This window comes from Streptomyces sp. NPDC005402 (assembly GCF_040606575.1).
In the GTDB taxonomy this organism is placed as follows: domain Bacteria; phylum Actinomycetota; class Actinomycetes; order Streptomycetales; family Streptomycetaceae; genus Streptomyces.
On the sequence record NZ_JBEXFB010000004.1, the window covers coordinates 283456 to 398079 of the forward strand.

Sequence of the window (114624 nt, forward strand, 5' to 3'; positions counted from 1 at the left end):
CCCTTGAGGCGCCTGCCGCGGCAGCCGGGGTCCGGTGCTGGGCGCCGGGCGCTCAGGTGGGGCGGAGATCTGCCGCCTCGGGTGACTGTCGGATCAGGGGCCGGGGCGTGGCGCGCCGGAGCTGAGCCCGTCCCGGTCCCGGGTACGTCGTTGACGGGCCGCCGAGAGGGCGCACAGCGCGAGCATCGTGGCGATCGCCGCCACGTGTTCCCTGCCGGCGAGGTTCTCCTTCACCAGCACCTCGACCACCATCGCCGCGATCACGGCACCCGCGGTGACCCGTGCGCCGTAGCGCCAGCCGAGGAAGACGGCGAGGCCCACCACGGCCGCCGACGGGCCGGTGTCGACGACGTGGGCGTCCGAGGCGGGCAGGCCGAGCGGGCTGTCGGGGCCCAGCCAGATGCCCACGCGCGCGTACAGCGTGCCGGCGAGCGTGGCCGCGTACGCCAGGGTGAGCATCCGCCACCGGCCCAGACAGATCTCGGCGAGCCCGAACACGAACAGGATCTGTGCCAGCGCGCCCCACACCGGTAGGTCCAGGGCCGGCACGAACAGGGAGAGGGGAGTGCGGAGCAGGGCCAGCCACAGGGGATCCGCGGCGCGTACGGCACCGACGTCCTGGACGAAGCCGTAGCCCCACGACTGGTTGTGCACGAAATGCAGGGCCGCCGTCAGACACACGGCCGCCACGGCCGCCAGGGGGACCGCCCGCCACCTCCGCCGCAGCAGCTGTCCGCGCACGGTGACGTACAGCTCACCCCACTCCGCGCGGGCCCAGCGGGCGAGCGTCTTCATCCCACGGCCCTCATCCCACGGCCCTCATCCCACGGTCCTCATCTGTGTGTACTCAGGTGCTCCTTGCGCCGCAGCCACCTCGGCAGCCCCGGCACCTCCAGGAACCCCTCCGCGCGGGCGGAGGCGATGCCGATGCGCGGCAGGTCCGCGCTCTTCTCGAAGAGCAGGAACCGCGGCTCCCAGATGGGCCGGTACTTGGCGTTGGCCCGGTACAGGGACTCGATCTGCCACCAGCGGGAGAAGAAGCTGAGCAGCGACCGCCACAGCCGCAGCACCGGCCCGGCGCCAAGACGTGCACCACGTTCGAAGACCGAACGGAACATCGCGAAGTTGAGCGAGACCTGGGTGATCTGGATCTCCTGGGCCCGGTTCAGCAGCTCGATGACCATGAACTCCATGAGGCCGTTGTCCGCGTCGCGGTCCCGGCGCATGAGGTCGAGGGAGAGCCCGTGCGGCCCCCACGGCACGAAGGAGAGCACCGCCTTCAGCTCCCCGTCGGCGTCGCTGCACTCCAGGGCCACGCACCGGCCGTCCTCCGGATCCCCGAGCCGCCCCAGCGCCATGCTGAACCCGCGCTCGGTGGCCCCGTCCCGCCAGTCGTCGGCCCGCCGTACGAGCGCCTCCATCTCCGCGGCCGGGATGTCCTCGTGACGCCGGATCCGCACGGTGTAACCGGCCCGCTTGACCCGGTTGTAGGCCTGCCGGACGGTCCGCATCGCACGGCCCTCCAGCGTGAACTCGGCGACCTCGACGATCGCCTCGTCGCCCAGCTCTAGCGCGTTCAGGCCGTGCCGCGCGTACACGGTCCCCGCGTCCTCGCCCGCGCCCATCACCGCCGGCAGCCACCCGTGCGCCCGCGCCTCGGCGAGCCACGGCTCGATCGCCCCCGGCCAGGCCTCCGGGTCGCCGATCGGATCACCGGACGCGAGGGAGACCCCGCTGACGACCCGGTAGGTGACGGCCGCCTTCCGGGTCGGCGACCAGATGACGCTCTTCTCCCTGCGCAGCGCGAAGTACCCGAGGGAGTCCCGCTCGCCTTGCCGCGCCAGCAGTTCCCGCAGGCGCCGCTCGTCGTCCTCGGTGAGCGGGTCGAGGGCGCGCCGGGAGCGGAAGGCGGCGTAGAGGACGGCGAGGACGAGGACCGTGCTGAGCACGTTGATGACGACGTTCACCCAGTTCGGCGTCAGGATGCCGTCGAAGCGGGAGTCGTCGGCGGCGACCGAGACCAGCCGCAGCGTGCCGTACCACCACCGCTCCGCGAAGGACGAGGACCTCGACGCCTTGTTGGTGACGGTCACCAGCAACGCGGCCAGCAGCGAGCACACGAGCAGTCCGCCCACGGCCACGGCGGCGGCGAGCCGCGGGTTGGACCGGTCGCCCTTGGCGTAGAACTCCCGTCGGCCGACGAGCAGGGCCACCACGAAGGCGGCGGTGAGGAACAGGGAGATCCAGTTCTGCGCGTACCGCCGGATCTCCGGAAACGCCATCGCGAGGACGAACAGCGCGAGGAACGCCCCCGACAGCACCAGGTTCAGGATCCACGCCGCGCGCTTGCGCCGCCGCATGGTGATGGCGAGGAAGGCCGTGAACACCCCGGAGGCGAAGCCCGCCGTCAGCAGATACGGCGTGAAGTAGTCCTCCTGGTTGTGCCGCCGCACGTCCTGCCCCAGCGTGACCCACACCGCACTGAGGAAGTTGACGAACGCGACGACCCGCAGGTACCAGACGGCGAATCCGGCGGCCCGCCGCGAGCCACCGGTGGACCGGACATCCCGAACAGGTGCAACTCGGACATCTCCCATGAAGGGCGATCATGCCCCTTGCGCCGGTGATTCCGCCGCAAGGGCACTCGTCTGTCCTCGACTACTCCTCGTCGGAGACCTTCTCCGGCTCCTCCTCGGAGACCGCGGGCTTCTCGGGCTCCTCCGGCTTCTCGGGCAGCTCGGCGGCCAGCGCCGCCGCGGCCTGCACCAGGGGCAGCGCCAGCAGCCCGCCCGCACCCTCGCCGACCGTCACGCCGTGGTCGAGCAGCGGTTCCAGAGCCATCCGGTCCAGCGCCTTCGACTGCCCCGGCTCACCGCCGTTCTGCCCCGCCAGCCACCAGTCCGGCGCCCGGAACGCGATCCGCTGCCCCACCAGCGCACAGGCGGCCACGACCACCCCGTCCAGGACGACGGGCAGCTTGCGCACCGCGCTCTGCAGCAGGAACCCGGTGATCGCCGCGAGGTCGGCCCCGCCCACCGTGGCCAGCAGCTGCAACTGGTCCCCGAGCACCGGCCGAGCCCGCCGCAGCGCGTCCCGGATCGCCGCGCACTTGCGCATCCACGCCAGGTCGTCGATCCCCGTCCCGCCCCGCCCGGTCACGACGGACGCGTCGGTCCCGCACAGCGCGGCGACCAGCACCCCGGCCGCCGTGGTCCCGCCCACGCTCACATCGCCGAGGACCACGAGATCGGTCCCGGAGTCGGCCTCCTCGTCGGCCACCGCGACCCCGGCCCGGAAGGCGGCCTCCGCCTCCTCAGGGGTCAGCGCGTCCTCCACGTCGATACGACCGCTCCCGCGCCGCACCCGATGCCGTACGACATCCTCCGGCAGCTCGGCCGGATCGCAGTCCAGCGCCATGTCGACGACCCGCACCGGCACGCCGAGGCGCCGCGCGAGGATCGACACCGGGCGGCCGCCCTCCAGGACCTCCCGCACCAACTCCGAGGCGCTGCCCGCGGCCCGCCCCGAGACACCCAGTTCGGCGATCCCGTGATCACCGGCGAACAGCACGACCCGCGGCCGTTCGACCGGTCGTACCGGTACCGCCGACTGCGCCGCCGCCAGCCACTCGCCCAGGTCGTCGAGGCGGCCCAGCGCCCCGGGCGGCACGATCTGACGCTCCCGGCGCGCCTCGGCGTCGCGACGCACCCCGCCGTCGGGGCGCTCGATCAGATCGGTGAAGTCGTCGAGATTAAGCGAGCTCATTCGCCGAACAGTACCGGCCCTGATCGAACACGGGGGCGCCACGTGGCCATGACGTCATTGCACCCGGGATGGGGATCCCATACGTTCCGTTTTGCAGTGAATTGCCGTGCGCCCTCGGGAGGCCCCATGCCCGCACCAACCGCCCCTTCCGTACGGCGTCTTCGCTCCACCGCCCGCGCGATGCTGCGCTTCCCCGAACCCGAGAGCTGGCTGGACGTGGACACGGGGGACGCGGACTTCCCGGAGGCGGCGAGAACGTTCTTCCCCTACACGGCCTTCGACGGCCTGGACCCCAGCCCCCGCGTCCTGCACGCCCAGGCGATCGAGCGCCTGGAGGAGGGCTACCAGGGGCGTCTGACGGACCCGCGGATCACCGCCCGTCTGCGCGCCCGCTACGACGTGGTCAGCCTGTTGAACCGTCACGCGGACCCCGAAGAACTCCGGGCCGCCCTCGCCGTCCTGCGCCCCGGCGGCCACCTCCTGGTGGAATCCCCGGACGACCCCCGCGCCGAACTGGAGTCCAGGGGCTGCACCATCATCGCGACGGCCCGCAGATCCGCACACGTCCCGGCCCGTCTGGCGGGCCGCCTGCCCGGCACCCTGCCCCCGTGGGTGACCGGACCGCTGACCTCGACCGCGAGAGCGCTGGACCACACCCTGGCCCTCCTCCTCGCCGGCACCTGCTTCGCGAAGGCCTACCGGGTGATCGCCCGCAAGGAACCGTCAGCCCCGTAGCACCATCGCCTGCCCCGCCACCACCAGCACCACCTGCTCGCACTCCGCCGCGAACGCCGCGTTCAGCCGCCCCAGCTCGTCCCGGTAGCGGCGCCCCGAGGCGGTGGCCGGCACGATCCCCGACCCCACCTCGTTGGACACGACCACCACGGTCCGCCGAGCGCCTCGCACCGCCTCCGTCAACTCCCGCACCCGCGCGCGCAGTTCGCGCTCACCGCCGTCGGCCCACTCCGCGTCGTCCCACGCCCCCACGGCGTCCATCGCGTCCGTCAGCCACAGCGACAGACAGTCGATCAGCAGCGGCGCCCCGTCGTCCTTCAGCAGCGGCACCAGGTCGCAGGTCTCCGCCGTACGCCACGACCCCGGCCGCCGATCCCGATGTGCGGCGACCCGGGAGGCCCACTCGGTGTCCCCGTTGCGCGACCCGCCGGTCGCCACGTACAGCACGTCGGGGAACGCCTCCAGCCGTCGCTCGGCCTCCACCGACTTCCCGGACCGGGCCCCGCCCAGCACCAGCGTCCGCCGCGGCACATCCGGCACGTCCTCGTAGACCCCCACGACCAGAGTCGTCCCGTCGGGCACGGCCCGCGCCCCCGAGGCGGCCAGCCTCCGCCGCAACTCGTCGCCGGGTGGCACGTCGTGATCGACATGGACGGCGACGACATCGGTGGTGGGCCCCACGGCCCCCACGGCCCGCAACCGGGCGAGCGCGTCCGGCCGCCGTACGACATCGGCGAGCACCAGGTCGTACGACTCCACAGGCCCCCGCTCCAGCCCGGCGGGCGCACCCCCGGGCGGCAGGTACAGCGCCCGCTGCCCCTCGGGCCCGGTGACGGCGTACCCGGTCCCCGGCGCGTCCATCGCCACGGCCCGCACCCGATGCCCCGTCAACAACGCCAACTCCCGCCCGTCCGGCACCCGCCCCGGCTGCGGAAGCCCGGCGGGCACCTCGACGGGGGGCCCGTCATGAGGGTGCGAGAGCAGAACCTGCCGTACGCCGGCGAGTGAGTGCCCGGCCCGGGCGGCGGCGAAGGCGGCACCGGGAGTCAGATCCAGCAGCAGGGTCTCGTCGACGAGTACGGCGGTGGCGGCCCGCGGGTTCGCACCGAGCGCGGTGGCGCAGGCGGCGCAGGGGCAGAAGGGCCGGGGAAGACCGGCAGGGGCGCCGGTGCCGAGCAAAGTCAGTTCCACGCCACCGATTCTCGCCGGTCCGTGTTGACCATGCGCACGCGGAGATGCCGTTAGGGGCGCGGGGCTGTGTCGATTTCGCGGCTCCGCCGCGTGGGCGCCGAGCCCCCACCGGCCCGCAGTCGACGACGTACCGCTTAGGGTGCTCTTCGTGACGGATCAACCACGGGAGGCTCACATGGCGACATGGACCTGGCGATTCGAGAAGGCCGACGGTGCGGAGACCGAGCCCGCGGTCGAGCCGGAGGAGTTCACGACCCAGGGAGACGCCGAGTCCTGGCTCGGTGAGTACTGGAAGCCCCTGCTCGCGGGTGGCGCGGAACAGGTTCGCCTGTTCGAGGACGCCACCGAGATCTACGGCCCGATGAGCCTGAAGGCGGCCGAGGAGGCGTAGCAGAGGGTGGGCGAGGGCTTCTCAGGGAACCCTCGCCCACCTCCGTCACTGCTCACCCAGCGTCACATCCACCGTCTTCGCACTGGCGTTCCGGGTGAAGGTCACGGAGGTCTTCTGACCCGGCCGGTCCGCCGCCAGCGCCTCGGAGAGCGTGGTGATGGTCGTGATGTCGGTGTCGCCCAGCTTCGTGATGACGTCCCCCGCCTCGATACCGGCCTTGTCCGCGGCACCGCCGCTCTTCACGTCCACGACCGCGACGCCGGCGGCCTGGAAGCCGGCGTCGACGACCGTCCGGCCGGTGATGCCGAGCGCGGCCCGGCCCGAGTCGGTGACCTTGCCGTTCTCGATGATCTGGTCGGCGACCGTCTTCACCATCGACGCGGGGATCGCGAACCCGATCCCGGGCGCCGCGCTGTCCCCGAAGTTGGGGTCGACGGCGGCGAGCGTCGGGATGCCGATGACCTGGCCGTCGAGGTCGACGAGGGCGCCGCCGCTGTTGCCCGGGTTGATGGCCGCGGACGTCTGCACCATGTTGACGATGGTCGCGCCCGTCCCGCCCCCGCTGTCGCCCTCGCTGACGGTCCGTCCGGTCGCCGAGACGATGCCCTGGGTCACGCTCGACGACAGCCCGAGCGGCGATCCCATGGCGAGCACGATCTGCCCCACCGCGACCTTCGCCGAGTCACCGAAGGTCGCCGCCTTCAGCCCGTCCGGCAGCTTGTCCAGCTTGATGACGGCGAGATCCTGGTCCGGGTAGGAGTACACGAGTGTCGCGGTCAGCTCGTTCTCGCTGTTCGCCGTCGTCACCTTGAAGGTCTTCTCGTCCCCGACGACATGCGCGTTGGTGACGATGTGCCCCTTGTCGTCGTACACCACCCCGGACCCCAGATCACCGCTGGCCTGGATCTGCACGACCGACGGCAGAACGTCCTTGATCACCTTCCGGGCAGCGCTCTGGAGGTCGCCGTCGGCAGCGGGTACGGCCGCCTGGGCGGCCTGCGTGGTCGACGTCTCCTTCCGGCCGGAGGAACCGGAGTCGGAGCACCCGGAGAGAAGCACGGCGGAACACACGAGCACCGAGAACGGCAGCCGCAGAGCACGGGTACGCGAAGCAGTCATGCCCCGAGTCTCACTTCGGGGCCGACGCCCGTGCCTGCGCTGTTCGCCCGAACGGGCTCAGCCCCGCACCCCGCACAGGTGCAGCAGCGCGGCGACCCCACGGTACGGATCCGTCCGCCCGGCCCGCTCCTCGCAGGCCAGCAGCGCCTCCACATCGGCCGGCGTCTCGGTGTCGTCCGCCGCCGTGTCCGTGAACACCCGCACCCCGTACCACGCCTGGAGCGGCGCCCCGATGCCGGCGAGCGTCGCGGTCAGCGTGCTCAGCCGGTCGGCCCGCACATCGAGTCCCAGGCGATTGCGGTACGCGGTGGTGTCGAAGGCGCCCAGCGCGCCGGTCCAGTCCCCGGCCAGGCCCGGCCGCATCGCCAGCGCGTCACCGTTGCGCACGAGCAACGACAGCAGGCCGCCCGGTGCCAGCATCCGCGCCAGCCCCGCCAGCAGCGGATCCGGCTCCTCGACGTACATGAGCACGCCGTGGCACAGCACCACGTCGAAACTGCCCGGCAGGAAGTGCACCCCGGTGTCCCGGCCGTCACCCTCGATGATCCGCATCCGCTCCCGGATGCCCTCGGGCTCGGCGGACAGAGCCTGCCGGGCCGCCGCGACCATCGTGGAGTCCCGTTCGAGCCCGGTCACCTGATGACCGGCCCGGGCCAGCCGCAGCGCCTGCGTGCCCTGCCCCATCCCCACGTCGAGCACCCGCAGCCGCTGCCCCACCGGGTACCGGCCGACTATCTGCTCGTCGAGCTGCCGGGCCACCAGCTCCTGTCGTACGACATTCCGCAGCCCGCCCAGCTTGTCCAGCCAGGCATCGGCCGCACCCCCGGAGAAAGATGTCGTACTCAGGGCCGCTCTCCGCGCTTGACCTGCGGCTTCGGCAGCCGGAGGCGACGCATCTGGAGCGAGCGCATGAGGGCGTAGGCGACCGCGCCCTTCCGGTTCTGGTCCGGGAAGCGCTCGGCGAGCCGCTTCTTCAGACGGAAACCGGTGAGGATCGAGTCGAGCACGATGAGCACGATCACGACGAGCCACAGCATCAGCGCGATGCTCTGCAGCGCGCCCACCCGCACCAGGCTCAGCACCAGGATGACCACGGCCATCGGCAGGAAGAACTCCGCCACGTTGAACCGCGCGTCGATGCTGTCGCGGGCGAACTTACGCACCGGGCCCTTGTCCCGCGCGGGCAGATACCGCTCGTCGCCGCCGGCCAGCGCCTGACGCTGCCTCTCCAGCGCTGAGCGGCGCTCCTCGCGCTGACGCTTGGCGGCGTCCTTGCGCGTGAGCGACGTGTTGGCGACGCTGCGGCGCTGGGACTGGGCCTCACTGCGCTTGGGCGTGGGCCGGCCCTTGGGGGCCTGCGGGTCGCGGGGCTGCTTGGAGTCGGTCAGCTGCGCCTTGTCGGCGACGGCGGCCTTCTCTTCCTTGGTGGCACGGCTACGGAACACAAAACCCAAGGGTAAGGGGTGTCCGGGGTTGGACCCCAGCCCGGTGGGGAACGATCCGGCAACACCAGTCGTCATGTAGGGGGACAGAGGGGACGTCCGGTGACTTGCTCACCCTGAAGGTCACCTACTCCTTACGCCGGAGCAGGGGATCGGTCAGTCGTCCTTGGGGATGAGCGCATCCGTCCCGGAACAGTGCGTCAATGGATGCAGGGCCCGTACTGTGGGTTCTGTCGCAGAGCTGAGCTGGAAGTCCGTCAGAAGGGGGCGCGCGAAGCCCATGAGCGGTGTCATGAAGCGTATGGGGATGATCTTCCGCGCGAAGGCGAACAAGGCCCTTGACCGGGCCGAGGACCCGCGCGAAACCCTCGATTACTCGTACCAGAAGCAGCTGGAGTTGCTCCAGAAGGTACGCCGGGGCGTGGCCGACGTGGCCACCTCCCGCAAGCGCCTGGAACTCCAGCTGAACCAGCTGCAGTCGCAGTCCTCGAAGCTGGAGGACCAGGGCCGCAAGGCGCTCGCGCTCGGCCGTGAGGACCTCGCCCGTGAGGCGCTGTCCCGCCGTGCCGCGCTCCAGCAGCAGGTGACCGACCTGGAGACCCAGCACTCGACGCTGCAGGGCGAGGAGGAGAAGCTCACCCTTGCGGCCCAGCGCCTCCAGGCCAAGGTGGACGCCTTCCGGACGAAGAAGGAGACCATCAAGGCGACGTACACCGCGGCCCAGGCGCAGACCCGGATCGGCGAGGCCTTCTCCGGCATCTCCGAGGAGATGGGCGACGTGGGCCTGGCGATTCAGCGGGCCGAGGACAAGACGGCCCAGCTGCAGGCCCGGGCCGGCGCGATCGACGAGCTGCTGGCCTCCGGTGCCCTGGACGACCAGTCCGGCATGCACAAGGACGACATCCAGGCCGAGCTGGACCGGCTCTCCGGTGGTACGGATGTAGAGCTGGAACTGCAGCGCATGAAGGCGGAGCTGGCGGGAGGCTCGTCGTCGCAGCAGGCCATCGAGGGCGGCACCGGCCAGTCGCAGTCCCAGCAGCCGCAGGACACCCCACGCTTCGACAAGCAGTAGGGCCCACGCCGAGGAGGGCGACATGATCGTACGGATCATGGGGGAGGGGCAGGTGAGGCTGGCCGAGAGCCACCTCGCCGACCTGAACAAACTGGACGACGAGCTGTTGGCCGAGATGGAGAACGGCGACGGCCCAGGCTTCCGCCGTACCCTCCAAGCCCTCCTCACCAGGGTCCGGGACCTGGGCGACCCGCTCCCGGACGACTCCCTGGAACCCTCGGAACTGATCCTCCCCTCCCCGGACGCGACCCTGGAGGAAGTCCGGGACCTGCTGAGCGACGACGGCCTGATCCCGGGCTGAGACCACACTCTGCGTGGGCTTCCAGCCGGATCACCCCGGCGACGAGCCCGTACGACATCTGCTCCGGACACCGCCCACACGTCACGGCGTCGCCACCCCGACAGGAGGCGCGAGCCTCGAGCCGCTGATGGGACCACATCCCGCGGGGCCCGAGCTGCTGGTGGGCTTCCCGCCTTTGGGCTGGCCTCGGCCGTCCGGCTCGCCGGGTCTGCGGTTTCGGGTTCGTCCCACCACGGAACCAGCCGCCGAATTCTCTGCCACCCCGAGCCGTCGGTGGCCCGTCCCTGCCGGGGCTCTGGCCCGCACCGTCCGGCTCGCCACCGAGCTCGCCACCGAACACCATGCCACGCCGAGCCGCTGCTGGGACCTGTCCTCCTTGCCCCCCACCAGTCGGCCGCCGTCCGCCGACGAACTCCCCCCGTCCCGAGCCGCCGCAACCGCGCTCGAACCGTGCGCGTCATGGGCCCCCACCACCCGGCTCCGTCGGTCTCAGCCGTCGAGCCCGCCGCCGTCCCTCTCGGGGCCTCCACCCTTCAGCCCCTTCCACGCCCGGGCGATCACCGCGCTTCGGGTACGTGAAGCCGGAAACGTACAGCTGGCCCCCGTTCCGCCCCCGGCAGGGCCCCCGTACTGTTCAAGAGTGAGCCGCACCGTCGACCGCGCCCGGCACCATCTCAAGGCGCATCCCCTGGCCCTGGACGCCGTCCTCGCGGCGGGCGTCCTCGCCTGCATGGTGGCCGGTTCCTTCGTCGGGCCCCATGACAAGGACGCCGTCAGCTGGAGCATCCGCACCCCTGAGCTGCTCAGCCTCGTCCTCATGGCTCTCGGTGCCCTCGCCCTGGTCTTCCGCCGCCGCGCCCCCCTCACCGTCCTCGCCCTCACCGGCACCGCCTCCGTCATCGAGTGCGTCACCGGTGACCCCCGCGCCCCCGTCGCCATGGCCGCCGTGATCGCCCTCTACACGGTCGCCTCCACCACTGACCGCCCCACCACCTGGCGCGCCGGCCTGCTCACCATGACTGTCCTCACCAGCGCCGCGATGCTCGCGGGACCCCTGCCCTGGTACGCCCAGGAGAACCTCGCCATCTTCGCCTGGACCGGCATCGGCGCCACCGCCGGCGACGCCGTCCGCAGTCGCCGTGCCTTCGTCCAGGCCATCAGGGAGCGCGCCGAGAAGGCCGAGCGCACCCGTGAGGAAGAGGCCCGGCGAAGGGTCGCCGAGGAACGCCTGCGTATCGCCCGCGACCTGCACGACGTCGTCGCCCACCACATCGCCCTGGTCAACGTCCAGGCCGGAGTCGCCGCGCACGTCATGGACAAGCGCCCCGACCAGGCCAAGGAGGCCCTCGCCCACGTCCGCGAGGCCAGCCGCTCCGCCCTCAACGAACTCCGCGCCACCGTCGGCCTGCTCCGGCAGTCCGGCGACCCCGAGGCCCCCACCGAACCCGCCCCGGGCCTGGCCCGCCTCGACGAACTCGTCGGCACCTTCCGCAGCGCGGGCCTGCACGTCGAGGTAGCCCGCGCCGACCACGGCACCGCCCTCCCCGCCGCCGTCGACCTGGCCGCCTACCGGGTCATCCAGGAGGCCCTGACCAACGTCCACAAGCACGCCGGTGCGGAGGCGAAGGCCGAGGTCAGCGTCGTACGCGTCGGACCCGACATGGAGATCACCGTTCTCGACGACGGAGCCGGCAACGACGACGACCCGGACCACGGCGGCGGCCACGGCCTCCTCGGGATGCGCGAGCGCGTCACCGCCCTGCGCGGCACCCTCACCACCGGCCCGCGCTACGGAGGCGGCTTCCGCGTCCACGCGATCCTGCCGGTCAAGCCCCGCACCCCAGCCAGAGACCAACCGGGAGAGCCCGTATGACGATCCGTGTCCTGCTCGCCGACGACCAGGCGCTGCTGCGCAGTGCCTTCCGTGTGCTCGTCGACTCGGAGCCGGACATGGAGGTGGTCGGCGAGGCGTCCGACGGCGCCGAGGCCGTACGGCTGACCAGGCAGGAGCGCGCCGACGTCGTGCTCATGGACATCCGGATGCCGGGCACGGACGGCCTCGCCGCCACCCGCATGATCAGCGAGGACCCCTCCCTCGCCCACGTCCGTGTGGTCATCCTGACCACCTTCGAGGTCGACGACTACGTCGTGCAGTCCCTGCGCGCCGGTGCGTCCGGCTTCCTCGGCAAGGGCAGCGAACCCGAGGAACTCCTCAGCGCCATCCGGGTCGCGGCCGGCGGCGAGGCCCTGCTGTCCCCGGCCGCAACCAAGGGCCTGATCGCCCGCTTCCTCGCCCAGGGCGACGCGGACGGCAACGACCCGGTGCGCTCCGAACGACTCGCCGCCCTCACGGTCCGCGAGCGCGAGGTCCTGGTCCAGGTCGCCGGCGGTCACTCCAACGACGAGATCGCCGAGCGGCTGGAGGTCAGTCCGCTGACCGTCAAGACCCACGTCAACCGGGCCATGGCCAAGCTGGGCGCCCGCGACCGGGCCCAGCTCGTGGTGATCGCGTACGAGTCGGGGCTGGTGCGTCCCAGGGTGGAGTGAACCCGGTGGGCCGAGGGCCGAGAAATACCGCGCGGCGATGTCGAGAACCCCTGTCCAGCTCCGTCCCCGGGGTGAGAGCGGCCAGAATGGGCCGCCCCGGGACCAGGAGAGACATCATGGCCAAGTACCTGCTGCTCAAGCACTACCGTGGCGCTCCCGCCCCGGCCAACGACGTGCCCATGGAGCAGTGGACGCCTGAGGAGATCTCGGCGCACGTGCAGTACATGCGGGACTTCGCGGAACGGCTGGTGGAGACCGGCGAGTACGTCGACGGGCAGGCGCTCGCTCCCGAAGGGACCTGGGTGCGGTACGACGGCGAGGGGCGCCCGCCGGTCACCGACGGGCCGTTCGCCGAGACCAAGGACCTCATTGCGGGCTGGACGGTGATCGACGTCGACAGCTACGAGCGGGCCCTGGAGCTGGCCGCGGAGCTGTCGGCCGCCCCCGGCGCCGGCGGGAAACCGATCCACGAGTGGCTGGAGCTGCGCCCCTTCTACGCGGCGTCGCCCACCGCCACGGAGTGCCACGCCGGTGGATGAGGCGCTGCTCAGAAGCCTCACGCCGAGCGTGCTCGCCGTCCTCGTGCGCCGCGGGGCCGACTTCGCTGCGGCCGAGGACGCCGTCCAGGACGCGCTCGTCGAGGCGGTCCGGGTCTGGCCGACCGACCCGCCGCGCGATGCCAAGGGCTGGCTGGTCACCGTGGCCTGGCGCAAGTTCCTCGACGCGACCCGCTCGGACAGAGCCCGGCGCCGGCGGGAGGAACGGATCGACGAGGAACCGGTGCCCGGCCCCACGCCCGCCGTGGACGACACGCTCCAGCTGTACTTCCTGTGCGCCCACCCCTCGCTCAGCCCGTCCTCCGCCGTCGCCCTCACCCTGCGCGCGGTCGGCGGACTGACCACCCGGCAGATCGCCCTGGCCTACCTGGTGCCCGAGGCGACCATGGCGCAGCGCATCAGCCGGGCCAAGCGCACCGTCTCCGGCGTCCGCTTCGACCAGCCAGGCGACGTGGCCACCGTGCTGCGGGTCCTCTACCTCGTCTTCAACGAGGGCTACTCCGGCGACGTCGACCTCGCCGCCGAGGCCGTCCGGCTCACCCGGCAGCTCGCCGCGGCCATCGACCACCCCGAGGTCGCCGGGCTGCTCGCCCTCATGCTGCTCCACCACGCCCGCCGCGCCTCCCGGACCGCCCCCGACGGCAGTCTGGTGCCGCTCACCGAGCAGGACCGCACCCGCTGGGACACCGCGGCGATCGCCGAGGGTGTGCAGATCCTCCAGAACGCCCTCGCCCGCGACCGGCTGGGCGAGTTCCAGGCCCAGGCCGCCATCGCCGCCCTGCACGCCGACGCACCCACCGCCGAGGAGACCGACTGGGTGCAGATCGTCGAGTGGTACGACGAACTCGCCCGCCTCACCGACAGCCCCGTCGTCCGCCTCAACCGGGCGGTCGCCGTGGGTGAGGCGGACGGCCCCCGAGCGGGCCTGGCCACGCTGGCCGCGCTCGACGACTCACTGCCCCGCCACGCCGCGGCCGCGGCCTATCTCCACGAACGCGCCGGCGACCTGACGACCGCGGCCCGTCTGTACGCCGAGGCCGCCCACAAGGCCCCCAACCTCGCCGAACGCGACTACCTGACCCGACAGGCGGCCCGGCTCAACTCCCTTCTGCGGCACTGACGGAGCGGCCCGGACCTTCCCGACAGCGGGGCCGGCCACCCCCGTTACATATGCTGGGCCCTCGGACTGCCGCACGGGGGAAGGGGATGCGGGCGTGCCGCTGCACAAGGACGACCCGAAATCGGTCGGCGGGTACAAACTGGTCGACCGGCTCGGGTCCGGGGGAATGGGCATCGTCTACCGGGGCAGATCACGCTCCGGGCGCGAGGTCGCGGTGAAGGTCGTGCACGCCCAGTACGCCGAGGACCCCGTCTTCCGCACCCGCTTCCGCCAGGAGATCGAGGCCGTCCGCAAGGTGAGCGGCGCCTTCACCGCCCCGGTCGTGGACGCCGACCCGGAGGCGGCACGGCCGTGGATGGCGACCCAGTACGTACCCGGCCGCTCGCTCGCCGACCGGATCTCCGAGCTCGGCACGCTGCGGGAGACCGAACTGCGGCGCCTGGCACTGGGGTTGGTGGAGGCCCTGCGGGACATCCACCGGGTCGGTGTCGTGCACCGCGACCTCAAGCCCGGCAACGTCCTGATGGCCGACGACGGCCCCCGCGTCATCGACTTCGGCATCTCCCGGGCGGCGGAGAACAACCCCCTCACCGAGACCGGCCAGATGATCGGCACCCCGCCCTTCATGTCCCCGGAACAGCTCACCGACGCCCGTACGGTCGGCCCCGCCTCCGACGTCTTCGCGCTCGCCGCACTGCTGGTGTACACGGTCACGGGCCGGGGGCCGTTCGACGCGGACAGCCCCTACCTCACGGCGTACCAGGTGGTGCACGACGAACCCGTCCTGGACGGCGTACGGGAGGAGCTGCGGACGGTTCTGCAGAGCTGTCTGGCCAAGAAGGCCGCGGACCGGCCCGGACTGGACGACGTGGCGCGGGAGCTCGCGCGGGTCCTGCCCGAGGAGGAGACGGCGGACGGCCCGCAGACGGTGACGCTGCGCGGGGACCTGCCGGACCCTTCCGACACCGGGGCCCGCAACCCGAGGTCGGTCACGTCGCCCGGCCGCCGACGCCGGCTGCGCCCGCTGTGGGCGGCGACCGCCGCGATCGGCGTGGTGGTTCTCGGGCTGACGGCGTATCTGCTGACCGGACCGGGGCGGACGGGCGGCGACGGCGGAGCCGGCACGACCGGTGCGCAGCCCGCCGACTCTCGCTGGACTGCGTTGCCCGGCGGTTGGCGGCCCTGGCAGACGACGGTGTACGCCACCTCCGAGCGGGGTGTGGAGAAGGGGATCACCCTGCTGGAGGGAGGGATGGACAACGGTCCGGAGTGCCAGATGCACGAGGGCTCCGTCTACTGCGCGGGCGACGCGGTTCTGCCCGTGCGCCTGGACGGTGTCACCGGCCGGGTCGACTGGCGGGCGGACGGGGTGCCGTCCGTCATGAGGAAGAGGTCGTACGTCTTCTCGCTCCTCGGGGTCGCGGACGATGTCATGCTCGTCGAGCAGCATTACCAACCCGAGGGCGGGAATCTCGTGATCTCGGTCATCGCCCTCGCCACCGGGACAGGGGAACGGCTGTGGCGCCGCACGGTGGACTCCGCGTCGAGCCACCCGTACCTCTCGGGCGACCTCGTGCTCGTCCCCGACAGGGAGCGCGGATCGGTGACCGCACGTTCGGTGCGCACCGGCGCCGAGCGCTGGACGGCGCCGCTGCCGTCCGGGATGCAGTGCGACCCGGCGCACTCGAACGAGGGCCTCTACCTGGAATGCGTACCAGCCATGACATCCAGCAAGGACAGGCTGGTCCTGGGGTTCGACCGCTCCGACGGCTCCGTGCGGCGCCTGAAGGTGCCCTATCCCTCGATCCTCGTCGGTACGTACGACGGTCGCCTGCTCTACCTGGACGCAGGGCACCTGGCCTCCGACCGCAAGGGACCCTTCTCCCGGATCCGGCTGGTGAACCCGGACACCGGTGCCGCCACGACCACGGAGCTGGCGAAGGGGTTCGAGGGCACGGTGACGACGGCGGACGGCGTGCTGTGGTTCGCCGGCACCTCAGGCCAGGTGACCGCCGTGTCGGTCCGCACCGGCAAGCAGCTGTGGCAGACCCGCACGAGCCTGGAGCAGCCGAGCGGGGCCACCTCCGCCCCGCGCACCCGCGTGGTCTATCTGTCCAGCGCCAGCGGCCGGGTCGCGGCCCTGGACGCGGAGAAGGGCACGCTGCTGTGGGAGACCCCGCCGCGTGCCAAGTGGGTGGACGCACTGAACGAGCGGCTGCCCAAGGTGCTGCTCAACGAGGGCGCCCTGGTTGTCACCACCCCGGCCGGCGACGTCTTCACCCTCGACCCCGCCCACCCCGAGCGGACCTCCGCATCGGGGTGAGCGCGCCTGACGACGGTTCTACGGCAGCGCCAGCATCCGCTCCAGAGCCAGCTTCGCGTACGTCTCGGTCTCCTTGTCGACCTCGATCCGGTTGACGAGCTTGCCCTCGGCCAGGGACTCCAGGGTCCAGACCAGGTGAGGCAGGTCGATGCGGTTCATGGTCGAGCAGAAGCAGACCGTCTTGTCGAGGAAGACGATCTCCTTGCCCTCGGGGGCGAAACGGTTCGCGAGGCGTCGTACGAGATTGAGCTCCGTGCCGATGGCCCACTTCGAGCCGGCCGGGGCCGCCTCCAGCGCCTTGATGATGTACTCGGTCGAGCCGACGTAGTCCGCCGCGGCCACGACCTCGTGCTTGCACTCGGGGTGCACCAGGACGTTCACCCCGGGGATGCGGGCGCGGACGTCCTCCACGGACTCCAGCGAGAAGCGGCCGTGGACCGAGCAGTGCCCGCGCCACAGGATCATCTTCGCGTCCCGCAGCTGCTCGGCGGTCAGGCCGCCGTTCGGCTTGTGCGGGTTGTAGACGACACAGTCCTCCAGGGACATGCCCAGGTCCCGCACCGCGGTGTTGCGGCCGAGGTGCTGGTCGGGCAGGAAGAGCACCTTCTCGCCCTGCTCGAAAGCCCAGTCCAGGGCGCGCTGGGCGTTGGACGAGGTGCAGATCAGGCCACCGTGCTTGCCCGTGAACGCCTTGATGTCCGCGGAGGAGTTCATGTACGACACCGGCACGACCTGCTCGGCTATGCCGGCGTCGGTGAGCACGTCCCAGCACTCGGCGACCTGCTCGGCCGTCGCCATGTCGGCCATGGAGCAGCCGGCGGCGAGGTCGGGCAGGACGACCTTCTGGTCGTCGGACGTGAGGATGTCCGCGGACTCGGCCATGAAGTGCACACCGCAGAACACGATGTACTCGGCCTCCGGGCGCGCGGCCGCGTCCCGGGCCAGCTTGAAGGAGTCGCCCGTGACGTCGGCGAACTGGATGACCTCGTCACGCTGGTAGTGGTGGCCGAGGACGAACACCTTGTCGCCGAGCTTCTCCTTGGCCGCGCGGGCGCGCTCGACCAGGTCGGGGTCGGACGGCGAGGGCAGATCGCCGGGACACTCGACGCCCCGCTCGCTCCTCGGGTCGGCCTCGCGGCCGAGCAGCAACAGGGCGAGCGGAGTCGGCTGTACGTCGAGCTCCGTGGTCTGGGCGGTGGTCACGACACGCACCCTTTCTACTTTTCGTCGAACTGACGTTATCTATCATAACCCGCTTCACGTCACTTTGACGATGGTCATTGCGTCGATGTGACGTGAATCCCGAAGAGGCGACGATGAGACGACGATGAGGCGTTTTCCGCTTCCGGTGGCATGTGCGAGCATGAAGAAGGCACCGGAAAAAACCGGCGTCCGGCCCGGAATGAATCCGCGGCCTTGCCGGTTGCACCAGTCGGCAAGCAGTCTCCGTACAACCCGGGAGAGATGTAGATGTCCGTATCGGACGAGACCGGCACCGTCACCGACGGCATCATCCTGTCCGACGCCGCCGCGGCGAAGGTCAAGGCCCTGCTCGACCAGGAAGGCCGTGACGACCTGGCCCTGCGCGTCGCCGTTCAGCCCGGCGGCTGCTCCGGCCTGCGTTACCAGCTCTTCTTCGACGAGCGCTCGCTCGACGGCGACGTCGTCAAGGACTTCGGTGGCGTCAAGGTCGTCACCGACCGCATGAGCGCCCCGTACCTGGGCGGCGCGTCCATCGACTTCGTGGACACCATCGAGAAGCAGGGCTTCACGATCGACAACCCGAACGCGACCGGCTCCTGCGCCTGCGGCGACTCCTTCAACTAGGACTCGAGTTCGACCAGGCTTCCAGCGACAGAAGGCGGCGGCCCCCTCCGACGGGGCCGCCGCCTTCGCGCGTCTTCGGGGCTCAGCGGGCCCCTGAGGTCTCCGGCAGCCGTGCCCCCGCCTTCTTCAACGGGATGTCCTTGCCGTCCGAGCCCACGACCTTGCGGTCACCGAGCGGCTCGTCGAGCGGCACGGTCTTCTGCATCTCCTTGGCGATCATGATGCAGACCTTGTCGGGCCACGGCGTATAGGTCACCGCGACCTTCACCTCGCCCGCGCTCTCACTCGCCGTCGCCGCGTAGTCCCCGCACACCCCGCCCGTGAAGCTCACGGTCAGCTCGTCGCCCTCGGCCGTGTAGCCGTCCACCTCGACGTCCCGTGTCTTCGGCGCGGAGCTGGGCGGGGCGGAGGGCGCGGTGGGGGAGACGGGCGTGGTCGGCGTCGCGGTCGTCGGGGAGGCGAGGTACCTGGGGTCGACCGCCGGATACGTCACCGTGAAGGCGTCCTTCGCGCCCGTCGCCCGTACCTCGAACAGCCAGGACGGCACGAGCGCCTGCCGACCGCCCACGTAGTGCGACGCCAGCCCGAACACCGCCTTCTCGACGGTGAGCGTGCTCTTCGCCGGACTCGCCGTCGACTCCCCGCAGGGCGCTTCCAGCCGGTCCTTCAGCGGTACGGGACTGGCACAGCCACCGATGCCCATGCGGTGGTCTGCCGCGGGCACCTTGTTCAGCAGGCCCAGCGTCTTCTCGGCGCTCAGGACGGGATACGTGTCGCTCTTCACCGGCGCCTTCAACTGCCCGGTGCCGCCGACCACTTCACCCTGGCCGTTCACGGTGACGCCGGTCGCCCAGCCGTACGTGGGCAGCCCGCCCACGGCCGGATCGGCGTTCACGATCCGCTGGGCGCCCATGGCCTGGCTCGCGTCCAGCTTCGCGGCCCCCTGGCCCACCGCCTTCAGCACCGGCGCGGCGGCCTTCTCGGCGACCGCCTCGCTCACCGGCCGGCCGGTGGGGGTCTCGGACCCCGCCCCGCACACCGTGGCACTGCCACAGTCGTCGATGACGGGGGAGTAGCGCTGGAAGGTCCACGCGCCCGGCGCCTGCCGGTTCACCTGGAGACTCGGCCCCGAACCGTCCTTGACCCCGACCCGCCAGACCTGCCCCTGCGCCACCGGCGTCCCGTCGACCCCGAGCGCCTCGGCGAGCCGCGCCACGTCGGCCTCGGTGACCTGCCCCTGGACCCGGTAGACGGGCGCCGAGCCGGGCCCGTCCGGGAGACTGCCGTCGACGCGGTAGGTCACGCCGTACGGATTCGGCTCACCGGGCGCGATCCCGTTCCCCGCGCCACCGTCCGCGCGGTAACCGTCGAGCGCGAGAGGCGGCGGCGGAGTGCCGTCACCGGACGCGCCGGAGGTGGTGTCCTCACCGGACCCTCCGGAGGCACTGGTGGCGAGGTACGCCCCGCCACCCCCGACCAGCAGCACGGCAGCGGCTACGGCAGCAATGGCGACGGGAGACCGATGCCGGGGCGAGCGGGGGGCCTCGGCGTTCTCGTGCCGGGGAATCTCGGAGTCGGCGGGAGCCTGACCGGGGCCGGCATCGGCATCGGTGCCGAGGCCCACAGGTACGTCGGAATCGGCGCTGCCGGGGGAGCCGGGGGCTGCGGTACCGCCCGCGTCCGCGCTCGTGTCGGCGTCGGCGGACGCCGGTGGCACGTCATCGTCGGCCAGGGCATCGGGCCCGGCGGGGCCGTCCGGCTCCGCGCCGGCGGCCCCGGTTCCGGAGGCCGGGGAGTCGACCGTGTCGGCGTCGGCGACTTCCTCGGCGTGCCCGGCCGAGCCTTCCTCGGCACCGAGTGTCTTCCCGGTGCCCTCGGCCTCACCGTCCTGACCGGCCTCGGCGTCACTCTCCTGTACGGGGGGAGCCTCGCCGGAGGCCTCGGGACCCGGCTTCTCCGCAGCACTCGCTTCACCGGCACCGTGCGCTTCCGCAGCGCTCCCGTCCCCGCCGCCGGAGGCCTCGCCGGGGTCGCTGTTGTCGGGTCGCTCGGTGTTCACCGCATCGCTCCTTCTGCTGCGCAACTGTCCCTCGACCCTGACCCGACCCTGTCAAAACGGTCGGCAAACGGGTCGTATCCCGCATCCCCTTTCCGGGGGACGGCGATGGGACGCAGCGGGGGAGCGCGCGGTTCCCTCGAACGCGCCGACGCACGCGCTGTGACTCAGCGACTGACTCAACCGCCGTGACTCGGCCGCCGTGATGCAACCGCCGTGACTCAGTCGCCGTACTCCGACATCGCGTCCAGCAGCCGGGCGGACCCCTCGGGAACCGTCACGCCGTGGATGCGCGAAGGAGAAATCGGGAGGGCGGTGATCCGGTCCGGAACCGCCCAGTGCGGAGCCATCCGGGCACAGTCACCGCGCAGCGAGGCGAGGTCCCAGTCCAGGTCGGCCCGGACGGAGGCGTACAGCTCAAGGTTTGTCATGACCGAACCGTATGCACGCCGGAGCCCGCGAAGAAAGATCTACTATCGGGTAGTTTCACCTGCTTCACCGCGCCGTCGGCTGCCTCGCAGTACTCCATACGGACCCGATAGCGTTAACCGTCAACACGCCCTCCCGTCTCACACCACCACCCTTCCAACGAGCGCTATCGCGCCCCCCTTCATTTCTCTGGAGAGCCTCGCCGTGCGCATCGCAGTCACCGGCTCCATCGCCACCGACCACCTCATGACGTTCCCCGGCCGCTTCGCCGACCAGCTCGTCGCGGACCAGCTGCACACGGTCTCGCTCTCCTTCCTGGTCGACAACCTCGACGTACGCAGGGGAGGGGTCGGCGCGAACATCGCCTTCGGCATGGGCCAGCTCGGCACGAAGCCGATCCTCGTCGGCGCCGCGGGCTTCGACTTCGACGAGTACCGCGCCTGGCTGGACCGGCACGGCGTCGACACCGCCTCCGTCCGGATCTCCGAGACGCTGCACACCGCCCGCTTCGTGTGCACCACCGACGCCGACCACAACCAGATCGGCTCCTTCTACACGGGCGCCATGAGCGAGGCCCGCCAGATCGAGCTCAAGACGGTCGCCGACCGTGTGGACGGCCTCGACCTCGTCCTCATCGGCGCCGACGACCCCGAGGCGATGCTCCGCCACACCGAGGAGTGCCGTTCGCGCGGCATCCCGTTCGCCGCGGACTTCTCCCAGCAGATCGCCCGTATGAACGGCGACGAGATCCGGATCCTGCTGGAAGGCGCCACGTACCTCTTCTCCAACGAGTACGAGAAGGGGCTCATCGAGTCCAAGACGGGCTGGTCCGACGAGGAGATCCTCGCGAAGGTGGGCCACCGGGTCACGACGCTCGGGGCGCAGGGCGTGCGAATCGACCGGGTCGGCGAGGAGCCGATCGTCGTCGGCTGCGCGGAGGAGGAGCGCAAGGCCGACCCGACGGGTGTCGGTGACGCGTTCCGTGCGGGGTTCCTGTCGGGACTGGCCTGGGGGGTCTCGCTGGAGCGCGCCGCGCAGGTCGGGTGCATGCTCGCGACACTGGTCATCGAGACCGTGGGGACGCAGGAGTACCGGCTGCGGAAGGGGAACTTCATGGAGCGGTTCACCAAGGCGTACGGGGACGAGGCGGCCGAGGAGGTCCGGGGGCACCTGGGCTGAGTCCGTGTGCAGGTGCGTGGGGGGCTGTCGCGCAGTTCCCCGCGCACCTGGGTGTCTCACCTCACCCGGCGGACCACGAATGCCGTTCCCTCGACCGCCGGTTCCTCTCCCACGTACTCCTGTTCCCGCATGTCGCACCACGCCGGGATGTCGAGTCGTGCGGCCTCGTCGTCGGAGAGAACGCGGACCGTGCCGCCCACCGGGACCTCCCCGATCACCTTCGCCAACTCGATGACCGGGATCGGGCACCGCTTGCCGAGGGCGTCCACCACGAGTGCGTCCTCCTGCACGGCAGTCGAAGGCGTCGGCGCGCCCAACTTCTCCCGGACCGCCGCCACCGCCCCCGGCAACACCTCCAGGAAACGGTCGACCTCCTCGGAGACCGCCCCGAACGGCAACGACACCCGCACATTCCCCTCACTCAGCACCCCCATCGCCTTCAGTACATGGCTGGGCGTCAGGGTGCTGCTCGTGCAGGACGAACCGGACGACACGGAGAAACCCGCCCGGTCCAGTTCGTGCAGCAGTGTCTCCCCGTCGACATAGAGACAGGAGAAGGTGACGATTCCCGGCAGCCGCCGCTCGGGATCGCCCACCACATCCACATCCGGCACCAACTGCGGCACGTGCGAGCGGATGCGCGCCGTCAGCTCCCGGAGCCGTACGGCCTCCTGCGCGGCCTCGGCCCGCACCGCCCGCAGCGAGGCCGCCGCCGCGACGATCGCCGGCAGGTTCTCGAAACCCGGGGCCCGCCCCGACTCCCGCTCGTCGGCGGGCCCCTGGGGCGAGAACCGGACACCTTTGCGGACGGCGAGCAGGCCGACCCCCGACGGACCACCCCATTTGTGCGCGCTGGCGGTCAACAGGGACCACTCACCCTCGACCGGCCCCCACCCGAGCGACTGCGCCGCGTCCACCAGCAACGGCACCCCGGCCTCGCGGCACACGGCCGCCACCTCGGCCACCGGCTGCACGGTCCCCACCTCGTGGTTGGCCGACTGGAGACACGCCAGCGCGGTGTCGGGGCGCAGAGCATCGGCGTACGACCGCGCACTCACCGCCCCCGTACGGTCCACCGGCACCTCGGTCACGTCGAACGACTCCGTCGAATGGAGTACCGAGGAGTGTTCGACGGCTGACACGATCAGGTGACGTCCGATCCGCCTGCGTCCCCCCATGGCCCCGGCGATTCCGCTGTGCACGGCCCGCGTCCCGGACGAGGTGAACGTCAGCTCATCAGGACGACACCCCACAGCCTCGGCGGCGGCCTCCCGAGCAGCATCCAACAACATCCGAGCCCGCCGCCCTTCCCGGTACAACCGGGAGGGATCAGCCCACCCTTCATCCAGAGAGGCCAACAGCGCCTGACGGGCAACGGGGTGAAGAGGCGCACCGGAAGCGGCGTCGAAATAAGACACACGGCAACGCTAACCTCCCCAGGGGCGCGGGGAACTGCGCGATCAGCCACAAACCACCCGCAGCCGCCAATCAAGCGAACCCAGCGAGTGAGTAGGCACCCCTCCCGCTGAACCCCCGGAGGGCGTCGGCTAGGGTTTGGTCCGCATAAACATCCAAACCCCTGCCCGACGCAGGGCGGCGACCGACCACCGAGTAAGGCCAGGCCGCAGCCGTTACGCGCGGGCGAGACTCTCGGGAAGGCGCTACGTGAGTCCCAACGGCTCCGACCGCTCGCCGCGGCGCCCGATGCGGCGGAAGCTGCTGCAGGCAATGACTGCGGGCCTGGTCCTGGCGACAGCCACCGGTTGCTCGTACAACTGGGAAGACTTCCCCCGCCTTGGTATGCCCACCCCGACCACGGAAGAGGCTCCGAGGATCCTCTCCCTGTGGCAGGGCTCCTGGGCCGCCGCGCTCGCTGTCGGCGTACTGGTGTGGGGTCTGATCATCTGGAGCGCCATCTTCCACCGGCGCAGCCGCACCAAGGTGGAGGTACCTCCGCAGACCCGGTACAACATGCCCATCGAGGCGCTGTACACCGTGGTTCCGCTCGTCATCGTCTCGGTCCTCTTCTACTTCACGGCCCGCGACGAGTCGAAGCTCCTCAGCCTCAAGAAGCAGCCCGACGTCACCATCAACGTCGTCGGCTACCAGTGGAGCTGGGCGTTCAACTACATCGAGCCCGTCGCGGGCTCCACGGGTGACGCGAAGACGGACAAGAACCTGGCCGCGATTCCGACCCGGTTCAAGAACGCCTTCCCGGCGAACGCCGGCGGTGTCTACGACTTCGGGACGCCCGCCACGCGGAACCCGCAGACCGGCAACCCCGGCCCGACGCTCTGGCTCCCCAAGGGCAAGACGGTCCGCTTCGTCCTCACCTCGCGTGACGTCATCCACTCCTTCTGGGTGGTGCCGTTCCTGATGAAGCAGGACGTCATCCCGGGCCACACCAACGCCTTCGAGGTGACTCCGAACAAGGAGGGCACCTTCATGGGCAAGTGCGCCGAGCTCTGCGGCGTCGACCACTCCCGGATGCTGTTCAACGTGAAGGTCGTCTCCCCCGAGCGCTACGAGCAGCACCTCAAGGACCTCGCGAAGAAGGGGCAGACCGGTTACGTTCCCGCGGGCATCGAGCAGACCGCCCACGAGAAGGACCGGGAGACGACGAACCTGTGAGCATCCTCAACGAACCCCAGGGTGCCGCGGCAGCAGGGTCCCACTACACGGACGAGCTGCCGGTCCGGCGCCAGAACCGCGGCAGCGTGGTCATCAAGTGGCTCACCACCACTGACCACAAGACGATCGGGACGATGTACCTGGTCACGTCGTTCGCGTTCTTCCTGATCGGCGGCGTGATGGCGCTCCTCATGCGCGCCGAGCTGGCCCGGCCGGGTCTGCAGATCATGTCGAACGAGCAGTTCAACCAGGCGTTCACGATGCACGGCACGATCATGCTGCTGATGTTCGCGACGCCGCTGTTCGCCGGCTTCACCAACTGGATCATGCCGCTGCAGATCGGCGCGCCCGACGTGGCGTTCCCGCGGCTGAACATGTTCGCCTACTGGCTCTACCTGTTCGGCTCGACGATCGCGGTGGGCGGCTTCCTGACCCCGCAGGGCGCGGCCGACTTCGGCTGGTTCGCCTACTCCCCGCTGTCGGACGCGGTCCGCTCGCCGGGCGTCGGCGCCGACCTGTGGATCATGGGTCTGGCCTTCTCCGGCTTCGGCACGATCCTCGGCGCGGTCAACTTCATCACCACGATCATCTGCATGCGCGCCCCCGGCATGACCATGTTCCGCATGCCGATCTTCGTGTGGAACGTGCTGCTGACCGCGGTGCTGGTCCTGCTCGCCTTCCCCGTCCTCGCCGCCGCGCTCTTCGCGCTGGAGGCGGATCGGAAATTCGGGGCACACGTCTTCGATGCCGCGAACGGCGGAGCATTGCTCTGGCAACACCTCTTCTGGTTCTTCGGCCACCCAGAGGTGTACATCATCGCCCTGCCGTTCTTCGGCATCATCTCCGAGGTCATCCCGGTCTTCTCCCGCAAGCCGATGTTCGGCTACATGGGTCTGATCGCGGCGACCATCGCGATCGCGGGTCTGTCCGTGACGGTGTGGGCCCACCACATGTACGTCACAGGCGGCGTACTCCTCCCGTTCTTCTCCTTCATGACGTTCCTCATCGCCGTACCGACCGGCGTGAAGTTCTTCAACTGGATCGGAACGATGTGGAAGGGGTCCCTGAGTTTCGAGACCCCGATGCTCTGGGCCACCGGCTTCCTGATCACCTTCACCTTCGGTGGTCTGACCGGTGTCATCCTGGCCTCGCCCCCGATGGACTTCCACGTCTCGGACTCGTACTTCGTGGTGGCGCACTTCCACTACGTCGTCTTCGGCACCGTCGTCTTCGCGATGTTCTCCGGCTTCCACTTCTGGTGGCCGAAGTTCACCGGCAAGATGCTCGACGAGCGCCTCGGCAAGATCACGTTCTGGACGCTGTTCATCGGCTTCCACGGCACCTTCCTGGTCCAGCACTGGCTGGGCGCCGAGGGCATGCCGCGTCGTTACGCCGACTACCTGGCGGCCGACGGCTTCACCGCCCTGAACACGATCTCGACGATCAGCTCGTTCGTGCTCGGCCTGTCGATCCTGCCGTTCCTCTACAACGTGTGGAAGACGGCCAAGTACGGCAAGCCGGTCGGCGTCGACGACCCGTGGGGCTACGGCCGCTCGCTCGAGTGGGCGACCTCCTGCCCGCCGCCGCGCCACAACTTCCTCACCCTGCCGCGGATCCGCAGCGAATCCCCGGCGTTCGACCTGCACCACCCGGAGATCGCCGCTCTCGACCAGCTCGAGAACGCCGGTCACGGTGAGAAGGCTCTGGCCGGCAACGGCGGCAAGGAGGCCGGGAAGTGAAGATCCAGGGACGGATGTTCTTCTGGCTGAGCATCTTCATCCTCGCCATGGCGATCGTCTATGGCGTGTGGTCGAAGGAGCCGGCCGGTACCACCGCGCTCTTCCTGGCCTTCGGTCTGTCCATCATGATCGGCTTCTACCTGGGCTTCACGGCCAAGCGGGTGGACGCCGGCGCGCAGGACAACAAGGAGGCCGACGTCGCGGACGACGCCGGCGAGGTCGGGTTCTTCAGCCCGCACAGCTGGCAGCCGCTCGCACTCGGCTTCGGCGGCGCCCTCGCCTTCCTGTCGGTCGCGATCGGCTGGTGGCTGCTGTACTTCTCGGTGCCGGTGATCCTGATCGGCCTGTACGGCTGGGTCTTCGAGTACTACCGCGGTGAGAACCGCACCCAGTAGCACGAGCTGAGCTCATCAGGGCCCGGACACTCCGTCAGGAGCGTCCGGGCTCCTGCTTTTGCAGCAATCGGTGTCCCTCGTACGAGTCACTCGGCGTGCCGTTCTTGACGCGGCTTCCTAGCGTGAAGTCATGAACCACGCACCGCGTACCCGCACCGTCGTCAGCTGCAGCCTGCTGGTGATCGCCCTCGGCGCGAGCGCCACCGCCTGCGGGTCCGACGGGAACCCGCTGGCGGCCACGCCGTACGACGCGGCGGACCAGATCGCCTTCAACGCGCCCACGGGCGACGGCAAGAAGGCCGACCCGGACAAGCCGCTCGAGGTCACCGCCGAGGACGACGATCGCATCACCGACGTCACGGCCACGGACGCCACGGGCCGCCATCTGGCGGGCGAACTCTCCGCCGACGGCACCCGCTGGCACAGCACCTCCCCGCTGGCCGCAAACGCCCATTACACGGTCCGGGTGAGCACCGAGGACGACGACGGGGCACCCGGCCGCAAGGTCGTCGACTTCGACACCAGCAAACCTCTCGGCAAGACACGCCTGAACGTCACCTTCGGCCCCAAGACGGGCACGTACGGCGTCGGCCAGCCCGTCACCGCCAAGCTGGACCGTCCCGTCAAGGACAAGGCCCAGCGGGCCGTCGTCGAGCGCGCCCTCAGGGTCGACTCCACGCCCGCCGTAGCGGGCGCCTGGCACTGGGTGGACGACAAGGAACTCCACTACCGCCCCAAGGAGTACTGGCCCGCCCACGCCACGATCCAGGTCCGCAGCGACCTGGAGGGCATCAAGATCGGCGACCGGCTCTGGGGCGGCAAGGGCAAGCCCCTGAAGCTGACCACCGGCGACAGCATCATCGCCGTGACGGACGCCTCGTCCCACTCGATGAAGGTCTACAGGAACGGCGAGGTCATCAACGAGCTCCCGGTCACCACCGGCAAGCCCGGCTTCGAGACCCGCAACGGCGTCAAGGTCGTGCTGGGCAAGGAGTACCTCGTACGTATGCGCGGCACCAGCATCGGGATCGCCGAGGGCTCCTCGGAGTCGTACGACCTCCCGGTCTACTACGCCACCCGCGTCACCTGGAGCGGCGAGTACGTGCACGCCGCCCCCTGGTCGGTCGGCTCCCAGGGCTACGCCAACGTCAGCCACGGCTGCACCGGCATGAGCACGTCCAACGCCGAGTGGTTCTTCGACACCGTCCACGAGGGCGATGTGGTCAAGGTCATCAACTCGGACGGCGACACGATGGAGCCGTTCGGCAACGGCTTCGGCGACTGGAACCTGGACTGGAAGAAATGGCGCGACGGCAGCGCCCTGGTGGCCGGCACCCCGGACGCCCCGAGCGCGGCGCAGCAGGCCAGGCTGAGGCCGGAGAGCGTCTAGAGGAGGCTCAGGGGCAACGCCCTTCAGGGGGCGCGGGGAACTGCGCGACAAGCCACGACGGGCCCGCAGACGCCATTGAACTCCGCACCCCGAGCTCTCAGGCGCTCAGAGCCTTCTTGTCCCGCAACAAGGAAGCCAGCGCCGCCGCGAACTCCACCGGATCCACCGGATGGGTCACCGCGCCCTCCGCCCGGCTCCACGTCGCCAGCCACGCGTCCTGCGGCCGCCCGATCAGCAACAGCACCGGCGGGCAGTGGAACACCTCGTCCTTGATCTGCCGGCACAGGCCCATGCCGCCCATCGGCACTGCCTCCCCGTCCAGCACACAGACGTCGATCCCGCCCTTGGCCAGCTCCTTCAGCACCGCCGCGGGCGTGGCGCACTCCAGGAACTCGACCAACGGGACGTCCGGAGCCGGTCGCCGGCCGGAGGCGAGCCGTACCTGCTCGCGGGTGTTGGAATCGTCGCTGTAGACCAGCACCGTGGCGGTCGGCTGCATTGTTCCTCCGTGACGTCAGCGTCGTAAGGACAGGCCCGTTGGGCCGGATGCTACTCCCTTGAACACCACGTCAACACTGGTATGGAGCAGGGAGACACTCCGAACGGCACCCCCCGGGGTGAGGGCGGGATAAGCGACCGACATAATGTCGGTCGTGGCGACAGCAACGACAGAGACAACCGGGCACGCGCACCCGTCGGTCAACCGACCGAACCTCACCAGCGTCGGAACCATCATCTGGCTGAGTTCCGAGCTGATGTTCTTCGCGGCCCTCTTCGCGATGTACTTCACCCTGCGATCGGTGACGGGTCCCGACCACTGGAAGGAAATGGCGTCCAGCCTGAACTTCCCGTTCTCGGCGACGAACACCACGATCCTGGTGCTCTCCTCCCTCACCTGCCAGCTCGGCGTCTTCGCAGCCGAGCGCGGTGATGTGAAGAAGCTCCGGGGCTGGTTCATCATCACCTTCATCATGGGCGCGATCTTCATCGGCGGTCAGATCTACGAGTACACGGAGCTGGTGAAGAAGGACGGGCTCTCGCTCTCCTCCGATCCGTACGGCTCGGTGTTCTACCTGACCACCGGCTTCCACGGCATGCACGTGACGGGCGGCCTCATCGCGTTCCTGTTCGTTCTCGGGCGTACCTACGCGGCCAAGAGGTTCACCCACGAGCAGGCGACCGCAGCCATCGTCGTGTCCTACTACTGGCACTTCGTCGACGTCGTCTGGATCGGCCTCTTCGCCACGATCTACATGATCAAGTAGCCGGGCCCGCTCCCGACATCGCAAGCATCGACGCAGAAGATCCTGACACCGGGGTAATCCGTGAAAAAGCTCTCCGCACGACGACGCCACCCGCTGGCGGCGCTCGTCGTCCTACTCCTCGCGCTGGCATGCACCGGGGGGCTGTACGCCGTGTTCGCCCCCGCGGACAAGGCGAAGGCAGACGAAACCGCCCAGTCCCTGGCCATCGACGAGGGCAAGAAGCTCTTCGCCGTAGGCTGTGCCAGCTGCCACGGCACCGGCGGTCAGGGGTCCTCCGACGGTCCGAGCCTCGTGGGCGTGGGCGCCGCGGCCGTCGACTTCCAGGTCGGCACCGGCCGTATGCCGGCCCAGCAGCCGGGTGCGCAGGTTCCGCGCAAGAAGGTCATCTACACGCAGGCCGAGATCGACCAGCTGGCCGCGTACATCTCCTCGCTGGGCTCCGGCCCGAGCATCCCGACCGAGGCGCAGTACGGCCCCGACGGTGCCGACATCGCCAAGGGCGGCGAGCTCTTCCGTGACAACTGCACCCAATGTCACAATTTCACCGGCAAGGGTGGTGCGCTGACGCACGGCAAGTTCGCGCCCAGCCTCGAGGGTGTCGCCCCGAAGCACATCTACGAGGCCATGCAGACCGGCCCGCAGAACATGCCGTCGTTCCCCGACACCACGCTGTCGGAGCAGAACAAGAAGGACATCATCGCGTACCTGAACGCGGTCAACGGCGACGACACCGTGAGCCCCGGCGGCCTTGAGCTGGGCGGTCTCGGCCCGGTCTCCGAAGGCCTGTTCGCCTGGATCTTCGGCCTCGGCGCGCTGATCGCGGTCGCCGTCTGGGTCGCCGCTCGGACCGCAAAGGCCAAGAAGTCATGAGTAGCCAAGACATTCCAGAAGAGAACCTGCCCGCAGAGCAGGACGCGCACGGCGCGGTAGGCGTCGCGGACGAGAAGAACCCGTTCGCCGACCCCGGACTGCCGCCCCACGAGCACCGGGTGCAGGACATCGACGAGCGGGCCGCCAGGCGGTCCGAGCGCACGGTGGCCATGCTGTTCACGGTGTCGATGCTGGCCACTGTCGGGTTCATCGCCTCGTACGTGGGCATCCCCCACGACAAGTCGATCTACGTCTTCCCGATCGGGCACATCAACGCACTGAACTTCGCGCTGGGCCTGACCCTCGGTCTCGCCCTCTTCTCGATCGGCGCGGGCGCGGTCCACTGGGCCCGCACCCTGATGTCCGACGAGGAGATCGCCGACGAACGTCACCCGATCGAGGCGTCCCCCGAGGTCCGCGCGAAGGTCCACGCGGACTTCAAGCAGGGCGCCAAGGAGTCGGCGCTCGGCCGTCGCAAGCTGATCCGCAACACGATGTTCGGCGCGCTGGCCCTGTTCCCGCTCTCCGGCGTCATGCTGCTGCGCGACCTCGGCCCGCTGCCCGGCACCAAGCTCCGCCACACCATGTGGCGCAAGGGCCTCCAGCTCGTCAACATGAACACCAACGAGCCGCTGCGCCCCTCCGACGTCCAGGTCGGCTCGCTGACCTTCGCCAAGCCCGAGGGCCTGGAGGAGCACGACGAGGAGTTCCAGACCGAGATCGCCAAGGCCGCCCTGATGATCGTCCGCATCCAGCCGGACAACATCAAGGACAAGCGCGAGCTCGAGTGGTCGTACGAGGGAATCGTCGCGTACTCGAAGATCTGCACCCACGTCGGTTGCCCGATCTCCCTGTACGAGCAGCAGACGCACCACGTGCTCTGCCCCTGCCACCAGTCCACCTTCGACCTCTCCGACGGTGCCCGGGTGATCTTCGGCCCCGCCGGTCACGCCCTGCCGCAGCTGCGCATCGGCGTGAACGACCAGGGTTACCTCGAAGCGCTCGGCGACTTCGATGAGCCTGTCGGTCCTGCATTCTGGGAGCGCGGATGAGCACTACAGAGACCTCCGAGTCCCGCGCACGCGGGAAGGCACCGGCCGGCGAGCGCGTCGCCGACTGGGCCGACGGTCGACTGGGGATCTACTCCCTGGCCAAGAGCAACATGCGCAAGATCTTCCCCGACCACTGGTCGTTCATGTTGGGTGAGGTCTGCCTCTACAGCTTCATCATCATCATCCTCACGGGTGTGTACCTGACCTTGTTCTTCCACCCGTCGATGAACGAGGTGGAGTACCACGGCAGTTACATCCCGCTGCAGGGCCAGATGATGTCCGAGGCGTTCAACTCGACCATGCACATCTCCTTCGATGTGCGCGGTGGTCTGCTGATCCGGCAGATCCACCACTGGGCGGCGCTGATCTTCCTCGCCGGCATGTTCGTGCACATGATGCGTGTGTTCTTCACGGGCGCGTTCCGCAAGCCGCGTGAGGTCAACTGGCTGTTCGGCTTCCTGCTGTTCGTCCTCGGCATGTTCACCGGCTTCACCGGTTACTCGCTCCCGGACGACCTGCTCTCCGGCACCGGTGTCCGCTTCATGGAGGGCGCGATCCTGTCCGTGCCGATCGTCGGCACGTACCTGTCGTTCTTCCTGTTCGGCGGAGAGTTCCCGGGCGGCGACTTCGTGGCCCGCTTCTACTCGATCCACGTCCTGCTGCTGCCGGGCATCATGCTCGGCCTGGTGGTCGGCCACCTGATCCTGGTCTTCTACCACAAGCACACGCAGTTCGCGGGCCCCGGAAAGACGAACAACAACGTCGTCGGCATGCCGCTGCTGCCGGTCTACATGGCCAAGGCCGGAGGCTTCTTCTTCCTGGTCTTCGGTGTCATCGCGGCCATCGCGGCGATCGCCTCGATCAACCCGATCTGGTCGATGGGCCCCTACCGTCCCGACCAGGTGTCCACGGGCGCCCAGCCTGACTGGTACATGGGCTTCTCCGAGGGCCTGATCCGTGTCATGCCGGGCTGGGAGATCAACTTCTGGGGTCACACGCTCGTCCTGGGCGTGTTCATCCCGCTGGTGATCTTCCCGCTGGTCCTGGTCGCGATCGCGGTCTACCCGTTCATCGAGTCCTGGGTCACCGGCGACAAGCGCGAGCACCACATCCTGGACCGCCCGCGCAACGCCCCGACGCGGACCGCGTTCGGCGTCGCGTGGATCACCTGGTACATGGTGCTGCTGATCGGTGGTGGAAACGACCTCTGGGCCACCCACTTCCACCTGTCGATCAACGCCATCACCTGGTTCGTCCGGGTCGCGTTCTTCGTCGCCCCGGTCCTCGCGTTCATCGTCACCAAGCGGATCTGCCTCGGCCTCCAGCGCCGCGACAAGGACAAGGTGCTGCACGGCCGCGAGTCCGGCATCATCAAGCGCCTGCCGCACGGTGAGTTCATCGAGGTGCACGAGCCGCTCAGCCAGGAGCAGCTGCACACGCTCACGGCGCACGAGCAGTACAAGCCGGCCGCGATCGGCGCCACGGTCGACGAGAACGGCGTCGAGCGCAAGGTCAAGGGCTCCGAGAAGCTGCGCGCCAAGCTGAGCGAGGCGTACTACGGCGAGGAAGCCCAGATCCCCAAGCCGACCGTCGAGGAGTACAAGGAGATCACGAGCGGCCACGGCCACCACTGATCGCTGCGCTCGCCACGCGCGGTAGAAGGGCCCGTCCGGCACACCGGACGGGCCCTTTGCCGTGCCGTGAGGGTGCGGGTTCGGTGGGGGCGGGCGTGGTGCGCAGTTCCCCGCGCCCCTGAATGCCTGCGGCTGCCCGTTGCTGCCCGGTGGGGGCTCGGGTAGTGGGTGGCGGGCGTGGCCGCGGGGCCGATGCGCCGGGCTCGCGGCAGGCTAAGGGCTCCGTCCGAACACCGGACGGGGCCCTGTGTCGTGCTCCGGGCTGGATAGGGTGTGGGCACAGTTTTCTACGACATCTGGAGCGGCCCCATGAGCGCTGTGACCCCCGCTGGAGGCGACACCGCGGCGGGCCGTTCCTGGCCCGAGGTGCTGAACGCCCTGCTGTACGGCCGGGACCAGAGCGCCGACGCGACGGCGTGGGCGATGGACCGGATCATGCGGGGCGAGGCGACCGACGCGCAGATCGCCGGTTTCGTGGTCGCCCTCAGGGCCAAGGGCGAGACGGTCGAGGAGATCAACGGGCTCGTCCGGGCCATGTACGAGCACGCCAACGTGATCGAGGTCCCCGGGCGGACGGTGGACGTCGTCGGCACCGGCGGCGACGGCGCCAAGACGGTCAACATCTCCACCATGTCGGCGATCGTCGTGGCCGGAGCCGGTGCCACCGTCGTCAAGCACGGCAACCGGGCCGCTTCCTCCGCGTCCGGTGCCTCGGACGTCCTGGAGAAGCTCGGCGTCAATCTGGAACTGACCCCGCGGCGGGTGGCCGAGGTGGCCGGGGAGGCCGGGATCACGTTCTGCTTCGCGATCAAGTTCCATCCGGCGCTGCGTCACGCGGGTGCCGCACGCGGCCAGTTGGGCATCCGCACGGTGTTCAACATCCTCGGCCCGCTGACCAACCCCGCCCGGGTGCGGTCCCAGGCGGTCGGGGTCGCCGATCCGCGCATGGCGCCGGTCGTCGCGGGCGTCTTCGCCGAGCGCGGCAACTCCGCCCTCGTCTTCCGCGGTGACGACGGCCTCGACGAGCTGACGACCACGTCGACCTCCCGCGTCTGGATCGTCCGCGACGGCAAGGTCACCGAGGAGAGCTTCGACCCCCGGGACGTCGGCATCGACCTGGTGCCGGTGGAGGCCCTGCGGGGCGGTGACCCGGCGTACAACGCGGAGGTCGCCCGCACCCTCCTGGACGGCGAGAGGGGCCCGGTCCGGGACGCCGTACTCCTGAACTCGGCGGCCGCGCTGGTGGCCCTGGACCCGGGGACGGGGACGCTGGCCGAGCAGCTGAGGGCCGGGATGGACAGGGCCGCCGAGTCGATCGACTCGGGGTCGGCGAAGCGGACGCTGGAGCGCTGGGTGGCCGCGAGCAACGCGTAGCGGCCGCCGCACAGGGTGTCGTCCCGCGATCCGGACACGGGTTGCGGGGCGACGATCATTTCGCGTACGTTTTTGTGTCAGGTCATGAGTGACAGTCATGAGGCCCCGGCCGACTGTCCGGCAACCCTCCGTCCGTGGCGGGGTGCCCCGGGTGAAGACCAGGCCGTGAGCAGCGAGGTTCACGGCAAGCGCGGGCCCCTCTCGAATCCAGGGGTCCTGGTCGTTCGAGGGAGTCTTCCGTGAGCAAGCGAATGCGATAGGGCGCCGAGCCCCGCCTCCGCACACCCATCACCCCTTTCTCTTTTCACGGGAGTTCCCCATGTCTGTCCTCACCGCTGCCTCCGCCCAGACCATTTGTGCCCAGCTGCCCGTTCTGGGGCGAGATGTCACCGTCCCGCTCGTCACCGGCGGCGAAGTCACCTACGCCGCGCTCGACTACGCGGCCAGCGCACCGGCTCTCCAGCGGGTCTGGGACGACGTGGCGGCGTACGCGCCCTACTACGGCAGCGTGCACCGCGGGGCCGGCTACCTCTCCCAGCTGTCGACCGACCTCTTCGAGAACGCCCGCAGGACCGTCACCGAGTTCCTCGACTGCCGCGACGACGACCAGTTGATCTTCACCCGGTCCACCACCGACTCGCTCAACCTCCTCGCCGCCGCCCTGCCCGTCGACTGCCAGGTCTTCGTCTTCGAGACCGAGCACCACGCGAGCCTGCTGCCCTGGAAGGACGCCCGGGTCAGCTACCTCGACGCCCCGCGCACCCCGCGGCAGGCCGTGGAGACCCTGGAGAAGGCCCTCGCCGACCGCGACCCCGACGGCCCGGCCCTGGTGTGCGTCACCGGCGCCTCCAACGTCACCGGTGAGCTGTGGCCGGTCCGCGAGCTGGCCGCCGCCGCCCACGCGCACGGCGCCCGGATCGTCCTGGACGCGGCCCAGCTGGCTCCGCACCACCCGCTGAGCGTCCGTGACCTCGACGTCGACTGGGTCGCCTTCTCCGGCCACAAGCTCTACGCCCCCTTCGGCTCCGGCGTCCTGGCGGGCCGCGCCGACTGGCTGAAGGCCGCCGACCCCTACCTCGCGGGCGGCGGCGCCAGCCGCAAGGTCACCCGGCGCGAGGACGGGGGAGTGGACGTGGAGTGGCACGACAGCGCCGCGCGGCATGAGGCGGGCTCGCCCAACGTCATCGGCGCCTACTCCATCGCCTCCGCCTGCAAGGCGCTGACCGAGGCCGGATTCGACAGCCTGGTCGCCCGCGAGCAGTACCTGATCGAGAAGGTCCGCCAGGGTCTCGCCGAGGTCCCCGAGGTCCGCGTCCTGTCCCTCTTCGGCGACGACGCTCCCCGGGTCGGCGTGATCTCCTTCGTCGTCGAGGGCTGGAACAGCTCCCACTTCGCCGCCGCCCTGTCCGCCGAGTACGGCATCGGCGTCCGCGACGGCCTCTTCTGCGCCCACCCCCTCGTCCGCACCCTCCTCGGCAGCGACCCGCAGTCCCAGGGCGAGTGCGGCGCCCCCGAGGCCGCGCCCGGCGAGAAGTCGCTCAACGCGATCCGGGTGAGCTTCGGCGCGGGCACGCCCGACGAGCACGTGGAGCGGTTCGTGAAGGCCGTGAAGGAACTGGTCGCGGACGGTGCGAAGTGGACGTACCGCACCGAGGACGGGCGCTGCGTCCCGGCCGTCTGACGTACCGACGTCCGGCGCGCGTATACGCTCCCCCTCAGCAGCCGTACGGAAAGCAGGGGGAGCACCGGGTGCAGGAGCTGCGCGAGACGGACCCGCGGACCATCGGGCCCTACGAGGTCCTGGGCAGACTCGGGTCCGGCGGCATGGGCGAGGTGTATCTCGCCGAGGCGCGCGGCGGCTTACGGCTGGCCGTGAAGGTCGTACGGGCCGAGCACGCCGAGGACCGCACCTTCCGTGCCCGGTTCCGGCACGAGGTCCGGGCCGCGCAGACCGTCGGTGGGGCGGGCACGTACACCGCGCGGGTCGTGGACGCGGACACCGAGGCCGCGCGGCCGTGGATGGCGACGGAGTTCGTGGCGGGGCCCAACCTGCGGGACGCGGTGCTCGACCGGGGACCGCTGGCCGGGGACGCGGTACGGCTGCTGGCGGCCGCGCTCGCCGAGGCGCTCGCCGCGATCCACGCCAAGGGGCTGGTGCACCGGGACCTCAAACCCTCCAACATCCTGCTCGCGCCCGACGGCCCCCGGGTCATCGACTTCGGGATCGTCCGGGCCCTGGAAGGCACCGCCCTGACCCGGACCGGCGTGGTCGTCGGGTCGGTCGGCTATCTCTCGCCCGAACAGATCCGCAACGGCGCCCAGGTGGTGCCGGCCAGTGACGTCTTCTCCCTGGGCGCGGTCCTCGCCTACGCGTCCGGCGGCAAGGAACCCTTCGGCGAGGGTCAGGATTCGGTCGTTCTGCTGCGGATCCTGACCGGTGACGTCGACCTGTCCGCCGTACCGCCGGAGCAGTTGCCGCTGGTGGAGGCGTGTCTGCGGGACGACCCCGGTGCGCGGCCGACCCCGACGGAGCTGGTCGCGGCCGCGGGGCACACCGCGGGGTCGCTGCGCGAGGGCCTGCGGCCGGGGTGGTACGCCCCCGGTGCCGTGCAGGAGCCCGAGGCCGCTCGCAGCGGTGCGCACTGGGTTCCCGCGCACGACTCGGGGGAGCGCGAGAGCCGGGTCGAGTACGTGGCGCCCGTGACCGTCACGGACGTCCCCGCGGTCACCCATGTGACACCGGCCCCTGCCCCGCCCTCCCGGCGGAGGCTGCTGCGGGCCGTGGCGGGCGGCGCAGGGGTCGTGGCGGCCGGAGGTGTGGGCGGGTGGCTGTGGCTGCGGGACTCGCCGGAGGGGGCCGCGCGGGCCGGGGCGGGATCCCCGACGGGCGCGCATGCGACGGGCTGGCAGTACAAGGTCCAGGGACTGGGTGGGCGGCGCGGCCCCTGCGCGGCCCTCTCGCTCGACGGCACACGGGTGTACGTCGGCGGCGCGGACGGCGCGCTGCACGCGCTGGACCTGGACGGGCGGACCGTGTGGCGGACCTCCCTCGGTGCCGAGGCCATGTCCCCGCTCGCCACCGCCGACGGCGTGTACTGCCTGCTGGAGGACGGCCAGGAGGGCGCCTCCAAGCTGTGCGCGCTCGGCCGGCACGGCAAGGTCCGCTGGACGAAGTCGTTCGCCGCGAACAGTCAGTTCCCGGTCGCCGCGGGCAAGCTCGTCCTGGTCTCCTACGGCGACGGCTCTGACGCGGGCGGGGTGCGGGCCTACGCCCCCGACGGCAGCGTGCGCTGGTCCACCCCGACCGGCCCCGCGCCCACCGGCGAGCCCGTGGTGGCGGGCGGCGTGGTGTACGTCGGCACCTTCGGGGACCGGCTCCAGGCCCTGGACGCGAAGAGCGGCAAGCGGCTCTGGTCGACCACGGCCGGCCTGGACACCGGACGGCCCGCGCTGGTCGGCGACACGCTGCTGGTCGGATCGGGCGGCGAGCAGATGCTGCACGGCATCGGCCGCACCGGCAAGCCGCTGTGGAACTCGACCAACGACAAGGTCTACGGCAGCCGCTACTTCACCTGCGTGCCCTTCGGCGGCCTCGGCGTCACCGCGTCCGACTACGAACTGGTCGCCCTGGACCCCGCCGACGGATCGACGGTGTGGTCCTTCCGGTTCACCGACGACGGAAGCCAGTACAGCGACCCCACGGTCGCCGGCGACACCGTCTACGTACGGCACGGCTCGACGCTCTACGGCGTCAACCACAAGGGAAAGCAGACCTGGCACCGACGCGTCGAGGGCGGCGCGTCCATCGGAACCCAGAGTCCGGTCGTCCGGGACGGCCGCGTGTACGCCGCGACCGCCGATGGCATCACGGTGCTCGCGCTCGACTCCTGACTGCCGGGGCCCGTCAGCTGCCGAAGGCGTCAGCTGTCGAGGCCGATCGCGAACGCGGCCTCCAGGTCGTGCTGGGAGTAGGTGCGGAAGGCCACGTGGGTGTCCGTCGCCTCGACGCCCGGGATCTTGCTGATGCTGCCGGGGATGACCTCGGCGAGGTCCTCGTGCTGCTTGACCCGGACCATGGCGATCAGGTCGTACGTGCCCGTGACCGAGAAGACCTCGCTCACGGACTCCAGCGCGGCGATCCGCTCCGCGATCTCGGGGATCCGGTCCACGCTGGTCTTGATGAGCACGATCGCGGTGATCACGGCTGGTTCTCTCCCTCGGGGGACGGAGCTGGGGCGGCCCTCACTCTAGTGGTACGGCCGAAACGCACCCAGGCGAAGATCAGGCCCAGGCCGAAGCCCACCAGGTGGGCGAGATAGGCCACCCCGGGGCCGTCGGAGGCACGGCCCGCCGCGAGCCATTGCAGCGCCGCCCAGAAGGGCAGGACGACCCAGGCGGGGAAGCGCAGCGGCAGGAAGAAGAGGAACGGCAGGAGACTGGTCACCCGGGCCCCGGGGAACAGGAACAGAAACGCGCCGAGGACCGCCGAGATGGCCCCGGAGGCACCGACCAGGGACTGCTCGGAGTCGGCGTTGGCGGCCGCGTAGCCCAGCAGGGCGAGGTAGCCGCTGGCGACGTAGAAGAGGAGGAACTGCAGCCGGCCCATCCGTTCCTCCGTCATCACCCCGAAGACGTACAGGAAGAGCAGGTTGCCCAGCAGGTGCACCCAGCTGCCGTGCACGAACAGCGCGGTCGCCGGGGTGAGGGCGGCACCGGGTGAGCCCTCGAAGAGTTCGGCGGGGACCACGCCCCAGCGGTGGAAGTAGGCCCGCTGGGCGGCGAGGGCCGCGTCCCCGGAGCCGTAGGCCGGATCGAGTCCCGAGGCGGGGCCGATCACGAAGACCAGACAGCACAGGGCGATCAGACCGTAGGTGACCGGAGTCGGCCCCCACAGCGCCCCGCGTGCTCCACCGTCCGTCACCTTCCAGTTGCTGATCATGAACACAGAGCATGACGTAACGGGACGCAACCGAACAGAGCGCCTCGCCGCCGGACAGGTCCTGTGGACGCCCGAGCGGCGAGTACCCGCCAGGCCGTAGGGTTACGAGCCACACGCACCGGGACGCCGGTGTGTCACTGACAATGGCTAGTAGGAAAGAGCACAGCCACGATGACGGTTCCCCTCCCGACCGCCTCGACGCGGTGGCGCTGCACCCTCTGCGGCAACCTCACGCGCTTCGACGTGACCCGCTCGTCGAAGGTTGTCGAGTACGTCCATCTCGATCTGGCGGGAGAGCCGAAGGTCGAGGAGCGCGAGGTGGTCAGTGAGACCATCGAGTCGGTGCGGTGCCGCTGGTGCAACGCCGTGGACCAGGTGGAACTCGTGGACAGGCCGGGCGCCGGCTCCTGACAGGGCCGGCCCCGCACAGTGATGGGGTGTGACGGATGGTGGAGACACAAGGCGGGGAGCCGGGCGACGGCGCCGCCGAGGTGCTCGACCGTCCGCTGCCCGACGGTGTCCGGCGCAGGGTCGTGCACATCGTCTCCGAGGGGTTCGGCGGCCTGACCGTCGGCGAACTGCCCGCCCAGCTGAGACAGTACGCGCGCTTCGCGCCCAACCGGCGGGCCAAGTTCGCGGGCAACGCGATGGCGGCCGCGCTGGAGACCGATCCGCTGTTCCGCCAGCGCATCGGGGAGAAGTTCAGAGAGCTTCAGCCGGAGCTGTCAGGCGCGCTCGACTCCGGTTCCCCGCCCCCGGCCGCGGACCCGCTCGATGTGGCTGCCGCGGCCTATGTGCTGCGCCCCACCGGCTGGGTCAAGCTGGTCACCGCGGCCGGTGAGGAGGCTCAGCGCGCGGACGCCGAGCGGGCCGACGAGGAGAGCCGGGCCGAGCTGGAGCGGCTGCGCGAGGAGCTCACGGCCGCCCGCGACCAGACGCGCACCGAGACCGAGCGGCTGCGTTCCGAGCTGGAATCCGCCAAGAAGGAAGCCGAATCGCTTCACCGCAAGCTGCGCGCGGCACTCAGTGACGTCAAGCGCGGCGAGGCGGCCCTGCGCAAGATGCAGGCCGAGACGGAGTCCGTACGCTCCGAGAGTCAGGCCCAGGTGTCCGCCGCCGAGAGTGAGTCCCGGCGCCTGAAGGCCCGCCTCGGGGAGGCGGAGGCCGCTCTGGAGGCCACGCGCAGAGCGGCACGGGAGGGGCGCAGTGTCGAGGACATGCGCGTGCGTCTGCTTCTGGACACCGTTCTGGACGCGGCCCAGGGACTGCGCCGGGAACTGGCGCTGCCGCCGGTCTCGGTCCGGCCCGCCGAGACGGTGGACGCGGTCGAGCCGGGCCGGATGACCCCGAAGGACATCGCGGCGCGGGCGCTGTCGGAGAACGACCCGGCGATCCTGGACCAGCTTCTCGCCCTGCCCCAGGCGCACTTGGTGGTCGACGGCTACAACGTCACCAAGACCGGCTATCCCCAGATGCCGCTGGAGAAGCAGCGCCTGCGCCTCCTCGGGCAGCTCTCGCAGCTCGCCGCGCAGACCGGGGCGGAGGTGACCTGTGTCTTCGACGGGGCCGAGCTCGCCGCGCCGGTGCTGCTCGCGCCGCCGCGCGGGGTGCGGGTGCTGTTCTCCAAGGCCGGCGTCACCGCCGACGAGTTGATCCGCCAGCTGGTGCGCGCCGAGCCGCCCGGGCGGCCGGTGATCGTCGCCTCGACCGACCGTGAGGTCGCCGACGGCATCGCCAAGGCGGGGGCGCGGCCGGTCGCATCTGCGGTGCTTCTGAAGCGGCTGTCCTAAACCTTGAAGTTAGGGGTTTAGCGCCCGAATTGGGTGTATCGTCACGCAACGTAGCGTCAAGGCCGCCTCACCGCACGTGAGTTATGTGCAAAGAATGCACGGCGTGACGAGATTTTGCTCCTGAGGATTTGAATGATCACGGGAAGGTCACTAGGGTCTGGGCTCGAACCTCCGAGCGGGTGATCACTCAAAAGAAGGAGTTCACCTCCGTGGCGTCCCACCGTCGACCCAAGCAGCCGAGCCGTACGCGCGTGACCGTGCTCACGACCGCAGCCGCTGCCGCCGTGGCCCTCAGTGCCAATGCCGCCAATGCCGCGCCGAGCGAGAAGCCGAGCAAGGACGAGGTCAAGGCGAAGGTCGACGCGCTGTACGAGCAGGCCGAGCAGGCCACCGAGAAGCTCAACGGCGCCAAGGAGAAGCAGGAGAAGCTCCAGAAGGAGATCTCCACCATCCAGGACAATGTGGCCCGCGGCCAGGGCGACCTGAACGAACTGCGGGACTCCATAGGCATGGCGGCCGCGGCGCAGTACCGCACCGGCTCCATCGACTCCTCGCTCCAGCTCTTCCTGTCGTCGAACCCGGACGACTACCTGGACAAGGCGTCCACCGCGGACCAGCTCAGCTCCCAGCAGGTCGAGGCGCTGAAGAAGATCCAGGAGAAGCAGCGCGAGCTGGCCCAGGACCGTGCCGAGGCCACCGAGAAGCTCCAGGACCTCGCGAGCACCCGCACCGAACTGGCCAAGCAGAAGAAGGCCGTTCAGGGCAAGCTCGCCGAGGCGCAGAAGCTCCTCAACTCGCTGACGGCCGCCGAGAAGGCCGCCCTCGCCGCCGCCGACGCCCGCGCCAGCCGCTCCGCCAGCGAGCGCGTGGACCTCGGTGACGCCCCCGCCTCCTCCGCCCGGGCCCAGGCGGCCTTCAGCGCCGCCCAGACCCAGCTCGGCAAGCCGTACGTCTACGGCGCCACCGGCACCGCCTCCTACGACTGCTCGGGCCTGACCTCGTGGGCCTACGCCCAGGCCGGCATCACCATCCCGCGTACCTCGCAGGCCCAGGCCAACGCCGGCACGCGTATCTACAGCATGAGCGACCTCAAGGTCGGCGACCTGGTCATCTTCTACGGCGACCTGCACCACGTCGGGCTGTACGCGGGCAACGGCCAGGTCATCCACGCCCCGCGCACCGGCACGGTCGTGCGTTACGAGTCGATCAACAACATGCCGTTCCAGTTCGGCGTGCGGATCTGAGGCTCTTCTCCGAGCCCCGTTTCCGTTCAAGATCGCGACGACTCGCCGCCCGTTCGGGCGAATCGCGACAAGCACAACTGACCGCACGCCCCGCCCATGACCTGCGTCATAGGCGGGGCGTCACGTTGTGTGCCCGCGGAGGTCGTTGGATACGCCCCTGCCGCGGGGCTACTGTCGGCCGCGTTTCCCCTCACCGGGGAACGTCCCAGTCCGCCAGTGGAAGGAGCGCGGCTTCCCGTGGGGTCCCATCGCCGCCTTGTCCAGACGTCCGGGTTCAACCGGGGCGCCGGTGCCGCCCTGTGCGTGCTGTCCGCGGCGGCCGCCGCGCTCGGCGCCGTACCGGCCGTCGCCGCCCCGTCCGCCGACACCAAGGCCGAGGTGGACCGCCTCTACGAGCAGGCCGAGCAGGCCACCGAGGCCTACAACAAGGCCGACGAACGCGCCGACTCGCTGCGCGAGGAGGTCAGCACCGCACAGGACAAGATCGCGCGCCAGCAGGAGCGCATCAACTCCATGCGGGAGAGGCTCGGTTCACTGGCCGGCGCCCAGTACCGCACCGGCGGCCTCGAACCGTCCCTCGCGCTGCTGTTCTCCGACGACCCGGACGACTACCTCGACAAGGCGGCCGTGCTGGACCGCATCAACGCGCATCAGGCGGGCGAGCTCAAGGACCTCGAGGAGGCCATGCGCGAACTCGCCCAGGAGCGCAGCGAGGCGGCCCGCAAGCTCGGCGAACTGGAGAAGAGCCGCAAGGCCGTCGCCTCCCACAAGCGGACCGTCGAGAAGAAGCTCGCCAGAGCGCGCGCGCTGCTCAACTCCCTGCCGTCCGACGAGCGCGCCGCCTACGACCGGGCCTCCCGCTCCGGCCGCTCCGAGTGGCCCGACCTCTCGGGTGCCGCGGCGCCCTCGGGCCGGGCGGCCGCCGCCGTGGCCGCCGCGCAGTCCGCGATCGGCAAGCCGTACGTGTGGGGCGCCAACGGGCCCAGCGGCTTCGACTGTTCGGGCCTGATGCAGTGGTCGTACGCCCAGGCCGGGGTCTCCCTCCCGCGCACCTCGCAGGCCCAGCGGTACGCCGGCCGCCAGGTGCCGCTCTCCCAGGCGCTGCCCGGCGATCTGGTCACCTATCGGGGTGACGCCAGTCACGTCGGCATGTACGTCGGCAACGGCCAGGTCGTCCACGCCCCGTACCCCGGGGCCCCGGTGCGCTACGACCCGGTGGGCATGATGCCGGGGGCGACGGTCACGCGACCCTGACCGACGGCTCCGGTACCCGTACGATCGGGAAGCATGGCTGGTCGAAGGCGGGCGTCGGGACACGGTGTCGTGGTGCTGTGCCTGCTGCTCACCTCCCTGGTGGCCTGCGGCGGCAGGCCGACGGCCACCGACACCGCCGAGGCCGACGTACAGCACGTCCTGGACCGGCGGGCGGCGGCCGTCCTCGACCGCGACAAGGCGGCGGTGGCCGGGACGGGCACCGCGAGCTGGTTCGAGAACGTCAGCGCGGTGCCGCTCGCCTCCTGGTCCTACCGGGTCACGGCGGTGCACCGCACCGGCGCCACGGCCACCGCCGACACCGAACTCCGCTACCAGGTCCAGGGCTACGACCAGGCCCCCGTCACCGTCGCCCGCACCCTGGACCTCTCCCTGGACGCGGCCGACCAGTGGTACGTCGTCCGCGAGAAGCCCGCCAAGAAGGCCTCGCAGCTGCTGTGGGACCAGGGCGAGGTGACCGTCGTCCGCGGCAGGCACAGCATCGTCCTCGGCGTCGGCCAGTCCGGCGAGAGGCTGCACTCCTTCGCGGACCTGGCCGACCACGCCGTGCCCGCGGTGTCGGACGCCTGGGGCACCAAGTGGTCCCGGCACGTCGTCGTGCTCGTGCCGAAGTCCCTGGAGGGGATGGCGGGGCTGCTCGGCTCGCCGGCCTCCTCGTACCGCGGGATCGCGGCCGTCACCACCGGTGAGACCGGCGCCCCGGCGCAGGCGCCCGCGGACCGGATCATCGTCAACCCCGACGCGTACGGCATGCTCGGCACTCTGGGCAGGCAGGTCGTGCTCACCCACGAGACCACCCATGTCGCCACCCGCGCCGACACCACCGCCGCGACACCGCTGTGGCTGTCGGAGGGGTTCGCGGACTGGGTGGGCTACCGGGGCACCGGGCGCACGCCGGCCGAGGCCGCGCCGGAGCTCGGGGAGGCCGTGTCCGCGGGCCGGGCGCCGACGGCCCTGCCGTCCGACGCGGACTTCGGCTTCGGCGGCGGCGCGTCCGAACTCGCGGTGTCCTACGAGGGCGGCTGGATGGCCTGCCGGATGATCGCGGACCGGTGGGGTGAGGCGAAGTTGCGCGAGTTCTACCGGGCCGTGGGCACGCACAAGAAGCGGCCGGGGGCGGTGGAGGAGGCTCTGGCGAAGGTGCTCGACACCGACCTGAAGGGCTTCACCGCGGAGTGGCAGGAGTACCTGCGGGATCAGCTCGACTGATCCAACTGCTCGATGGCCTCCGCCAGCCATGCCCGCTCGGCCCGGCCCGTCGCCCGCGCCACCCGCAGCATGCCCTGCCGGAACAGGTCGTCCGCCTCCTCCGCGCGCACCGGTTCGCCGCCGTCGTAGAAGAAGCTCGTCGGCGCCTCCAGGAACTCCAGCCGCCGCCGCAGCACGGCCGCCTGCTCGTGCCGGCCCGGCAGGTGGCGCAGGAACGCGAGGACGGTGTTGAAGCGGACCTGGTCGCTGATCTCGGCCTGCTTCGGGTTGCGCAGCCGCTCCAGGAGGTCCTCGCGGCCCCTTTCCGTGAGCGACAGCGTCCGGCGCGGCGCGGCGCTCGTCCCCGGCTCCGCGCGCTCGTCGAGCATGCCCGCCTTGACGAGCCGCGTGATCGCCGGATAGAGCGCCCCGTCACTGACCGGGCGGACATGGCCGGTGAGCGCCTTGATGCGCTCCTTGAGCTCGTAGCCGTGCAGCGGCTCTTCGGCGAGGAAGCCGAGGATCGACAGCTCCAGCACTGCATTCCTCCTTGCGGGGGTCGTGACGTCATGCTACCTCTTATCGAGTTACCTCTATTCGAGGTAGCTCGTATCGAGGGGGATTCGTCAGTGCCTGGTCACCGCAAGCAGCTCGTCGCGCTCGCCCGCCCCGTCTACCTCGGCCTCCTGGCCTCCGTCGCCGCCGGGATCATCAACACGGTGTGGGTCTCCCGGCTCGGCGGTCCCGCCGTCGCCGCCGTGGCCGTCGCGACCAACACCGAGAACGTGCTGCTGGGTGTCGCGCTCGTCTTCGGTTCCGGTACGACCGTGCTGGTGGCGCACGCCCGGGGAGCACGGGATCCCGGCGGGGTGCGGGCGGCCGTACGCGGTGGTGTGGCGCTGTGGGCGCTGGTCACACCGGTGGTCGCCGTGGGTGGCTTCCTGCTGCGCGAGCCGCTCGCCCGGCTGGTGCTCGACGGCGGCCGGGCCGTGTCCCTGGCCACCGCCTACTTCGCGATCTCCCTGCCCGGCATCGCCGTCTTCTTCGCCCAGCAGCTTGTCGACGGCATCCTCAAGGGCGCCGGTGACACCCGCACACCGATGCGGCTGGCGCTCCTCGCGAACGGGCTGATCCTCGTCTGCGACCCCTTCCTGATCCATGCGTACGGTGTCCAGGGCGCCGCCGCCTCGACCGTCCTGTGCCGGGGGGTGGCCCTCGGGGCGGGGATGCTCGCCGTGCGCCGGAACGCGCTGCTGCGGTCGTGTGCGGGGGCCCCGGCGGGTGTCGCTGTGCGCGCGACGCTGACCACCGGCCTCCCCATTGCCGCCGACTTCACCGTCCGCCAGGGCGGCGCCCTGGCCCTCGTCGCGATCGTGGCGCGGCTCGGGGTGACGGCGGTGGCCGCGTACTCCATCGCCTACAAGGTCATGTACGTGGCGACGATGGCCTTCTACGCCGTGCGGCAGGCCGCGTCGATCCACACCGCGCATCTGCGGGGCGCCGGGCAGGACGCGCGGCGGGCGGTCGGGCGGGAGGCGGTGCTGGTGTCCGGGGCGGTGGGGCTCGCGGCTGCCGTGCTGCTCCTCGTGACCGCCCCCTGGGTCATGGCCGCCTTCGGCGCCGGACCCGAAGTCGCCCACGAGGGCGTGCTGTTCCTGCGCTGTGTCGGGCCCTACGTACTGCTGACGGCCTGCTTCATCGCGCTCGGCGGGGTCTTCGAGGGCAGTGGGGGAGCGCCGGCGCTGCTGAAGGTGACGCTGCTCGGCACGGCGGTCCAGCTGGCCCTGGCGTACGGCTGCACGGGCCTCGGCCTGCCCGGCGTGTGTCTGGCCCTCGCACTGGCGATGGCGTTGCAGTGCGGGGCCGTGCTGCTCCTGTTCCGGCGGGTGGGTGCCCGGGGTCGGGAGGAGGCGGAGGTGTCTCGGGCCGGGGTGGTGGCCTGAGCCGGGGCGGGGGTTGGGGGCCTGTGTGACGTGGGGCAGGGTGCTGCCCGCGGCGTGCGCGGACCGGACCGGGGACTCCGGGGCGGTCGGGCTGCTGGTGGGTGCCCGGGGTGAGGCGGGGTAAGGGTCGGTGGGGCGTGCAGCGGGTGGCTGCCCGCGGGGTCCGTGGTCCGGATCCCTGTGGTCAGGCCGGATGGCCGCCAGGGCTCAGGAGGAGGCCGAGGGTTCGCGGGCCGGGGCGGTGGGTTGATCCGGGACCGGGGCCGGCGGGGGCTGGTTCGGGACCGTCGCGCGCCACAGCTCGCGCATCCCGATGACCGTGGCGAGGACCAGCAGGCCGTTGCGCACGAACAGGAGGGTGATGCCGAGCGGGGTGCTGCCCACGACGTCCGAGAACCAGATCGGGAACTCCAGGACCGTCACGAAGCACGCCACCAGCACCATGACGGCCGGCACGCCCATCCGGCTCGCGCGAAAGCACAGACAGGCCGCCGCGAGACCGACCAGCCACACCATGTACTGCGGGCTGATCACCCGGCTGGTGGTGGTGAACATCAGCACCGCGACCAGCGCCGCGTCGGCCGCCGTGTGCGCCTCGAACCGGGTGGCCGTCAGCCGCCACAGCAGCAGCAGTCCGAAGGCCATGCCGGTCAGCACGAGCGCGGCGGTGCTGACGGCGGTCACCCAGGGGCCGAGGAACTCGACCGAGCCGTAGTTGAGCAGGACCGAGCCGTCCCAGCCGTGGTGGCGGGCGATGTGGAAGACCAGCGAGCCCAGTGACTCCACCTCGGTGCCCCGCTCCCGCTGGAAGGTCAGGAAGGCGAAGGCCCCGGGCATCGACACCGAGAACAGGGCGGCCACCACGGCGGCCGTCACCGCCGCCGAGGCCCACACGCTGCGCCTGCGGATCCCGACCAGGATCAGCGCCGGCCACACCTTCAGCATCGCCCCGAAGCCCACAAGCGCCCCCGCCACCTTCGGATGCCGGGCGGCCGCGAGCACCGCGGCGACCGCCACCGCGGTCACCATCACGTCGTAGCGGGAGTAGACGGTCGGGCCGAGCAGAGGTACGCCCGCCACCCACACCCAGGCCCCCCGCAGCCGCCGCCCGTCCCGCAGGCCCGCGTACAGCAGCAGGAGGAGGACGACCAGGTCCGCCGCGAAGGCCATGAGGAAGAAGGCCTGCGTGTACTCCAGGAAGGGCAGCAGCGCGGGAGAGAGGATCGCGAGGGCCGCGGCCGGCGGGTACTGCCAGGTCACGTCGTCCTGAGGGAACGTTCCGGTGCGCAGGACGTCGTACCAGCCCTGGTAGATGACCGACACGTCACTGGTGACGTCCGGGCCGGGGAAGACGTACACCTTGTAGACCCACAGCAGGAGCAGCAGCCTGGTCACGCCCCAGGTCAGCAGCAGTCCGGTCAGGGACCGCCGCCCGGCCTTCGTCTCCACGTGATCCCCTGCCGTTCTCATTCGGTCTTGAGGGGAACATGATGTCCCGCTCTCCTGTGAGGGTGCCATAAACATGGCCGCGCCCGGCTGTGAGCAGCCGGTTCGGTAGGGTCGGCCGCGATGCACAAGACCCTGATCGTGACGAACGACTTCCCGCCCCGCCCGGGGGGCATCCAGGCCTTCCTGCACAACATGGCGCTGCGGCTCGACCCCGAGCGCCTCGTCGTCCTCGCCTCCACCTGGAAGCGCGGCCGTGAGGGCGTCGAGGCGACCGCCGCCTTCGACGCCGAGCAGCCCTTCACCGTCGTACGGGACCCCACGACCATGCTGCTGCCGACGCCGGGGGCCACCCGCAAGGCCGTCGGGCTGCTGCGCGAGCACGGCTGTACGTCGGTGTGGTTCGGGGCGGCCGCGCCGCTCGGACTGATGGCGCCGGCACTCAGGAAGGCCGGTGCGCAGCGGCTGGTGGCCACGACCCACGGGCACGAGGCCGGATGGGCCCAACTGCCCGCCGCGCGCCGGCTGTTGGGGCGGATCGGGGAGTCGACCGACACGATCACCTACCTCGGCGAGTACACGCGGTCGAGGATCGCCGGCGCGCTGACGCCTCAGGCGGCCGGGCGGATGGTGCAGCTGCCGCCGGGGGTCGACGAGAAGACCTTCCATCCCGGCTCGGGCGGCGACGCCGTGCGGGCGCGGCTGGGGCTGAGCGACCGGCCGGTGGTCGTGTGCGTGTCCCGGCTCGTGCCGCGCAAGGGGCAGGACACGCTGATCCTCGCCCTGCTGCGGATTCTCCGGAAGGAGCCCGACGCCGTGCTGCTGATCGTCGGCGGCGGGCCCTATGAGAAGGGGCTGCGCAAGCTTGCCCACGAGACCGGGGTGGCCGGCTCCGTCCGCTTCACCGGCGCCGTGCCCTGGGCCGAGCTGCCCGCGCACTACGGCGCCGGGGACGTCTTCGCCATGCCGTGCCGGACCCGCCGGGGCGGGCTCGACGTCGAGGGGCTCGGGATCGTGTATCTGGAGGCCTCGGCGACCGGACTCCCGGTGGTCGCGGGTGACTCCGGGGGCGCCCCCGACGCCGTCCTCGACGGCGAGACCGGGTGGGTGGTGCGGGGCGGCTCCCCCGAGGAGGCCGCCGAGCGGATCACCGTCCTCCTCGGCGACGCGGAACTGCGGAGGCGCATGGGGGAGCGGGGACGGGAGTGGGTCGAGGAGAAGTGGCGCTGGGATTTGTTGGCCGAGAAGTTGAAGACGTTGCTCTAGCCGGAGGCCGATAATCCGCCGATGCTGCGCGCATGACAGTAAAACTGATGCAGCGTCAGCTGACTAGACGTCAGATCCTTGGTATGGCCGCCCTCCAGACGGCGGCCACTCTCGGCTTCACCCGCGTCGGCCTCCAGTCGGCCCACGCGGACGAGCCCGACGCGGTCGAGTCCGCGCCCGCCATCGTCGTCGGCTCCGGCTACGGGGCCTCCGTCGCCGCCCTCCGTCTCGGCCAGGCCGGCATCCGCACCCTCGTCCTCGAGATGGGCCGGCTCTGGAACACCGCCGGCGCCGACGGCAAGGTCTTCTGCAACACCGCCAGCCCCGACCAGCGCTCCATGTGGTTCCGCACCCGCACCGAGGCCCCGCTGGCCACCTTCCTGTGGCTGGACGTCGTCAACAAGGACGTCAGCCCCTACCCCGGCGTCCTGGACCGGGTGCACTTCAACAACATGTCCGTCTTCGTGGGCCGCGGGGTCGGCGGCGGCTCCCTGGTCAACGGCTCGATGGCGGTCACCCCGCTCCAGTCCTGGTTCGCCGAGCAGTTCCCGACCGTCGACACCGCGGAGATGTACAGCACGTACTTCCCGCGCGCCCGCGCCATGCTCGGCGTCAACACGATCGACCCGGCCTGGTTCGAGTCGACCGAGTGGTACCAGTTCACCCGGGTCTCCCGGAAGCACGCCACCAACACCGGCCTGAAGACCACCTTCGTGCCCAGCGTCTACGACTTCGGCTACATGCAGCGCGAGGCCGCCGGCACCGCCACCAAGTCCGCCCTCGGACAGGAGGTCATCTACGGCAACAACCACGGCAAGAAGAGCCTCGACAAGTCCTACCTCGCCTCCGCGCTCGGCACCGGCAACGTCACCATCCACACCATGGAGAAGGTCACCGGGATCAGCCGGGCGAGCGACGGCACCTGGGTGCTGACCGCCGACCGCATCGACTACACCGGCGCGGTCGTCGAGACCAAGCAGTACGGCTGCACCTATCTGTTCCTCGGCGGCGGCAGCCTCGGCACGAGTGAACTCCTGCTCCGGTCACGGCAGTCGGGCACCCTCCCGGCGCTGGACGCGAGCGTCGGGGCGGGCTGGGGCCCCAACGGCAACGTGATGCTCGGCCGGGCCAACCACCTGTGGGACACCGTCGGCGCCAACCAGTCGACCATGCCGGTCATGGGCATCGACGACTGGGCCAACACGGACAACCCCGTCTTCGCCGAGATCGCGCCTTTACCCACGGGACTGGAGCACTGGGTCAGCCTGTATCTGGCGATCACCAAGAACCCCCAGCGCGCCAAGTTCTCCTACGGCAGCGGGGGGTTGGGGCTCGACTGGAACGCCGCGCAGAGCTCGGTCTCCTCCGGCATGGCCAAGAAGCTCTTCGACCGGATCAACTCCGCCAACTCGACCATCTACCGGTACGACCTCTTCGGCTCTCCCAGCAGGGTCTTCGCCGACGACTTCACCTACCACCCGCTCGGTGGCTGCGTGCTGGGCAAGTCCACCGACAACTACGGCCGGGTGAAGGGCTATTCGAAGCTGTACGTCACCGACGGCTCGCTGATCCCCGGCAACATCGGGGTGAACCCGTTCGTCACCATCACCGCGCTCGCCGAACGGACAATGGCGCGGGTCCTCGTCGAGGACACCGCGCCATGACGTTCCGTCAGGAGGCGTACTACTTCGCGTAGATCGCCTCGATCTCGGCCGCGTAGTCCTTCGCCACCACATTGCGCTTCAGCTTCAGTGACGGCGTGAGGTGGCCCGTCTCCTCCGTGAACTGGGAGGACAGAATGCGGAACTTCCGCACCGATTCCGCCTTCGACACCGCGGCGTTGCCGTCGTCGATCGCGGCCTGGATCGCCGCGTTCAGGTCCGCGTCCCCGGCCAGCGACGCCGCGGTGGAACCCGCCGGCTTGCCGTGCTCCTCGGCCCAACGGCCCAGGAACTCCTCGTCGATGGTGACCAGCGCGCCCACGAACGGCCGTCCGTCGCCCACCACCATGCACTCCGCGACCAGCGCGTGCGCCCGGATACGGTCCTCGATCACGGCCGGGGCGACGTTCTTGCCGCCCGCGGTGACGATGATCTCCTTCTTGCGGCCGGTGATCCTCAGGTAGCCGTCCTCGTCGAGGGTGCCGATGTCACCGGTGTGGAACCAGCCGTCGGTGAGCGCCTCGGCGGTCGCGGCCTCGTTGTTCCAGTAGCCCTTGAACAGGTGCTCGCCGTGCAGCAGCACCTCGCCGTCGTCCGCGATCCGGATCACCGAGCCCGGCAGCGGCTGCCCGACCGTGCCGATCTTCGTGCGGTCCCAGGGGTTGAACGCGGTCGCGGCACACGACTCGGTCAGGCCGTAGCCCTCCAGGACCGTGAAGCCGATACCGCGGAAGAAGTGACCCAGGCGCTCGCCGAGCGGGGCGCCGCCGGAGATGGCGTACTCGCCACGACCGCCCAGCACGGCCCGCAGCTTGCTGTAGACCAGCTTGTCGAAGGTCTTGTACTTGATCTTCAGGCCCAGTGACGGGCCCGACGGGGTGTCCAGCGCCTTGCTGTAGGCGATCGCGGTGTCGGCGGCCTTGTCGAAGATCTTGCCCTTGCCGTCCGCCTGCGCCTTGGCGCGCGCCGAGTTGTAGACCTTCTCGAAGACGCGCGGGACGCCGAGGATCAGCGTCGGCCGGAAGGACGCCAGTTCGTCGGTGAGCTGCTTGATGTCCGGGACCATGCCCAGCTTGATCGGCGCCATCATCGGCGCGATCTGCACCAGCCGGCCGAAGACGTGCGCGAGCGGCAGGAAGAGCAGGACCGAGCACTCGCCGGTGCGGAACAGCGGGCGCAGCCGCTCCACGATGTTGCCGCACTCCGCGAAGAAGCTGCGGTGGGTGAGCACACAGCCCTTGGGGCGGCCGGTGGTGCCACTCGTGTACACGATGGTCGCCGGGTCGTCGGCCTTCGCCAGCGAGCTGCGCTCCTCGACGGCCGCGTCGCTGATGTCCTTGCCCGCGCGGCCCAGCTCCTCGACCCCGCCGCCCTCGATCTGCCAGACGTGCTTGAGCGCGGGCAGCTGCTCCCGCACCGACTCGACGGCCGCGTTGTGACCGTCGAGCTCCACGACACAGGCGGTCGCGCCCGAGTCGGAGAGGATCCACTGGATCTGCTCCGGCGAACTGGTCTCGTACACCGGCACGGTGACCGCGCCCGCGCTCCAGATCGCGAAGTCGAGCAGCGTCCACTCGTAGCGGGTACGGGACATCAGACCGACCCGGTCGCCCGGCTGGACGCCGGAGGCGATGAGCCCCTTGGCGGCGGCGTGCACCTCGACCAGGAAGGCCGTGGCCGTCACGTCCTGCCACTGACCGCCCACCTTGCGGGCGATGACGGCGACGTCGGGATGTTGCGCGGCGTTTCTCCGGACGATGTCGGTGAGATTGCCGTCCGCAGGGACCTCGTACAAAGCCGGAAGGCTGAACTCGCGCAAGACTGCTGCTCCTCATAGGGCGCCGGCGCCACGACGTTGTGTGATGCGACGGTCGGTCCAAGGCTCGGGCAGGTGCTCAGGGATTCAGTAATTGAATGCTGAGCACGACTGGACTGCCCGGACGTTACCCGCCGGTATGGCTTCTTCGACAGGGGGTCCCGGCGAGATGTTCGCTGCGTCACACGGATTGGGGTTCTTCGGCACAGTAGTCCACCTGCTTACTGACTGGCCAGTAACCGCAAGCCCGGGCGGCACTGTTCACGTATGCCGCACAGCCTTACTCTTGATCGTCATGGCACCCACACCGGCCGGATACCGGAAGACACGCGTACACGTGGTCAGCGATGTGCACGGCAACGCCCGTGACCTGGCCAGAGCCGGCGAGGGTGCCGACGCCCTGATCTGTCTGGGCGACCTGGTGCTGTTCCTCGACTACGCCGACCACTCGCGCGGCATCTTCCCCGACCTGTTCGGCGTGGAGAACGCGGACCGCATCGTCGAACTGCGCACCGCCCGCCGCTTCGAGGAGGCGCGGGAACTCGGGGCCCGGCTGTGGGGCGGGATCGGCACCGACCGGGGTCCGGTGATCGAGAAGGCCGTGCGCAAGCAGTACGCCGAGATGTTCGCCGCCTTCCCGACACCGACGTACGCGACCTACGGCAATGTCGACATGCCGTCTCTGTGGCCGGAGTACGCCGGACCCGGGACGACCGTGCTCGACGGCGAGCGGGTCGAGATCGGCGGCTGGACGTTCGGCTTCGTCGGCGGCGGTCTCAGAACCCCCATGCGCACGCCGTACGAGATCAGCGACGAGGAGTACGCCGCGAAGATCGAGGCGGTCGGCGAGGTCGACGTGCTGTGCACACACATCCCGCCGGAGGTGCCGGAGCTGGTCTACGACACGGTGGCGCGGCGGTTCGAGCGGGGAAGCCGGGCGCTGCTGGCCGCGATCCGCCGCACCCGGCCCCGGTACTCGCTGTTCGGCCACGTCCACCAGCCCCTGGCCCGGCGGATGCGGATCGGGACGACCGAGTGCGTGAACGTCGGGCACTTCGCGGGGACCGGGAAGCCGTGGGCGCTGGAATGGTGAGGGCGTCCGCGCGGTAGCCTTCACGCTGCACAGACGTGCGTACCACCCTTCCTCACCGGACCATATCTGGAGGAGCCACGGCGATGGCGGAACACACCAGTTCGAGCATCACGATCGAAGCTGCGCCGGCCGACGTCATGGCCGTGATCGCCGACTTCGCCCGCTACCCGGACTGGACGGGTGAGGTGAAGCAGGCGGAGGTGCTCTCGACGGACCCGTCCGGCCGCGCCGAGCAGGTCCGGCTGGTCATGGACGCGGGCGCCATCAAGGACGACCAGGTCCTCGGCTACACCTGGACCGGCGAGAACGAGGTCTCCTGGACGCTCGTCAAGTCCCAGATGCTGCGGCAGCTGGACGGTTCGTATGTGCTGAAGCCGGCGGGTGCGGGGTCGACGGAGGTCACGTATCTTCTGACGGTCGACGTCAAGATCCCGATGCTGGGCATGATCAAGCGCAAGGCGGAGAAGGTCATCATCGACCGGGCGCTGGCGGGGTTGAAGAAGCGGGTCGAGTCGGGGCAGTAGGGCGCTCTTCGGGTGCGGGTCCGTGGGGGCTGGTCGCGCAGTTCCCCGCGCCCCTAGGTGGGTACAGCCGGGCGTGCTTCGACTGCACCCACTCAGGGGCACGGGGATCGGGACCGAACCGCGGCGTCCGTTACCGTTCACCCCTATGCGCACCATCCTGATCACGGGCCCTGGCGGCAGCGGCCGTACGACCGTCGCCGCCGCCACCGCGCTCGCCGCCGCCCGCGAGGGAACCCGCACCCTGGTGCTGAGCGCCGACCGTACCGACACCCTCGGCACGATCCTCGGCGTACCCACCGGCCCCGCCCCCACCCAGGTCATCCCCACCCTCACCGCCTGGCGCCCCGACGCCACCGCCGGTTTCCGGGACGACCTCGCCGGCTTCCAGGACCGTGCCTCCAACGTGCTCGACCTGCTCGGCGCCTCCCGCCTGGACCCCGAGGAGGTCACCCCCCTCCCCGGCGCCGAGGAACTCACCCTTCTGAGGGCCCTGCGCGACGCCGCCCTCTCCGAGCGGCACGAGCTGCTCGTCGTGGATCTGCCGCCCACCCCGCAGGCCCTCGCCCTCCTCTCCCTGCCCGATGAGCTGCGCCGTTACCTGCGCCGGCTCCTGCCCGCCGAGCGCCAGGCGGCCGCCGGCCTGCGCCCCGTCCTCGGACGGCTCGCCGGCATCCCCATGCCCTCGGAGTGGCTGTACGAGACCGCAGCCCGCTGGGACACGGAACTCGGCGCGGTCCAGGCCGTCCTCGCCGACCGGCAGGCCGTGGTACGACTCGTCGCCGAACCCGGCCCGGCCGGCACCGACGCCGTACGGGCCGCGAGCCTCGCCCTCGCCCTGCGGGGCCTGCGCCCCGATGCCCTGGTCGCCAACCGCGTCGTACCGGAGGACTGGCCCGCGGGACTCGTCGCCCAGCAGCGCAAGGCCCTGGAGGAGTGGCAGGAGTCGTACGACGTCCGGGCCCTCCCGCATCTCGGCCACGACCCGCGCGGCAGTGACGACCTCGCCGCGCTGACCGTCCCCGGGGTCAACGACACGACCTCCACCGTCGAGTGGCCCGTGGTCGATCACCTCGCCGAGGACGGCGTGCTGGTGTGGCACCTCCCGCTGCCCGGCGCCGTCCGCGACGAACTGGACCTGATCCGGCGCGGCGACGAACTCGTCGTCAGCGCGGGGCAGTTCCGCCGGATCGTCCCGCTGCCCTCCGCGCTGCGTCGCTGCACCGTCGCCGGCGCCGCCCTGCGCGAGGGCGAACTGCGGATCCGGTTCGCGCCGGACCCGGATCTGTGGCCGCGCACCCCGTGAACCGCGTACGCCCATTCGGGTAACGTCGGAGAGACGAACCGTAGTCAGGAGTCCGTCATGAGCGAAGAGCTCCCCCCGTCCGACGCCGCAGACCGCGAGCCCGCGGACGCCGTGGACGAGGTACGGGCGACCGACGCCGACGCGTGGGCGACGGCGGTCGCGGAGGATCTCGCGGCGGAGAAGGCCCGCCGCCGCACCCAGTACGGCCCGCCGCCGGGCTCGGCCGCCGAGGAGCTGCGCAAGCTCGTCGACAACGTCGCCGAGAAGCTGTCCGGCCTCCAGTCCCCGCTCCTCGGGGGCATCGCCGGACCCGCCGCCCAGCAGGTGGTCAAGCAGGTCGTCCAGCAGGCCAAGGCCGCGGTCGAGCCGGTCATCGAGCGCAACCCGGACGTCTTCGACCATCTCGCCGCCGCCGGTGGCGAACTCCTCGCCGCGTACCGCTCCGCGGTCCAGGCGCAGGAACAGCGCTGGAGCCGGCGCGACGACACCCTGCGCGACAAGGGCGAGGACCCCGGCCCCGAGCGCATCGATCTGGACTGAAACCCCCTGACGGCAGGGCCTCGGGTACGGTTGGCCGTAGCGGGGCTCGACCGAAACTGAGGGATTCATGGGACTCACCATCGGCGTCGACATCGGCGGCACGAAGATCGCGGCCGGCGTGGTCGATGAGGAAGGCAACATCCTCTCGACCCACAAGGTGCCGACCCCGGGCACGGCCGAAGCCATCGTGGACGCGATCGCCTCGGCGGTGGAGGGCGCGCGCGCCGGGCACGACATCGTGGGCGTGGGCATCGGTGCGGCCGGATACGTCAACCGCCAGCGTTCGGAGGTCTACTTCGCCCCCAACATCCACTGGCGCAACGAGCCGCTGAAGGAGAAGGTCGAGACCCGTGTCGGCCTTCCGGTCGTCGTGGAGAACGACGCCAACGCGGCCGCGTGGGGCGAGTACAAGTTCGGCGCGGGCAAGGGCCACCGCAACGTCATCTGCATCACCCTGGGCACCGGCCTCGGCGGCGGCATCATCATCGGCAACAAGCTGCGTCGCGGCCACTTCGGCGTGGCGGCCGAGTTCGGCCACATCCGCATGGTCCCGGACGGGCTCCTGTGCGGCTGCGGCTCGCAGGGCTGCTGGGAGCAGTACGCCTCCGGCCGTGCCCTCGTGAGGTACGCCAAGCAGCGCGCCAACGCCACCCCGGAGAACGCCGAGATCCTCCTCGGTCTCGGCGACGGCAGCCCCGACGGCATCGAGGGCAAGCACATCTCCATGGCCGCCCGCCAGGGCGACCCGGTCGCGGTGGACTCCTACCGTGAGCTCGCTCGCTGGGCCGGTGCGGGCCTCGCCGACCTCGCCTCCCTCTTCGACCCCTCCGCCTTCATCGTCGGCGGCGGTCTCTCGGACGAGGGCGAACTGGTCCTGGACCCGATCCGCAAGTCCTACAAGCGCTGGCTGGTGGGCGGCAACTGGCGCCCGGTCGCCGACGTCATCGCGGCCCAACTGGGCAACAAGGCGGGCCTGGTGGGCGCGGCGGACCTGGCGAGAGAGCCGGACCCGATCATGTAAGGGTGACTTCGCCCGCTCAGGGGCGCGGGGCTGTCGCAGTCGGTCCTCGCGCCCCCCACGGGGCGTAGATTGATCCACATGGTTCCGGTCAAAGTCCTGAGCTACAACATCCGCTCGATGCGGGACGACACAGACGCGCTGGCCCGAGTCATCAGGGCCTGCGAACCAGATCTCGTCCTGATCCAGGAAGCCCCCCGCTTCTTCCGCTGGCGCAAGAAGCTGGCCAGGCTGGCGTCCGCCGCAGGACTGGTCGTCCTCACCGGCGGCGGCACCGCGGCGGGCCCCGCGATCCTCTGCAACCTCCGCGCCACGGTCGAACGCACCGAGGACGTCCTGCTGCCCCTCACCCCCGGCCAGCACCGAAGGGGCTTCGCCACCGCCGTCGTACGACTCGGCGGCGCCCGGCTCGGCGTCCTGAGCTGTCACCTGTCGTTGCAGAAGGACGAGCGCCACGATCAGGCGGGCATGCTCCTCGACCGCCTGGCCGGAATGGGCGTGGACCACGCCGTCGCGGGCGGCGACCTCAACGAACACCCTGCCGGCCCCGCCTTCACCCGCATCGCGGACAGCCTTCAGGACTGCTGGGCGACCAGCCCCACCGGCGGCGAACTCACCTGGACCCGCACCGAACCCCACCGGCGCATCGACGCGATCTTCGCCACGAAGGGCATCGAGGTGGTCGGCTGCGGAGTCCCCACGGACCTGGCCGGAATCACGGAGCAAGACCTGAGGGCGGCCACCGACCACCTTCCGGTCCTGGCCACCCTCAACATCCCCGCGACCTGAGCCGCACTAGACCACGGCCCCGCGGCCGGGCCCCTCGTCGTCCTCGTCGTCCGCCCGCATCCGCGTCACCAGCGTGACGAAGCCGCCCAGGAACCCACCGATACCGACCGTGGCCAGCCACCACGTCATCTCCCAGCCGAGCAGCACCGCGACCAGCAGCAGCATCGGCCCGCCGAGCACCCCCAGCCAGGCGAACTTGGCGGTGGTGTCGGCGGCGGGCAGCGGCGGCGGCTCCGGCGGCACGAAGTGCCCCTCGTCGTCCTCCTCGAAGTCGTCCTCGGAGGGCTCCGGCGCGCTGTAGTCACGCGGTCCGACGCCGGGCGCGAAGGAGACGGAACCGCCCAGCGGCTTCGCCGGCTTCTCGTCCTTCTGCTTGGGCTCCGTCTTCTCCGCCGTCACCGTCGGCTCGTCGTTCGTCTCGGTCTCCAGGAGCGCGAGATCCTCGACCGACTTGAAGGGCTTCGTGCCCGGCGGGTCCGCCGGCTCCTCGCCGTACCCGGCGACGATGGCCGCCCACGCGGCCTCCTCGTCGAACGGGACGCCCTGCTCGTCCGGCTCGCGGTCCTCGCGGTCGGAGTCGTGCTCAGCCACGGGCGGCCGTCCCTTCACTGCCGATGCCGGTGGTGTGCCGGCCGATGAACGCGAGGCTCTCGTCGAAAATCCGCTCCGCGTCATGGTCCAACGTCGCCACGTGGTAGCTCTGTTCCAGCACGATCTCCGTCACGTCCGTCGACGACACCCGGCTCAGCACGCGCGCGGAGTCGGCCGCCGGCACCACGTGGTCCTGGGTGCTGCGCAGCACCAGCAGTGGCTGGGTGACCTGCGGCAGCTCGCCGTCGACCTGCCGGAAGAAGGTCCGCAGGGAGTGCGCCGCGTGCAGCGGCACCTTGTCGTACCCCAGCTCGACGCTGCCCTCCTTCTTGATGTCGCTGGCGATCCCGGGCGCCGTACGGACGAAGTGGCGGGCCACCGGGAGGGCGTACGGCGCGAGACCGTGCATGCGGTTCGCCGGGTTGACGACCACGACGCCGCTCACCGCGTCCCCGTGCTTGGCGGCCAGCCGCAGGGCCAGGGTGCCGCCCATCGACAGCCCCGCCACGAACACCGAGGTGCAGCGCTCGCTCAGGGTGCGCAGCTCGCGGTCCACCTCGGCGTACCAGTCCTGCCAGCCGGTGAGGGCCATGTCCTGCCAGCGGGTGCCGTGCCCGGGCAGCAGCGGCAGGGAGACCGTCAGGCCGTGCTCGGCGAGGTACTGGGCCCAGGGCCGCAGCGACTGGGGGGAACCGGTGAAGCCGTGGCAGAGAAGGACACCGGCCTCCCCGCCCTCATGGCGGAACGGCTCGGCTCCGGGGAGGACCGGCACCTAGGTCTCCTGTTCATGAAAGAAGCGTGAGCAAGTCCAGGTGAGGTTCACCGTACGCGACCGCACTGACACCGACCAGGGCCGTCGGACTGTTTGACAGGGCTCCGGGTTAAGGTCTGTTCGACGGACACAGGAGGCACTCGGTTGTTGTACGGCACGATGAAGGTCGCCATCGGAGGGCCGCTGAAGGTCGCCTTCAGGCCCTGGGTGGAAGGCCTCGAGAACATTCCCGCCGAGGGCCCCGCCATCCTGGCGAGCAACCACCTCTCGTTCTCCGACTCCTTCTTCCTGCCCGCGGTGCTCGACCGCAAGGTCACCTTCATCGCGAAGGCCGAGTACTTCACCACGCCGGGGGTGAAGGGCCGCCTCACGGCCGCCTTCTTCAAGGGCGTCGGCCAGCTCCCGGTGGACCGCTCCGGGGCGCGCGGCGCGGGGGAGGCGGCCATCAAGAGCGGCCTCGACGTCCTGGAGCGCGGTGAGCTGTTCGGCATCTATCCCGAGGGCACGCGCTCGCCCGACGGCCGCCTGTACCGCGGCAAGCCCGGCGGCCTCGCGCGCGTGGCGCTCGCCAGCGGCGCCCCGGTCATCCCGGTCGCCATGATCGACACCGAGAAGATCCAGCCGCCCGGCAAGGTCATGCCCAAGCTGATGCGACCGGGCATCCGCATCGGCGAGCCGCTGGACTTCAGCCGCTACCAGGGCATGGAACACGACCGTTTCGTGCTGCGCGCGGTCACCGACGAGGTCATGTACGAGATCATGAAGCTCTCCGGCCAGGAGTACGTCGACATCTACGCGACCGCCGCCAAGCGGCAGATCTCGGAAGCGGCCAAGGCCGAGAAGGCCGCCAAGGCGGAGAAGGCGGCCAAGGCGGCTGTCACGAAGGCCGAGGACAAGCCCCAGCCGCCGGCGTCCTAGGATCCTGGGACACGGAAGTCGGGGCCGGGGGTGGGGGAGATGGCCAAGCAGGTACGCGTCATGCGCATGTCGGTCGAGCAGCCGCTGTGGCGTGCGCTGACCGGGTACCGGGTGCTCACCATGCTGTACGCGGTCGGCCTCTTCGCCACCGCCTACGACGAGTTCGACCGGCCCGGCATCGCCATCGCCTACTACGTCGTCCTGTGCGTGTGGACGCTCGCCACCCTGCCCCGCGTCCAGAACGCGGCCGCGTGCACCAAGCGTTTCCTCGCCGTGGACCTCGCGATCGCGGTCAGCGGGATCGTGCTGACCCCGCTGGTCGTCAACGACCACCACATCGACAGCGGCGGCTCCACCCTGCCGTCGATATGGACCGCCGGTTCCGTCCTCGCCTTCGCCATCAAGGGCGGCTGGCGCTGGGCCGCGCTCGCCTCCACACCGGTCGCCGCGGCCAACCTGTTCGAGCGCGGCCACCCGGCCCGCGACACCGTCCACAACGTGATCCTCGTCTGGGTCGCCTCCATCGCCATCGGCTACGTCGTCGAGGTCGCCCGCGCCTCCGAGCGCACCCTCGCCCGCGCCCTGGAGATCGAGGCGGCGACCCGGGAGCGCGAGCGCCTGGCCCGGGACATCCACGACAGCGTCCTCCAGGTGCTCGCCATGGTGCAGCGCCGGGGAGCCGTCATGGGCGGCGAGGCGGCCGAGCTGGGCCGGATGGCCGGCGAGCAGGAGGTGGCGCTGCGCACCCTGGTCTCCGGCGGGCTGACGTCCGTCTCCCGGGTGTCGGCGGACGCGGCCCAGGGGGCGGTCGTCCACGTCGTCGACGACGAGCCGGACGACGAGTCGGTCGACGGGGCGCTCGACCTGCGCGCGCTGCTCGCCCCGTACGCCTCGGCGAAGGTCTCCCTCGTCGAGCCCGGCGCCGCCGTCCCGCTGCCCCCGCCCGCCGCCCGGGAGCTGGCCGCGGCCGTGGGAGCCGCCCTGGACAACGTGCACCGGCACGCTGGTGAGCACGCGCGTGCGTGGATCCTCGTCGAGGACGAACCCGACGAGGTGATCGTGACCGTGCGGGACGACGGGCCCGGCATCCCCGAGGGCCGGCTCGCGCAGGCCGAGGGGGAGGGGCGGCTGGGAGTGGCCCAGTCGATCCGGGGCCGGCTGCGCGATCTCGGCGGCAGCGCCGAGCTGATCTCGCCTCCCGGGCAGGGCACGGAGGTCGAGCTGAAGGTACCGAAGGTCTCACGGGGGAAGGCAGGACAGCGATGAGCGACAAGGGTCCGATCAAGGTGATGGTGGTCGACGACCACCCCATGTGGCGCGACGCGGTCGCCCGGGACCTGGCCGAGTCCGGCTTCGACGTGGTCGCCACCGCGAGCGACGGCGACCAGGCGGTACGCCGGGCCAAGGCCGCCGGGCCCGATGTGCTGGTGCTCGACCTGAACCTGCCGGTGAAGCCCGGCGTCCAGGTCTGCAAGGAACTCGTCGGCCACAACCCGGCCCTGCGCGTGCTCGTGCTGTCGGCGAGCGGTGAGCACGCCGACGTGCTGGAGGCCGTGAAGTCGGGTGCGACCGGCTATCTGCTGAAGTCGGCGTCGACGGAGGAACTCCTGGACGCGGTCCGCCGTACGGCCGTCGGCGACCCGGTCTTCACGCCCGGCCTCGCGGGGCTGGTCCTCGGTGAGTACCGCCGCCTCGCCTCCGATCCCGCGCCCACCACCGACCCCGACCGGCCGAAGGCCCCGCAGCTCACCGAGCGCGAGACCGAGGTGCTGCGGCTGGTCGCCAAGGGCCTGAGCTACAAGCAGATCGCCGAGCGTCTGGTCATCTCCCACCGCACGGTCCAGAACCACGTCCAGAACACCCTCGGCAAGCTGCAACTCCACAACCGGGTCGAGCTCGTCCGCTACGCCATCGAACGCGGCCTCGACGACGAGTGAGACGCGCGTCACACTGACCCTTCGTCAGGCACCTGCGGCGAAGGGACCTTTCCATGCGCGTCGGAGTACTGACCGGAGGCGGCGACTGCCCCGGCCTCAACGCCGTCATCCGGGCCATAGTCCGCAAGGGCGTACAGGAGTACGGCTATGACTTCACCGGCTTCCGGGACGGCTGGCGGGGTCCACTGGAGGACCGCACCGTACGTCTCGACATCCCGGCCGTCCGCGGCATCCTGCCCCGCGGCGGCACCATCCTCGGCTCCTCGCGCACCAATCCGCTGAAGCAGCAGGACGGCATCCGCCGGATCCAGGAGAACCTGGCCGCGCGAGAGGTCGAGGCGCTCATAGCGATCGGCGGCGAGGACACGCTCGGCGTCGCCGCGCAACTGTCCGACCAGCACGGTGTGCCCTGTGTCGGCGTACCGAAGACCATCGACAACGACCTCTCCGCCACCGACTACACCTTCGGCTTCGACACCGCGGTCGGCATCGCCACGGAGGCCATCGACCGCCTGCACACCACCGCCGAGTCCCACATGCGCGTCCTGGTCTGCGAGGTGATGGGCCGTCACGCCGGCTGGATCGCCCTGCACTCCGGCCTCGCGGGCGGCGCCAACGTCATCCTCATCCCCGAGCAGCGCTTCGACGTCGACCAGGTGTGCGCCTGGATCACCTCCCGCTTCAGGGCGTCGTACGCCCCGATCGTGGTCGTCGCCGAGGGCGCCATGCCCAAGGACGGTGACATGGTCCTCAAGGACGAGTCGCTCGACTCCTTCGGACACGTGCGGCTGTCCGGGGTCGGCGAGTGGCTGGCCAAGCAGATCGAGAAGCGCACCGGCAAGGAGGCCCGCACGACCGTCCTCGGGCACATCCAGCGGGGCGGCACCCCCAGCGCCTTCGACCGCTGGCTCGCCACCCGCTTCGGCCTGCACGCCATCGACGCCGTCCGCGACGGCGACTTCGGCAAGATGGTCGCCCTGCGCGGCACCGACATCGTGCGGGTGCCGATCGCGGAGGCGACGGCGAAGCTGAAGACGGTCGATCCGGAGCTGTACGACGAGGTCGGGGTGTTCTTCGGCTGACCCGGCGGGAGTCGGCCGTGGGTCGTATATTCGGCCCATGGCCGACCAAAGGGGAGACGTCCTGGAGATCCTTGCCTTCGGTGTGCAGGCCGACGAGAAGCCCCTGATCGAGAGCGCCTTCGCCGGGCACCACGAGGTCCGCTGCCTGGACGTCTTCCTCAACGAGGACACCGCCCCCATCGCGTCCGGCTACGAGGCCGTCTCCACCAGCGTCAACGCCGAACTCGGCGCCCGCGTCCTGGAGGTCCTCGCGGCGGGCGGCACGCGGATGATCGCCCAGCGCTCCACCGGCTTCAACAACATCGACCTCCAGGCGGCCGAGCGCCTCGGCATGACGGTCGCCCGGGTCTCGTACTACTCGCCGTACTCGGTCGCCGAGTTCGCCTGGACCCTCGCCATGGCGGTCAACCGCCGTGTCGTGCGCGCCTCCACGCGCACGCGTGACTTCGACTTCCGCCTCGACGGACTGATGGGCCGCGACATGCACGGCCGCACCGCAGGCGTCCTCGGCACCGGCAAGATCGGCGAGGCCTTCACCCGGATCGCCCACGGCTTCGGCATGCGGCTGCTCGGCTGGGACGTCGCCGAGAACCCCGTCTGTCTGGAACTCGGCATGAAGTACGTCCCCAAGGAGCAGCTGCTCGCCGAGTCCGACCTGATCACCCTGCACGTCCCGCTGATGCCGGAGACCACCCACCTCCTGGACGCCGACGCCCTGAAGGCCATGAGGGACGACGCGATCCTGGTCAACTCCAGCCGGGGCGGCCTCATCGACACCGCGGCCCTCGTCGACGAACTGCGCGAGGGCCGCTTCTCGGGCGTCGGCCTCGACGTGTACGAGGCGGAGGCGGGCCTGTTCTACGTCGACCGGTCCCTGGAGGCCATCGAGGACGACACCCTGGCCCGCCTGGTCACCTTCCCGAACGTCCTGGTCACCTCCCACCAGGCCTACTACACCGAGGACGCCGTCGGCCAGATCATCGACGCCACGGTGCGGAACGTCCTCGACTACACGGCGGGCCGCCGCTCCGGGAACGTACTGGTACCCCGCAGCTGAGCCACCAGCTCCCGCACGACGGCGGCGCCGTTCAGCGTCAGGACCGACTCCGGGTGGAACTGCACCCCGGCGAAGCCCGGCCCGCGCAAGGCATGCACCTCGTGCGTGCCGCTCCGGCTCACCTCGACGCCGTGCGCGGCCAGCTCCCGGGCGGCGTCGTCGTCGCAGCGCGCCACGAAGCTGTTGTAGAAGCCGACCGTCTCCGGCCGCCCGAACAGGTCGACCGTCGTCTGCGCCCCCTGGTAGGGCACTTCCTTCCGTACGATCTCAAGGCCCAGCTCGGCCGCGATCAGCTCCTGCCCGAGGCAGACGCCGAGCACGCCGTGCCGGTGCTCCCGAATCACCAGCGCGGTCAGCTCCCGCAGGAACCGCATCTTGGGATCGTGCAGGTCGGACGGGTCGCCGGGACCGGGGCCGAGCACGACGAGCCCCTCGTGCGCGAGCACCGCGTCCTGGAGACCGGGCTCGTCATAACGCCGTACGGTCACCTCCAGGCCGCTCGACCGCAGCACGTGCGCGAGCATCGCCGTGAAGGTGTCCTCGCCGTCGACCACCAGGGCGTGTCCGGTGAGTTGCTCGGCCCGCTCCTGCATCCGCAGCCAGAAGGGGGCGAGGTTCGTGCGGCGCCCGTCGAGCGCGGCACGCACGCGTGGGTCGTCGGCGAGACTCACGCGCGCGTGCTCCGCACGCGGCCGGGACGGTCGTACGCCGAGAGCCGCCAGCACCCCCGCCGCCTTCGCGTGGGTCTCCGCGACCTCGCTCGCCGGGTCCGAGCCGCGCACGAGGGTCGCACCGACCGGGACCCTCAGGTGTCCCTCGGTGGAGATGTCCGCCGTGCGGATGAGGATGGGGGAGTCCAGGGTCTGCGCCCCGCCGGAGTCCCGGCCGAGCAGCGCCAACGCGCCCGCGTAGTAGCCGCGGCCCCCGACCTCGTGCCGCTCGATGACCCGGCAGGCGTTCTGCACCGGAGAGCCGGTGACGGTCGCCGCGAACATCGTCTCCTTGAGGACCTCCCGCACGTCCAGCGAGGACTTGCCGCGCAGTTCGTACTCGGTGTGCGCGAGGTGCGCCATCTCCTTGAGCCGGGGCCCGATGACGACCCCGCCCATGTCACCGACGGTGCACATCATCTTGAGCTCCTCGTCGACGACCATCGACAGCTCCTCGATCTCCTTGCCGTCGGCCAGGAAGTCGAGCAGGTGCTCGGGGGTGGGGCCCTCGGCGGGGTAGCGGTAGGTCCCGCTGATCGGGTTCATGACGACGGTCCCGCCGGACATCCGCACATGCACCTCGGGGCTCGCGCCCACCAGGGTGCGCTCGCCGGTGTGGACCACGAAGGTCCAGTACGCGCCCCGCTCGCCCACCAGGAGCCGCCGGAACAGCGCGAGGGCGTCCGCGCGGGAGAATCCCGGGATCTCTCCCTCGTACGTCCGCCGGATCACGAAGTTGGCGCCCTCACCGCGCCCGATCTCCTCGTGCAGGACACGCCCGACGATCCCGGCGTACTCCTCGTCGGGGACGTCGAAGCCGCCGTTGTCGACCCGGACGTCATGAGCGGGCAGTTGATCGAGTGCCTCCCGCAGGGACAGCGCGTGGGTCTCCTCGGGCGTCAGCACCGTGAGCGGCGTGCCGTCGTCCCGTACGTCGAAACCGCGCTCACGGATCTGGCGGAAGGGGACGAGCGCGAGGCCCTCGTCGGGGAGGTCGGCGAGTCGGTCGCAGGTGCCGACCGGGCCGACGAGCAGTTCGATCGTGTTCTCGTCGTGGCCCGGGGTGCGGCGGCGCAGCAGGGCGAAAGGGCGGTCGTCGTGCAGGAGCTGGGTCAGGTCCATAATTCCTCAGCTGTCGATGACTCGATGTCGGTGAGGAACGGCCCCGGACACGCCGAAGGCCGCCCCTCGGGCGGCCTTCGCGAAGTCTTGCGTACGCGCAGTCAGTGGGCCGCCGGATGAGCGGTCCACCACCAGTTCTGGGTCGAAAGCGCGAACATGCGCCGCACCTTACCCCATGCGCACCTGAGCGGGGCCGTGTCTCACCTGTCGAGCCGTGCGAAAACGACTCGACACGACCCCGTAATGTGGAGGGCGTGACCGTGAACGCTAAGACCAGCGCCAGCGCTGGCAACACCTGGCGAGACCTGCCCGCGGCGCAGCAGCCCGAGTACCCCGACACCGAGGCTCTGCGCGCAGTGATCGCGGACCTCGAGTCGTATCCGCCGCTCGTCTTCGCGGGCGAGTGCGACCAGCTGCGCGCCCGGATGGCGGCCGTCGCCAAGGGAGAGGCGTTCCTCCTCCAGGGCGGCGACTGCGCCGAGGCCTTCGACGCCGTGTCCGCGGACCACATCCGCAACAAGCTCAAGACCCTGCTCCAGATGGGTGCCGTGCTGACGTACGCGGCCTCGGTGCCGGTCGTGAAGGTCGGCCGGATCGCCGGCCAGTACTCCAAGCCGCGCTCCAAGGGCACCGAGACCCGTGACGGCGTGACGCTGCCGACGTACCGGGGCGACTCCGTCAACGGCTTCGAGTTCAACGAGAAGGCCCGCATCCCGGACCCCGAGCGCCTGAAGCGGATGTACAACGCGTCCGCCTCCACGCTCAACCTGGTGCGCGCCTTCACCACCGGCGGCTACGCCGACCTGCGCCAGGTGCACGCCTGGAACCAGGACTTCGTGAAGTCGTCCCCCTCCGGCCAGCGCTACGAGCAGCTGGCCCGGGAGATCGACCAGGCGCTGAACTTCATGCGGGCCTGCGGGACCGACCCGGAGGAGTTCAAGACCGTCGAGTTCTACTCCTCGCACGAGGCGCTGCTGCTGGACTACGAGTCGGCGCTCACCCGCGTGGACTCGCGCTCGGGGCAGCTGTACGACGTCTCCGCGCACATGGTGTGGATCGGTGAGCGCACCCGGCAGCTGGACGGCGCGCACATCGAGTTCGCCTCGCAGATCCGCAACCCGATCGGCATCAAGCTCGGTCCGACGACCACGGCCGAGGAGGCGCTGCAGTACATCGAGCGTCTGGACCCCGACCGCGAGCCCGGCCGGCTGACCTTCATCGTGCGCATGGGCGCCGACAAGGTCCGCGACAAGCTGCCCGAGCTGGTGGAGAAGGTCTCCGCCTCCGGCGCGACCGTCGCCTGGATCACCGACCCGATGCACGGCAACACCTACGAGGCGGCCTCCGGTCACAAGACCCGCCGCTTCGACGACGTGCTCGACGAGGTCAAGGGCTTCTTCGAGGTCCACAAGGGCCTGGGCACGCACCCGGGCGGCATCCACGTCGAGCTCACCGGTGACGATGTCACCGAGTGCGTGGGCGGCGGCGACGAGATCTTCGTCGACGATCTGCACCAGCGCTACGAGACGGCCTGCGACCCGCGGCTCAACCGCAGCCAGTCGCTCGACCTGGCGTTCCTGGTGGCGGAGATGTACCGCGACCAGTAGCCATGGGTTTCATCGAAGTGGGGCGCGGATCACATACGATCCGCGCCCCACTCCACTTTTGTGGTCTCTGAGCGCCGGGTAAGGTTAGGTTAGCCTTATTGATCTCGGCGGGAGGTGATCCGTGTTCGTCTGCAGCTGCTTCGGCGTGACCGAGGCACAGGTCCAGCAGCACGCGGACGGCGGAGCCTGTACACCCCGCCAGATCGCCTCCGCCTGCAAGGCGGGCACGGACTGCGGCTCGTGCGTACGTCGTATCCAGGCGATCCTCGGCCGGGGTGCCTGCTCGCGCCGGGATCCGGCCGACCAGGACCGACCGGTCGTCGCGGAGTTTCCCGGCGCCCCGGAGCTCGAGGAAGCCGCCTAGCTCTCCGGCTGCTCGATCAGCTGCGCGAGGTAGAGCGCCTCGCCGAGCTTCTCCAGAAGTTCCAGCTGCGTGTCGAGATAGTCGATGTGGTGCTCCTCGTCCGCGAGGATCGACTCGAAGATGTTCGCCGACGTGATGTCACCCTTGGCGCGCATCACCTCGACACCGCGCTTGAGGCGGTCGATGGCCTCCACCTCGACCTGCCGGTCGGCCTCGAACATCTCCTTGACGGTCTGACCCACCCGCACGTGGAACAGCCGCTGGTAGTTCGGCAGCCCCTCCAGGAAGAGGATGCGGTCGGTGAGCACCTCGGCGTGCTTCATCTCGTCGAACGACTCGTGCCGCGTGTACTTCGCGAGCTTCGTCCAGCCGAAGTTCTCCTGCATCTTCGCGTGCAGGAAGTACTGGTTGATCGCGGTGAGCTCGCCGGTGAGCTGCTCGTTGAGGAATTCGATGACCTCGGGGTCGCCCTGCATCGCAGAGGCTCCTTCCAACCGTGGGGAACTGGCCAGGCTGCGCCGCATCCTCGCACCGGTGAGGAAGATCGTCCAGTAAGTCTTCACTTAGTAAGTTAGGGCATGCTTAGTCCGGTTTGCGATGGGTGGGCCGGGGGTTGGTCAGGCGCATCCCCTCGGGTCTGTCAGGATGGAAGGCATGGGTCAGCCGGTGGAGCGGGAGAGTGGAGAAGCGGCGCACTCCGAGCTTCCGCCGGGGCAGCGACTGCAGCGCGGCTGGCCCGTCACGCATTACGGCCCGGTCCCCAAGTTCCGGCCCGAGCGCTGGGAGTTCCGGGTCTTCGGCGCCACCGCGGACGGCGAGAAGCACTGCTGGAACCACGAGGAGTTCACGGCTCTGCCGTACGCCACCGTCGTGGGCGACCTGCACTGTGTGACGAAGTTCAGCATGCTCGGCGCCGAGTGGGGCGGCATTCCCGCCCGCACCATCCTGGAGATCGCCCCGCCCGCGCCGACGGTCACCCATGTGATGGTCTGGGCCGAGTACGGCTTCAGCTCCAACCTCCGGCTCGCGGACTTCGCGTCCGAGCGCTCGATCTTCGCCACCCACAAGGACGGCGAGCTGCTCACGGCGGAGCACGGGTTTCCGCTCCGGCTGGTCGTCCCCCATCTGTACGCCTGGAAGGGGCCCAAATGGGTCCGTGGCGTGGAGTACATGACCGCCGACCGGCGCGGGTTCTGGGAGGAGCGCGGCTACCACAACGTCGGCGATCCCTGGAAGGAACAGCGGTACTCGTACCAGGAGGGGCCGGAGGACGGCCCCGAGCTGTGACGCTCAGTGGCCGTGGTGCTGGTGGACCACGGCGTGCCCCTTGCCGCGGCCGATCATCCACTTGTTCACCGGCACGGTGACGACGAACGCGATGGCCAGCGAGATCGCCAGCGACGCCCAGAACAGCAGATCGGCGAGTTCCGCGTCCATGGCGTCCGGCCACAGCGCGATCACGCCGTTGTCGATCAGCTCCATCACGGCGATGGACAGGGTGTCGGCGGCCAGTGCCACCCGCAGTGCGGCCCGGAAGCCCATGCCGGCCTTCAGGACCCCGCGCAGGGTGAGCGAGTAGCCGAAGAAGAAGGCCAGGACGATCGCCAGCACGGTGGTCGGCAGATTGCCCCAGCCCAGCGCGGTACCGATGACCATGCCGAGCACCTCGCCGATGGCGCAGCCGGTGAGGCAGTGGAGGGTGGCCTGGACGGCGACGGCCCAGGTGGCGGTGGCCGGTGCCTCGTGCTGGTGCGTGGGTGTGCCGTGCTGGTGCGTGTGCGCCTCGTGTTCCATGAATGCCCCCATGGTCGGATGACGGTTCCTGCGAGTGACAGGAACCGTATACCCCCTAGGGGTATTCCTCAACGGGGTACTCCTCAGCAGATGCGGAGTTTCTTCAGCCGCTCCACGTCCGCCGCATGGCCCTCCTTGCCGCCGGGTGTCTCGATGATCAGGGGGACGCCCTCCGTGGCGGGATGGGTCATCAGGGCGCGGAAGGGGTCCTCGCCGATATGGCCGGAGCCGATGTTCTCGTGGCGGTCCTTGTGGGCGCCGACGACGTCCTTGGAGTCGTTGGCGTGGATCAGCTTCAGGCGGCCCTCGCCGACCGTGTCCACCAGGAGGTCGAGCGTCTGGTGCATGCCGCTCGGGCCGGTCAGGTCGTGGCCCGCGGCGAAGATGTGGCAGGTGTCCAGGCAGACGCCCAGCTTCGGGTGGGCGTCCAGGGCCTCGAAGTACGGGCCGAAGTCCCAGGTCCGTGAGCAGAGCGAGGCGCCCTGGCCGGCCGTCGACTCCAGGAGCAGGTACGGGTCGTCGTCGTGGGTGAGCTCGTCGAGCAGCGGGAGCAGGTGCTCGCGGACCTGCTTCAGGGCCACGGAACGGTCGCGGCCGCCGGTCGCACTGCCGGTGTGCACGACCACGCCCAGTGCGCCGATCTCCCGTCCGCGCCGCAGTGAGTGCCGCAGCGAGTCGACCGACCTCTCCACGGTGGCCTCGGTGTGCGAGCCGAAGTTGATCAGGTAGGGGGCGTGGACGTACGCCGGGATCGCCCGTTCCGTGCAGGCCTCGCGGAACGCCTCGTCCTGGCGGGGGTTCCCGACGGGGGTGGCCCAGCCGCGTGGGTTGGCGACGAAGACCTGCACGGTCTCGGCGTCGAGGTCCTGGGCGTACGACAGGCCCACCGAGTGCAGGCCGCCGGCCACGGGGACGTGACCGCCGACGGGGTTGCGCTGAGTTGTCACCGGTCAAGGGTGCCATTGCCTGCGGCGCTGGGGCGTCGCCGGGTGCGGGTAGGTGGGGGCGGGCGTTTGCGCGGTTCCCCGCGCCCCTGAATGCCTGCGGCGCAGCTGCGGCTTCGGTGGGGGCCTGTGCAGCGCGTGCGGTGCGTTGGCCCGGGGACGGCAACTCCCCAGGGGCGCGGGGAACTGCGCGGCCAGCCACGACGGACCCGCGGTCGCCTGACGACCTCACCCGGCACCCCGTCGCGCGTCTCTCAGCGGATCGTGATCGTGATCGTCGAACCCTTGGGAGCCGTGTCCCCGCCCTCCACCGACTGCTTCTTCACCGTGTCGCCGAACAGGCCGAGCAGACCCCGGTCCTCGTCGACCTGGAAGCCCGCATCCTCCAGTTCGGACTTGGCGTCGTCCACGCTGTCGCCCGTGACGTCCGGGACCTCGACCATCACCGGGCCCTTGGAGATCGTCAGCGTGACGGTGTCGTCCTCGGCCGCCTGGCTGTCGGCGGCCGGGGTCTGCCGGGCGACCTGGCCGGCGTCGTACTCGGAGTTGACCCGGGCGGTGGCGACCTTGACCTTCAGGCCGGCCTCCGCCAGATCGGCCTTGGCGTCGGCCAGGTCCTCGCCGGTGACGTCCGGGACGTCGACCGGGGCGCCCTTGCTGACGGTGAACGCGACCGCCGAGCCGGCGTGCAGCGTGGTGCCGCCCTCGGGATCGGTGCTGATCACGAAACCCTTCGGGACGTCCTCGCTGAACTCCTGGGTGACCATGCCCGGCTCCAGTCCCTCCGTCTTCAGCCGGGCTCTCGCCTTGCTCAGCGCCCAGCCGTCCACGTCGGGCACCTTCACCGTCTGCGGGCCCTTGGAGACGGTGATCGACACGGAGTCGTGGTCCCGGATCCGGGCGCCCACCCCCGGGTCCGTGCTGATGACGGTGCCGCGCTTGACGGTGTCGCTGTAGGCGTAGGTGACCTTCCCGGTCTCCAACCCGGCCCCGTCCAGCCGGTCCCGGGCCTGGGCCTCGGTCTTCGACAGCAGGGACGGAACCCGGGTGAACTGACCGGAGTTGATGTACCAGACGCCCGCCCCGAGTCCCAGGGCCAGCAGGACCGCGGCGACGATCAGGAGCGGGCCGCGCCGGGAACCGCCGGAGGAGCGGCCGCGACGGGCCGGCGGGGGCGGAGGGCTCTCCAGGACGCTGGTGCGGTGGTACCCCTCGGGCTCGTCCTCGTTGACCGGCAGCAGGCGGGGCACGGTCAGCGAGCGCGGGATCACGCTCGTACGGTTCTCGGCGCCCGCGTAATCCGTGGCGAGTGCCTGCGGCGGCACCGCGTCCAGCTGGTCGGCGCTCAGCCGGTCGCGGGCCTCCCGGGTCTGCGCGAGCAGTGCCACGGCGTCGTACGGCCGCAGGTCCGGGGTGCGGGCGGTGGCCGACGCGACCAGCTCGTCCAGCTCGTACGCCAGGCCCGGGACCACGGCCGAGGGGGGCGGGACGTCCTCGTGGAGGTGCTTGTAGAGGACTATGGCGGGGGAGTCGCCTTCGTGCGGCTGGTTGCCGGTCAGCATCTCGTACAGGACGACACCGCACGCGTACACGTCGACGCGGGCGTCGGCGGCGCCCGGCTGCTCGATCTGTTCGGGTGAGAGATAGGACACGGTGCCGAGGACGGCTCCGGAGGTGCTGGTCACGGTGTTCACGGACCGCACGAGACCGAAGTCGGCGACCTTGACCCGGCCGTCGTCCCCTATCAGGACGTTCTCCGGCTTCATGTCCCGGTGCACGAAACCGGCGCGGTGCGCGGCGCCGAGCGCGGCCAGCACGGGCTCCAGGATGTCCAGGGCGGCGCGCGGCTGCAGGGCCCCGCGCTCGCGCAGCACGTCGCGCAGGGTGCAGCCGGCGACGTACTCCATGGCGAGATAGACGTACGACCCGTCGGTGCCCTGGTCGAAGACCTGCACGACGTTGGGGTGGGCGAGCCGGGCGACGGACTTGGCCTCCCGGATGAACCGGTCGACGAAGACCCCGTCCGCTGCGAGCGCGGGGTGCATCACCTTGAGCGCGAGCACACGGTCCAGACGGGTGTCCAGTCCCCGGTAGACCGTGGCCATCCCGCCGACCGCGATCCGCGCGTCCACGCGATAGCGGCCGTCGAGCACCTGCCCGACCAGCGGGTCCTGAAGGGTCGTATCCACGCAGGCGAGTGTACGAGCCGCCGCTGACAGTCCATCCGGTTCGGCCGGTATCGAGGCGTGACTGCAGCGCAGCTGTGACGCAGATCGCACGGAGTCGCCGCTCCGGGACGGGCGTGACCCTTGGGTCACCTCCCGCCCCGGCGTCCCCATCGGGTCACTGGAAAGCAGGCCGCTCCGGGTCCAGCACGGCCCTGCCCTCCACCGGAGACGACGCCTCGGCGAAGTGCCGTCGAGGAATGCGACCGGCCCGGTGGGCCAGCCGCCCCGCCTCCACCGCGTGTCTCATCGCGTGCGCCATCAGCTCCGGCTCCTGCGCCCGCGTCACCGCCGAGGCGAGCATCACACCCGCACACCCCAGCTCCATCGCCAGCGCCGCGTCCGACGCCGTGCCCGCTCCGGCGTCCAGGATCACCGGCACGCGCGCGTGCTCGACGATCAGCTGGAAGTTGTGCGGGTTGCGGATGCCGAGACCCGAGCCGATCGGCGAGCCCAGCGGCATGATCGCCGCGCAGCCCACGTCCTCCAGCCTGCGGGCCAGCACCGGGTCGTCGTTCGTGTACGGCAGCACCGTGAAGCCGTCGTCCACGAGGGTCTCGGCCGCGTCCAGCAGCTCTATGGGGTCCGGCAGCAAGGTGCGCTCGTCGGCGATGACCTCCAGCTTGACCAGGTCGGTGCCGAGTGCCTCGCGCGCGAGGCGGGCCGTCAGGACGGCCTCCCCGGCGGTGAAACAGCCCGCCGTGTTCGGGAGCACCCGGATGCCGAGCCTCTCCAGCACGGACAGCACCGAGCCGTGCACCGACGGGTTCACGCGGCGCATGGCGACCGTCGTCAGTTCCGTGCCGGAGGCGACCAGGGCCCGCTCCAGCACCTCCAGGCTGGGCGCCCCGCCCGTGCCCATGATCAGCCGCGACGAGAAGGACGTACCGGCGATGACAAAGGGATCGTCGGCCATGGGTCAGCCTCCTTGGACGGCGGTGAGGACTTCCACGCGGTCTCCCTCGGAGAGCGATGTCGAGGGCCACTGCGCGCGCGGGACGACGGTCTCGTTGAGCGCGGCGGCCACCCCGGAGGGCGCCGGTGTCAGCGCCCGCACGACGGTGTCGAGAGCCGTGCCGGGAGCGAACTGGCGCGGCTCCCCGTTGACGGAGATGTTCATGCCGGCTGCTCCACGGACTCCAGGAACCGCCTGGGGGTGAACGGGCGGGCCACGTCGGGCAGTTCACCGGTCGTCAGCGCGTGCGCCAGCGCGTCCCCGGTGACCGGCGTCAGCAGCACGCCGTTGCGGTAGTGACCGGTGGCCAGCAGGAGGCCGGGCAGGTCCGTCGGGCCGAGCAGTGGGGCGTTGTCCGGGGAGCCCGGGCGCAGGCCCGCGCGGGTCTCCGTCAGCGGCAGCTCGGTGATGCCGGGGACCAGTTCGTGCGCGTCCCGCAGCAGTTCGTACACCCCGCCCGCGGTCACCGTGGTGTCCCAGCCCAGCTCCTCGCTGGTCGCGCCGATCACCAGCTCGCCGCTCTCGCGCGGCACCAGGTAGACCTGGCTGCCGCGCACCACGGCCCGCACGGTACGGCTCAGGAAGGGCGCGAGGCGCGGCGGCACGGTCAGGCGCAGTACCTGGCCCTTCACGGGCCGTACGGGAGGCAGGAGGGCCTGCGGGACGCCTTCCAGGCGGCCGCTGAGGCTTCCGGCGGCGAGCACCACCTGGGCCGCGCCCAGTTCCTCGCCGTCCGTGGTGGTGAGGCCGACGGCCCGGTCCCGTACGACGCGAAGACGTCGGGCCCAGGTGCGGTGGAACTCCACGCCCGCCCGCTCGCACGCGGCCAGCAACGCGCGCGTGAGGCGGCGCGGATCGATCTGGTGGTCGCCGTCCACCCGCAGCCCGCCCCGCACCCCCGGCGCGAGCATCGGCTCCAGCCGACGGCACTCCCGGCCGGACAACCACTCCGACTCCAGCCCCGACTGCCGCTGGAGGGCGTGCAGTTCGCGAAGGTGGGCGCGGTCGTCGGCGTCCAGCGCGACGGCGAGCGTGCCGCACCGGCGGTAGCCCAGGTCCAGGCCGGTCAGCTCGGTGAGCTCGGCCGCGAACTCGGGATAGCGGTGGGCGGAGGCGAGGTTCAGGCCCAGCAGGGTCTGCTCGCCGTAGTGCAGTTCGGTGACCGCGGCCAGCATCCCGGCGGCCACCTGGGCGGCCCCGCCGCCGGGTTCGGGGTCCACGACCGCCGTGGTGAGACCGCGTTGCGCGGCCCGCCAGGCCGTGACCAGGCCGATGATGCCGCCCCCGACGACGAGGACGTCTGACGTACGTGAGGACATGGGCGTCCAGCCCCTCCCTTCGCCGGCATGACCCGGATCAGGTTCGTACGGTCGGAGGCCGCCCAGCCTCCCTCTCAGCCCGGTGCGTCCGGGCTCCCGCGAGTGCTCTACGTTGGCCACCCTAGCCCGTGCCCGCGCGCCTCTGTAAGGGAGCCTTCCGCCATGCCCCGCTCGCTCGACGGCCTCGTCCTCGCCCCGGTGGCCGATCAGGCCCCAGGTCAGGTGGGCACGCGGACCCGGTTCAGCTACCACGAGAACGACGGGCAGATCTGGGCCGAGTACGCGGGCGGTGACGTGGTACGCGGACATCTGGTCGGCACGCGCGCGGGGGACCGTCTCGACTTCCGGTACGTCCAGCTCAAGCACGACGGAACGACATCCTCCGGGCACTGCGTCTCGACCGTCGTGGAGCTTGCCGACGGCCGGGTGCGGCTGGAGGAGACGTGGCAGTGGGAGTCGCAGCCGGGCAGCGGAACGAGTGTGGTGGAACAGGTCGGCGAGGTTGTGCAGCAGGTCACGGCGCACGGCTCCTGACTGACTGATTGTCAGTTGACTATGGTGATCAAATGAGCGAGCAGACGCAGGCGCGGGCCCAGCGGCGGGTGGTCGTGGTCGGCGCGGGCATGGCCGGGGTACAGACGGCGGTCGCCCTGCGCGAACAGGGCTTCTCCGGAACCGTCACGATCATCGGCGCGGAGCCCCATCAGCCGTACGACCGTCCGCCGCTCTCCAAGGCCGTGCTGCTGGGCAAGGCCGAGGGCTCCGCCTTCGACGTGGACTTCGAGGCCCTCGGCATCGAACTGCTGCTGGGCCGCGAGGTGTTGGGCGTGCGCCCCGAAGCGCACGAACTGGACACCGAGGCCGGACCCTTCCCGTACGACGTCCTGGTCGTCGCCACCGGCGCCGAGCCGATCCGGCTGCCCGCCACGGAGGGCGTGCCCGGGGTGCATCTGCTGCGCACCCTGGACGACGCCGAGCGGCTGCGCCCCGTGCTCGCCCGGCAGCACGACATCGTGGTCGTCGGCGCCGGCTGGATCGGCGCCGAGTTCGCCACCGCCGCGCGCGAGGCGGGCTGCGCGGTGACGGTCGTGGAAGCCGCCGAGCGGCCCCTCGCGGGCGCGCTACCCGCCGAGGTGGCCGCGCCGATGACCTCCTGGTACGCCGACGCGGGTGCCGTGCTGCGCACACACGCGCGCGTGGAGCGGGTCGAGCCCGGCGCGGTCGTCCTGGACGACGGCTCCCGGGTGCCCGCGGGCGCGGTCGTGGTCGGTATCGGCGCCCGACCCGCCACGGCCTGGCTCGCCGGTTCGGGCATCGAGCTCGGCGCCCACCACGAGGTCGTCGCCGACGACCGGCTGCGCACCTCCGTGCCGGACGTCTACGCGGTCGGCGACTGCGCCTCCTTCCCCTCGGGGAGGTACGGCGAGCGCCTGCTGGTCCACCACTGGGACAACGCCCTCCAGGGCCCCCGCACGGTGGCCGCCGACATCGTGGGCGAGACGCCCACGGTCTACGACCCGGTCCCGTACTTCTGGTCCGAGCAGTTCGGCCGCTTCGTCCAGTACGCCGGGCACCACGCGTCCGCCGACACGACCCTGTGGCGCGGCGAGCCGTCCGGTCCCGCCTGGACGGTGTGCTGGCTGCGCGAGAACCGCCTGGTGGCCCTCCTCGCGGTGGGCCGACCCCGGGACCTGGCCCAGGGACGACGCCTCATCGAGGCGGGCACGGAGATGGACCCGGAGCTGCTGGTGGACCCGGCGAGGCCGTTGAAGGCGGCGACGGCGTAAACGGCCCGGCCGTCGTCCCCGGGTGACTGCCCTCGCGCGGGTGGCCTTCCGCGACCCGCGCGCGTCCTGCTCTCCGCCCCGACGGCGAGGTTGGCGGTCGGTGGCGGCGCCGACGGTGAGGCGCTCGACGGCGCGCCGGTTGCGCCCGACGGCGGTGCCCGGTGGAACCCGACGACCACGAGCCGGTGCCGACGGAGGCCCTGGCGGGGGCGGCGGGCCGGTCCTGCGCTTTCTCCCACCGCGGCGGGAGGGGGTGGGCACATCGCGCTGTCGCCGGTCGGAAACGTCTCGGCGGGGTTCGGGTGGCGGGTTGTGCCGTTTCCTTTTGTCCCGGCGGGAGGGTGTGGGCACGGCCCGCCGGCACGGTCGGTGCACCCTCTGTCGCCTGCGGGAGGCGGCCGGGCGGGTTTCGGGTGGCCGGTTCTGCCGTTTCTTCTTTTCGCGGCGGGAGGGTGTTGTGGGCGCGCGGCCCGTCGGCACTCGTTGGCGCACCCCCGTCGCCCGCGGGAGGCGGCCCGCAGGCGTCGTGCGACCGGTTCTGCCGCCTCTTCCCGCCGCAAACGGCAGGGCGTCGGCGCTATGCCTCGGGGCCCGGCGGAGCACCCTTCTGCCACTCGCCGGGGGTGCCCCGGCTTCCGACTGTCAGTGCGGGATGGCACGCTTAATCCCGTGACCGAGATTGACGCAAAGATCGATGCTCTCGTCCCCGCCTGGCTCACCCTCCCCGACATCGCAGAGATGCTCGACGTCGAGGTGACGCGTGTGCGGCAGCTGGTCAAGGAGGGCCAGCTCATCGCCGTACGCCGTGGTGAGAACCGCGCGCTGCACGTCCCCGCCGCCTTCATCGACGGGGCCGAGCAGAAGGTCGTCAAGGGCCTGACCGGGACCTTGACGCTCCTGAGGGACGACGGCTTCTCCGACGAAGAGATGCTGGAGTGGCTCTTCACCCCCGATGAGAGCCTGCCCGGCACCCCCGCGCAGGCCCTGAGCGAGAATCGCGGCACGGAGGTGAAGCGCCGGGCCCAGGCGCTTGCCGTCTGAACCGAACAGCATCGGCGTACGGGCCGTGACCGCCGAGGCCACGGCCACGGTCCCGTGCGGCCCGTACGCCACCGAACCCGGGGGAGACACACGCATGCCCGACACCGCCCGCACCCAGCTCGCCGATGCTCGCGTCTACCTGTGCACGGACGCCCGCAGGCGCCAGGGCGACCTCGCCGAATTCCTGGACGCGGTCCTGGCCGGCGGTGTCGACATCGTGCAGCTGCGGGACAAGGGCATGGAGGCGACCGAGGAACTGGAGCATCTCCAGGTCTTCGCCGACGCCTGCGCGCGGCACGGCAGGCTGCTCGCGGTCAACGACCGGGCCGACGTCGCCCACGCGGCCGGTGCCGACGTACTGCACCTGGGCCAGGGCGACCTGCCCGTTCCCGCCGCCCGCGCGATCCTCGGCGACGGCATCCTCATAGGCCGCTCCACCCACTCCGAGGCGGAGGCCGCCGCGGCCGCCGCGCAGGAGGGCGTGGACTACTTCTGCACCGGACCCTGCTGGCCGACCCCCACCAAGCCCGGCCGGCACGCCCCCGGCCTCGACCTGGTCCGGCACACCGCCGCTCTCGGCACCGAGCGCCCGTGGTTCGCCATCGGCGGCATCGACCTCGGCAACCTCGACGAGGTCCTGGAGGCCGGCGCCCGCCGGGTCGTGGTCGTCCGGGCGATCACCGAGGCGGACGATCCGGGCGCCGCCGCCGCGGAGTTCGCCAAGCGGTTGCGTGACACGCAGTGACGGGCTCGTGGTGACCGGTCGCATGATCGGCCCGGTGTCCGAGGGGTGGACAACAAGTCGACAAAACGGGCAAATTTCCGTGATCTGGTTGGGTCACCGCCGCCCCCTGGCTAACCTGCCGGTATGGCCCTAGGAACCGCATCCACCAGGACTGACCGCGCACGCACCGTGCGCGACATGCTCGCCGCGGGAAAGACGACGTACTCCTTCGAGTTCTCGGCGCCGAAGACCCCCAAGGGTGAGCGGAACCTGTGGAGCGCGCTCAGGAGGGTCGAGGCGGTCGCCCCGGACTTCGTGTCCGTCACGTACGGCGCCGGCGGCTCCACCCGCGCGGGCACCGTCAAGGAGACCCAGCAGATCGTCGCGGACACCACCCTGACCCCGGTCGCCCACCTCACCGCGGTCAACCACTCCATCGCGGAACTGCGCAACATCATCGGGCAGTACGCGGACGCCGGCATCCGCAACATCCTGGCCGTGCGCGGCGACCCGCCCGGCGACCCCATGGGCGACTGGCTGCCCCACCCGCAGGGCCTGACCTACGCCGCCGAACTCGTCCGGCTCATCAAGGAGTCGGGCGACTTCTGTGTCGGTGTCGCCGCCTTCCCGGAGATGCACCCGCGCTCCGCCGACTGGGACAGCGACGTCGCGCGCTTCGTCGACAAGTGCCGGGCCGGCGCCGACTACGCCATCACCCAGATGTTCTTCCAGCCGGAGTCCTATCTGCGGCTGCGTGACCGAGTCCACGCGGCGGGCTGCCAGACCCCCGTGATTCCCGAGGTCATGCCCGTGACCAGCGTGCGGATGCTGGAGCGGCTCCCGCAACTCAGCAACGCGAGCATCCCCTCCGTCCTGAAAGAGCGGATCCTCACAGCAAAGGACGATCCGACCGCTGTACGCTCGATCGGAATCGAGTTCGCAACGGAGTTCTGCGCACGGCTGCTGTCCGAGGGAGTGCCCGGACTGCACTTCATCACGCTCAACAACTCCACGGCGACGCTGGAAATCTACGAAAACCTGGGCCTGCACCATCCACCGCAGGCCTAGACCGGCCGCACGTATATACGACACACTGCGTAGCGGTCACTGGGAGAGGGGCGTACATGGGCTGGACGGTCCTCTACATCGCGTTCGGATTCGTCGCGCTGTGGCTGCTCGGCGAGGTACTGCTGCAGTACAAGGCGCGACTGCGCTGGCGGCTGCTCGCCTTCGTCGGCTTCCTCGGCGTCGTCCTCGGCGTGCTGATCCCGTCGGTGATCGTCATCGGCCTGGGCGCGATCGCCTTCGCGGTCGGCCAGACCTACGTCACCCTGTCGTTCCGTCGCGGCTTCGAGCAGGGCTGGGCCGTCAACCCGCCGGCCGCGCTGGGCGGTCTGACCGGCGGCAAGAAGAGCCGCCGGGAGCGCGGCCGCGAGGAACCCGACCTGGAGGTCTCCGACCTGGAGACGGGTGACGCGGCCTACGGCGACGAGTACGACCAGGCCCGGCCGGACACCGCCGGCCACGACGACTACGACCGCGACGACGTCTTCACGCCCGCGCGCTCCGCCGCCCCCGCGGCCGCCGAGACGACCGCGGTCTACGAGCCCCTGCCGATGCCCGACGACACCGGCTCCTACGGCGTGTACAACGGCCCCTCCTACGTCGGTGACCAGTCCTACGCGTCCACGGACCAGCCCCAGGACCAGTACGCGACGGCCGCCGCCGACCAGACCTACGGCTACGACGGCTACACCGGCTACGACCAGCAGCAGTACGGCTACGACCCGGCCGGGCAGCAGCAGTACGCCGCCTACTCCGACCCGTACATCGGCACCCAGACCTATGGGGCGGGGTCGTACGACACCTCCTACGGCGGTCAGCAGCAGTTCGTCCAGCAGGGCTACGACCAGTACGGCGGGACGTACGGCGGCGAGACCCCGGCCGGCGGGGTGTGGGTGCCGCAGCAGCGCACCGACGAGTCCTACGGCGGCGAACTCCCGCAGGAGCAGCAGTACTACCAGGACAACAACGGCCAGGGGCAGCAGAACCAGGGCCAGGGGTACGACGAGCAGTACCGCTTCTGACGCGGGGCGGCTCCGTCACTGAGAGCCGCGGAACTCCGGTCCCTCCACGACCAGTCCGGCCACCAGCGCGCCCGACATGCCCGCGTGGGCGAGGCCGCCGCCGGGGTGCGACCAGCCGCCGGCCGTGAACAGGCCCGGTATCGCCGTGCTGTTGGACGGGTGCAGGGTGCCTTCGCCGCCCGCCAGCGACGGCGGGGGAACGGCACCGCCCTCGGCCCCCGTCTCCCGCTCGGTGTGCACGGGTGTCCGCACCTCGCGCCACAGCATCCGCTCACGCAGTCCCGGCATCGCACGCTCGGCGGCGGCGACCATCTTGTCCGCGAAGGCGTCGGCTACCCCCGCAGTGGCCCAGTCGTGGCCGAGGCCGCAGGGCACGGTCGCCGTCAGCACCACGGACTCGTGGTCGGCGTCGGGGCGCAGGGCGGGGTCGTCCGGCCGGTCGATCCGGACCGTGGGGTCCGGCGTCTTTCCGTGCCAGAACAGGGCCAACTCGTCCCCGGGGGCGGTGCCGTACACCACCGTGCGATGCGCGGCGTCCGGCTGCCGCGCCCCGCGCAGGGCCAGGCACACCACGACCCGGCCCGGGTGCAGCTCCTCGGCGTCGGGAGGAACGTCCTTCGCGCCGTAGAGCTCACGACCCGGCATGAGCCCGCGCAGCCGCCAGGGTCCGGTGCCGACGACGGTGTCCGCCTCCGCGACCGTCCCGTCGGCGAACTCCACCCCCGCCGCGCGCCCGTCCTTCTCCAGGACGCCCGTCACCTCGGCGCCGAAGTGGAACTCGACCCTGCGCTGGACGCACCGTTCGTACACCGCCCGCGCCAACTCCCGCACGCCGCCCCGGACATACCAGGTCCCGAAGGCGTGCTCCATGTACGGCAGGATCGCGGCGCTCGCCGGAGCGGTGCCGGGGTCGACGCCGTACGCGAGCGCGTGACCGTCCAGCAGGGCCGCGAGGCGCGGGTCGCGCAGCTCCCAGGCGCCGATCTCGGCCAGGGTGCAGGCCCGTCGGGTGCGCAGCAGCCGCTTGTGCGGCACCGCCGGATAGGGCTCGTTCATCAGTACCGGCCAGTTGGGCCACAGGGGCTCTTCCAGGAGCGGCCTGCGGGTGCGGTCCCAGGCCTCGCGGGCCCGGATGAGGAAGTCGCCCCAGCGTGCGCCCGCGCCCTCTCCGAGGGCCTCGTCCAGTGCGGCGACCACTCCCGCGCGCGAGGCGTTCGGCAGGGACAGCTCGGTGCCGTCCGTGAAGACGTGCCGTGACGAGGGGTCGACCTGGACCAGCTCGACGACCGACTCCAGTGGCTCCTTGCCGGTCTTGATGAACAGATCGCGGTAGACCGCGGGGAGGGTCAGCAGCCCCGGCCCGGTGTCGAACCCGAACCCGTCCCGCTCGAAGAGGCGCACCGCTCCGCCGTACGTCTCCGTGCGCTCGTACACCGCCACCCGGTGGCCCGCGACGGCCAGCCGGGCAGCGGCCGCCATCGCGCCCATCCCAGCGCCGATCACCGCAATCCGTGCCATGCCTGCGACTTTATCGGCCGCCACTGACAATCCGGCCCGGGGCCGCTGTTGGGGAGACCGGCCGGGCGGCGGTCGCAGCGTGCGCCAGGGGCGACTGGTCCGGCAGTCATCTCGGGCCGCGGGCGGGACCGTTCTTCGCGTGGTGCACCCGATCGAAGGGGCCGCCCCTCCGCGGTGCGGGCCGTCGGCCTCGGCGCCGCTCACGTCCGTGTCGGTGGGCGGGTCGGCCTGTCGTGGGGCGCAGGCTGACGGAGCTCGCAGGCGGTCGGCGGGTCCACCGGGCACCTGTGTTGCTTCGGCCGGTTCCGTGTCGCGCAGGGCGTCAGCCCGGTGGGCCTCCGGTCCGGGCCGCGAGGCGTTTCTCCTCCCGGCGTTGGGCCCTGCGGCGGCGGAATCTGCGGATGCGGGAGATCAGGAAGTAGAGCATCAGGAGACCGGCGAGCAGCAGGACGCCCGCGATGGTCGCCGCCGCCTCCGGGTGGAACATCGCGAACGTGACGATTCCGGCGACTCCGAGATCCTCCGCCAGACTCAGGACTATGTTGCTGAAGGGCTCGGGGGAGGTGTTCACCGCCATGCGGGTGCCCGCCTTGACGGTATGGCTCGCCAGCGCCGTCGAACCGCCCACCAGGCCCGCGACCACGTCGTTGAGCGAACCGCTCTGCCCCGCGAGCAACGCCCCGACCCAGGCGCCGGCGACCGGCCGGACCACGGTGTGCACGGAGTCCCACGCCGAGTCGACGTACGGGATCTTGTCGGCCACGGCCTCGCACAGGAACAGCACGCCGGCCACGATCAGGACCTCGGGGCGCTGCAGAGTATCGGGGACGTCGTCGCTCAGCCCCGTCGCGCCGAACACGCCGAGCAGCAGCACCACCGCGTACGCGTTGACGCCGCTGGCCCAGCCGCTGGTGAACACCAAGGGGAGTACGGACACGGACGCGATCGTAACCAGTCGGCCACGGGTCGTCCTGGGGGTGAGTGCGCAGGACTGAGTATCCGTACTCAGGGGCTGAGATGAGTACGCGCGCGGATGGGCTCCGACCTGCGTGAAGGAGAGAGTGGAGCCACGGCGAAGGGGAACGGCTCCGGCACCGGCGACACGGGGCGCCGGAACGGAGCCGCCCCGGACCCGCTCCTTCCGCCGGCCGAGGTCGGCGGGAGCGAGGCACGGGGGAACCCGGAAAGCGGGGGAACGACCGAACGGGGACCCAACGGGGGGAACGGGGGAACGCACGGGGGAACGGGGGAGGAGGCGCCGGTTCGAGGTGGCCCGCGGGGGACGCGGCCACAACGAACCGGCGCTTTCACATGTCAGTCCGCCCGTGTAGGCCCCGCGTCATCCCCGGCCCCCGCTCACCCGCCCCTGCAACAGCCGCGACAGTGCCGCGTGCACGTCGTCCAGGGAGCGCTCGGGCTGGAAGGACTGCCAGTCCAGGGCGGCCACCAGGACCATGCCGACCAGGGCGGAGGCGGTCAGCGGTACGTCGATCTCGTCGCTGAACTCGCCGTTCTCCACACCCTCGCGCAGCACCCCCTCCACGACCGCCACGGCCTGCTGACGGACCACCATGAGCGTGGACTGCCAGGCCCTGTTGGTGCGCCACAGCTCGGCCACGTAGAGCTGGGTGAAGGCCGGATAGCGGTCGATGAAGACGAGGCCCGCGCGGATCATCGCGTCCAGGGCGTCCACTTTGCCGCCACCCGCGCGTGCCGTCGCTTCCGCCGCCTCCCGCAGAGAGGCGGTGAGCAGGCCCACGCCGTGCCGCAGCAGTTCCTCGAAGAGGACGGACTTGCTCGCGAAGTTGTAGTAGACCGTGCCCTTCGCGACTCCGGCCCGCTCCGCGATCTCGTCGACCGTGGTGGCGGAGAAGCCCTGCTCGGCTATGAGCGTGACGGCCGCCTCGTAGAGCTTCTGCCGGGTGGCCTCGCGGCGTGTGCTGACGCCCGCCGTGGCGCTGCTGCTGTCCATGGTCCTGATTCTCACAGGTGAGGGGATCCCTGAGGTCGCGGAAGGGCTCACAGGGTCAGCTCCGGGTGCAGCCGGTCCAGCGTCCACACCTGTCGGCGGCGGGCCGAGACGGCGGTCAGTGCGAGGGCGCCGGCGGTGAAGGCGAGGAGCACCACGCACGCGTGCCACACCGGAGTGAGCCCACCGCCCGTGATGAGCCTCCTGAGGGCCTCGACGACGTAGCTCATCGGCAGGAAGGGGTGGATCGCGTTGAAGAAGCCCGGGCTGGTCTGGACGGGGTAGGTGCCGCCCGCGGACGTCAGCTGGAGCATCAGGAGGGCGAGGACGAGGATCCGGCCCGCTGCCCCGAAGCGTGCGTTCAGCCATTGGACGATCGCCGCGAAGCAGGCCGTCACCAGGAACAGGAAGCCCACGGTTCCGGCCGCCCGCGCCATCTGCAGACCGATCGCCCAATGGAGTACCGACATCAGCGCCACGACCTGCAGCACCCCGATCGCCACCACGGGCAGCCACCCGGCCAGCGCGATCCGCCAGGCCGCGGCACCGGCGGCGAGAGCACGCCGGTTCATCGGCGTGATCAGCATGTACGCCACCATCGCGCCCACCCACAGGGACAGCGGGATGAAGTACGGGGCGAACCCGGTGCCGTAGTTCGGCGCCTTGTGCAGGTCCTTGGAGACCAGCTGGACCGGGTCGGCCATCACGTCGGTGCGCCGGTCGCGGTCCTTCTTGTCGTAGTCGGGGATCTGCGAGGCACCGTCGTGCAGTCCGTCGGAGAGCTTCCCGGAGCCGTCGGCGAGCTTGTACATGCCGCCGCTCAGGGTGTCGGCCCCGGTCTTGAGCCGGCCGACGCCCTCGTCCAGGTCCTGTGCGCCGGTCCGCGCGGTGCCGAGGCCGGAGTGGAGCGTCCTGGCACCGGCCGCGACCTTGCCGGCGCCCTGGTTCAGCTTGTTGATCTTCGCCACGGCGTCGTCGAGGTCCTCGGAGAGGCGGGGCGCCCGGTCGGCGAGGGTCCGGGCCTGCTGCTGGAGGGTGGCGAGTTGGCCGTCGAGTTTCTTCAGGTCGCCGTCCTGGTCGGCGACGAGCACGTTGACGTCGTCGGAGACCTTCGCCACGTCGGCGGCCGCCTGCTGGGCCTTCTTCAGGTCGGCGCAGGCCGCATCCGGCAGCAACGGGTCCGTACAGCGGGCCTTGTAGACGGCGTTCAGGGTGTCGGCGGCCTTGTGTGCTCCCTGTGCGGCCGCCGGGGCGGTCCTCACCAGGGTGGCGAGGTTGTGGCGGACGGCCCCGGCCGAGTCGGCGACGAGCCGGGCGGTGTCGCCGATGCTCTTCTCGTTGCCCTCCAGGAAGGGGCCCACCTTGTCCCGCACCCCGTTGACCTTGTCGGCGAGGCTCTGGGTACCGTCGGCGACCTGTCGCGCGCCGTCCGCGAGGTCACCCGAGCCCGTGTCGAGCTTCGCCAGTCCGTCGGAAAGCTTCCCGCTGCCCGCCTTCGCCTCGTTCAGGCCCGCGGCGAGGTCCTCGGATCCCTTCTCCGCCTTGCCGATGCCGCCTTCCAGGTCGTCGGCCCCGTTCGCGGCCTTCACCGTGGCGCCGTGGATGTCGGAGAAGGAGATGAAGATCCGGTCCAGGAAGGACCGCGACGCCTTGGTGGACGCGGCCTGACGCACCTCGGCGAAGACCGTCCGCGAGATCTGCCCGACGATGTAGTTGTTGGAGTCGTTCGTACGGACCTGGAGCGCCCCGGTCTCGGGGGAGTCGCCCGCGCTGGAGGCGATCCGCCGGCTGAGGTCGGCCGGCATGGTGAGCGACAGGTAATAGGTGCCGTTCTCGACGCCTTCGCGCGCCTCGGCGGCGCCGACCTCGTGCCAGTCGAAGGTGTCGCTCTCGCGCAGCCCCTCGGTGAGGTCGTCGCCCGCGGTCAGCTTCTTGCCGTCGGCGGTGGCGCCCTTGTCGTCGTTCACCAGGGCGACGGGGATGCGGTCTAGGCGGCCGTACGGGTCCCAGAAGGACCACAGGTACAGGGCGCCGTACAGCAGCGGCAGCACCAGCAGGGCCACCAGCGCGGCGCGCGGCAGCTTCCCCCTGCCGAAGCGGCGCAGCTCAAGCGCGGCCAGTCTCGGTGAGCGCATCGGTTTCGTCCTCCTTCCGGGTCTCGGGCCGTGTGGACACCGTCACGGCTTTCACCGGGGCCTCGCTGCACACCGCCACGACCGTCGTCCCGGCCGCGGCGAGGGACCCGAGCAGCGCCCAGGCCTCGGCGCGTTCGGCGTCCGACAGCTTCAGGTCCAGGTCGTCGACGGCGAGCAGCCGCGGACGGCCGATCAGTGCCAGGGCGATCGACAGCCGCAGGGCTTCCAGACGTTCCAGATCGCGTACGGCGGTCCGCGCGCCCTTGGGCAGCGCCTCCCGGTCGAGCCCGGCGGCCGCCAGCGCGGTGTCGATCCGCAGCTTCGCCTCGGTCGTACGCTCCTCGCGCGGCCGCAGCAGGGCGCGCACCGAGTCGCCGAACCGGCGCTGCAGCAGCGCCCGTTCGCGCAGATGCTCGCCGACGGTCAGGGCCGGGTCGAGGTCGGTGACCCCGGCTACGTTCGTCGGCGCGCTGAACCTGCGTACCGCCGCGAGCTGCTTCGGCAGCCGCGCCCCGCCCACCGTCGCCGTCCCCTCGGTGGCCTTCATCCGCCCGGTGAGCGCGAGCAGCAGACTCGTACGACCGGACCCGGAGGGCCCCTCCACGGCGACCAACGCGCCGGGCTCCGCGACGAGGTCGATCCCGCGGAACGCCCAGCCGCGAGGCCCCTTCAGGCCGAAATCCTCGGCCGTGACAGCGACTCCGTCCACGGCCACCCCCTGATCTTCTTGAATCCGGAACTTTTTGAACTGACTGGTCAGTGCAAAAAACTACCCGAACCTCCGATCGAAGCAAAAGCCCAGGTCAGAACGGATTGTCAGTGGCATACCTCACGATGGGCACATACGGCACTCCGTAGCGGGAGATGCCGTCAACCAGACGACAGGAGGTTCGTCATGGCCAGCTACCACGCAGCCGCCGCCCGTCGGCGCCGCGCCACCGGCCCTGCCCCCTCACTGACCGGCCCGGCGAGCGACGTACACCCCGTGCTGCGCCGGGCGACGGCCCCGCCCGCCGCCCTCGACCTGCTCGCCCAGGCCCGCGCCGGCCTCGACGAGGCCTCGGCACTGGAGACGCCGAACGAGCGCTATGCCACGGCCCATCTCGCCGCCCTGCGCACCGCGGCCGCCGTGCTCGCCGCGCGGGGGCGGCCGGAGCCCACGCCCCGACGCCGCGCCAAGATCCGGAGCGCCTGGGAAGTGCTCCCCGAGATAGCGCCCGAGCTCACCGAGTGGAGCGCGCTGTTCGCCTCCGGGGCCCGGCGTCGCGCCCGGGCCGAGGCGGGCATCCAGGGCGCGGCCAGCCGCCGGGACGCGGACGACCTCATACGCGACGTGGCGATGTTCCTGCGCCTCGTCGAGCGGATGCTGGTGCTGCAGCCGGTCCTGCCGCAGCCACGCCAGGACGCGGACCAGCCGGAGGGTGGCGACGGCGGCACCGACCGCGGCCGCGACTTTCCGGACGCGGGCTGAGCGGTTCGACGTGCGGGGTGGTTCGACGTGCGAGGTGGATCGACGTGCGAGGTGGATCGACGGTCGGGGTGGTTCGACGGCCGAGGCGGTTCGGGCGATGACGGGCCGGCGCAGAGGGGTCGGGGGACCGGTCCGACGGGCTGCATGGGGACGTCCGCGGAGGGCGGCCCAGGAAGGGTGAAGGTGCGCCGGCGCCCCGGCCCACGCGGCGGCTTCGCCGCATGTGACCCGCCCGCGGCCACCGCACCGCGGTGACCGGCCGTGGCGTCCGAGGCAACAGGCCGGAGGCAATAGGGTGGGAGGCGCCTGAAAGCTTCCCCGTCCGCGCCGCCGCCCGGGGAGGCGCCCCGATCGCTCCGCCGTGCAACAGGCGGTGCCGCGCCGAGGAGTCAACTGTCGTGTCGGACCCGCTGCGACCCCGCGCCGCCCTCCGTACCGCCGTGGTCTGGGAGGTCCTCCAGGACGCCCTCGACCGCCGGGCCAAGGCCACGGGACGCCAGGCGCTGGACGTCCTCGACACCGGAGGCGGCAGCGGAAACTTCGCGGTGCCCGTGGCCCGCCTCGGCCACCAGGTCACCGTCGTCGACCCCAGCCCCAACGCGCTGTTCGCACTGGAGCGCCGCGCCGCCGAGGCCGGTGTCGCCGACCGGGTGCGGGGAGTCCAGGGCGATGCCCACGGCCTCTTCGACGTGGCCGAGCGCGGCGGCTACGACGTGGTGCTGTGCCACGGCGTCCTGGAGTACGTGGACGACCCGGCCGAGGGCGTGCGCAACGTGGTGGCAGCCCTGCGCCCCGAGGGCGTCCTCAGCCTGCTCGCCGCCGGTCTCGGCGGCGCCGTGCTCGCGCGGGCCCTCGCCGGCCACTTCAAGGAGGCTCGGCAGGCGCTCGACGACCCGAACGGCCGCTGGGGCGACGGCGACCCCGTGCCGCGCCGCTTCACCGCAGAGCAGCTCACCGCGCTCGTCGAGGGCGCGGGCCTGACCGTGGGCGCCGTGCACGGCGTACGGGTCTTCGCCGACCTCGTCCCCGGCGTGCTCGTGGACACCGAGCCCGGCGCCCTGGAAGCCCTGCTGAAGCTGGAGGAGGCGGCGGCCGAGCTCCCCGCCTTCCACTCCGTGGCCACGCAGCTCCATGTGCTCGGTGAGACGCGGGAGGCCACCGAGGCCTGAGGCGCCCCCTGTGCCGGAGTGCTGATCAGGTACTTGATGGCACATGGAGTACGCCACAGGCCCCCCGATCGGGCGTTCAGCGCCGTATGATCGAGGGAGACCGCCCGGCATGACGGGACGGCCGCTGGGGAATGACAAGATTCAGCAGCCGGAGCGTTCATGGCGGAATCCGGTTGGCCAATTGGCGCAGAGGGGCGGGTTTCACGGGGGCGATTCCCTGCCTATCCTGAAGGGACCCCCCGAGTCGCCCCGGCGACTGCACGATGAGGAGGACTCCGTGCCGCTCTCGGAGCACGAGCAGCGCATGCTCGAGCAGATGGAGCGAGCGCTGTACGCCGAAGATCCCAAGTTCGCGTCGGCGCTCGAGGGAAGCGGGCTGCGTACGTACACCCGGCGGCGGGTCTACCAGGCAGTCGCCGGCTTCCTCGTGGGTATCGCGCTCCTCATGGCCGGAATGGTCGCCAAGCAGGTGTGGCTCAGTGTGGTGGGCTTCCTCGTCATGCTGGGGTGCGCGGTGCTCGCCGTGACCGGCTGGCGCAAGGCCCCCAAGCCGGGCGAGCAGCCCGCCGCGGGTGCCCCGCACGCCCGTCGCCAGGGACGGCAGAAGCGCTCGATGATGGACCGGATCGAACAGCGCTGGCAGAAGCGCCGCGACGAGCAGGGCGGCCAGTAGCCGGCCGCGAGCGGCTCTCACAGACGTTCTGAGGGGGTGAGCACCCAGCCGGTGCTCACCCCCTCACGCATGTCCTCAGGACAGCACCGGCCCTCCACAGGGCACTGCACCCCTGCAGCACGGTGGCCCGGGCCTTCGAGAGGCCCGGGCCACCGTCGTCTCCGCCACCGGCCGGGCGGCGTTCTCAGCCTTGCTGACCGGACGGTTTGCGCAGGGTCGGCCGGGCCGCCGCCGCGCGTGTCCTGACCCCGGCCCACCATTCCGAGACCGCCCACGCCACCCGTGCGGTGGAACGCGGGGCGATCAGCGCACGTGCCTGCGTGCCCCGGCCGACCGAGTCCCGCAGTCCGCCGATCACCCGGTGGACGTCCTGCGCGAGGCCTGCCGTCGGGCGGGGTCGCGGGGCGTAGAGCACCTGCTCCACGGCATCCGCCGCCCGGTGCACCGAGGCCGCGGCCGTCGGATCGAGATGCCCGAGCCGTACGATCCGGGCCGCCGCCTTGCGTGGGGTCTGCGAGTCGTCCGGCGGGATCCCGAAGTCCCACGCCGTGTCGGTCAGCTCCTGCCAGGCCGCCAGGGTGTGCGCGGCGGCGTCCGCGTCACTGCGCCCGTGGCCGCCCAGACGTGCCCGACGGGTGCGCAGCCGCCACAGCATCGGCGCCAAGGGGATCACGAGCACGGCCAGCCCGACGAACACCCAGAGCAGCAGCTTCAGGTACCACCACGGGCCCTGTACGGCCCACCAGGGGCCGCCACCGCTCTGGGACGCCACGGCCGCCGGGGACGCGCTGTCGCACGCCTCCAGCTTCCGCAGCTGCGGCGAGCAGCTCTCGCTCGCCGAGGGCGAGGCCGACGGCGCCGTGGACGACCCAGCGGAGGGCCGTGCCACGCCGGGGTCCACGTTGCCGGTGGCGTCCGGGATGGTGTACGAGGGCACCGTGCCCCGGGTCGGAGTGGGCTCGAAGCGGGTCCAGCCCACCCCCTCGAAGTACAGCTCGGGCCAGGCGTGGGCGTCCTTGAGCCCCACCGACACCGAGCCGTCCGCCTGCGGGGTACCGGGCGCGAAGCCCACCGCGACCCGGGCCGGAATGCCCAGGGAGCGGGCCATCGCCGCCATGGCGAACGAGAAGTGGACGCAGAAGCCCTGCTTGTCCCGCAGGAAGTTGGCGATCGCGTTGGGCCCGTCGCCGACCTCCACCTGGGTGTCGTACTCGAAGCCCCCGTTCACCGCGAAGTAGTCCTGGAGGTCGACCGCCTGCTCGTAGGGGTTCTTCGCGCCCGAGGTGACCTCGCGGGCGGTCCTGGCCACCACCGCCGGCAGCGAGTCGGGCAGGTCGGTGTACTCGCGCTCGATGACCGGGGGCGCGGCCGGCGCCGCGGCGAGCTGCTCGGCCGTCGGCTGTACGTCCAGGCTCTTCACGTCGTACGTCAGCCCGCGCGTGTTCTGCCCGTGGTCGCCGACGAGCGCCATGCCTTCGGGCTCGTAGCGCCAGTTGCCGCGGACCTGGACGCCACTGGGCGGGTAGGGCATGGGCAGGTAGCTCTGCTCGTACCAGTTCGCCGCCGAGATGGTCGTCTCGATCTGCGAGCGCTTGACGTCGGGGCCGAGACCGATCGGGGTGGGGAAGTCCTTCGGTACGGCACCGATGGACCGCTTGGACGGTTTCCACGTCCTGCCGTCGAAGTCGTCCAGGGACACGATCCGCAGGTACAGGTCGGAGGTGTCGTTGCTCTGGGTCCGCACGGACAGGACCTGGCGGTCCTCGTCCACGTTCAGGCTGTCGCGCAGCGAGAGCAGCGGGTTCACCGCGGAGATCGTGCCACCGCTGCCGTTTCCGGCGCCCACGCCCGCCCCGGTGGCGTCCAGGAGGCCGCCGTTCATCGAGGGCAGGGTGGCCGACACCACGAGGGCGATGCCGAGGCTCGCCACGCCGATCCGCCGACCGGTGCGCACCGGTGCCACCGGTCCGGAGTCGGCGCCCGGGGAGCGTGGTGCCCCGCCGAAGACACGGCCCCACTGCGAGAGCCGCTCGCGCCCCTCGGCCAGGAGCAGCAGCAGGTAGCCGATCGCCGCGACCAGGAACCAGAACCAGTCGCCGTGTCCTTCGGACAGTCCCGCGGCGACGGAGTACAGCGCGAGCAGCGGCAGGCCCGCCGGGGCCGCGCTGCGGAACGTCACCGCGAGGGTGTCCACCACCAGCCCGACGATCAGGACACCGCCGAAGACCATCAGCTTGATGCCGTCGGACGCCAGGGGCGCCGGGATCGCGTACCGCGCGATGTCGTCGCCGCCCTGCTGGAGCAGGTCCCCGAAGTGCAGGATGGCGCCCGGGCCGGGGATCAGCCCCAAAAAGGCCTGGTCGCGGGCGAAGATCAGGGTCAGCATGACCAGCGTGACGAGCGCCTGGGCCGCCACCGTCAGCGGACGGGCCAGCGGGATCCGCCTGGTCGCCGCGCCCACGATCGTCTGCACCCCGAGCAGGAAGGCGGCCTGCACGATCCAGGTGACCGGCTCGACCAGCGGCAGCAGGGCGCACGCGGCCATCAGCGTGGCCGCCCACGCGCAGAGCGCCAGTCGTCCCCGCCCGCTCATCACGATGCCTCCCCGGCGCCGGCCGCACCGACGCCCGTGCGCTCGCGGTCCGCGAGCCGCCACAGCTCCTCCAGCGAGGCGCCCCGCGGCACACCCAGTGCCGTCCAGCCCGCCTCGCGCAGCATCCGCAGCCGCTCCTCGCGCTCCTCCAACGGGCCGGGCACATCGGTCGGTTCCCGCACCCAGCTCTCGCTGTCGAGCACGAACGCGAGCGCGCCCCCGCTGCGCTGCCGCATCTTGGCGACCACGGTGGCCTGCTCCTCGTCGAGGTCACCGAAGAAGGCCACCAGCAGTCCTTCGTTCCCGCGGCGCAGCACGTCGTACGCGCGCGACAGGCCGGTGTCGTCGGAGTGGTCGATCACCGCGAGCGTGTCCATCATCAGCCCGGCCGCGTCCGCCGTCCCCTGGCTGGCGCCCGCGAAACCGTCGGCGCCCTCGCCGGGCACGGAGTTGCCGGTGTCCGTCAACAGCCGTACGGAAAAGCCTCGTTCGAGCATGTGGACCAGGACGGAGGCGGCGCCCGAGACGGCCCACTCGAAGGCCGAGTCCGGCCCCGCGCCCGCGAAGGCGAGGCCCCGGGTGTCCAGGAGAACCGTGCAGCGGGCGCGCTGGGGCTGCTCCTCGCGGCGGACCATCAGCTCGCCGTAGCGGGCGGTGGAGCGCCAGTGCACCCGGCGCAGGTCGTCGCCGTAGCGGTAGCCGCGCGGGATCACGTCGTCCTCGCCGGCCAGGGCGAGCGAGCGCTGCCGTCCCTCGCCGTACCCCTTGGCCTCGCCGTTCAGCCGCACCGGCGGCAGCGCCTCCACGCGCGGGATCACGGTCAGGGTGTCGTACGTCGAGAAGGAGCGGGTCAGCTCGCACATGCCGAACGGGTCGGTCAGGCGCAGTTGGAGCGGGCCCAGCGGATAGCGGCCGCGCAGGTCGGAGCGGACCCGGTAGGAGACCTCGCGGCGGCCGCCCGGTTCGACGCGGTCGAGCACGAAGCGGGGGCGCGGGCCGAGGACGTAGGGAACCCGGTCCTGGAGCATCAGCAGGCCGGTGGGCAGGCGCGAGACGTTGTCCATCCGCAGATGGACACGGGCCTCGCTGCCGGCGGGCACGCGCGCGGGGGAGAGCCTGCGGCTGCCCGCGACCCGGTAGCGGGTGCGGTAGAGCACGCCGGCGCACACCAGGGGCAGTACGGCGAGGAGCAGGCCGACCCGCAGCAGGTCGCTCTGGCCGAGGACGTAGGCGCAGATCGCCGCCGCGATACCGGCGGCGAAGAAGGAGCGGCCCCGGGTGGTCAGGCCGGCCAGCGCCGTGCGGACCCCGCCCTTGTCGCCCCGGTCGGCGTCGGGGCCGCCGGCCGAGGGCACCCCGGTGGACATCACAGGCTCCGCGGCGGCTGCTGCGGATACGCGGGCGTGGTGCGGCCGATCCCGAGACCGCCCTGCTGGGGTGCGGCGGGGACCGGGGTGCGCTGGAGGATCTCCTGCACGACCTGTTCCGCGGTGCGGCGGTTCAGCTGGGCCTGGGCGGTGGGCAGCAGACGGTGGGCGAGGACGGCCACGGCGAGCGCCTGGACGTCGTCCGGCAGCGCGAACTCGCGGCCGCTGAGGGCGGCGGAGGCCTTGGCCGCGCGCAGCAGGTGCAGCGTCGCGCGCGGGGAGGCGCCGAGTCTGAGGTCGGGGTGGGTGCGCGTGGCGGAGACCAGGTCGACGGCGTACCGCCGGACCGGTTCGGCGACGTGGACGCCGCGGACGGCCTCGATGAGCTTCACGATGTCGTGCGCGTGTGCCACCGGCTGGAGGTCCTCCAGGGGGCTCGCTCCGCCGTGGATGTCGAGCATCTGCAGCTCGGCCTCCACGCTGGGGTAGCCGACCGAGACCCGGGCCATGAAGCGGTCGCGCTGGGCCTCGGGCAGCGGGTAGGTGCCCTCCATCTCGACCGGGTTCTGGGTGGCGACCACCATGAAGGGGCTGGGCAGCTCGTAGGTCTGTCCGTCGATGGTGACCTGGCGCTCCTCCATCGACTCCAGGAGCGCGGACTGGGTCTTCGGCGAGGCGCGGTTGATCTCGTCGCCGATCACGATCTGGGCGAAGATCGCGCCCGGTTTGAACTCGAAGTCCCGGCGCTGCTGGTCCCAGATGGACACGCCCGTGATGTCCGAGGGCAGCAGGTCGGGCGTGAACTGGATACGGCGCACCGAGCAGTCGATGGACCGCGCCAGCGCCTTGGCCAGCATGGTCTTGCCGACGCCGGGGACATCCTCGATCAGAAGATGTCCCTCGGCGAGCAGCACGGTCAGCGAAAGCCGTACGACCTCGGGCTTCCCCTCGATCACGCCCTCCACCGAACTGCGTACCCGCTCGACGACGGCGGTCAGATCAGTGAGGCTCGATCGATCGTCATAGGTGGTCACCCGGCCCTCCTCGGCCCGAAACTTTCCGGGCCGACGCTCTGTGATGCGTAACCGGCCCACCCCGAATCACGGACACCACGCGGGAAAAGTTCCGCGCGACGCCACACCCGCATTCTTGCTGCCGTTACCGTTTCGTGTCACTCGACTGTGGACAACTGGCTGCACTATGTCGGGTCTGCGGTGTTTTGGGCTCCCTGAGGGCCGAAATCAACAGCGAAACGACAGCCGCGACGGGCCGTTACGCGGGGTCGATCTCGCGCAGCAGGCCCGTCTTCACGTCGAACACGAACCCGCGTACGTCGTCGGTGTGCAGCAGGAACGGCGAGGTGCGCACCCGCTGCATGGACTGCCGGACGTCCTGGTCGACGTCACGAAAGGCCTCCACGGCCCACGCGGGACGCTGGCCGACCTCCATCTCCAGCTCGGTGCGGAAGTCCTCGGTGATCGCCTCCAGGCCGCAGCCCGTGTGGTGGATGAGCACGATGCTGCGGGTGCCGAGCTTGTGCTGGCTGATGGTGAGCGAGCGGATCACGTCGTCGGTGACCACACCGCCCGCGTTGCGGATGGTGTGGCAGTCGCCGAGCTCCAGGCCGAGCGCGGCGTGCAGGTCGAGGCGGGCGTCCATGCACGCCACGACGGCGACGTGCAGGACCGGGCGGGCGTCCATCCCGGGGTCGGTGAACGCGGCGGCGTATCGCTCGTTGGCGTTGACCAGGCGGTCGGTCACACGGCCGCCGGAGGATATGGCGCCTTCGGTGGGAACGGATGCGGAAGTCGTCATAACCATGACGGTACTGGTCACCGCCGTCGCGGTCCTGCCGTGAGAAGGGAAAAAGAGCGTCATCACGTCTTCTGTGTGAGGTACCCCACATCAGTATCGGGTGCACCCGAACGGGTGTTTTCCGTCCTTTCGGAGCGTCAAGTCCGCCCCGGTGCGCGACGCGCAGGCCGGTTGATTGACCGCGAGACACCGTGGACTAAAGTGACGCGAAGCGGGAGGCGAGGCTTTCCTGCTGACATTCCCCGGAGGCCCCGGCTCGCGCACGGACGGTCTCCCCACGTGCGCGGCGCGTACGTACGGCTCGGCCTCCTCCCGCTCCCGGTCGGCTGACGCTTCCGGCGCCGGCAGGCCTCCCCTTCGTGAGCGGGCGGGGACCCGGCGGTGCGTACGGCCCGCGCCGGATCTGAGAGGGCCCCTTGAGCCAGAGTCGACACGTCCCGGTGATGCTCCAGCGGTGCCTGGACCTGTTGGCCCCCGCGCTCGAGCGGCCCGGGTCGGTGGTCGTCGACTGCACGCTCGGTCTCGGCGGCCACAGCGAGGCCCTGCTCCAGCGGTTCCCCGAGGCCCGGCTCGTCGCCCTCGACCGTGACAAGGAGGCCCTGCGGCTGTCCGGCGAGCGGCTCGCGCCCTACGGCGAGCGCGCCACCCTCGTCCACGCGGTCTACGACGAACTCCCCGACGTCCTCGACCGGCTCGGCATCGCGCGCGTGCAGGGCGTCCTCTTCGACCTCGGTGTCTCCTCCATGCAGCTCGACGAGGCCGACCGGGGCTTCGCCTACGCCCAGGACGCCCCGCTCGACATGCGCATGGACCAGACGACCGGCATGAGCGCCGCCGAGGTCCTCAACACCTACCCGCCCGGCGAACTCGTCCGGATCCTCAGGGCGTACGGCGAGGAGAAGCAGGCCAAGCGGATCGTGTCCGCGATCGTTCGCGAGCGCGAGAAGGAGCCGTTCACGAACAGCGCGCGCCTCGTCGAGCTGATCCGGGACTCCCTGCCGCAGGCCGCCAAGCGCACCGGCGGCAACCCGGCCAAGCGCACCTTCCAGGCCCTGCGCATCGAGGTCAACGGTGAACTCTCCGTTCTGGAGCGGGCGATCCCGGACGCGGTGCAGGCGCTCGCGGTGGGCGGCCGGATCGTCGTGCTGTCGTACCACTCGCTGGAGGACCGGCTGGTCAAGCAGGTCTTCGCGGCCGGCGCCGCCACCACCGCCCCGCCCGGGCTGCCCGTCGTCCCCGAGCGCTACCAGCCCCGGCTCAAGCTGCTCACGCGCGGTGCCGAACTTCCCACCGAGGAAGAGATCGCCGAGAACCGGCGGGCCGCACCGGCGCGTTGCAGGGGCGCCGAGCGAATCAGGGAGTCCATCGAGTGAAGTGCGTGAGCCGTGCAAGTGGGTTGGGAAACCGGACTCACTGGAGGGTGTGTGCGTAGGAAACCCGAACTGAGGGGGAGGGCGGCTCGTCTCGCACGTCTCCTCCCCGGCACGGCGAGCCCCGGACAGGCGGCCCGCACCCCCTTCGTGCTCCTGGTGGTCCTCCTCCTCGGCGGCGGCCTCATCGGGCTCCTGGTGCTGAACTCCGCACTGAGCGAAGGGTCCTTCAAGCTCACCGACCTCCAGAAGGACACCAAGAGCCTCACCGACGAGCAACAGGGCCTGCAACGGGACATCGACGCCTACTCCGCGCCCGACGCCCTCGTGCGCCGCGCCCGTGAGCTCGGCATGGTGCCCGGCGGTGACCCGGCCTTCCTCGACCCGGACGGCACCGTCAAGGGCGTCCCGTCCCCCGCCTCCGCCGCCGAACCGCTCTCCTACCGCATGCCGCTCGTCCTCGCACCCGAGGTGCTCGACAGCGGGGCCGTCCCGACGCCGACGGTCAGCCCGACCCCGACGGAGACCGTCGTTCCGGCTCCCGAGGACGTCGTACAGGCTCCCCAGACCGTCCCCTCGGACGTCCCGCTCCCCACGACCCCGACCCCCGGCAGGTGACGGAAGTGTCCGACGAATTCGGCAGGCAACCGCCGCGCCGCCGCGTGCCCGGACCCGCGCGCCCCGAGCGCTCCGCCCGCCCCGTGGGCCGACCGCGCCCGGGGCCCGGCGCCCGCCCGGCCCGCCGCCCGTCGGCGCCCCGCACCGCGGCCCCCAAGACCATCCGCCTGGGCAGCCCCCGCCCCCGGCTGCGCCTGGTCGGCCTCGCGCTGACCCTGGTGCTGGCCGCCTTCGTCGTACGCCTGCTCCAGGTGCAGGCCGTTGACGCGAGCACATACGCCGCCAAGGCCGAGCAGAACCGGTACGTCGGCTACACGCTGGCCGCCGAGCGCGGCGGGATCACCGACCGCGACGGTGTGGCCCTCGCGACCAGCGAGGACGCGTACGACATCACGGCCGACCCGACGCTGTTCACCCGCCAGCAGCTGAAGATCGACGACGGTCCGGAGCAGGCTGCCGCACTGCTCGCCCCGATCCTGGGGCAGGAGCAGGAAGCCATCGTCAAGAAGCTGCGACCCAAGGACAAGAAGCTCCGTTACGTCCTGCTCGCCAACCGGCAGACCCCGCAGGTCTGGAAGCAGATCAAGGACCTGAAGTCAGCGCTCACCACCAAGAGCGAGACCGACCCGGGCACGGCCAACGTCCTCGCGGGCGTCCTGTCCGTGCCGACGACCAAGCGCGTGTACCCGAACGGCGATCTCGCCGCCGGGATACTGGGCTGGGTCAACGCCGACGGCAAGGGCGGCGGCGGTGTCGAGCAGCAGCTGAACTCCCTGCTGGCCGGCAAGGACGGCAAGATCCGCTACGCCCAGGCCGGCGGCCGCCAGGTGCCCACCGTGGGCTCCACCGAGACCCCCGCGGTGCCCGGCAGCGACGTCGAGCTCACCATCGACCGCGACATCCAGTGGGCCGCCCAGCAGGCCATCACCGACCAGGTGAAGGAGTCCAAGGCGGACCGCGGGTACGTGATAGTGCAGGACACGCGGACCGGCCAGGTCCTCGCCATGGCCAACTCGCCCGGCTTCGATCCGAACGACCTGTCCAGGGCGAGCTCGGTGAACATGGGCAACGCGGCCCTCCAGGACGCCTACGAGCCCGGATCCACCGCCAAGATCATGTCGATGGCGGCCGTGCTGGAGCAGGGCGTCGCCACCCCGTTCACCCATGTGATCGTGCCCAACCGGCTGCACCGCGGTGACCGGCTCTTCAAGGACGACATCGACCACGAGACCTGGTACCTCACGCTCAACGGCGTGCTCGCCAAGTCCAGCAACATCGGCACCATCCTGGCGACCGGCCAGCTCGGCAAGACCCAGGCCCAGGCCAACCAGGTCCTCTACTCCTACCTGCGCAAGTTCGGCCTCGGCCGCTACAGCGGGCTCGACTACCCCGGCGAGACCCCGGGCATCCTGGCCAAGCCCGCCGACTGGTCGACCTCGCAGCAGTACACGATTCCTTTCGGCCAGGGCGTCTCCCTCAACGCGATGCAGGCCGCGTCCGTCTACTCGACGATCGCCAACGGCGGTGTGCGCGTCGAACCCACGCTCGTGCGCGGTACGAAGGGGCCCGACGGACACTTCACACCCGCCGCGAAGCCCAAGGAGACAAGGGTCGTCAGCGCCAAGACGGCCAGGACACTGGCCCGGATGCTGGAGTCGGTCGTGGACGACCAGGAGGGCACCGGCACCAAGGCGCGCATCCCCGGCTACCGGGTCGCGGGCAAGACGGGCACGGCCAACCGCGTGGATCCGGCCACCGGCAAGTACAAGGGCTACACCTCGTCGTTCGCCGGCTTCGCGCCCGCGGACAAGCCCCGGATCACCGTCTACTGCGCCATCCAGAACGCCACTCAGGGCAGCTATTTCGGCGGCCAGATCTGCGGGCCCGTCTACAAGAAGGTCATGGAGTTCGCCCTGAAGACCCTGCAGGTCCCGCCCACGGGAGCGAAGGCGGCGAAGCTGCCCGTCACCTACACGCCCTGATCAGCGCGGCGGCGGCACCCGGCCGGCACCCGCCCGCACCCATCAGCACCTCATCCGCACCTCGGAAAGGCCACCAGGAACCACCTCGTGACGACGATCACTTCCGATTCCGGGAACCAGGGCGCCCCCCGCCCCTCACTTCGCTCCCAGGCGGGTGCGCCCGGTACGCTCACCGCCGTGCCACACGCTGATCAGTCCCAAACCACCCAGAAGGGCGCACCCGTGACATATCCGGGACCGCCCCGGCCGGTCCAGGTCTCCGCAACACCCCTCGCGGAGCTCGCCGATCAGCTGGGTGCCGAGCAACCGGAGAACGCCGCGCAGGTCACGGGCATCACCCATGACTCGCGTGCCGTCCGCCCCGGTGACTTGTACGCCGCCCTCCCGGGCGCCCGTCTGCACGGCGCCGACTTCGTCACCCAGGCCCTCGGCCTCGGCGCGGTCGCGGTGCTGACCGACCCGACCGGCGCCGAGCGCGCCGCCGCGACCGGGCTCCCGGTGCTGGTCGTCGAGGACCCACGCGCGCGCATGGGCGAACTGGCCACCACGATCTACGGCGACCCCGGCCGGGACCTCCTCCAGATCGGGATCACCGGCACCTCCGGCAAGACCACCACCGCCTATCTCGTCGAGGGCGGTCTGAAGGGGGTCAGGTCCACCGGTCTGATCGGCACCGTCGAGATGCGCATCGGCGACGAGCGCATCAAGTCCGAGCGCACCACGCCCGAAGCCACCGATCTCCAGGCCCTGTTCGCGGTGATGCGCGAGCGCGGTGTCGAGGCGGTCGCCATGGAGGTCTCCAGCCACGCGCTGGTCCTCGGCCGGGTCGACGGCTGTGTCTTCGACATCGGCGTCTTCACCAACCTCAGCCCGGAACACATGGAGTTCCACTCCGACATGGAGGACTACTTCCGGGCCAAGGCGCAGCTCTTCACGCCGAAACGCAGCCGTCTCGGCGTCGTCAACCTCGACGACGAGTACGGCCGCCGGCTCGTGAAGGAAGCCACGGTCCCGGTCGTCACCTACTCCGCCGAGGGCCACCCCGACGCCGACTGGCGTGCCGAGGACGTCGAAGTCGGCCCCATGGACTCGACCTTCACCGTGATCGGCCCCAAGGGCGAGCGGATCGCCGCCAGGTCTCCGCTCGCGGGCCCCTTCAACGTGGCGAACACCCTCGCCGCGATCGTCGCCCTGGCCGCGGCCGGCCTCGACCCGCAGACCGCCGCCGACGGCGTCGCCGCCGTACCGGGCGTGCCGGGCCGTCTGGAGCGCGTGGACGCCGGGCAGCCCTACCTCGCGGTCGTGGACTACGCCCACAAGACCGACGCCGTCGAGTCGGTGCTCAAGGCGCTCCGCAAGGTCACCGAGGGCAGGCTCCACATCGTGCTCGGCTGCGGCGGCGACCGCGACAGGACCAAGCGCGGGCCCATGGGCGCCGCGGCGGCCCGCCTCGCCGACACCGCCGTACTGACCTCCGACAACCCCCGCTCCGAGGACCCGCTCGCGATCCTCGCAACCATGCTCGAGGGCGCGGCGTCCGTACCAGCACACGAGCGCGGCGAGGTCCAGGTCTTCGAGGACCGGGCCGCCGCGATCGCCGCAGCCGTCGCCCGCGCGCGGCCGGGCGACACCGTACTGGTCGCCGGGAAGGGCCACGAGCAGGGCCAGGACATCGCCGGGGTGGTCCGTCCCTTCGACGACCGCCAGGTGCTTCGAGAAGCCATCCAGCAGACCCAGGGATGAACTTGTGATCGCCCTCTCTCTCGCCGAGATCGCCTCAGTCGTCGGCGGGCAGACGCACGACATACCGGATCCGTCGGCGCAGGTGCACGGGCCCGTCGTCATCGACTCCCGGCAGGTGAAGGACGGCGCTCTGTTCGCCGCCTTCGTGGGGGAGCGCGTCGACGGCCACGACTACGCCGACCAGGCCGTCCGGGCGGGCGCGGTGGCCGTGCTGGCCCAGCGACCCGTCGGCGTTCCCGCGATCGTCGTCGAGGACGTCCAGACGGCCCTCGGCGCCCTCGCGCGTCATGTCGTACGACGGCTCGGCGCGACCCTCGTCGCCCTCACCGGCTCCGCCGGCAAGACCAGCACCAAGGACCTGATCGCGCAGGTGCTCCAGCGCAAGGCGCCGACGGTGTTCACGCCGGGCTCGCTCAACAACGAGATCGGGCTGCCGCTCACCGCGCTCACCGCCACCGAGGAGACCCGCTTCCTCGTCCTGGAGATGGGCGCCCGCGGCATCGGACACATCAGCTACCTCACGGATCTGACGCCCCCGAAGATCGGCCTGGTCCTCAACGTCGGCAGCGCGCACATCGGCGAGTTCGGCGGCCGCGAGCAGATCGCGCAGGCCAAAGGCGAACTCGTGGAGGCCCTGCCGCCGGCCCAGGACGACGGCGTCGCGATTCTCAACGCCGACGATCCTCTCGTACGGGCCATGGCATCCCGTACGAAGGCGAAGGTGATCCTTTTCGGAGAGTCCGACGAAGCGGACGTACGCGCCGAGAACGTGAGACTCACGGACACCGGACAGCCTGCCTTCAGGCTTCACACACCCTCCGGTGCAAGCGAAGTGACCATGCGCCTGTACGGTGAGCACCACGTGTCGAACGCGCTCGCCGCGGCCGCCGTCGCCCATGAGCTGGGCATGTCCGCAACCGAGATCGCCACCGCGCTCTCCGAGGCGGGCTCCCTCTCCCGCTGGCGTATGGAGGTCACCGAGCGCCCGGACGGCGTGACCATCGTCAACGACGCCTACAACGCGAACCCCGAGTCCATGCGAGCCGCCTTGCGCGCACTCGCGGCGATGGGCAAGGGGCGGCGGACCTGGGCGGTGCTCGGCAAGATGGCCGAGCTCGGGGACGAGGCGCTCGCCGAGCACGACGCGGTCGGACGGCTCGCCGTCCGGCTCAATGTCGGCAAGCTCGTCGCGGTCGGGGGCAGGGAAGCGTCCTGGCTGCAACTGGGCGCATATAACGAGGGTTCGTGGGGTGAGGAGTCGGTGCACGTGTCCGACGCACAGGCGGCGGTCGACCTGCTGCGCAGTGAGTTGCGCCCGGGAGACGTCGTCCTCGTGAAGGCGTCCCGGTCGGTCGGCCTGGAGAGCGTCGCCCAGGCGCTGCTCGACGCCGAGGGTGAGGTTGCCGCCCGATGATGAAGCAGATCCTGTTCGCAGGAGTCATCGGCCTCTTTCTGACCCTGGTCGGCACCCCGCTGCTGATCAAGCTGCTCGCGCGCAAGGGTTACGGCCAGTACATCCGGGACGACGGCCCGCGCGAGCACGCCAGCAAGCGCGGTACGCCGACGATGGGCGGTATCGCCTTCATCTTCGCGACGGTCGCCGCCTACTTCCTGTCCAAGGTCATCACCGGCTACCCGCCCACCTACTCGGGTCTGCTGGTGCTCGGCCTGATGTGCGGCATGGGCCTGGTCGGCTTCCTCGACGACTACATCAAGATCGTCAAGCGGCGTTCACTGGGCCTCAGGGCCAAGGCGAAGATGGCCGGCCAGCTGATCGTCGGCATCAGCTTCGCGGTGCTCGCGCTGATGTTCCCTGACGCCCGCGGCAACACCCCGGCCTCCACCAAGCTGTCGTTCATCACCGACTTCGGCTGGAAGATCGGCCCGATCCTGTTCGTGGTCTGGGCACTGTTCATGATCCTCGCGATGTCGAACGGCGTGAACCTCACCGACGGTCTGGACGGCCTCGCCACCGGCGCCTCCGTCCTCGTCTTCGGCGCCTACACGTTCATCGGCGTCTGGCAGTTCCAGGAGTCCTGCGCCAACGCGGGCACCCTGACCAACCCGAACGCCTGCTACGAGGTCCGAGATCCCCTCGACCTGGCGGTCATCGCCTCCGCGCTGATGGGTGCCTGCCTCGGCTTCCTGTGGTGGAACACCTCGCCGGCCAAGGTCTTCATGGGCGACACCGGCTCGCTCGCGCTCGGCGGTGTCCTGACGGGTCTGGCGATCCTCTCCCGCACGGAGCTCCTGGTCGCCATCATGGGCGGTCTGTTCGTCCTCATCACCATGTCGGTGGTCATCCAGGTCGGTTCGTTCCGGCTGACCGGAAAGCGCGTCTTCAGAATGGCGCCGCTCCAGCACCACTTCGAACTCAAGGGCTGGTCCGAAGTCCTCATCGTGGTCCGTTTCTGGATCATCCAGGGCATCTGTGTGATCGTCGGCCTGGGCCTCTTCTACGCGGGATGGGCAGCAGAAAAGTGACCTCCTCGGAGCACCTCGACTGGCAGGGCAAGCACGTCACCGTCGCCGGGCTCGGTGTCTCCGGCATCCCGGCGGCCAAGGCGCTGCACGCGCGCGGGGCGCACGTCACGGTCGTCAACGACGGCGACGACGCACGCGCGCGTGAGCAGGCCGCGGAGTTGGAGGCGCTGGGCATCAGCGTGCGCCTCGGTGACGGCGCGACCCTGCCCGAGGGCACCGAACTCGTCGTCACCGCGCCCGGCTGGAAGCCGGACAAGCCGCTCTTCACGGCGGCCCGTGCGGCCGGTCTGGAGATCTGGGGCGACGTGGAGCTCGCCTGGCGGCTGCGCGGCCCCGACGCGGCTCCCTGGCTCGCGATCACCGGCACCAACGGCAAGACGACCACCACCCAGATGCTGGCGTCGATCCTGAAGGCCGCGGGCCTGCGTACCGCCGCCGTCGGCAACATCGGCGTCTCCCTCCTCGACGCGGTGCTCGGCGACGAGCAGTACGACGTGCTGGCCGTGGAGTTGTCGAGCTATCAGCTCCACTGGGCGCCCTCGCTGCGCGCCCACTCCGCCGCCGTGCTCAACCTCGCCCCCGACCATCTCGACTGGCACGGCTCCATGGAGGCGTACGCCGCCGACAAGGGCCGTATCTACGAGGGCAATCGGGTCGCCTGCGTCTACAACGTCGCCGACAAGGCCACCGAGGACCTGGTGCGCGAGGCGGACGTCGAGGAGGGCTGCCGGGCCGTCGGCTTCACCCTCGGCACCCCCGGGCCGTCCCAACTCGGTGTCGTCGAGGGCATCCTGGTCGACCGCGCCTTCGTCGAGGACCGGCACAAGAACGCCCAGGAGCTCGCCGAGGTCTCCGACGTCAACCCGCCCGTCCCACACAACATCGCCAACGCCCTTGCGGCGGCGGCCCTCGCACGCGCCTTCGGGGTGCCTGCCAGGGCCGTACGGGACGGGCTGCGGGACTTCACCCCGGACGCCCACCGCATCGCCCACGTGGCCGATGTGGACTCGGTCGCGTACGTCGACGACTCCAAGGCCACCAACACCCACGCCGCGGAAGCCTCGTTGGCGTCCTACGAGTCGATCGTGTGGATCGCGGGCGGGCTCGCCAAGGGCGCGACCTTCGACGAGCTGGTCGCCAAGTCGGCAAAGCGGCTTCGCGGGGTCGTGCTCATCGGCCAGGACCGCGCCCTGATCCGTGAAGCCCTTGCGCGACACGCCCCGGAAGTACCCGTGGTGGACCTCGACCGGACCGACACTGGGGCGATGCTCGCGGCTGTCCAGGAGGCCTCACGCCTCGCCGTCGCAGGTGACACGGTGCTGCTGGCTCCGGCCTGCGCCTCGATGGACATGTTCGCCAACTACAACCAGCGCGGTGACGCGTTCGCGGAGGCGGTTCGCGAACTCGGCTCCTGACCGACGTAGCGGAGGCGTTGATGCCCACCAGCCGTACCGGCAGGCCGCCCGTGCAGCGGGCGTCCCGGCGCCCCGCCGTCTCCCGGCCCTCGCCCGAGAACGCCGTACAACGGCTCTACACGCGCGCGCGCAAGGCCTGGGACCGGCCGCTGACGGCCTACTACCTGATCCTCGGCGGCAGCCTGCTGATCACCGTGCTCGGTCTGGTGATGGTCTACTCGGCCTCCCAGATCACGGCTCTGCAGATGTCGTTGCCGGGATCCTTCTTCTTCCGCAAGCAGTTCCTGGCCGCCGTCATCGGCGCCGTACTGCTGCTGGTCGCCTCCCGGATGCCGGTCAAGCTGCACCGGGCGCTCGCCTACCCGATCCTCGCGGGCGCGGTCTTCCTGATGGCCCTGGTACAGGTGCCGGGGATAGGGATGTCGGTCAACGGCAACCAGAACTGGATCTCGCTCGGCGGCTCCTTCCAGATCCAGCCCAGCGAGTTCGGCAAGCTCGCCCTCGTGCTGTGGGCGGCCGATCTGCTCGCCCGCAAGCAGGACAAGAAGCTGCTGACCCAGTGGAAGCACATGCTGGTGCCGCTCGTCCCGGTCGCCTTCCTGCTGCTCGGGCTGATCATGCTCGGTGGCGACATGGGTACGGCGATCATCCTGACGGCGATCCTGTTCGGGCTGCTGTGGCTGGCGGGGGCCCCGACCCGGCTGTTCGTCGGTGTGCTGTCGATCGCCGGGCTGATCGGGCTGATCCTCATCAGGACCAGCCCCAACCGCATGGCCCGGCTCGCCTGCATCGGCGCCACCGAACCCAAGTCGGGGGCCGCCGACTGCTGGCAGGCCGTGCACGGCATCTACGCCCTGGCCTCCGGCGGAATCTTCGGCTCCGGGCTCGGTGCGAGTGTGGAGAAATGGGGCCAACTACCCGAAGCCCACACCGACTTCATCTTCGCCGTCACCGGTGAGGAACTGGGCCTGGCGGGGACGCTGTCGGTACTCGCTCTCTTCGCGGCTCTAGGCTATGCGGGTATCCGCGTGGCCGGACGCACGGAGGACCCCTTCGTGAGGTATGCCGCGGGAGGCGTGACCACCTGGATCACCGCTCAGGCGGTGATCAACATCGGTGCGGTGCTCGGTCTGCTGCCGATCGCCGGTGTCCCGCTCCCGCTGTTCTCCTACGGAGGGTCCGCCCTGCTGCCGACCATGTTCGCCATCGGGCTGCTGATCGCATTCGCGCGTGACGACCCCGCTGCGCGGGCGGCGCTTTCGATGCGGCAACCCCGCTTTGGTAGAAAGCGGGCGGGAGGCGCCGTGCCGGCACGGGGGCCTCGGAGATGGAACACGATGCGACGGCGTGCCTCATCGGCGCGCTCGTCCGGAGAGCGGTGAATTTCGGTGCATGTCGTACTCGCCGGTGGGGGGACCGCCGGCCACATCGAGCCAGCGCTCGCCCTCGCGGACGCCCTGCGCAGGCAGGACCCGAGCGTGGGGATCACGGCCCTTGGCACGGAACGGGGGCTGGAGACCAAGCTCGTCCCGCAGCGCGGCTACGAGCTCGCGCTCATCCCGGCCGTCCCGCTGCCCCGTAAGCCCACCCCAGAGCTGATCACCGTACCGGGCCGGCTGCGCGGCACGATCAAGGCCACCGAGCAGATCCTGGAGCGCACCAAGGCCGACGCCGTCGTCGGCTTCGGAGGCTATGTGGCGCTGCCCGGCTATCTCGCGGCCAAGCGCCTCGGTGTGCCGATCGTCGTCCACGAGGCCAACGCCCGCCCGGGTCTCGCCAACAAGATCGGCTCCCGGTACGCCGCCCAGGTGGCCGTCGCCACGCCGGACAGCAAGCTGCGCAACTCCCGCTACATCGGGATCCCGCTGCGCCACACCATCGCCACCCTGGACCGGGCCGCCGTCCGGCCCGAGGCCCGGCACCTGTTCGGCCTCGACCCCAACCTGCCGACCCTGCTGGTCTCCGGCGGCTCGCAGGGCGCCCGGCGCCTCAACGAGGTCGTCCAGCAGGTCGCGCCCTGGCTCCAGCAGGCCGGGATCCAGATCCTGCACGCGGTCGGTCCGAAGAACGAACTGCCGCATGTGCAGCAGATGCCGGGAATGCCCCCGTACATCCCGGTAAGTTACCTGGACCGGATGGACCTCGCGTACGCCGCGGCCGACATGATGCTCTGCCGCGCGGGCGCGATGACCGTCGCCGAACTCTCCGCCGTCGGGCTCCCGGCCGCCTACGTCCCGCTGCCCATCGGCAACGGCGAACAGCGGCTGAACGCCCAGCCGGTGGTCAAGGCCGGCGGCGGACTGCTGGTCGACGACGCGGAACTGACGCCCGAGTGGGTACGGGGCAACGTCCTGCCCGTGCTCGCCGACCCGCACCGGTTGTACGAGATGTCCCGCGCCGCCGCCGAGTTCGGCCGCCGGGACGCCGACGACCTGCTCGTCGGCATGGTGTACGAGGCGATCGCCTCGCACCGACGCCAGTAGCCAGGAAAAGGGAGTGCGCGTGGCCGGATCGACGACCGCCGAGCGCGGTGAACGCCAGCAGGAGTCGTCCGGCCCGCCTCCCCCGCGGCGGTTGAGGGTGCGTCGGCTTCGTACGATCATCATCCTCGCCGTGGCGCTCGTGCTTCTCTCCGTGGGCGCCGTCTGGCTGTTGTACGGCTCCCAGTGGCTCCGCGTCGAACGCGTGTCGGTGTCGGGAACGCTGGTGCTGACTCCGGAGCAGGTGCGCGAGGCCGCCGACGTCCCGGTCGGCGCGCCGCTGATTTCCGTCGACACCGACGCGATCGAGGCACGACTGCGCCGGAAATTGCCCCGAATTGACGCAGTTGACGTCGCTCGATCCTGGCCCCACGGAATCGGGCTGAAAGTGACCGAGCGTACTCCGGTTCTGCTTGTCCAAAAGGGCGGAAACTTTGTCGAAGTGGACGATGACGGTGTCCGATTCGCCACGGTTTCCGAGGCCCCGAAAGGCGTCCCCGCACTGGAATTGGAGCTCACCCGGCCGGACTCCCGCGCAGCCAGCCTGCGCCGCTTCGGCGAAGCCCGGCTCGTGCGGGAAGCGGTTCGGGTGGCGGGTGACATCCCGGTCGACGTCGCGCGCGCGACCCGTTCCGTCAAGGTGCGTTCGTACGACGACATCTCGCTGGAGTTGAGAGGCGGTCGTACTGTCGCCTGGGGGAGCAGCGAGAACGGCGCCGCGAAGGCCCGTACGCTCACCGCTCTCATGAAAGCCGCACCCGATGCGGGGCACTTCGACGTCAGCGTGCCCACCGCGCCTGCGTCATCGGGGAGTTGACGCACATCAGCGCAGGCCAGCACCCTGGTTGGGCACCGCTACGGCTGATCACATAGGGTGAAAAGAAAAACGGGAGGTTCGGCGTGTTCGTTGAACGTGCGCCACTTGTCGACTTAGTGTCCTGTTCAGAAGACTCCAGGGAACAGACACACTGGTAACCCTAAACTTCAGCGTTAGGGTTCGGGTCGGCGCTACGGACCGTCCCATTCGGCATCAGTCGGCGGATCACGAGGCAGCAGAGCTTCGTCGGTCCGGCGACACGTAACTCGAGGCGAGAGGCCTTCGACGTGGCAGCACCGCAGAACTACCTCGCAGTCATCAAAGTCATCGGTGTCGGCGGCGGTGGTGTCAATGCCATCAACCGGATGATCGAGGTCGGTCTCAAGGGCGTCGAGTTCATCGCCATCAACACCGACGCGCAGGCGCTGTTGATGAGCGACGCCGACGTCAAGCTCGACGTCGGCCGCGAACTCACCCGCGGACTCGGCGCCGGCGCCAACCCGGCCGTCGGACGCAAGGCCGCAGAGGACCACCGCGAGGAGATCGAGGAGGTCCTCAAGGGGGCCGACATGGTCTTCGTGACGGCCGGTGAAGGCGGCGGCACCGGCACCGGCGGCGCGCCCGTCGTGGCCAACATCGCCCGCAACCTCGGCGCCCTCACCATCGGCGTGGTCACCCGCCCGTTCACCTTCGAGGGCCGGCGCCGCGCCAACCAGGCCGAGGACGGTATCGCGGAGCTCCGCGAAGAGGTCGACACCCTCATCGTCATCCCCAACGACCGGCTGCTGTCCATCTCGGACCGCCAGGTCTCGGTGCTCGACGCCTTCAAGTCGGCCGACCAGGTCCTGCTCTCCGGTGTGCAGGGCATCACCGACCTCATCACCACGCCCGGTCTGATCAACCTCGACTTCGCCGACGTCAAGTCGGTCATGTCCGAGGCCGGTTCGGCGCTCATGGGCATCGGTTCGGCCCGCGGCGACGACCGCGCGGTGGCCGCGGCCGAGATGGCGATCTCCTCGCCGCTCCTCGAGGCGTCCATCGACGGTGCCCGGGGCGTACTGCTCTCCATCTCCGGCGGTTCCGACCTCGGCCTGTTCGAGATCAACGAGGCGGCCCAGCTGGTCAGCGAGGCCGCCCACCCCGAGGCCAACATCATCTTCGGCGCGGTCATCGACGACGCCCTCGGCGACGAGGTCCGCGTCACCGTGATCGCCGCCGGCTTCGACGGCGGCCAGCCGCCGACCCGCCGGGAGACGGTCATGGGTTCTTCCTCGACCTCGGCCCGCCGCGAGGAGCCCACTCCGGTACGGCAGACCGAGAGCCGTCCGTCCTTCGGCTCGCTCGGCAGCGTCACGCCGAAGGAGGACCCGGAGCCCGCTCCCGAGCCGGCCGTCGACCTCCCGGTCGCCCCGCCCGTCCCGCCGTCCCGGACCTACTCGGACAGCGCGGCCGAGGAGCTGGACGTGCCGGACTTCCTGAAGTGATAAGTCGGCGCGAGAGCGTGAGCGGCGCGCACTTCGCCTTCACCGACCGGTGGGGTGGGGTGAGCGCCGCTCCGTATGAGGAGCTCAACCTCGGCGGGGCGGTCGGCGACGACCCCGAGGCCGTGGGGACCAACCGCGAACTGGCCGCCAAGTCGCTCGGTCTCGATCCGGCCCGCGTGGTCTGGATGAACCAGGTGCACGGAGCGGACGTCGTGGTGGTCTCGGAGCCGTGGGGCGAGAAGCCGGCGCCCCGGGTCGACGCGATCGTCACCGCCGAACGCGGCCTCGCCCTCGCCGTCCTCACCGCCGACTGCACTCCGGTGCTGCTCGCCGACCCGGTCGCCCGGATCGCCGCGGCGGCCCACGCCGGCCGGCCCGGCATGGTCGCCGGAGTCGTCCCGGCCGCGCTACGCGCGATGACCGAACTCGGCGCCGATCCCGCCCGGATCGTCGCCCGCACCGGACCCGCCGTCTGCGGCAGGTGCTACGAAGTGCCCGAGGAGATGCGCGCCGATGTCGCCGCCGTCGAACCCGCGGTGCACGCCGAAACGAGTTGGGGCACTCCGGCGGTCGACGTGACCGCCGGAGTGCACGCCCAGCTCGACCGGCTCGGAGTGCGTGACCGGCAACAGTCGCCGGTGTGCACGCTGGAGTCGGGCGACCACTTCTCGTACCGCCGCGATCGCACCACGGGGCGACTCGCGGGATATGTCTGGCTGGACTGATGGGGCATGACGGACCGTAAGGACGAACTCGCCGCGAATCTGGCGAAGGTCGAGGAGCGCATCGCCGCCGCGTGCGCGGCCGCCGGACGGCGGCGGGAGGAGGTGACCCTCATCGTGGTCACCAAGACCTACCCCGCGAGCGATGTGCGGATCCTCTCCGGGCTCGGGGTGGGGCACGTCGCCGAGAACAAGGACCAGGACGCGGCCCCCAAGGCCGCCGAATGTTCGGATCTGCCCCTTACTTGGCACTTTGTTGGCCAGTTGCAGACCAACAAGGTGCGATCTGTGGTGGGTTACGCGGATCTCGTGCAGTCCGTCGATCGTTCGAAGTTGGTGACGGCACTCTCCAGGGAGGCCGTGAAGGCCGAGCGCGAAGTGGGCTGCCTGATCCAGGTCGCTCTCGACGCCGGTTCGAGCGAGCGGGGGGAGCGGGGTGGTGTGGCGCCGGGCGGAATCGAGGAGTTGGCCGATCTCGTGGCCCGGGCTCCGGGGTTGCGGCTGGACGGGTTGATGACCGTCGCCCCGCTCACCGGGGAGTACGCGGGACGCGAACAGGCGGCGTTCGAGCGGTTGATGGATTTGTCGACCGACCTGCGCCGAGCTCATCCGGCTGCGAACATGGTCTCGGCAGGGATGAGTGCGGATCTCGAACAGGCCGTGGCGGCAGGGGCGACACATGTGCGCGTCGGCACCTCGGTACTCGGAGTCCGCCCCAGGCTCGGGTAACGTCGCCAGGAAGTCGGACCACAGCAGAAAATATGGTCATTACCGCCGTAAGGCGGTCATAACGACCTCGTGGATCGCGGGCACTTGGCAGTCGTCAGCCGATCCACCACAGAGCGGAGGACTCAGAGAATGGCCGGCGCGATGCGCAAGATGGCGGTCTACCTCGGCCTCGTGGAGGACGATGGGTACGACGGCCGCGGTTTCGACCCCGACGACGACTTCGAACCGGAACTCGACCCGGAGCCAGAGCGGGACCGCCGACGGCATGAGCCGTCTCACCAGTCACATCAGGCACTTCAGCCTGAAAGGGACGAATCGGTCAGAGTGGTGCAGTCCTCGGTGCCGCGCGACCCGGTACCCCGATCCTCTTCGCTCGCCGCGGAATCGGTGCGTCCCGCGCGCATCGCGCCCGTGGCATCCATCACACAAGAGCGCGCCAGCCTGGAGAAGAACGCACCGGTGATCATGCCCAAGGTCGTGTCGGAACGAGAGCCTTACCGGATCACCACGCTTCACCCCCGGACCTACAACGAGGCCCGTACCATCGGGGAACACTTCCGTGAGGGCACCCCGGTGATCATGAATCTGACTGAGATGGATGACACAGACGCCAAGCGACTTGTCGACTTTGCGGCCGGTTTGGTGTTTGGTCTTCACGGCAGCATCGAGCGGGTGACGCAGAAGGTGTTCCTGTTGTCGCCTGCTAACGTCGATGTCACGGCGGAGGACAAGGCCCGCATCGCAGAGGGCGGGTTCTTCAACCAGAGCTGAGAAGCAGCAACCGGAACGAAGTACGAACAGGGGAGAGGGAAAGACAGTCCATGAGCGTGTTCGCACAGGTGATCTACATCGCGCTGATGGTGTTCCTCATCGTGCTCATCTTCCGGTTGGTCATGGACTACGTCTTCCAGTTCGCCCGCTCGTGGCAACCCGGCAAGGCGATGGTGGTCGTTCTGGAGGCCACCTACACTGTCACCGATCCACCGTTGAAGCTTCTGCGGCGGTTCATCCCGCCGCTGCGTCTCGGGGGCGTGGCGCTCGACCTGTCCTTCTTCGTGCTGATGATCATCGTCTACATCCTCATCTCCGTCATGGGAAACCTGGCGAGGTGACTGTGGACGATACGGTCTTGCCGACTGCCGATGACTACGTTGAGGTGAAGAGATGCCGTTGACCCCCGAGGACGTGCGGAACAAGCAGTTCACGACCGTCCGCCTCCGAGAAGGCTATGACGAGGACGAGGTCGATGCCTTCCTCGACGAGGTCGAAGCCGAACTGACCCGCCTGCTGCGCGAGAACGAGGACCTGCGCGCCAAGCTGGCCGCGGCGACGCGTGCTGCTGCCCAGAACCAGCAGAACATGCGCAAGCCCCCGGAGCAGCAGGACCAGCAGCAGGGTGGCATGCCCGGACAGGGAATGCCGCAGCAGGGCATGCGCGGACCCGGTCCCGGCGCCCCTGTACCTGCCGGCATATCTGGCCCGCCGCAGCAGCAGATGGGCGGCCCCATGGGTGGCCCGCCCCAGCTGCCGAGCGGTGCGCCGCAGCTGCCCGCCGGTCCCGGCGGTGGCCAGGGCGGCCCGCAGGGTCCCGGTCCGATGGGCCAGGGCCCCATGGGTCAGGGTCCGATGGGTCAGGGCCAGATGGGCCAGGGGCCCATGGGTCAGGGCCAGATGGGCCAGGGTCAGATGGGCCAGGGCCAGATGGGCGGTCAGCCGCCCATGCAGCAGCAGATGGGTGGCCCGATGGGCGGCCCCATGGGCGGTCCGATGGGCGGCCCCGGTCAGGGCCCCGGTGGCGACAGCGCCGCCCGTGTCCTCTCGCTGGCCCAGCAGACCGCCGACCAGGCGATCGCCGAGGCCCGCTCCGAGGCCAACAAGATCGTCGGCGAGGCGCGTTCGCGTGCCGAGGGCCTCGAGCGTGACGCCCGTGCCAAGGCCGACGCCCTGGAGCGGGACGCGCAGGAGAAGCACCGCGTCGCGATGGGCTCCCTGGAGTCCGCCCGCGCCACGCTGGAGCGCAAGGTCGAGGACCTGCGCGGCTTCGAGCGCGAGTACCGCACGCGTCTGAAGTCGTACCTCGAGTCGCAGCTGCGTCAGCTGGAGACCCAGGCCGACGACTCGCTGGCTCCGCCGCGTACCCCGGCGACCGCGTCGCTGCCGCCGTCCCCGGCGCCCTCCATGGCTCCGGCCGGTGCGAGCGCGCCGTCGTACGGTGGCAACCAGGGCATGGGCGGCGGTCCTTCGCCGGCCGGCCCGTCGTACGGCGGCCAGCAGCAGATGTCGCCCGCGATGACCCAGCCGATGGCGCCGGTGCGGCCGCAGGGTCCCGGTCCGATGGGGCAGGCTCCCTCGCCCATGCGTGGCTTCCTCATCGACGAGGACGACAACTGACGGCCTCTAGTACGCCTTAGGCGTCGGCAGCGTTCAGGGCGGGGCCCCGGATTTCGATCCGGGGCCCCGCCCTTTTACGCGTGTTGATCACGGTGTCGCGGACACGAGGAAGGCCCGGTTCCCCGCCCTCGGGGAACCGGGCCTTCCTCGTCGGGGCTATGCCTTGCGCAGACGGAACGTCAGCGACAGGCCCTCGTCGGTGAACGGGGTGCCGTAGGTGTCGTCCGCCTCGCCCTGGGCGAAGTCCGTCGCCAGGACCTCGTCGGCGATCAGCGAGCTGTGCTCGGACAGGGCCGCGATCACGGCCGGGTCGGTGGCCGTCCAGCGGAGCGCGATGCGGTCGGCCACATCGAGGCCGCTGTTCTTGCGGGCCTCCTGGATCAGGCGGATCGCGTCCCGGGCGAGGC

At 70.8% G+C, this 114624-nt stretch carries 107 protein-coding genes and 2 riboswitches (1 of these 109 only partly in view); of the genes, 69 read left to right on the plus strand and 38 right to left on the minus strand.

Features of this window, described 5'->3' with window-relative positions:
* Window positions 1-93 precede the first annotated feature (93 nt).
* The 3 genes from ABZT02_RS09760 to cobT all read right to left on the minus strand — a co-directional run bounded on the left by ABZT02_RS09760 (window position 94) and on the right by cobT (window position 3765).
* Window positions 94-795 carry a hypothetical protein gene (locus ABZT02_RS09760; protein ID WP_356015990.1) on the minus strand — a complete coding sequence of 234 codons (702 nt, stop codon included), beginning with the start codon at window positions 793-795 and terminating at the stop codon, window positions 94-96.
* Window positions 796-833: 38 nt separating this feature from the next.
* Entirely contained in the window at window positions 834-2597 is a 1764-nt protein-coding gene (locus ABZT02_RS09765; protein ID WP_356015992.1) for a phosphatidylglycerol lysyltransferase domain-containing protein, read from the minus strand.
* 61 nt (window positions 2598-2658) lie between these two features.
* On the minus strand, window positions 2659-3765 hold the full coding sequence (gene cobT / locus ABZT02_RS09770; protein WP_356015994.1) for a nicotinate-nucleotide--dimethylbenzimidazole phosphoribosyltransferase: 1107 nt from the start codon (window positions 3763-3765) through the stop codon (window positions 2659-2661).
* A 126-nt stretch (window positions 3766-3891) separates the two neighbouring features.
* Between cobT and ABZT02_RS09775 the strand changes: the two genes are divergently transcribed.
* A complete protein-coding gene (locus tag ABZT02_RS09775) occupies window positions 3892-4500 on the plus strand; it encodes a methyltransferase domain-containing protein (protein ID WP_356015996.1) in 609 nt (202 codons plus the stop codon).
* On the opposite strand, the gene ABZT02_RS09780 is transcribed toward ABZT02_RS09775, so the two are convergent.
* A complete protein-coding gene (locus ABZT02_RS09780) occupies window positions 4489-5691 on the minus strand; it encodes a bifunctional adenosylcobinamide kinase/adenosylcobinamide-phosphate guanylyltransferase (RefSeq protein ID WP_356016000.1) in 1203 nt (400 codons plus the stop codon). The two genes, ABZT02_RS09775 and ABZT02_RS09780, sit on opposite strands and share 12 nt — an antisense overlap.
* Window positions 5692-5866: 175 nt before the next feature.
* Here ABZT02_RS09780 and ABZT02_RS09785 point away from each other — a divergent pair, with 175 nt between their 5' ends.
* The gene (locus ABZT02_RS09785; RefSeq protein ID WP_037719591.1) at window positions 5867-6082 is read left to right on the plus strand and encodes a hypothetical protein; all 216 of its coding nucleotides are present in this window, start codon (window positions 5867-5869) and stop codon (window positions 6080-6082) included.
* Between the two features lie 45 nt (window positions 6083-6127).
* On the opposite strand, the gene ABZT02_RS09790 is transcribed toward ABZT02_RS09785, so the two are convergent.
* From ABZT02_RS09790 to ABZT02_RS09800, 3 genes are all read right to left on the minus strand, one after another.
* Window positions 6128-7201: a trypsin-like peptidase domain-containing protein gene (locus tag ABZT02_RS09790; protein WP_356016002.1), complete on the minus strand. Its 1074-nt coding sequence runs from the start codon at window positions 7199-7201 to the stop codon at window positions 6128-6130.
* Between the two features lie 57 nt (window positions 7202-7258).
* Window positions 7259-7960: a methyltransferase domain-containing protein gene (locus ABZT02_RS09795; protein WP_356016005.1), complete on the minus strand. Its 702-nt coding sequence runs from the start codon at window positions 7958-7960 to the stop codon at window positions 7259-7261.
* Between the two features lie 83 nt (window positions 7961-8043).
* The gene (locus tag ABZT02_RS09800; RefSeq protein WP_356016007.1) at window positions 8044-8721 is read right to left on the minus strand and encodes a DUF3043 domain-containing protein; all 678 of its coding nucleotides are present in this window, start codon (window positions 8719-8721) and stop codon (window positions 8044-8046) included.
* Between the two features lie 214 nt (window positions 8722-8935).
* Between ABZT02_RS09800 and ABZT02_RS09805 the strand changes: the two genes are divergently transcribed.
* The 7 genes from ABZT02_RS09805 to ABZT02_RS09835 all read left to right on the plus strand — a co-directional run bounded on the left by ABZT02_RS09805 (window position 8936) and on the right by ABZT02_RS09835 (window position 16563).
* Window positions 8936-9715, plus strand: coding sequence for a PspA/IM30 family protein (locus tag ABZT02_RS09805; protein ID WP_234358555.1), 780 nt, complete (start codon window positions 8936-8938; stop codon window positions 9713-9715).
* Window positions 9716-9737: 22 nt separating this feature from the next.
* Window positions 9738-10016: a hypothetical protein gene (locus ABZT02_RS09810; RefSeq protein WP_356016009.1), complete on the plus strand. Its 279-nt coding sequence runs from the start codon at window positions 9738-9740 to the stop codon at window positions 10014-10016.
* 640 nt (window positions 10017-10656) lie between these two features.
* Window positions 10657-11889 (plus strand): histidine kinase, encoded by a 1233-nt coding sequence (locus ABZT02_RS09815; protein ID WP_356016011.1) that lies wholly within the window; start codon window positions 10657-10659, stop codon window positions 11887-11889.
* Window positions 11886-12563, plus strand: a complete 678-nt coding sequence (locus ABZT02_RS09820; protein WP_356016012.1) for a response regulator transcription factor — start codon at window positions 11886-11888, stop codon at window positions 12561-12563. Before ABZT02_RS09815 ends, ABZT02_RS09820 begins: the two co-directional genes overlap by 4 nt.
* Before the next feature lie 116 nt (window positions 12564-12679).
* Complete coding sequence (locus ABZT02_RS09825) at window positions 12680-13102, plus strand: YciI family protein (RefSeq protein WP_356016013.1); 423 nt, start codon at window positions 12680-12682, stop codon at window positions 13100-13102.
* Entirely contained in the window at window positions 13095-14240 is a 1146-nt protein-coding gene (locus ABZT02_RS09830) for a DUF6596 domain-containing protein (protein ID WP_356016016.1), read from the plus strand. The genes ABZT02_RS09825 and ABZT02_RS09830 overlap by 8 nt, the downstream gene beginning before the upstream one ends.
* Before the next feature lie 94 nt (window positions 14241-14334).
* Window positions 14335-16563, plus strand: a complete 2229-nt coding sequence (locus tag ABZT02_RS09835) for a PQQ-binding-like beta-propeller repeat protein (protein ID WP_356016018.1) — start codon at window positions 14335-14337, stop codon at window positions 16561-16563.
* Window positions 16564-16581: 18 nt separating this feature from the next.
* Here ABZT02_RS09835 and nadA read toward each other — a convergent pair whose 3' ends face one another.
* Window positions 16582-17766 carry a quinolinate synthase NadA gene (gene nadA, locus ABZT02_RS09840; RefSeq protein WP_356016020.1) on the minus strand — a complete coding sequence of 395 codons (1185 nt, stop codon included), beginning with the start codon at window positions 17764-17766 and terminating at the stop codon, window positions 16582-16584.
* Window positions 17767-18033: 267 nt separating this feature from the next.
* Here nadA and ABZT02_RS09845 point away from each other — a divergent pair, with 267 nt between their 5' ends.
* The gene (locus ABZT02_RS09845; RefSeq protein ID WP_356016021.1) at window positions 18034-18390 is read left to right on the plus strand and encodes an iron-sulfur cluster assembly accessory protein; all 357 of its coding nucleotides are present in this window, start codon (window positions 18034-18036) and stop codon (window positions 18388-18390) included.
* Between the two features lie 82 nt (window positions 18391-18472).
* Here ABZT02_RS09845 and ABZT02_RS09850 read toward each other — a convergent pair whose 3' ends face one another.
* Window positions 18473-20449: a hypothetical protein gene (locus ABZT02_RS09850; protein ID WP_356016023.1), complete on the minus strand. Its 1977-nt coding sequence runs from the start codon at window positions 20447-20449 to the stop codon at window positions 18473-18475.
* Between the two features lie 218 nt (window positions 20450-20667).
* Entirely contained in the window at window positions 20668-20877 is a 210-nt protein-coding gene (locus ABZT02_RS09855; RefSeq protein ID WP_356016025.1) for a hypothetical protein, read from the minus strand.
* A 202-nt stretch (window positions 20878-21079) separates the two neighbouring features.
* On the opposite strand from ABZT02_RS09855, the gene ABZT02_RS09860 reads away from it, so the two are divergent.
* Window positions 21080-22054: a carbohydrate kinase family protein gene (locus ABZT02_RS09860; protein ID WP_356016026.1), complete on the plus strand. Its 975-nt coding sequence runs from the start codon at window positions 21080-21082 to the stop codon at window positions 22052-22054.
* A 56-nt stretch (window positions 22055-22110) separates the two neighbouring features.
* On the opposite strand, the gene ABZT02_RS09865 is transcribed toward ABZT02_RS09860, so the two are convergent.
* On the minus strand, window positions 22111-23472 hold the full coding sequence (locus tag ABZT02_RS09865; protein ID WP_356016028.1) for an aminotransferase class V-fold PLP-dependent enzyme: 1362 nt from the start codon (window positions 23470-23472) through the stop codon (window positions 22111-22113).
* Window positions 23473-23719: 247 nt separating this feature from the next.
* On the opposite strand from ABZT02_RS09865, the gene coxB reads away from it, so the two are divergent.
* The 4 genes from coxB (at window position 23720) to ABZT02_RS09885 (ending at window position 28209) form a co-directional block, all read left to right on the plus strand.
* Window positions 23720-24685 (plus strand): cytochrome c oxidase subunit II, encoded by a 966-nt coding sequence (coxB, locus tag ABZT02_RS09870; RefSeq protein WP_007381488.1) that lies wholly within the window; start codon window positions 23720-23722, stop codon window positions 24683-24685.
* A complete protein-coding gene (gene ctaD, locus ABZT02_RS09875; RefSeq protein WP_007381487.1) occupies window positions 24682-26424 on the plus strand; it encodes a cytochrome c oxidase subunit I in 1743 nt (580 codons plus the stop codon). Before coxB ends, ctaD begins: the two co-directional genes overlap by 4 nt.
* Complete coding sequence (locus ABZT02_RS09880; protein WP_355738163.1) at window positions 26421-26819, plus strand: cytochrome c oxidase subunit 4; 399 nt, start codon at window positions 26421-26423, stop codon at window positions 26817-26819. The genes ctaD and ABZT02_RS09880 overlap by 4 nt, the downstream gene beginning before the upstream one ends.
* Before the next feature lie 130 nt (window positions 26820-26949).
* Window positions 26950-28209: an Ig-like domain-containing protein gene (locus tag ABZT02_RS09885; RefSeq protein ID WP_356016030.1), complete on the plus strand. Its 1260-nt coding sequence runs from the start codon at window positions 26950-26952 to the stop codon at window positions 28207-28209.
* A gap of 97 nt (window positions 28210-28306) precedes the next feature.
* On the opposite strand, the gene ABZT02_RS09890 is transcribed toward ABZT02_RS09885, so the two are convergent.
* Window positions 28307-28708 carry a hypothetical protein gene (locus tag ABZT02_RS09890; protein ID WP_356016031.1) on the minus strand — a complete coding sequence of 134 codons (402 nt, stop codon included), beginning with the start codon at window positions 28706-28708 and terminating at the stop codon, window positions 28307-28309.
* 145 nt (window positions 28709-28853) lie between these two features.
* Between ABZT02_RS09890 and ABZT02_RS09895 the strand changes: the two genes are divergently transcribed.
* The 7 genes from ABZT02_RS09895 (at window position 28854) to ABZT02_RS09925 (ending at window position 38295) form a co-directional block, all read left to right on the plus strand.
* Window positions 28854-29474, plus strand: coding sequence for a heme-copper oxidase subunit III (locus ABZT02_RS09895; RefSeq protein ID WP_007381483.1), 621 nt, complete (start codon window positions 28854-28856; stop codon window positions 29472-29474).
* 60 nt (window positions 29475-29534) lie between these two features.
* Window positions 29535-30344: a c-type cytochrome gene (locus tag ABZT02_RS09900; RefSeq protein WP_356016034.1), complete on the plus strand. Its 810-nt coding sequence runs from the start codon at window positions 29535-29537 to the stop codon at window positions 30342-30344.
* Window positions 30341-31396 carry a Rieske 2Fe-2S domain-containing protein gene (locus ABZT02_RS09905; protein WP_356016036.1) on the plus strand — a complete coding sequence of 352 codons (1056 nt, stop codon included), beginning with the start codon at window positions 30341-30343 and terminating at the stop codon, window positions 31394-31396. Before ABZT02_RS09900 ends, ABZT02_RS09905 begins: the two co-directional genes overlap by 4 nt.
* Window positions 31393-33030: a cytochrome bc complex cytochrome b subunit gene (locus ABZT02_RS09910; RefSeq protein WP_356016037.1), complete on the plus strand. Its 1638-nt coding sequence runs from the start codon at window positions 31393-31395 to the stop codon at window positions 33028-33030. Before ABZT02_RS09905 ends, ABZT02_RS09910 begins: the two co-directional genes overlap by 4 nt.
* Window positions 33031-33339: 309 nt before the next feature.
* On the plus strand, window positions 33340-34404 hold the full coding sequence (gene trpD / locus ABZT02_RS09915) for an anthranilate phosphoribosyltransferase (RefSeq protein WP_356016039.1): 1065 nt from the start codon (window positions 33340-33342) through the stop codon (window positions 34402-34404).
* Between the two features lie 80 nt (window positions 34405-34484).
* Window positions 34485-34601, plus strand: a riboswitch (SAM riboswitch).
* Between the two features lie 122 nt (window positions 34602-34723).
* Window positions 34724-36085 (plus strand): aminotransferase class V-fold PLP-dependent enzyme, encoded by a 1362-nt coding sequence (locus ABZT02_RS09920; protein ID WP_356016041.1) that lies wholly within the window; start codon window positions 34724-34726, stop codon window positions 36083-36085.
* Between the two features lie 68 nt (window positions 36086-36153).
* On the plus strand, window positions 36154-38295 hold the full coding sequence (locus ABZT02_RS09925; protein ID WP_356016044.1) for a serine/threonine-protein kinase: 2142 nt from the start codon (window positions 36154-36156) through the stop codon (window positions 38293-38295).
* A 29-nt stretch (window positions 38296-38324) separates the two neighbouring features.
* Here the strand turns inward: ABZT02_RS09925 and ABZT02_RS09930 are convergent, their stop codons facing one another.
* Together ABZT02_RS09930 and ABZT02_RS09935 are read right to left on the minus strand one after the other, a co-directional pair.
* Complete coding sequence (locus ABZT02_RS09930; protein ID WP_020137395.1) at window positions 38325-38606, minus strand: Lrp/AsnC ligand binding domain-containing protein; 282 nt, start codon at window positions 38604-38606, stop codon at window positions 38325-38327.
* On the minus strand, window positions 38603-39343 hold the full coding sequence (locus ABZT02_RS09935; RefSeq protein ID WP_356016045.1) for a rhomboid family intramembrane serine protease: 741 nt from the start codon (window positions 39341-39343) through the stop codon (window positions 38603-38605). The genes ABZT02_RS09930 and ABZT02_RS09935 overlap by 4 nt, the downstream gene beginning before the upstream one ends.
* A gap of 171 nt (window positions 39344-39514) precedes the next feature.
* Here ABZT02_RS09935 and ABZT02_RS09940 point away from each other — a divergent pair, with 171 nt between their 5' ends.
* The 5 genes from ABZT02_RS09940 to ABZT02_RS09960 all read left to right on the plus strand — a co-directional run bounded on the left by ABZT02_RS09940 (window position 39515) and on the right by ABZT02_RS09960 (window position 44858).
* Window positions 39515-39754 (plus strand): hypothetical protein, encoded by a 240-nt coding sequence (locus ABZT02_RS09940; protein ID WP_037719539.1) that lies wholly within the window; start codon window positions 39515-39517, stop codon window positions 39752-39754.
* 35 nt (window positions 39755-39789) lie between these two features.
* Window positions 39790-41133: an NYN domain-containing protein gene (locus tag ABZT02_RS09945; RefSeq protein ID WP_356016046.1), complete on the plus strand. Its 1344-nt coding sequence runs from the start codon at window positions 39790-39792 to the stop codon at window positions 41131-41133.
* Window positions 41134-41342: 209 nt separating this feature from the next.
* Complete coding sequence (locus ABZT02_RS09950; RefSeq protein ID WP_356016048.1) at window positions 41343-42377, plus strand: NlpC/P60 family protein; 1035 nt, start codon at window positions 41343-41345, stop codon at window positions 42375-42377.
* A gap of 237 nt (window positions 42378-42614) precedes the next feature.
* Window positions 42615-43631 carry an NlpC/P60 family protein gene (locus ABZT02_RS09955; RefSeq protein WP_356016049.1) on the plus strand — a complete coding sequence of 339 codons (1017 nt, stop codon included), beginning with the start codon at window positions 42615-42617 and terminating at the stop codon, window positions 43629-43631.
* 33 nt (window positions 43632-43664) lie between these two features.
* Window positions 43665-44858 (plus strand): hypothetical protein, encoded by a 1194-nt coding sequence (locus ABZT02_RS09960; protein WP_356016051.1) that lies wholly within the window; start codon window positions 43665-43667, stop codon window positions 44856-44858.
* On the opposite strand, the gene ABZT02_RS09965 is transcribed toward ABZT02_RS09960, so the two are convergent.
* On the minus strand, window positions 44846-45376 hold the full coding sequence (locus ABZT02_RS09965; protein WP_356016052.1) for a PadR family transcriptional regulator: 531 nt from the start codon (window positions 45374-45376) through the stop codon (window positions 44846-44848). The two genes, ABZT02_RS09960 and ABZT02_RS09965, sit on opposite strands and share 13 nt — an antisense overlap.
* Before the next feature lie 90 nt (window positions 45377-45466).
* Between ABZT02_RS09965 and ABZT02_RS09970 the strand changes: the two genes are divergently transcribed.
* A complete protein-coding gene (locus ABZT02_RS09970; protein ID WP_356016053.1) occupies window positions 45467-46780 on the plus strand; it encodes an MATE family efflux transporter in 1314 nt (437 codons plus the stop codon).
* Between the two features lie 207 nt (window positions 46781-46987).
* On the opposite strand, the gene ABZT02_RS09975 is transcribed toward ABZT02_RS09970, so the two are convergent.
* Window positions 46988-48229: a glycosyltransferase 87 family protein gene (locus ABZT02_RS09975; RefSeq protein ID WP_356016055.1), complete on the minus strand. Its 1242-nt coding sequence runs from the start codon at window positions 48227-48229 to the stop codon at window positions 46988-46990.
* 120 nt (window positions 48230-48349) lie between these two features.
* On the opposite strand from ABZT02_RS09975, the gene ABZT02_RS09980 reads away from it, so the two are divergent.
* Window positions 48350-49492 (plus strand): glycosyltransferase family 4 protein, encoded by a 1143-nt coding sequence (locus tag ABZT02_RS09980; RefSeq protein WP_356016057.1) that lies wholly within the window; start codon window positions 48350-48352, stop codon window positions 49490-49492.
* Between the two features lie 83 nt (window positions 49493-49575).
* The gene (locus ABZT02_RS09985) at window positions 49576-51156 is read left to right on the plus strand and encodes a GMC oxidoreductase (protein WP_356016332.1); all 1581 of its coding nucleotides are present in this window, start codon (window positions 49576-49578) and stop codon (window positions 51154-51156) included.
* A gap of 19 nt (window positions 51157-51175) precedes the next feature.
* Here ABZT02_RS09985 and ABZT02_RS09990 read toward each other — a convergent pair whose 3' ends face one another.
* On the minus strand, window positions 51176-52972 hold the full coding sequence (locus ABZT02_RS09990; RefSeq protein ID WP_356016059.1) for an AMP-binding protein: 1797 nt from the start codon (window positions 52970-52972) through the stop codon (window positions 51176-51178).
* A 334-nt stretch (window positions 52973-53306) separates the two neighbouring features.
* Here ABZT02_RS09990 and ABZT02_RS09995 point away from each other — a divergent pair, with 334 nt between their 5' ends.
* The 6 genes from ABZT02_RS09995 to ABZT02_RS10020 all read left to right on the plus strand — a co-directional run bounded on the left by ABZT02_RS09995 (window position 53307) and on the right by ABZT02_RS10020 (window position 58236).
* Window positions 53307-54062: a metallophosphoesterase gene (locus ABZT02_RS09995; RefSeq protein WP_356016334.1), complete on the plus strand. Its 756-nt coding sequence runs from the start codon at window positions 53307-53309 to the stop codon at window positions 54060-54062.
* Between the two features lie 83 nt (window positions 54063-54145).
* Complete coding sequence (locus ABZT02_RS10000; protein WP_356016061.1) at window positions 54146-54586, plus strand: SRPBCC family protein; 441 nt, start codon at window positions 54146-54148, stop codon at window positions 54584-54586.
* Between the two features lie 145 nt (window positions 54587-54731).
* A complete protein-coding gene (locus ABZT02_RS10005) occupies window positions 54732-55889 on the plus strand; it encodes an ArsA-related P-loop ATPase (RefSeq protein ID WP_356016062.1) in 1158 nt (385 codons plus the stop codon).
* Window positions 55890-55946: 57 nt separating this feature from the next.
* The gene (locus tag ABZT02_RS10010; RefSeq protein WP_020119859.1) at window positions 55947-56429 is read left to right on the plus strand and encodes a DUF5304 family protein; all 483 of its coding nucleotides are present in this window, start codon (window positions 55947-55949) and stop codon (window positions 56427-56429) included.
* A 67-nt stretch (window positions 56430-56496) separates the two neighbouring features.
* Entirely contained in the window at window positions 56497-57450 is a 954-nt protein-coding gene (locus tag ABZT02_RS10015; protein ID WP_356016064.1) for an ROK family glucokinase, read from the plus strand.
* A 78-nt stretch (window positions 57451-57528) separates the two neighbouring features.
* Window positions 57529-58236, plus strand: a complete 708-nt coding sequence (locus tag ABZT02_RS10020) for an endonuclease/exonuclease/phosphatase family protein (protein WP_356016067.1) — start codon at window positions 57529-57531, stop codon at window positions 58234-58236.
* Between the two features lie 6 nt (window positions 58237-58242).
* Here the strand turns inward: ABZT02_RS10020 and ABZT02_RS10025 are convergent, their stop codons facing one another.
* On the minus strand, window positions 58243-58827 hold the full coding sequence (locus tag ABZT02_RS10025; RefSeq protein ID WP_356016069.1) for a hypothetical protein: 585 nt from the start codon (window positions 58825-58827) through the stop codon (window positions 58243-58245).
* Entirely contained in the window at window positions 58820-59599 is a 780-nt protein-coding gene (locus tag ABZT02_RS10030; RefSeq protein WP_356016070.1) for an alpha/beta fold hydrolase, read from the minus strand. Before ABZT02_RS10030 ends, ABZT02_RS10025 begins: the two co-directional genes overlap by 8 nt.
* A 147-nt stretch (window positions 59600-59746) precedes the next feature.
* Between ABZT02_RS10030 and ABZT02_RS10035 the strand changes: the two genes are divergently transcribed.
* From ABZT02_RS10035 to ABZT02_RS10055, 5 genes are all read left to right on the plus strand, one after another.
* Window positions 59747-60517 carry a lysophospholipid acyltransferase family protein gene (locus ABZT02_RS10035; protein ID WP_356016336.1) on the plus strand — a complete coding sequence of 257 codons (771 nt, stop codon included), beginning with the start codon at window positions 59747-59749 and terminating at the stop codon, window positions 60515-60517.
* Window positions 60518-60556: 39 nt separating this feature from the next.
* The gene (locus tag ABZT02_RS10040) at window positions 60557-61783 is read left to right on the plus strand and encodes a DUF5931 domain-containing protein (RefSeq protein WP_356016071.1); all 1227 of its coding nucleotides are present in this window, start codon (window positions 60557-60559) and stop codon (window positions 61781-61783) included.
* Window positions 61780-62454 (plus strand): response regulator transcription factor, encoded by a 675-nt coding sequence (locus ABZT02_RS10045; protein ID WP_356016074.1) that lies wholly within the window; start codon window positions 61780-61782, stop codon window positions 62452-62454. Before ABZT02_RS10040 ends, ABZT02_RS10045 begins: the two co-directional genes overlap by 4 nt.
* Window positions 62455-62507: 53 nt before the next feature.
* Window positions 62508-63536, plus strand: a complete 1029-nt coding sequence (locus ABZT02_RS10050; protein ID WP_356016076.1) for a 6-phosphofructokinase — start codon at window positions 62508-62510, stop codon at window positions 63534-63536.
* Between the two features lie 61 nt (window positions 63537-63597).
* Window positions 63598-64593 (plus strand): 2-hydroxyacid dehydrogenase, encoded by a 996-nt coding sequence (locus ABZT02_RS10055; RefSeq protein ID WP_356016338.1) that lies wholly within the window; start codon window positions 63598-63600, stop codon window positions 64591-64593.
* Here ABZT02_RS10055 and ABZT02_RS10060 read toward each other — a convergent pair.
* Complete coding sequence (locus ABZT02_RS10060; protein ID WP_356016077.1) at window positions 64545-66425, minus strand: anthranilate synthase family protein; 1881 nt, start codon at window positions 66423-66425, stop codon at window positions 64545-64547. The genes ABZT02_RS10055 and ABZT02_RS10060 overlap by 49 nt on opposite strands.
* A 101-nt stretch (window positions 66426-66526) precedes the next feature.
* Complete coding sequence (locus ABZT02_RS10065) at window positions 66527-66583, minus strand: trp operon leader peptide (RefSeq protein WP_078912442.1); 57 nt, start codon at window positions 66581-66583, stop codon at window positions 66527-66529.
* Between the two features lie 96 nt (window positions 66584-66679).
* Between ABZT02_RS10065 and ABZT02_RS10070 the strand changes: the two genes are divergently transcribed.
* Window positions 66680-68032 carry a class II 3-deoxy-7-phosphoheptulonate synthase gene (locus tag ABZT02_RS10070; protein ID WP_356016080.1) on the plus strand — a complete coding sequence of 451 codons (1353 nt, stop codon included), beginning with the start codon at window positions 66680-66682 and terminating at the stop codon, window positions 68030-68032.
* 121 nt (window positions 68033-68153) lie between these two features.
* On the plus strand, window positions 68154-68396 hold the full coding sequence (locus tag ABZT02_RS10075; protein WP_356016082.1) for a (2Fe-2S)-binding protein: 243 nt from the start codon (window positions 68154-68156) through the stop codon (window positions 68394-68396).
* On the opposite strand, the gene bfr is transcribed toward ABZT02_RS10075, so the two are convergent.
* Window positions 68393-68872, minus strand: a complete 480-nt coding sequence (bfr, locus tag ABZT02_RS10080; protein WP_356016084.1) for a bacterioferritin — start codon at window positions 68870-68872, stop codon at window positions 68393-68395. The genes ABZT02_RS10075 and bfr overlap by 4 nt on opposite strands.
* A gap of 178 nt (window positions 68873-69050) precedes the next feature.
* Here bfr and ABZT02_RS10085 point away from each other — a divergent pair, with 178 nt between their 5' ends.
* Window positions 69051-69683, plus strand: coding sequence for a sulfite oxidase-like oxidoreductase (locus ABZT02_RS10085; protein ID WP_356016085.1), 633 nt, complete (start codon window positions 69051-69053; stop codon window positions 69681-69683).
* Window positions 69684-69686: 3 nt separating this feature from the next.
* On the opposite strand, the gene ABZT02_RS10090 is transcribed toward ABZT02_RS10085, so the two are convergent.
* The 6 genes from ABZT02_RS10090 to thiO all read right to left on the minus strand — a co-directional run bounded on the left by ABZT02_RS10090 (window position 69687) and on the right by thiO (window position 75633).
* The gene (locus ABZT02_RS10090) at window positions 69687-70190 is read right to left on the minus strand and encodes a DUF4396 domain-containing protein (protein ID WP_356016088.1); all 504 of its coding nucleotides are present in this window, start codon (window positions 70188-70190) and stop codon (window positions 69687-69689) included.
* A gap of 83 nt (window positions 70191-70273) precedes the next feature.
* Window positions 70274-71137, minus strand: a complete 864-nt coding sequence (locus ABZT02_RS10095) for a deoxyribonuclease IV (protein ID WP_356016090.1) — start codon at window positions 71135-71137, stop codon at window positions 70274-70276.
* A 251-nt stretch (window positions 71138-71388) separates the two neighbouring features.
* Window positions 71389-73323, minus strand: a complete 1935-nt coding sequence (pknB, locus tag ABZT02_RS10100; RefSeq protein ID WP_356016092.1) for a Stk1 family PASTA domain-containing Ser/Thr kinase — start codon at window positions 73321-73323, stop codon at window positions 71389-71391.
* Window positions 73324-73477: 154 nt separating this feature from the next.
* Entirely contained in the window at window positions 73478-74275 is a 798-nt protein-coding gene (locus tag ABZT02_RS10105; protein WP_356016093.1) for a thiazole synthase, read from the minus strand.
* A gap of 3 nt (window positions 74276-74278) precedes the next feature.
* Window positions 74279-74479: a sulfur carrier protein ThiS gene (gene thiS, locus ABZT02_RS10110; RefSeq protein ID WP_079308693.1), complete on the minus strand. Its 201-nt coding sequence runs from the start codon at window positions 74477-74479 to the stop codon at window positions 74279-74281.
* Window positions 74476-75633, minus strand: coding sequence for a glycine oxidase ThiO (gene thiO, locus ABZT02_RS10115; RefSeq protein ID WP_356016096.1), 1158 nt, complete (start codon window positions 75631-75633; stop codon window positions 74476-74478). The genes thiS and thiO overlap by 4 nt, the downstream gene beginning before the upstream one ends.
* Window positions 75631-75743: riboswitch (TPP riboswitch) on the minus strand. Its footprint overlaps the gene before it by 3 nt.
* A 52-nt stretch (window positions 75744-75795) precedes the next feature.
* On the opposite strand from thiO, the gene ABZT02_RS10120 reads away from it, so the two are divergent.
* The 6 genes from ABZT02_RS10120 (at window position 75796) to ABZT02_RS10145 (ending at window position 81272) form a co-directional block, all read left to right on the plus strand.
* Complete coding sequence (locus ABZT02_RS10120) at window positions 75796-76167, plus strand: hypothetical protein (protein ID WP_356016098.1); 372 nt, start codon at window positions 75796-75798, stop codon at window positions 76165-76167.
* A gap of 32 nt (window positions 76168-76199) precedes the next feature.
* Entirely contained in the window at window positions 76200-77420 is a 1221-nt protein-coding gene (locus ABZT02_RS10125; protein ID WP_356016099.1) for an FAD-dependent oxidoreductase, read from the plus strand.
* 669 nt (window positions 77421-78089) lie between these two features.
* Complete coding sequence (locus tag ABZT02_RS10130) at window positions 78090-78461, plus strand: Rv2175c family DNA-binding protein (RefSeq protein WP_356016102.1); 372 nt, start codon at window positions 78090-78092, stop codon at window positions 78459-78461.
* 94 nt (window positions 78462-78555) lie between these two features.
* Window positions 78556-79206, plus strand: coding sequence for a thiamine phosphate synthase (gene thiE, locus ABZT02_RS10135; RefSeq protein WP_356016103.1), 651 nt, complete (start codon window positions 78556-78558; stop codon window positions 79204-79206).
* A 123-nt stretch (window positions 79207-79329) separates the two neighbouring features.
* Window positions 79330-80253, plus strand: a complete 924-nt coding sequence (metF, locus tag ABZT02_RS10140; protein WP_356016105.1) for a methylenetetrahydrofolate reductase [NAD(P)H] — start codon at window positions 79330-79332, stop codon at window positions 80251-80253.
* Window positions 80254-80309: 56 nt separating this feature from the next.
* Complete coding sequence (locus tag ABZT02_RS10145) at window positions 80310-81272, plus strand: hypothetical protein (protein ID WP_356016108.1); 963 nt, start codon at window positions 80310-80312, stop codon at window positions 81270-81272.
* A 15-nt stretch (window positions 81273-81287) separates the two neighbouring features.
* Here the strand turns inward: ABZT02_RS10145 and ABZT02_RS10150 are convergent, their stop codons facing one another.
* The 5 genes from ABZT02_RS10150 to ABZT02_RS10170 form a co-directional block, all read right to left on the minus strand.
* On the minus strand, window positions 81288-82790 hold the full coding sequence (locus tag ABZT02_RS10150) for an NAD(P)/FAD-dependent oxidoreductase (RefSeq protein ID WP_356016109.1): 1503 nt from the start codon (window positions 82788-82790) through the stop codon (window positions 81288-81290).
* Window positions 82791-83112: 322 nt separating this feature from the next.
* On the minus strand, window positions 83113-83727 hold the full coding sequence (locus ABZT02_RS10155; protein WP_356016110.1) for a DUF4126 domain-containing protein: 615 nt from the start codon (window positions 83725-83727) through the stop codon (window positions 83113-83115).
* Window positions 83728-84129: 402 nt separating this feature from the next.
* Window positions 84130-84762: a TetR/AcrR family transcriptional regulator gene (locus ABZT02_RS10160; RefSeq protein WP_355745983.1), complete on the minus strand. Its 633-nt coding sequence runs from the start codon at window positions 84760-84762 to the stop codon at window positions 84130-84132.
* A 47-nt stretch (window positions 84763-84809) separates the two neighbouring features.
* The gene (locus ABZT02_RS10165) at window positions 84810-86894 is read right to left on the minus strand and encodes a YhgE/Pip domain-containing protein (RefSeq protein ID WP_356016112.1); all 2085 of its coding nucleotides are present in this window, start codon (window positions 86892-86894) and stop codon (window positions 84810-84812) included.
* Complete coding sequence (locus tag ABZT02_RS10170; RefSeq protein WP_356016114.1) at window positions 86866-87609, minus strand: ATP-binding cassette domain-containing protein; 744 nt, start codon at window positions 87607-87609, stop codon at window positions 86866-86868. The genes ABZT02_RS10165 and ABZT02_RS10170 overlap by 29 nt, the downstream gene beginning before the upstream one ends.
* A gap of 180 nt (window positions 87610-87789) precedes the next feature.
* Here ABZT02_RS10170 and ABZT02_RS10175 point away from each other — a divergent pair, with 180 nt between their 5' ends.
* The 3 genes from ABZT02_RS10175 to ABZT02_RS10185 all read left to right on the plus strand — a co-directional run bounded on the left by ABZT02_RS10175 (window position 87790) and on the right by ABZT02_RS10185 (window position 90207).
* Window positions 87790-88365, plus strand: coding sequence for an SAV_6107 family HEPN domain-containing protein (locus ABZT02_RS10175; RefSeq protein WP_355745974.1), 576 nt, complete (start codon window positions 87790-87792; stop codon window positions 88363-88365).
* Between the two features lie 398 nt (window positions 88366-88763).
* On the plus strand, window positions 88764-89534 hold the full coding sequence (locus ABZT02_RS10180; protein WP_356016116.1) for a methyltransferase: 771 nt from the start codon (window positions 88764-88766) through the stop codon (window positions 89532-89534).
* Window positions 89535-89811: 277 nt separating this feature from the next.
* Window positions 89812-90207, plus strand: coding sequence for a DUF3040 domain-containing protein (locus tag ABZT02_RS10185; protein ID WP_053846972.1), 396 nt, complete (start codon window positions 89812-89814; stop codon window positions 90205-90207).
* Window positions 90208-90391: 184 nt separating this feature from the next.
* On the opposite strand, the gene ABZT02_RS10190 is transcribed toward ABZT02_RS10185, so the two are convergent.
* From ABZT02_RS10190 to ABZT02_RS10205, 4 genes are all read right to left on the minus strand, one after another.
* Window positions 90392-92800, minus strand: coding sequence for a DUF3488 and transglutaminase-like domain-containing protein (locus ABZT02_RS10190; protein WP_356016118.1), 2409 nt, complete (start codon window positions 92798-92800; stop codon window positions 90392-90394).
* A complete protein-coding gene (locus ABZT02_RS10195) occupies window positions 92800-94167 on the minus strand; it encodes a DUF58 domain-containing protein (RefSeq protein ID WP_356016119.1) in 1368 nt (455 codons plus the stop codon). The genes ABZT02_RS10190 and ABZT02_RS10195 overlap by 1 nt, the downstream gene beginning before the upstream one ends.
* Complete coding sequence (locus tag ABZT02_RS10200; protein ID WP_356016121.1) at window positions 94167-95201, minus strand: MoxR family ATPase; 1035 nt, start codon at window positions 95199-95201, stop codon at window positions 94167-94169. The genes ABZT02_RS10195 and ABZT02_RS10200 overlap by 1 nt, the downstream gene beginning before the upstream one ends.
* A 238-nt stretch (window positions 95202-95439) precedes the next feature.
* The gene (locus ABZT02_RS10205) at window positions 95440-95982 is read right to left on the minus strand and encodes a carbonic anhydrase (protein WP_356016123.1); all 543 of its coding nucleotides are present in this window, start codon (window positions 95980-95982) and stop codon (window positions 95440-95442) included.
* A 416-nt stretch (window positions 95983-96398) separates the two neighbouring features.
* Between ABZT02_RS10205 and rsmH the strand changes: the two genes are divergently transcribed.
* From rsmH to ABZT02_RS10285, 16 genes are all read left to right on the plus strand, one after another.
* Entirely contained in the window at window positions 96399-97355 is a 957-nt protein-coding gene (rsmH, locus tag ABZT02_RS10210) for a 16S rRNA (cytosine(1402)-N(4))-methyltransferase RsmH (RefSeq protein ID WP_356016125.1), read from the plus strand.
* Window positions 97356-97406: 51 nt separating this feature from the next.
* Window positions 97407-97970, plus strand: coding sequence for a hypothetical protein (locus ABZT02_RS10215; protein ID WP_356016126.1), 564 nt, complete (start codon window positions 97407-97409; stop codon window positions 97968-97970).
* A gap of 5 nt (window positions 97971-97975) precedes the next feature.
* Window positions 97976-99952 (plus strand): penicillin-binding transpeptidase domain-containing protein, encoded by a 1977-nt coding sequence (locus ABZT02_RS10220; protein ID WP_356016128.1) that lies wholly within the window; start codon window positions 97976-97978, stop codon window positions 99950-99952.
* A gap of 222 nt (window positions 99953-100174) precedes the next feature.
* Window positions 100175-101695 (plus strand): UDP-N-acetylmuramoyl-L-alanyl-D-glutamate--2,6-diaminopimelate ligase, encoded by a 1521-nt coding sequence (locus ABZT02_RS10225; protein ID WP_356016130.1) that lies wholly within the window; start codon window positions 100175-100177, stop codon window positions 101693-101695.
* 4 nt (window positions 101696-101699) lie between these two features.
* Window positions 101700-103109, plus strand: a complete 1410-nt coding sequence (gene murF / locus ABZT02_RS10230) for a UDP-N-acetylmuramoyl-tripeptide--D-alanyl-D-alanine ligase (RefSeq protein ID WP_356016132.1) — start codon at window positions 101700-101702, stop codon at window positions 103107-103109.
* On the plus strand, window positions 103106-104179 hold the full coding sequence (gene mraY, locus ABZT02_RS10235; RefSeq protein ID WP_356016134.1) for a phospho-N-acetylmuramoyl-pentapeptide-transferase: 1074 nt from the start codon (window positions 103106-103108) through the stop codon (window positions 104177-104179). Before murF ends, mraY begins: the two co-directional genes overlap by 4 nt.
* Window positions 104161-105594 carry a UDP-N-acetylmuramoyl-L-alanine--D-glutamate ligase gene (gene murD / locus ABZT02_RS10240; protein WP_356016136.1) on the plus strand — a complete coding sequence of 478 codons (1434 nt, stop codon included), beginning with the start codon at window positions 104161-104163 and terminating at the stop codon, window positions 105592-105594. Before mraY ends, murD begins: the two co-directional genes overlap by 19 nt.
* 20 nt (window positions 105595-105614) lie before the next feature.
* A complete protein-coding gene (gene ftsW, locus ABZT02_RS10245) occupies window positions 105615-106976 on the plus strand; it encodes a putative lipid II flippase FtsW (RefSeq protein WP_356016137.1) in 1362 nt (453 codons plus the stop codon).
* A gap of 6 nt (window positions 106977-106982) precedes the next feature.
* Window positions 106983-108077 carry an undecaprenyldiphospho-muramoylpentapeptide beta-N-acetylglucosaminyltransferase gene (gene murG, locus ABZT02_RS10250; protein WP_356016139.1) on the plus strand — a complete coding sequence of 365 codons (1095 nt, stop codon included), beginning with the start codon at window positions 106983-106985 and terminating at the stop codon, window positions 108075-108077.
* Window positions 108078-108096: 19 nt separating this feature from the next.
* On the plus strand, window positions 108097-108891 hold the full coding sequence (locus ABZT02_RS10255; protein ID WP_356016141.1) for an FtsQ-type POTRA domain-containing protein: 795 nt from the start codon (window positions 108097-108099) through the stop codon (window positions 108889-108891).
* A 287-nt stretch (window positions 108892-109178) separates the two neighbouring features.
* The gene (gene ftsZ, locus ABZT02_RS10260) at window positions 109179-110375 is read left to right on the plus strand and encodes a cell division protein FtsZ (protein WP_356016142.1); all 1197 of its coding nucleotides are present in this window, start codon (window positions 109179-109181) and stop codon (window positions 110373-110375) included.
* Entirely contained in the window at window positions 110372-111100 is a 729-nt protein-coding gene (pgeF, locus tag ABZT02_RS10265) for a peptidoglycan editing factor PgeF (protein ID WP_356016144.1), read from the plus strand. Before ftsZ ends, pgeF begins: the two co-directional genes overlap by 4 nt.
* Before the next feature lie 6 nt (window positions 111101-111106).
* The gene (locus ABZT02_RS10270; RefSeq protein ID WP_356016145.1) at window positions 111107-111826 is read left to right on the plus strand and encodes a YggS family pyridoxal phosphate-dependent enzyme; all 720 of its coding nucleotides are present in this window, start codon (window positions 111107-111109) and stop codon (window positions 111824-111826) included.
* Window positions 111827-111955: 129 nt separating this feature from the next.
* Window positions 111956-112597 (plus strand): cell division protein SepF, encoded by a 642-nt coding sequence (gene sepF, locus ABZT02_RS10275; RefSeq protein WP_007381413.1) that lies wholly within the window; start codon window positions 111956-111958, stop codon window positions 112595-112597.
* 50 nt (window positions 112598-112647) lie between these two features.
* Window positions 112648-112938, plus strand: coding sequence for a YggT family protein (locus ABZT02_RS10280; protein ID WP_356016147.1), 291 nt, complete (start codon window positions 112648-112650; stop codon window positions 112936-112938).
* A 52-nt stretch (window positions 112939-112990) separates the two neighbouring features.
* A complete protein-coding gene (locus tag ABZT02_RS10285) occupies window positions 112991-114217 on the plus strand; it encodes a DivIVA domain-containing protein (protein ID WP_356016149.1) in 1227 nt (408 codons plus the stop codon).
* Between the two features lie 156 nt (window positions 114218-114373).
* Here the strand turns inward: ABZT02_RS10285 and ileS are convergent, their stop codons facing one another.
* A protein-coding gene (gene ileS, locus ABZT02_RS10290) for an isoleucine--tRNA ligase (protein ID WP_356016151.1) crosses the window boundary here: on the minus strand, window positions 114374-114624 show its 3' end. 2881 nt of this gene lie beyond the right edge of the window; the window shows 251 of its 3132 coding nt (coding positions 2882-3132); the start codon falls outside the window, past its right edge — the gene reads right to left on this strand; it ends in the stop codon at window positions 114374-114376.

Bases quoted from the DNA above. Each gene is read 5' to 3' on its own strand.
- ABZT02_RS09760 (WP_356015990.1), bottom strand. From the start codon at position 795: ATGAAGACGCTCGCCCGCTGGGCCCGCGCGGAGTGGGGTGAGCTGTAC.
- ABZT02_RS09765 (WP_356015992.1), bottom strand. From the start codon at position 2,597: ATGGGAGATGTCCGAGTTGCACCTGTTCGGGATGTCCGGTCCACCGGT.
- cobT (WP_356015994.1), bottom strand. From the start codon at position 3,765: ATGAGCTCGCTTAATCTCGACGACTTCACCGATCTGATCGAGCGCCCC.
- ABZT02_RS09775 (WP_356015996.1), top strand. From the start codon at position 3,892: ATGCCCGCACCAACCGCCCCTTCCGTACGGCGTCTTCGCTCCACCGCC.
- ABZT02_RS09785 (WP_037719591.1), top strand. From the start codon at position 5,867: ATGGCGACATGGACCTGGCGATTCGAGAAGGCCGACGGTGCGGAGACC.
- ABZT02_RS09790 (WP_356016002.1), bottom strand. From the start codon at position 7,201: ATGACTGCTTCGCGTACCCGTGCTCTGCGGCTGCCGTTCTCGGTGCTC.
- ABZT02_RS09800 (WP_356016007.1), bottom strand. From the start codon at position 8,721: ATGACGACTGGTGTTGCCGGATCGTTCCCCACCGGGCTGGGGTCCAAC.
- ABZT02_RS09805 (WP_234358555.1), top strand. From the start codon at position 8,936: ATGAAGCGTATGGGGATGATCTTCCGCGCGAAGGCGAACAAGGCCCTT.
- ABZT02_RS09810 (WP_356016009.1), top strand. From the start codon at position 9,738: ATGATCGTACGGATCATGGGGGAGGGGCAGGTGAGGCTGGCCGAGAGC.
- ABZT02_RS09820 (WP_356016012.1), top strand. From the start codon at position 11,886: ATGACGATCCGTGTCCTGCTCGCCGACGACCAGGCGCTGCTGCGCAGT.
- ABZT02_RS09825 (WP_356016013.1), top strand. From the start codon at position 12,680: ATGGCCAAGTACCTGCTGCTCAAGCACTACCGTGGCGCTCCCGCCCCG.
- ABZT02_RS09845 (WP_356016021.1), top strand. From the start codon at position 18,034: ATGTCCGTATCGGACGAGACCGGCACCGTCACCGACGGCATCATCCTG.
- ABZT02_RS09855 (WP_356016025.1), bottom strand. From the start codon at position 20,877: ATGACAAACCTTGAGCTGTACGCCTCCGTCCGGGCCGACCTGGACTGG.
- ABZT02_RS09885 (WP_356016030.1), top strand. From the start codon at position 26,950: ATGAACCACGCACCGCGTACCCGCACCGTCGTCAGCTGCAGCCTGCTG.
- ABZT02_RS09890 (WP_356016031.1), bottom strand. From the start codon at position 28,708: ATGCAGCCGACCGCCACGGTGCTGGTCTACAGCGACGATTCCAACACC.
- ABZT02_RS09895 (WP_007381483.1), top strand. From the start codon at position 28,854: ATGTCGGTCGTGGCGACAGCAACGACAGAGACAACCGGGCACGCGCAC.
- ABZT02_RS09905 (WP_356016036.1), top strand. From the start codon at position 30,341: ATGAGTAGCCAAGACATTCCAGAAGAGAACCTGCCCGCAGAGCAGGAC.
- ABZT02_RS09910 (WP_356016037.1), top strand. From the start codon at position 31,393: ATGAGCACTACAGAGACCTCCGAGTCCCGCGCACGCGGGAAGGCACCG.
- trpD (WP_356016039.1), top strand. From the start codon at position 33,340: ATGAGCGCTGTGACCCCCGCTGGAGGCGACACCGCGGCGGGCCGTTCC.
- ABZT02_RS09920 (WP_356016041.1), top strand. From the start codon at position 34,724: ATGTCTGTCCTCACCGCTGCCTCCGCCCAGACCATTTGTGCCCAGCTG.
- ABZT02_RS09935 (WP_356016045.1), bottom strand. From the start codon at position 39,343: ATGATCAGCAACTGGAAGGTGACGGACGGTGGAGCACGCGGGGCGCTG.
- ABZT02_RS09940 (WP_037719539.1), top strand. From the start codon at position 39,515: ATGACGGTTCCCCTCCCGACCGCCTCGACGCGGTGGCGCTGCACCCTC.
- ABZT02_RS09945 (WP_356016046.1), top strand. From the start codon at position 39,790: ATGGTGGAGACACAAGGCGGGGAGCCGGGCGACGGCGCCGCCGAGGTG.
- ABZT02_RS09960 (WP_356016051.1), top strand. From the start codon at position 43,665: ATGGCTGGTCGAAGGCGGGCGTCGGGACACGGTGTCGTGGTGCTGTGC.
- ABZT02_RS09980 (WP_356016057.1), top strand. From the start codon at position 48,350: ATGCACAAGACCCTGATCGTGACGAACGACTTCCCGCCCCGCCCGGGG.
- ABZT02_RS09985 (WP_356016332.1), top strand. From the start codon at position 49,576: ATGGCCGCCCTCCAGACGGCGGCCACTCTCGGCTTCACCCGCGTCGGC.
- ABZT02_RS10000 (WP_356016061.1), top strand. From the start codon at position 54,146: ATGGCGGAACACACCAGTTCGAGCATCACGATCGAAGCTGCGCCGGCC.
- ABZT02_RS10005 (WP_356016062.1), top strand. From the start codon at position 54,732: ATGCGCACCATCCTGATCACGGGCCCTGGCGGCAGCGGCCGTACGACC.
- ABZT02_RS10010 (WP_020119859.1), top strand. From the start codon at position 55,947: ATGAGCGAAGAGCTCCCCCCGTCCGACGCCGCAGACCGCGAGCCCGCG.
- ABZT02_RS10015 (WP_356016064.1), top strand. From the start codon at position 56,497: ATGGGACTCACCATCGGCGTCGACATCGGCGGCACGAAGATCGCGGCC.
- ABZT02_RS10020 (WP_356016067.1), top strand. From the start codon at position 57,529: ATGGTTCCGGTCAAAGTCCTGAGCTACAACATCCGCTCGATGCGGGAC.
- ABZT02_RS10040 (WP_356016071.1), top strand. From the start codon at position 60,557: ATGGCCAAGCAGGTACGCGTCATGCGCATGTCGGTCGAGCAGCCGCTG.
- ABZT02_RS10045 (WP_356016074.1), top strand. From the start codon at position 61,780: ATGAGCGACAAGGGTCCGATCAAGGTGATGGTGGTCGACGACCACCCC.
- ABZT02_RS10050 (WP_356016076.1), top strand. From the start codon at position 62,508: ATGCGCGTCGGAGTACTGACCGGAGGCGGCGACTGCCCCGGCCTCAAC.
- ABZT02_RS10060 (WP_356016077.1), bottom strand. From the start codon at position 66,425: ATGGACCTGACCCAGCTCCTGCACGACGACCGCCCTTTCGCCCTGCTG.
- bfr (WP_356016084.1), bottom strand. From the start codon at position 68,872: ATGCAGGGCGACCCCGAGGTCATCGAATTCCTCAACGAGCAGCTCACC.
- ABZT02_RS10085 (WP_356016085.1), top strand. From the start codon at position 69,051: ATGGGTCAGCCGGTGGAGCGGGAGAGTGGAGAAGCGGCGCACTCCGAG.
- ABZT02_RS10090 (WP_356016088.1), bottom strand. From the start codon at position 70,190: ATGGAACACGAGGCGCACACGCACCAGCACGGCACACCCACGCACCAG.
- ABZT02_RS10105 (WP_356016093.1), bottom strand. From the start codon at position 74,275: ATGGCCGACGATCCCTTTGTCATCGCCGGTACGTCCTTCTCGTCGCGG.
- thiS (WP_079308693.1), bottom strand. From the start codon at position 74,479: ATGAACATCTCCGTCAACGGGGAGCCGCGCCAGTTCGCTCCCGGCACG.
- thiO (WP_356016096.1), bottom strand. From the start codon at position 75,633: ATGTCCTCACGTACGTCAGACGTCCTCGTCGTCGGGGGCGGCATCATC.
- ABZT02_RS10120 (WP_356016098.1), top strand. From the start codon at position 75,796: ATGCCCCGCTCGCTCGACGGCCTCGTCCTCGCCCCGGTGGCCGATCAG.
- ABZT02_RS10125 (WP_356016099.1), top strand. From the start codon at position 76,200: ATGAGCGAGCAGACGCAGGCGCGGGCCCAGCGGCGGGTGGTCGTGGTC.
- thiE (WP_356016103.1), top strand. From the start codon at position 78,556: ATGCCCGACACCGCCCGCACCCAGCTCGCCGATGCTCGCGTCTACCTG.
- metF (WP_356016105.1), top strand. From the start codon at position 79,330: ATGGCCCTAGGAACCGCATCCACCAGGACTGACCGCGCACGCACCGTG.
- ABZT02_RS10145 (WP_356016108.1), top strand. From the start codon at position 80,310: ATGGGCTGGACGGTCCTCTACATCGCGTTCGGATTCGTCGCGCTGTGG.
- ABZT02_RS10150 (WP_356016109.1), bottom strand. From the start codon at position 82,790: ATGGCACGGATTGCGGTGATCGGCGCTGGGATGGGCGCGATGGCGGCC.
- ABZT02_RS10160 (WP_355745983.1), bottom strand. From the start codon at position 84,762: ATGGACAGCAGCAGCGCCACGGCGGGCGTCAGCACACGCCGCGAGGCC.
- ABZT02_RS10165 (WP_356016112.1), bottom strand. From the start codon at position 86,894: ATGCGCTCACCGAGACTGGCCGCGCTTGAGCTGCGCCGCTTCGGCAGG.
- ABZT02_RS10175 (WP_355745974.1), top strand. From the start codon at position 87,790: ATGGCCAGCTACCACGCAGCCGCCGCCCGTCGGCGCCGCGCCACCGGC.
- ABZT02_RS10190 (WP_356016118.1), bottom strand. From the start codon at position 92,800: ATGAGCGGGCGGGGACGACTGGCGCTCTGCGCGTGGGCGGCCACGCTG.
- ABZT02_RS10195 (WP_356016119.1), bottom strand. From the start codon at position 94,167: ATGTCCACCGGGGTGCCCTCGGCCGGCGGCCCCGACGCCGACCGGGGC.
- ABZT02_RS10205 (WP_356016123.1), bottom strand. From the start codon at position 95,982: ATGACGACTTCCGCATCCGTTCCCACCGAAGGCGCCATATCCTCCGGC.
- mraY (WP_356016134.1), top strand. From the start codon at position 103,106: ATGATGAAGCAGATCCTGTTCGCAGGAGTCATCGGCCTCTTTCTGACC.
- murD (WP_356016136.1), top strand. From the start codon at position 104,161: ATGGGCAGCAGAAAAGTGACCTCCTCGGAGCACCTCGACTGGCAGGGC.
- ftsW (WP_356016137.1), top strand. From the start codon at position 105,615: ATGCCCACCAGCCGTACCGGCAGGCCGCCCGTGCAGCGGGCGTCCCGG.
- ABZT02_RS10270 (WP_356016145.1), top strand. From the start codon at position 111,107: ATGACGGACCGTAAGGACGAACTCGCCGCGAATCTGGCGAAGGTCGAG.
- sepF (WP_007381413.1), top strand. From the start codon at position 111,956: ATGGCCGGCGCGATGCGCAAGATGGCGGTCTACCTCGGCCTCGTGGAG.
- ABZT02_RS10280 (WP_356016147.1), top strand. From the start codon at position 112,648: ATGAGCGTGTTCGCACAGGTGATCTACATCGCGCTGATGGTGTTCCTC.
- ABZT02_RS10285 (WP_356016149.1), top strand. From the start codon at position 112,991: ATGCCGTTGACCCCCGAGGACGTGCGGAACAAGCAGTTCACGACCGTC.